Below are 115343 nucleotides of genomic sequence, written 5' to 3' on the forward strand. Positions count from 1 at the left end.
CCGAACCCCCACCGTCACCCTCGCCGCATGAATGGGACCAACACCCCCAAAACCGACAGCGCGGGATTGACGAACGACATAGAGGCACCCCCCCCGTGATAGGCGTCTATGCCGAAGCCGATGGACACGACCAGGCGTTCCGGTACGTCGATTGCGGCGAGCGCCGCGACGCTGGTCAGGTCCTCCTCCGGCGTACCGAGGCCGGATTCGTCGCCGCGCATCAGGATGTCCGTGCCGCCGTCGACCAGGACGACCGCATCGACGTCGTGCTTCTCGATCAGTGCCCGGTAGGCGGCTCGCAGCGGCTGCACTCCCACGCGCGCGAGGGCGTGCACCGTGCTCGGGTAGCCGTGCAGGTCGAGCCACTGGGCGAGGGTCCGTTCCGGGAAGTACGCCTGGTGTAGGGCCGTTTCGGGGGTGACGGCCGCGACGTCCGGCGCGAGACAGGCATCGAGAGGCAGTCCTTCGAGAGCGCTGAACGAGAGATTGGCGAGTTGGACCTGCTTGCCCTGGTGGAGGAGGGAGCGCGCGATGGGGAGTCCCGCGTAGATGTCGAAGCCACCTCCGGCCCCGGCGACGAGGACGCGTTCCGCCGAATCGAGGCGGGCGAACAGGGGGTTGGTGTGCAGCGAGGTCATGCAGATCATTCTGTGCGTCACGCCCTTCGGTTCGGGTGTACTCCATCAGAGCGTGACCGGCGCCATGTTCGGCACCGTACGATGGCGCGGTGCTGGTCAAGTGGATTCGTTGCACCGTGGTGGACCGTCGGGGATTTGAACGGGGACAGCGAAAGTGGGCGGGGCTGCTGGGTGAGCCGGGGTTCAGGGGACAAGGCGGCGGCTGGAGCCGCGGGCGTCCGGAAGTGGCGCATGTCTTCGCCTTCTGGGAGAACCGTGTCTTCTACGACTCGTTCATGGCGCGCGCGCACGACCGGTTGGCCGCCGCGCAGTCCGGTACGTACAGCAGCATCCAGGTCAAGCTGTTCGAGTACCGCTTCGATGTGAAGACCGGCTTCGAGCCGCGCTTCACCGACGCGGATGTCGTCAGGGTGGCACACAGCAAGGTGCACGAGGACCGGGTCGAGCATTTCGCCTTGATGCAGGAGAGGGTGTGGAATCCGGCGATGGCCGGCTCGCCCGGCATGCTGCGGGGGGTGTTCGGGGAGGCGCCGGGGCACGAGTTCCTCGTGTTGTCCATGTGGCAGTCGAGCGCTGAGCGGGGCAAGTACCGGGCGGGGAGCATCGAGCGGCTGACGCAACGGGCGCAGACCGAGGACGATGTGGCCGCGGTGGCGGGAGACGTTGTGCAGCTTGAGCCGTCCTGGACGGTGTGACCGGACTGTGCCGGCTCGGACCGTGCCGGATCGGACTGTGCCGCCGGCTCAGGAGGATCCGGGCGTGATGGACGCAGGCGTGAAGACGCCCACTCGGGCAGCCGCCAGCGCCGCGTTTGCAGCCTGGTCGGGAAGCCTCTCGTCGATGGGTTCGCGAGTGATGAACAGCCTGAGGAACAGGGGTGAGGTCACCGCCCGGACCAGCGCTCCCGCGTCCGTGCGCCGGTCCAGCTCGCCGCGCGCGACGGCGCGCGCGACGAGGTCCTCGCAACGGGCGAACCGGTTGACGTAGAAGGTGGTCAGCGCCTCGGCGGCGCGCTGCGACTGGAAGGCCGCGGCGATGAACGCGGTCGGCGCGGCTGCCGCGGCAGGGTCGGTGAAGGCGTCGGCCGTCGTGTGCGCCAGGGCGCGCAGATCTCCCTCCAGGCTTCCGGTGTCGGGTGGTGTCCAGTCGTCCTCTCCGGTCAGGTCCAGGGCGTCCGCGACCAGTCCTTCGAGGTTGCCCCAGCGGCGGTAGAGGGTGGTCTTGTGAACGCCGGAATGCTCTGCGACGTACTCGACGGAGAGGCCTGGGTAGCCGTGTTCGGCCAGACCGGTGAGGACGGCGTCCCGGACCGCGGCCCGGGTACGAGCGGTGCGGCCACCGGGTCGACGGGTGCCGGGGGCGAGCGGGGGCGCCGGGACGGGCGCCCCGGGCGAGGCTTCCTCTCCGGTTCCCCGTCCGGCTTCCGGGGCGGCTTCCTGTTCAGTCAATTGCTACTCCTGTTGCGTTAGTGTGCTCCAGTCTGTCATACTCGAATTAATGCAACATTGATTGCGTTTGATTGAGGTCGCCGGGCGGGTCCGGGTGAGGTTGCGCCCGGTGGTCCCCCGCTGCTCGCCGCTGTTTTCGCTCCCTGTCGGCCGTTCGAGTACGGAGGTGCCCTTGCCCACACAGATCTCATTGCACGACGTGACCGTGACGCGTGGTGAGCGGCTGTTGCTCGACGACGTCTCGCTGACCGTGCGTCCTGGTGAACGGATCGGCGTCGTCGGGGAGAACGGCGCGGGGAAGACGACCTTGCTCCACCTGCTCGCCGGTAGTGAACGGCCCGACTCCGGCAGTGCGTTCACAGCTGCCGATCGCGGCGCAGGGCTGCTGGCCCAGACTCCACGGTTGCCACCGGGCAGCACGGTCCAGGACGCGATCGATGACGCCCTCTCTGAATTGCGCACCATGGAGAGGGGGCTGCGGGAGTCCGAGGCCCGGCTCGGTACGGCCGACCGCGCCGCGCTCGCCGCCTACGGGGACCTGCTCACCGCATTCGAGCTGCGTGGGGGATACGAAGCGGACTCACGCGTCGAAAAGGCGATGCACGGCCTGGGCGTGGCGCACATGGGGCCGGCCAGGAAGCTCGGCAGTCTCTCCGGCGGTGAGCAGGCACGGCTCGGCATCGCCTGCCTGATCGCGGCGTCCCCCGAGGTGATGCTGCTCGACGAACCCACGAACCACTTGGACGGAGCCGCCCTCGACTGGCTGGAGGATGCCCTGCTGGCCCATTCCGGCACGGTGATCGCCGTGTCCCATGACCGGGTCTTCCTGGAACGCGTGGCGACCGCGGTGCTGGAGGTCGACTCCGACCGCCGCACGGTCGTGCGCTACGGCGGTGGATACGCGGGATTCCGGGCTGAGCAGAGAGCCGCGCGGCAGCGCTGGGAGCAGTCCTACGCGCAGTGGTGTGACGAGACGGCGCGATTGGAGGAGTACACGGCGACCACCGCCCACGGAGTCGCGGCAGGCCGTGGCATCAAGGACAACAACAAGATGGCGTACGACCGGGCGGGGGGCCGGGTCCAGGCCTCGGTGTCCGGGCGGATCCGCAACGCGCGCAAGCGCCTGGAGCGACTGCGGGAGGAGTCCGTCCCCAGGCCACCGGACCCGCTGCGCTTCACCGCCCGGCCCACGGCCGGCGCGACCGAAGGGGAACTGGTCTCCCTGACGGGCGTACGGGTGGGAGATCGGCTCGCTGTCGACCGGCTCTCCGTGGCGGCGGGCGAGAAGCTGCTGATTCACGGCGGCAACGGGGCGGGGAAGTCCACTCTGCTCCGCGTCATGGCGGGCGTGCTCGAACCCGACGCGGGCCGCGTGGTCCGCAGGGGCGGGATCGGCTACCTCGCTCAGGAGATTTCGGCGCACCGCCCGACGGAGCGGGTGCTCGCGGCGTTCGGCCGTGGCCTGCCGCTGACCGACGACGAGCAGGCGGAACTGCTGCTCTCGTACGGATTGTTCAGGTCTCGGGATCTCCGGGTGCCGGTCGGATCGCTCTCCGCGGGGCAGCGCAGAAGACTCGCCCTAGCCCGCCTGCTGGCCCGGCCGGCGGACCTGCTGCTGCTCGACGAGCCCGCGAATCACCTGGCGCTCGGACTCGTGCAGGAGTTGGAGGAGGCGCTGGCCCGCTGGCAGGGCGCGCTGGTGGTGGTCTCCCACGACCGGCTGCTGCGCCAACGCTTCACCGGCGACATCCGGCGGATGGAGTCCGGACGACTGCTCGAATGAGCCACAGCACTAGGGTCTGTACATGGCACGACCCCAACGCATTGTCCTCGTCCGGCACGGGGAGTCCGAAGGCAACGTCGACGACACGGTGTACGAGCGCGAGCCGGACCACGCGCTGAGGCTCACCTCTGCCGGGCTGCGGCAGGCCAGGGAGACGGGGGTGCGGCTGCGCGAGATGTTCGACGGCGAGCGGGTCAGCGTGTACGTCTCCCCCTATCGCCGCGCGCACGAGACGTTCCGATCCTTCGGCCTCGATCTCGAACGGGTGCGGGTGCGGGAGGAGCCGCGACTGCGGGAGCAGGACTGGGGCAACTGGCAGGACCGGGACGACGTGCGGCTGCAGAAGGCGTACCGGGATGCTTACGGGCACTTCTTCTACCGCTTCGCGCAGGGGGAGTCCGGGGCCGATGTGTACGACAGAGTCGGTGCCTTCCTGGAGAGTCTGCACCGGAGTTTCGAGGACCCCGAGCACCCGCCGAACGTACTGCTGGTCACGCACGGACTGACCATGCGGTTGTTCTGCATGCGCTGGTTCCACTGGTCGGTGGCCGAGTTCGAGTCGCTGTCCAATCCGGGTAACGGGGAGACGAGGACGCTGATCCTCGGAGAGGACGGGCGCTACACCCTTGACCGGCCGTTCGAGCGCTGGCGCGTCCCCGAGCCGTACGGCATCACCGGATAGAGTGGAAGGGCGATGACAACCGCTGACTCTGCAACCGACCAACGTCTTGAACGCGCCTTGGCCAGCTTGCGCGGACTGGCTGTGGGAGACGCACTGGGTTCCCAGTTCTTCGTCCCGGCCAACTATCCGCTGCTGAAGCAGCGCGAACTTCCCCCCGGCCCCTGGCAGTGGACGGACGACACCGAGATGGCCGCATCGGTGCTGGCCGTCCTGGCGGAGCACGAGCGGATCGACCAGGACGCGCTCGCGCGTTCCTTTGCCGTGCACCATGACTTCGACCGGGGATACGGCCCTGCCGTGAACCGGCTGCTCAGGCTGGTACGGGAAGGCGGCGACTGGCGAGAGCTGGCGTCCGCGTTGTTCAAGGGGCAGGGCTCCTGGGGCAACGGCTCGGCGATGCGCATCGCGCCGCTCGGTGCCTGGTACGCGGACGACCCGGAGCAGGCCACGCACCAGGCCGAGATCTCTTCGTACCCCACGCACCAGCACCGTGAGGCGGTCGTGGGTGCGATGGCCGTCGCCGCCGCGGCCTCACTGGCGGCATCGACCACGGGACCGCCCAGCCCGACGGAGCTTCTCGACGGTGTGATCGCGCTCGTGCCGCGCAGCGCGGTCGGCGCCGGGCTGCGCCGGGCACGCGACATGCTCGACTACGGCGATGCGGGAACGGTTGCCGCGGTCCTCGGCAACGGCAGGCGCACCAGTGCACATGACACCGTCCCGTTCGCCCTCTGGTCTGCGGCGCGAAGCCTCGGTGATTTCGAGCAGGCATTCTGGGTGACGGCCCAGGCGGGCGGCGATGTCGACACCACCTGTGCCATCGTCGGCGGGATCCTGGCGGCGGGCAGGGCCGGCGCTCCACCTGCCCACTGGTCGGCGCAGACGGAGGAACTGCCGGACTGGCTGCTGCAGTAGGGAGAGGGAGGCGACAGCGCCACCGTCGTGGTGCGTCAGCCGGACCGCCGACTGTCACGGTACTGCCACAGCCCTTCCGCGCACGGCCGGTGACCGTGAGGGGAAGCTACTCTTTCGGCCACGCCGCCCATGGTGATCACCTTGCGGGCGTGCAGCGAATGAGACGCCGGGGTGCCCCCGTGCTGCCCAGCGGCGGTGCGCGCGGATCCCGGTGGGGGAGGGGTCCCATGTCCGATCAAGCATCAGAGATACCCCGGCCGGAGGATGCCACCGAGCGGCCCGAGCCGGCGGGGCAGGCCGAGCCGTCGGAGCGGCCCAGGACGTCGGGGCCGGCCGTGTCGGCCGCATCGGTGAAGGGTCCGCTGCCGGAGTCCCATGGCGCCGCCCCGGAACCGCAGCAGGTGCCGATCGGCACGCGACCGGGCGGACACCGGTCACCGCCCAACCCTCGGCAGTACGGCAAACCCCAGGCCTCGGTGTGGTCGCGGCTGCGTCCGGTCGGCCCCACCACCATCCGGAGCTCGACGCTCTGCTCTGCCCTCGCCACCGCGATACTGAGCGCCCTGCTGCTGGGCGACGGACTCGGTTCGAACCTGTTGATCGTCGCGCTACCCACCGCGCTCGCGGCTTTCTTCGCCGCACGGGCGGCCGGTCGCCGCCTCCGTCCATGGACAGCTGTCTGGGCGGTCGGCGGCCTGGCTCTCCTCGTCGTCCCGGCCCTTCGGGATGCCGGATGGCCCACCTTCCTCGCCGTCGTGTCGGCTGTCGCCCTGGGCTCGCTCGCTCTGCACAGCAGTCGTGGCTGGCCCGGGGTACTGCTCGGCTCGCTGTGCCTGTTCAGTTCCGTCACCGACGGTGTGGGCTGGGGAGCGCGCGGCGTGCGTGAACGGATGGCGGACTCCCGAGGCTGGTTGGGCGCCGTCTTGCGCACCACTGCGGTCGCTGTCGTCCTGCTCATCGTGTTCGGGGCGCTCTTCGCGAGTGCCGATGCCGCCTTCGCCGATGTGCTCGGCAACCTGGTCCCCGATGTGTCGGTGGGCGAGGGCCTCTGGCGGTCGTTGCTGTTCGTGGTCGGCCTGGTCGGCGCACTCGCCGCCGCGTACACGGCGGCCGCTCCGGTGCACTGGGACGCCATCACCGTTCGTCCGGGAAGGGCCCGCGGGCGGTTGGAATGGGCGCTGCCGCTCATGGTGCTGAATCTGCTGTTCACCGCCTTCCTCGCCGTCCAGCTCACCGTGCTGCTCGGCGGATACGACAAGGTGATGGCCGAGACCGACCTCAGCTACTCGCCATACGCTCGGCAAGGCTTCTGGCAGCTGCTGTGGGCCACGCTCCTCACGCTGTTGGTGATCGCACTCGCCCTGCGTCGGGCCCCTCGCGGACGAGGGAGCGACCGCACTCTCGTACGGAGCGTGCTCGGCGCGCTCTGTCTGCTCACTCTCGTCGTCGTGGCCTCCGCACTGAGGCGCATGGACCTGTACGTGGAGGCGTACGGCCTGACACGGCTGCGCATATCCGTGGCCGCGGTCGAACTCTGGCTGGGCGTGGTGTTCGTCCTGATCATGATCGCCGGCGTGCGCGGTGCGCGACTGCTGCCACGCGCGGTCGCCGCGAGCGCTGCCGTCGCCGTGCTCGCGTTCGGCCTGATCTCGCCCGATGGGCTGATCGCCGAGCAGAACGTTCAGCGGTACCGCGATGACCACTCCATCGACATCGACTACCTGCAAGGCCTCTCGGCCGACGCCGTGCCCGCTCTGGACACACTGCCGGAGCCACTGCGCTCATGCGCCCTCATGGAGATCGAACGGTCGCTGCGAGCCTCCGACACCCCTTGGTACGCCACCAGTTGGTCCGAGGCGCGGGCCCGCGACATTCTGGGAGAACGGGGTTCGGGCGATCTCGCGCGGGTATGCCAGGCTTCGCGCACGGGCGGCGGCAGGGACGGCGACCGCGGCGGTGACGAAGGCGACCCCTACGACCCCTACGACCCGTACTGACGTGAGCCGAACGGGAGGGGTGCCGACGCGTCGTGGCGCGGCGGTCCGCGTCTGCCGCATTCCGTGGTTCAGGAATCCTGCCCGAGCACTGCTGAGCGTGTCGGTCGGTGATTCCGGCCGCCTTTTCGGGCCATCGGCACACCTCTTCGTGATCACCGTCCCGTACGCGCGGCTCTTCGGACGCGTGGCCCGCAGTAGACGGAATGGCCGCGGTCCAGGATCCTTTCGCCATCCGTTCCTCGGCTCGGTGCGCGGCCCGGCCGGTCGTCCGGTGCCCCGGGGTGTTGTCGGCGTTGCCATCGGCGTACGCTGACATGCGCCATGCCGTACGAACCACCCACGCACACCGTCGAGCGCTCACTGCGCGCTACCACTGGTGCCAAGACCGTCGCCGGTGTCGACGAGGTCGGACGCGGAGCGTGGGCGGGACCGGTCACCGTGTGTGCGGCCGTCACCGGCCTTCGCAGACCTCCTGCCGGACTCACCGACTCCAAGCTGATCAGCCCCAAGCGCCGCGCGGAGCTGGCCCCGTTGCTGGAGCGCTGGGTCACCGCGTTCGCTCTGGGGGACGCCTCTGCGCGGGAGATCGACGACCTGGGCATGACGGCTGCCCTGCGTCTGGCCGCCGTGCGCGCGCTCGAAGCCCTGCCGGTGCGGCCCGACGCGGTGATACTCGATGGCAAACACGACTACCTGGGACAGCCCTGGCAGGTCCGCACGGTGATCAAGGGCGACCAGTCCTGCATCGCGGTCGCGGCGGCTTCGGTGATCGCGAAGGTGCGACGGGACACGATGATGGCCGAACTGGGCGCGGATTCCGGTGAGTACGCCGCCTTCGCCTTCGGTGCCAACGCCGGTTACCCGTCGCCTGTGCACAGGGACGCGCTGGAGGAGTGGGGGCCCACGCCCCATCACCGTCTCTCGTGGTCCTACCTGGACGCGCTGCCCAGGTGGCAGCACCTCAAGAAGGTCCGTTTCTCCGCCGAGGCGGCCGCACTGGAAAGCGGGGGCCAGCTCGGCTTCGACTTCTGATCGCGCACATGTACCCACCCGCTGATGCCCCGTGTGTCGGCGTTTGATAGACAACCACCCATGCCTCTCATCCCCGAGGAGCCTCAGATTCACGAGAGCGCCCAGGGTCCCCGCGTCACTCCGGCCACAGGCCGTACCGCGCCGACCCCCCGTCCTGTACCCGGTCCGCGTTCAGCGGCCACACCGCGCCCCGGTCGCCCGGGTCCCGGCCCCGCGAGGCCCGCGCCCCCGGCGCAGCGCCCGCACCCCACCTCCGGTCAGTCGAAGGCGACCCGTCCGGAGAATCGTTCCGCGCCGCAGATCCAGCTCATTCCCGCCTCGGCCGCCGGTGCTCTTGACGCCGCCGACGAAGCGGTGGATCTGCTGCTCGACTCCGGGCGCGCACCGGGCGACATCCTGGTGCTGACCACCGGTGAGCAGCACCCGTGGGCCATGCACGAACTCTCCTTCGGTGACGCCGCCTACTGGGCGCAGCACGAAGCCGGCGACGATGTCTTCTTCGCCGGTACCGCGGCCTCGGGCCGGCTGAAGCCTCGTCCCGTGGTGGTCGTCGCCGTCAACGGCGGCGGTGACACTGTCGCCGACACGCTGTCCGGTGCCCGTGAACGCGCCGGAGCCCTGCTGATCGTCTGCGGGGACCCGCAGACGATCAATGCGGTGCTCGCCGCCGGCGTCTGAGCCGCAGGACACACCGGAGTGTGGTGACCCGGCTGCCCGACGGGGCGGCCGGGTCCGCGACCGCCGGTCAGCGTGCCGCGGTTCGCCGTTGCGCCTGAGCGGCACCGCCGCCGGTGCGCAGCGGCACCGGATCACGGCCGAGTGTCGTGTCGGCGAGAGCGGACGGCTGCGAAGTGGAGTCGGGCCGACGCCCGCCCCGGCCCTCGCCCAGCACCTGCCAGCCGCCGCGGGTGAGCGTGATGTACGCGCCGCACCGCAGGCCGTGCAACGTGCAGGCGTCCCGCAGGCCCCACATCCACGCGCCGTCCTCCTCCGTCCAACGCTCGTCACCCTCACGGCAGTAGAGCAGTACCGCAGTACGGACAGGAGTGCGGCGGCGGAGGTCGTGCGGGATGACCTGGCGCAGATTCGCCAGCAACGCGTTACGGAACGCCCAGCCGTCCGCGGTCAAGGAGCGGCGCGCGAACGAGGCACTGGCCGCGAGGCGTTCCTCGTGGTCGAGTACGGCGACGACAGCGGTTGCCGGCGTCGGCCGATGCCGGGCGTGCAGGCCGCTGACAACCTCGCGCGGGCTGCGCAACAGAGGTATGCCCGCCGCTGCCCATTCGGCCGGTTCCAGCATCCGGGCCAGGTGGTTGGCGGATTCGGTGGACACCGAGGACGCCGACATCGAAGTGTCTGCGGACGGAGCGTATCCGAAGGTCACGGTCCTCCCTTCGCATACGCGCCCACGGTGCGGGCAAGGTCGAGTGAGGGCGCACCACGGCACAGCCCTTCCGGGCCGCGAAGGGACCGTGCGGGAGCGAGTCCAATTCTTCCTGGCGTATCGGCGGGCGGCAACGAGCAATCGGCACAGCTGACGGGTATCAGGCGAAATGACTCTGATATCCCTGCCCACGTCTCGCCCGGACAATGTCTCCTGCCCCGCCCGAACGGCAAGTACCAGCGGAAACACCCCTACGCCCTGGCCCGGCGCAACAGTCGCGCCGCCGCGGCCGAGCCCCTCGTCCTCCCGCCCTGGAGCAGCAGCATCTTCGTGTGTTCGACGCCGCGTCGGCGCGTCCCACCCGCACTGACCTGCATGAACGCGACCCTCGGTGAGGGGTGTGGGCTGAGCGCTTCGGCCTGCCGCCCTCGATCGGCGCGTGGCCGGCATCGTTTGTGAGCAGGTTGTCACGCCGGGTGAATTGGTCGATTGTCCTTGCCATCGGGTTGCATGGGGGGATGGACAACCTGGAGCTCCGCACTGAAGCCGATGCCATCCTCGCTGAGCTCGTCGGCGACCCGAGTGGTTCGGCGCGGCTCCGGGAGGACCAGTGGCAGGCGGTGGCGGCTCTGGTGGAGCAGCGCCGGCGTGCGCTGGTGGTGCAGCGCACCGGCTGGGGCAAGTCGGCGGTCTACTTCGTGGCCACCGCCCTGCTGCGCCGTCGTGGCTCCGGCCCGACGGTGATCATCTCGCCGCTGCTGGCACTGATGCGCAACCAGGTCGAGTCGGCGGCTCGGGCCGGTATCCACGCGCGCACCATCAACTCGGCCAACCCGGAGGAGTGGGAGACGATCTACGGGGAGGTCGAGCGTGGCGAGACCGATGTTCTCCTCGTAAGTCCGGAACGCCTTAATTCTGTTGATTTCCGCGACCAGGTGCTGCCCAGGCTCGCGGCCACGACCGGTCTCCTGGTGGTCGACGAGGCGCACTGCATCTCCGACTGGGGCCACGACTTCCGCCCCGACTACCGCCGGCTGCGGGCGATGCTGGCCGAGCTGCCCGCCGGTGTGCCGGTTCTGGCCACCACCGCGACCGCCAACGCGCGCGTCACCGCGGACGTGGCCGAGCAGCTGGGTACGGGTGCCGGCGAGGCCCTGGTGCTGCGCGGCCGGCTGGACAGGGAGAGTCTGCGGCTGGGTGTGGTCCAGCTGCCGGACGCCGCGCACCGCCTGGCCTGGCTCGCCGAGCACCTGGACGACCTGCAGGGTTCCGGAATCATCTACACCCTCACTGTCGCCGCGGCCGAGGAGGCCACCGCCTTCCTGCGACAGCGCGGCTTCCGCGTGGCCTCGTACACGGGGAAAACGGAGAACGCGGACCGGCTGCAGGCGGAGGTCGACCTGCAGGAGAACCGGGTGAAGGCACTGGTCGCGACATCGGCGCTGGGTATGGGCTATGACAAGCCCGACCTGGGGTTTGTGGTGCATCTGGGTTCGCCGTCCTCGCCGATCGCCTACTACCAGCAGGTGGGCCGCGCCGGTCGAGGGGTCGAGCACGCCGATGTCCTGCTCCTGCCGGGCAAGGAGGACGAGGCCATCTGGCGCTACTTCGCCGATACGGCCTTCCCGCCCGAGGCGCAGGTCCGCCAGACCCTCTCGGCTCTGGCCGGTGCGGGACGGCCGCTGTCGGTGCCCGCCCTGGAGGCGGCGGTGGATCTTCGACGCAGCCGACTGGAGTCGATGCTGAAGGTGCTCGATGTCGACGGCGCGGTCAAGCGGGTGAAGGGTGGCTGGACCGCCACGGGTACCGAATGGGTGTACGAGGCCGAACGCTACGCGTGGGTGGCGCGGCAGCGGGCTGCCGAGCAGCAGGCCATGCGCGATTACGCGAGCACCTCCGAGTGCCGGATGGAGTTCCTGCGCCGGCAGCTGGACGATGAGGAGGCCGCCCCGTGCGGTCGTTGCGACAACTGCGCGGGAGCCTGGGCCGATCCCGCTGTCTCGGCGGAGACGTTGACGGGGGCGACGAAGGAACTGGACCGCCCGGGGGTGGAGGTCGAGCCGCGCCGGATGTGGCCGACGGGCATGCCCGCACTGGGCATCGACCTCAAGGGGCGCATCCCGGCCAAGGAGCAGTGCTCCACCGGGCGTGCCCTGGGACGGCTCTCGGACATCGGCTGGGGCAACCGGCTGCGCCCGCTGCTGGCCGACAACGCGCCCGACGGTCCGGTCCCCGACGACGTTCTGCGGGCCGCGGTGGCGGTCCTCGCCGACTGGGCACGCTCTCCGGGCGGCTGGGCGCCGAATGTCCCGGACGCCTCGGCCCGGCCGGTGGGAGTGGTCGCGGTACCGTCCCTGACCCGATCCCAGTTGGTGGGCTCCCTCGCTCAGGGAATCGCGACCATCGGCCGCCTCCCCCTTCTGGGCACCCTGACGTACACCGGCCCGAGCGGCGCGCACGCGGCACGCCGCAGCAACTCCGCCCAACGCCTCAGGGCGCTGTCCGGCGCCTTGGCTGTCTCCGGGGAACTGGCTGACGCCTTGGCGAGTTCTCCGGGCCCCGTCCTGCTCGTGGACGACTCCACCGACTCCGGATGGACCCTCGCAGTCGCTGCCCGCCTGCTGCGCCAGGCGGGCAGCGAGCAAGTTCTTCCGTTGGTCCTCGCCGCGGCGGGCTGAGATGTCCCGTGCTCGTGCCCGGTGAACCACAGCTCGGCGTGCCGGGTTCGGGGGTGGCGCCGTCGGAGCCGTCGGGCGTGACGCGTTCCGATCATTCGTTGCGAATGATCAGGTCCTCATGCCGCGCTCATGAACGGCGATCGCGCAGGCGTGCCCGCACCACCCCAGCACATCTTCCGCGCGGTGACCGACGCCTTCACGCCCGGAACCCGACCGACGCCTTCACGCCCGGAACCCGACGACGACGGCCGGCGCGGACGATGCCGGTCACAGCATCGAACCGCCTCGGCCAGGCAGCCACCTGGGCCGTGGACAACAGCCCGGGTCATCGCCACTCCGGCCCGCCGTCGAAGTGCACGTCGAACTCTCCCTCCGGAGCACCGGCCGGTTCGCTCTCGCGTGTCCCAACAGAACCGCGTCCAACGGGTCGTTGGGAGGGACCGGGCGGGCGGGTTGTGAGAAGTGCCGGAAGCGGCGCGCCCACCGGCCGCTGAGTTGGTGCCTTCTCCCTATGGGAACGACCACCGGGAACTCGCTAGCGTCGGGACCAGGAACTGCTGGGTGTTCCGCCGAGGTGTGCTGTGCCACGGATCCTGCCCGGCTCTGCGAAATGAGGGGCGTGACAAGCGCAGCGGGCAAGCTCGGGCACGCCGTGCGCGGTGGCGGAGTGACGCCGGTGCTGGCGGCGGCCTTTCTCTGGGGCACGGTCGGCCCCGCTCAGATCCTGGCAACAAGCAGCGCCTCGCCAGTGGCGATCGGCGCGTGCCGCATGCTTCTCGGCGGCTTTGTCCTGGGGCTGTTCACCGCGCGGCGAGCCGGTATCCGGACCGTGTGGCAGCGGAACACCCGCTGGTGGACGCTGGTGAGCATCCTGGTCACGGCGGTCTTCCAAGCATGTTTCCTGGAGGCAGTGGCCCGCGGTGGTGCCGCCCTGGCCACCGCCGTCACTTTCGGTACCGTCCCGGCCGTGACGGGGGTGTGCGGGCGAATCCTGGCCGGTGAACGGCTCAGCGGACCGTGGGTCTGCGGCACCGCGTGCGCGGTCGGCGGGATCGCACTGCTTCTTGTCCCGGCCGACGGGGCACCGGCCGACAGCATGGGCGTACTGCTCGGGATGATCGCCGGGGCCAGCTTCGGTGTGTACATCTCGGCGACCAAACAGCTCGGGGACCGCGGCGCGGATACCGCCGCCGCTGCCCCCACAAGCGTGTTCTGCGCGGGAATCCTGGTCTCACCATGGGCCCTCGCCCACCCGGACGGGCTGACCGAACCGCGCTCCCTGGTCCTGATCGGCTGGCTGGCCCTGGCCACGACGGCTCTGGGGTATCTGCTGTTCACCTGGGGCGTGGGACGGATCAGCGGGGCGACGGTCGGTACTCTCAGCCTGGCGGAACCACTTGTCTCCACGGCGCTGGGGGTCGCGCTACTGGGAGAACGGCCGGGCCCATCGGCGGTGGCCGACGCGGTGCTCCTCCTCGGCGGGCTCGTCCTGGTCTCCGCACCGGCCCTGCGCCGCAGGCGTCCGGTCGGGCCCGCGCAGAGGTGACCGCCGCCGGTCCGCCGGGCGACGGCGAGGGCAAAGACCAGTGGCCAGGGCGCCGGCTCGCGCCACGCCAACCCCAGGACATGCGAGAACCGGCACAGGACTCAGTGGCGCACGCGGGACAGTTGGCCGCGTTCGTCGGCCAGGACGGTATGGGGGAGGCGCGACGCGCGCCGACGCGTCTGGTCCGACTCGATGAGTTTGCAGGCCCTGGCCACGCCGACCGCAACCAAGCGCAGGCGGGATGGGACCGACCGGATTCGAACCGGCGTCCTCCCACATGCGGTGAAGGCGCGACGACCGCTGCGCTACGAGCCCCATCCCGCTCGCGATCGTACAAGTCACCTGTGCTCCACCGCCATCGACGGCGGGGACCGCCTCGACGGTCAGGACGGAGATCGGGGTGGGCGTACGCATGAGACACCCCCGGTGCCGAAACGTGCAGGTGACGCTCGACGGAACACGTCGGGCAACCGCCGCTCCGCCGTGCTTCTCACCCGACCACCTGGTCGCACAGGTCCCTGCCGGTGCCCCTCGAACGTGGCCGCCTCGTCGAAGGGCCCCCGGGCAGTTGTGGTCTGACCGATCGAGAAGGTGGCACCGGGCGCGGCATAGTCGACGGGACCGTCGAACCGGGCCGACGTGCCACCGCCCACTGCGGGGTGAGGAACCGGCCGACGTGCGTGACGATCGGACGGCCTGCCCGCGCCGCGACGGCTGTGTCACCGGTGTCTTCGGGCGTGTGGTGCACCTGTTCGCCCTCGGCCGGCGCTTGGGCGCTCTCGGCCTCGCACAGCAGCAGATCGCACCCCTCTGCCATCTGCGTGAGGTTCGCGCACGGCGCTGTGTCTCCGGAGCAGACCGGCAATCGGTCTCCGGAGCAGACCAGCGATCGGTCCGCAGCCTCGATGCGTACGGCGAAGGCCGGAATGCCATGTGTCACCGCCCGGCTGGTCAAGGCGAGTGCGCCGACGCGTGCCCGATGCCCGTCATGCAGCTCATGGACGGCGAAGGCGGACTCGACGGGGCTGCTCGTCGAGGTGTTGGTCAGGAAGTGGACGAGCCGCGCGGCGATGCCTGGTGGCCCGTACAGGGGGATGGGTGCGGCGAGTTGTATGTCCGCGAAGAGCGCCGCGTAGTAGGCGGTGAGCAGATCCGCGCTGTGATCGGCGTGCGGGCGCGAGATCCAGATCGCATCCAGCTCATCGAGCCGGACATGCTGCTGCAACTGCGCCGGCGTCCCGCAGCCCGCATCCACTCGGACCCGAGTGCCGCAGCCGGACACCAGACAGCCGGAGCACGCTCGCGTAGGGCGTCGCGCACCCCAGGACGGTGAGACGGAGAAGATCGCCGGCCATCCGAGGGGTCTATAGCTTCTTCTGTACGCTCCGCGGCTGTGCTGCCGACCGGGCCGAGGTGAGAGACCATGGTGGTGATCGGCCGGGCCGGTGACACAGCGGGGAGCGAGGTGGCGACCGGTGGGGTCTGCCGAACTCTTCGCGGGAGGTGCCGGGCGCGCGCCCGAGGCTCCGTCCGGTGGCCTGATCGATCTGCTCAGCGTCTCGGCGGTGGTGCTGGGCGCTCGGGGGCGGGTGGTGTTCTGGAGCCCGCAGGCACGGCAGATCTTCGGCTACAGCGCCCGGGAGGCCCTGGGCCGGTACGCGGCCCGGCTGATGGTCGACGAGCAGCACCTGGACCTGGTCACCGAGCTGTTCTCCCAGGTGATGTCGGAGGGCTCGAGTTGGGCAGGGGCCTTTCCTGTACGGCACAAGGACGGCAGTACCCGCCTGGTGGAGTTCCGGAACGTGCGACTGGAGGGTGAGCACGGGGATTTCTACGCGCCGGGTATCGCCGCCGATCAGGCTGTTCTGCAGCGTATGGAGCGCGACCTCGCGCTCTCTGCCCGACTGGTCTCGCAGTCTCCGATAGGGCTGGGGATCCTGGATCCCGATCTGCGGTACCTGGTGGTCAACCCCACGCTGGAGCGCATCAACGGCCGGCCGGCCGATCGGCAGGTCGGCCGCCCCGTGCGTGAGGTGCTGGACTTCATGGACGCCGGCCCGGTCGAGGCCGCGATGCGCCGCGTACCGGCCAGCGGAGACCCGCTGGTGAACCAGTTCACCCTCGCCCCCACTCCCTCCGACCCGGGCCGCGAGCACGCCTGGTCGGCCTCCTACTACCGGCTGGAGGAAGCGCGGGGCAGGTGCTCGGACTCGCCCTCGAACTCGTGGACGTCACCGAACAGCACCGCGCGTCCTCCGAGGCCGCCGCGGCGCGGCGGCGTCTTGCCCTGATCGCGGACGCCTCCACGCGCATCGGCACCACTCTGGAGCTGGATACCACCGCCGACGAACTCGCCCGCACCTGTGTGCCCGAGCTGGCCGACCTCGCCGCGGTCGACCTCCTGGAGACCGTGCTCCAGGGCGGCGACAGCGACTGGGCGCCCGATGGCCCGGCCGCCCTTCGCACCCTGGCCCTCGCCGGCCACCTCGCCCCGGCCGTCTCCGTGCCCTCCGGACACCTCGCCCGGTACGAGCCCGACCACCTGATCACCCGCTGCATCACCACCGGCCGCCCGGTCCTCGCTGCCCAGATCACAGGCCAGGGCCTTGCTCACATCGCCCCCTCCCACGCCGCTGCCGTCCTCGCCGGGGCCGGGGCACACACCTGCCTCGCCGTTCCGCTCACTGCCCGCGGCCGCGTGCTGGGCGCGCTGGGTCTCGCCCGCGCCCGCAATCCGCTGCCCTTCAGTGAGGACGACACCGCCCTGGCCCTGGAACTGGCCTCCCGCGCAGCCGTCAGCATCGACCACGCCCGCTGGTACCAGAACCAGCGCCAGGCCGCCGAGAACCTCCAACGCAGCCTCCTGCCCCAGAAGCCGCCGCACCGGCCGGGCCTGGACATCGCCTGCCGCTACCAGCCCGCCTCGACCATCTGCGGAACAGGCGGCGACTGGTACGACGTCATCGCGTTGTCCGCCGACAGGACCGCACTGGTCATCAGAGACGTCATGGGCAGCGGCACCGGCGCCGCCGCCACCATGGGCCAGCTGCGCACCGCGACCCGTACCCTGGCCGCGCTCGACCTGGACCCCGCCGCGGTCCTGCGCCACCTCGACCGCATCACGGGCGAGCTGGAGCAACGGTTCGCCACCTGCACATATGCCGTGTACGACGCGCGCCGCGCCTGCTGCAGCCTCGCCACCGCCGGTCACCTGCCGCCGGTCCTGATCCCCGCCGTCGGCGCCCCGCGGTTCCTCGACCTCCCCACCGGAGCGCCCCTCGGCGTGGGGAGCGTCCCCTTCGAGACCAGCCAGTTGAGGATCGAGCCCGGAGACGGGCTGCTGTTCTACACCGACGGACTGGTCGAAACCCGCAGCCACCCCCTCGACACGCGGCTGGGCGTCCTCCTGGGGCTCCTCGCGAGATCGCCGCGCCGACTGGAGGAAACCTGCGACCACCTGTTGGACGCCCTGCGTCGTAGTGATGAGCCCGAAGACGTCGCCCTGCTCCTCGCCCGCGCCCGCCCCGTCGCCCCACGCCACAGCGGCGACGGGGACGCCGGAAACACGTGACCGGCTTCGGCGAGGCCTGGACGCCCGCCGCACTTCCAGGCGGCGGACCTCAGCAGCGCCTCCTGGACGTCGCAGGGCATGAGGTCGCCGCTGCCGAGAGCAGCACGCGGACGCATCTCCAGCTCGCCGCCGTCGTGCTCCAGGGCGATCGGGCAACCCCGAGCGGCAGACAGATGTCGCCCAAAAAGTGAAGATCAGCCTTGGGATCTGATGCGGTCTTGGGGCCAGTCTGCCGCCGGCATGATCTCTGTGCACCACTCGCGGTGAACCACATCATCTGACGCAATGAGCGAACCGGACATGCGCCGTCATTTCTCCTCAATACTCACGAGCCGCTTGATCATCAATCGCCTCCGCAACCCCCAACAAACGTTGTTCCTGGAGATGAACGAAGTCGGCCACCTCCATGCGATCAAGGAGCAGCGTGACACCCCAACGCCCGCTCGCCGAGCGGAACTTCTCCCCTGCCGGCGCCACCGGACCGGAGACCGCTCCACCGCATCCGGGCGCTCCCACACCAGTCGCAGGCCGCGGTGTCAGTGCCGCCTGTCATCCTGGTGGGATGCCCGGCGGCGCCCATCACCGAAGCCGATGCCGCCGCCGGGCACACCCCTGCGCAGCGCAACGTGGAGCGCGGCACTCTGCCCCGGGTCATGGGCCGGCAGCGGCCGGACACACGCCTGCCGGCACCCTCTGAACTGGTCACCCGGATCGAGCGCTCCAGCAAAGGAGTCGCAGAACCTCCTGAACAATGAACAGAGTCCGTGTGCGGACAAGACAGCGCCTCCGGGCCGACCAGCAGCACATCCGCCGTCCCGGCCGTCGCCTCGGCCTGGACGGTGTGCCCCCAATGCAACCCGATGGGTACGACAAACCGCGAACGGCCTTGCGACCCCTGTGGATAACTTTATCCACAGGGGTCGCGGAAATGGGCCACTCGCGGGACGGTCATGCCATGAACCAGCACGACGAAACCAACGGTCCGGTCGAAGAGCAGCAGATCACCCTGCGGGGCCCTGCCGAGCTCGCCGACGCCCTCCCGTACCTCATGGGGTTCCACCCGAACGACAGCGTGGTCATGGTCGCCCTGCACGGTGGCCGGGGGCGCTTCGGCGGGCGGCTCAGGCTCGGTATCCCGCAGTCACCGCAGGAATGGCAGCCCGTCGCCGAGCAGCTCGCTGAGTGCCTGATCAAGGGGAGCGAGCGGCGCGGGGAGCGCCCTGACGCGATCGTCATCTTCCTCTGCCAGGATCCTGCCGAAACCGAGAGCGGCAGCCAGATCATGGAGCGGCTGCGGCCCCTTGCCCAGCGCCTGCGTACGGCGTGTGGTGCGCTCGACGTGCCCGTTCTCGAAGCACTCTGCATCTCGGACGGCCGGTACTGGTCGTACTGCTGCCCGGATGGGCGCTGCTGCCCGGCCGAAGGGAACCAGTTGGCCTTGCCCGGCACCTCGGTGATGGCGGCCGCTGCCGCATACGCGGGTATTCAAGTGCGCGGAACGCTGCGGGAGATGGAAGCCAGGCTCATGCCTCTGCGCACCCCGGCCGCTACGGAGCAGCAACGGGCGCTCGACTCGGCCGGGGCCGAGCTGGTGCCGAAGATCTTGGACGAGGTGGGACGCGAGGATGTGGCCCGGGAGACCTTGGGGCTTGTCCGCAGGCTCATGAAACGGCTCGGCGAGGCGCCGGTCGTGGTGCCCTCCGAGTCGGACTTCGAAGACGACCGGTTGATCAGTCACGACGAGGCCGCCGCGGTGATCCTCGGGCTGCAGGACCGGGAGACCCGTGACAAGGCCGCCGAGTGGATGGAGGGGCCGGGGGCAGGTTCCGCGCTGCGGCTCTGGCGGGCGTTGTCCCGTCGCTGTGTAGCACCGTACGAGGAGCACGCCGCGGCACCGCTGACCTTGGCAGGGTGGGTCTCCTGGTCGACCGGGGACGAACCGGCCGCACGGGTCGCGCTGGGTCTCGCCCTGCGCGTCGACCCTGGGTACACCTTTGCTCAACTCCTCCACGAGGCGTGCAACCAGGGGCTCGACCCGGAGACCCTGCGCCGTTGTCTCCGGGGGGAACGCCGCGCCCGGACGGTCCGGCGAGTCCACCGCACGGACCGGAGCACACGGCCTCGCACGGTACGCCGGACCGCCACGCGGCCGAGGAAGACCTCATCCGGCTCCGCCCGCCCCGGAACGGCTGCCGCCCGACGGCGGTCCGGGCAGGCCTCTCCCAACCGCCGCGGGTCCAGGAGCAGCCGTTGATCCCCGCGCCCCGTCGCTCGGCCATCTTTGATCAGCGGTCCGATAGGGAGACCCCTGATCCGCATCGCGCGGGGAGCGACGGTTGCGAGCGCGTGCCGCGGGCCCGTTCCGGCACGCTCGGACAGACGCACCCAGCAGCTTCTCCCGTTGGGGCTTGCGTGGATCGCGAAGCCAAGGCGCAGGATCACCGACGCCCTTCGCGCCCTGCTCGCGAAGCGCTGGACGGGGGCGGACGGCGCTGCGGCTCGTCGTTGCCGAGGAACCGCAGCCGGACGCCGCATGGGAGACCCGGGGACTGCGCCGGTACCAGGTGTGGACGGCCGGTGCCCCCGTACGGCGTCGGCGTGACGACATGTACGAGCCATTGGGGTGGAACCGGTGTCGGCTCATGGACCGCCGGCGTTCGCCCACTGCGCCGTGGGGGACGACTCAGGAGGAGTCCAGGCGGTGTTCACGGACTCGCTGATCTCCAGGACGACTCTGTGGTCGGCATCAGGAGTTCCCGGCCAGTGAGCTGCTGGGGGTGCCGAACGACCCGCCCCGCGTCGCAGCGGCGCTCGGGGCGGGGCCTTGCCCTCCGGACGGCTCCGGCAACGACGTCGGGTCCCAACGAGGAATCCGGCGCCCTGAGGACGACGAGTACGGCGACGAGCACGGCGAAGGCAGTCACGCCGAAGCGCAGGGCGAAGGGAGTGTTTATCGTCAGGCAGACGACTATGATCACGGCATGCCGCCCTACGACCCGTCGACCTTCCCGCCCTTCGCTGTCACCGTCGACCTGGTTGTGCTCACGGTGCGCCGCCATGCGCTCTGCGCGCTGGTGGTTCGCCGTGGTGAGCCGCCCTTCCAGGGGCGATGGGCGCTACCCGGCGGGTTCGTCAAAGCCGATGAGGATCTCGGGGCCGCGGCAGCGCGCGAACTCGTCGAGGAGACCGGGCTGTGTGCCCAGGATCCGGCCGCGCCGGCAGTGGGCAATGGTGCCCATCTGGAACAGCTGGCCACCTATGGCGACCCCGGGCGCGACCCCCGGATGAGAGTGGTGAGCGTCGCCCACCTCGCGCTGGCCCCCGATCTGCCGGCCCCGCGGGCGGGCGGCGATGCGAACAGTGCGCGTTGGGCACCGGTGGGGGACCTGCTCGGCCCGGAGGGCAGGGTGGGTCATGAGGGCGAAAACCAGGCTCCGCTGGCCTTCGATCACGCGCAGATTCTTGCCGACGGTGTCGAACGGGCGCGTTCCAAGATCGAGTACTCCTCTCTGGCCACCGCTTTCTGCCCGCCGGCGTTCACGGTCGGTGAGCTTCGGAGGGTGTACGAGGCGGTATGGGGCGTGGTCCTCGACCCGCGGAACTTTCACCGCAAGGTGACAGGGACGCCCGGCTTCCTGGTGCCTGCGGGCGGGACGACCACGCGACAGGGCGGTCGCCCTGCCCAGCTTTTCCGAGCCGGAGCGGCCACGGTCCTCAACCCGCCGATGCTGAGGCCGGAAGTCTGACCACGGAACGCCCATAAGGTCAGCGCTCCACGAAAAGTCGGATATGTCGCGTTATCTTGCTGCGGTACCCGCTCTGCTGCCGAGCGGTCTCACCTCCCGCGAGAGAAGCGATGCTCCAGGCCATCGGACTCACCAGCTCCCCCCGCCGCGGCCTTCCGGTCGCCGTGGACGATCTCACCTTCGAAGCCCGGCCCGGCCACGTCACCGCACTTCTGGGGGCTGCTGGTTCGGGCAAGACCGCAGCTCTCCGTCTGATGCTCGAACTCGACTCGGGTCGGGGGGTCACCTACTTCCGGGGCAGACCGCTGCACCGCATCCGCAACCCGGCACGTGAGGTGGGCGTGCTCCTCGGGGACGTGCCGGGCCATCCCGCCCGTACGGTCCGAGGCCAGCTCCGCATGCTCTGCGCCGCCGCAGGAGTGCCGGCGTCCCGGGCCGACGAATTGCTCGAAGTCGTGGGTCTCGCCGGACTCCGGGACCAGCGCATCGGCACGCTCTCGCTCGGCATGGACCGCCTGCTCGCCCTCGCCGCGGCGCTGCTCGGCGACCCGCACACGCTGGTCCTCGACAACCCCGCAGCCGGCCTCTCCCCGCGCGAGGAGTGCTGGGTGCACGAGCTGCTGCAGTCCCGTGCCGGCCAGGGTGGGACCGTTCTCTACACCACGGCCGACCCCAAGGAGGCCGCGCGAGCCGCCGACCGCGTGGTCACCATCGAGAATGGACGCCTCGTCGCGGACCAGAGCGCCGACGACTTCTCCCGGACCCGCCTCCGCCCCCGGGTCGCGGTACGGACCCCGCACGCGGCCCGCCTCGCTGCCGTCGTCGGTCGCGAGGCCCGAGCGGCCAGACGCTCGGTCGAGGTGGTCACCGAAGCGAGTGGCCGCCTCTCCGTATACGGTTCCACCTGCGCGGAGATCGGCGACGCGGCATTCCGGCACGGGCTCCCGGTGCATCAACTCGCCGACGAGGTCGCCGACATCGGCCCCGCAGGCGCCACGATCCCCACGGGCCCCGCTCACGGCGAGAGGGGAGCCGAACCGCGACCGGCCGCGTGCGCGGCAGGCTCGGAACCGCTGCCACCGATCCGACGCCGCCCGGTCCGCGGTCCGCTCCGCCCGCTGCGATACGAACTTCGTCGCCTTTTCGGGGTCGGAACAGCAACCCTGGTCGTGGTCGCCGTTCTTGTCGCCTCGGTCGGACTCTCCGTCCTCCTCGCCCGCTCCGGCCACGCTCAGCTACCGAAGGTGCTGGCGGCCTGGCCGTCATCGCTGCCGTTGCCACCTGCGGCAGTCGGGGCCGGAGTGCTGGGCGCCATCTCATTCGGCGACGAATTCCGCTACCCCGCGCTCGCGGCGGGCCGGGGCACCGTTCCCCGCCGTCTGGGGCTGCTCCTCGCCAAGCTGCTGGTGTCAGCGGGCGTTGCCCTGGCGCTCGCCCTGGCTGCCGTGCTGGCCGCCGCCGAAGCTCTCCATGTGGTGTACGGCGACGATTTGCTTCGGATTCCGCCGAATCCGGTAGCCATGGGTGCGAGTTGGGGAGGGCTGACCGTTGGCTGCGCCTGGGCGGGCCTCCTGGCTGCCGGGGTCTTCAGAGTGACGACGGCCGGCGTCGCCGCGGTGCTGGGCATTCCCGTGCTCGTCGTTCCGCTTGTCCAGAACGTGCTGACGGGAGCTGCCTCACGTCCGATCGACGGTCTTCCGGGCAGGCTCCGAGAGCTGATGTGGCCGCGCTGGCCGCACGAGACGGACCGATGGGTGGCAGTCGTCGTGCGTGTGGTGGCACACCCGGTGGGGACCGCGCTGTCACTGTCGTTGTCGGTCCTGATCTGTGCGTATCTGCTCACCGGCCTTCGCGGCAGGGTTCGTTGGTGATCGCGGTGCGGTGACGGGCCGATCGCGGCCCCACAACTTCCCGGAAGTTGCCCGATTTCCACCAATAAGGCGTCAATTGGGGGGTGGGTGCCGATCACCCTTTCGTGTGCTTTTCACCAAAGACCTCAAGGGCCGGGCGAGCCGCGCCGACAAAGGATGCGTGAGTACCCTTGCGCACACCATGATGACCGCCGCCCGCTCCGCCGATTCCGGCCTCGCCGGCCCGGGTGAACTCGATCGCTACCCGTACGCGGAGGCGCCGGCCGGCGAGCGCGCCCCTCTTCGTTCCTGGGACGGTCCCGATGCCGAGCTCGGCCGGGCGGGCCGGCGGGGCTCGGCCAGTCGCGGCCGTGGCCTCCACGGCCAACTCGTTCAGCAGCTGGGTCAGATGATCGTCTCCGGCGACCTGGGTGCCGACCGCCCTCTGGTGCCGGAGGAGATCGGTCAGCGTTTCGAGGTCTCCCGCACCGTCGTACGCGAATCACTGCGCGTCCTTGAGGCCAAGGGCCTGGTCAGTGCCCGGCCCAACGTGGGTACCCGGGTCCGCCCGGTCAGTGACTGGAATCTGCTGGACCCCGACATCATCGAATGGCGCGCCTTCGGCCCTCAGCGCGAGGACCAGCGTCGCGAGCTGGGGGAGCTCCGGTGGACGATCGAGCCGCTCGCCGCCCGTCTCGCCGCAGGTCATGGCCGCGAGGACATCCAGCAGCGCCTCGGTGACATGGTCGAGATCATGGGGCATGCGCTCGGGCAGGGTGACGGGATCACCTGCTCCAGGGCCGATGTGGAATTCCATTCCCTGCTCATTCAGGCGGCTGGCAATCGCATGCTTGAGCACCTCTCCGGCATCGTTTCCGCGGCACTGCAGGTCTCCGGTGGCCCCGTCACGGGCTGCGATCGCCCCACTGAGGCGTCCCTCGGCCACCATGCGCGGATCGTCGACGCCCTCGCGTCCGGTGACTCGGCGGGTGCCGAGGCGGCCATGCGTCAACTGCTCGTCGTCCACCCCGAGGTGGAGCGGGTGGTGCCCGCGCCCCGCGAGCACTGAGCGCAGCACGGCCAGGGTGTACGAACCACGTGTCGCCGGGCCCAGGCGGTCCGGCGGCACAATTGTGGGGGGATGACACCCATGGTCACGTTCGTCGCAAATGAGGTGTGACTCGGGCCACGCGGATTGGGCGTAACACTCCTCGAAGCAGTGCGATGACTTAAGAGGTGACCGCCACGGAAGGAATACAGCAGCCGTTCAGTGCGCTGTGCAGTTCTGAGGCCAAGCCCGCGCCGTCGGTACATTCCCAGCCCGACGGTCGTCGGCTCCAGCCCTCTCCAGGGCCGGGCCGGAAGCCGTTTCCATCGTTCCGAGAGGTTGTTCGTGTCGGCCAGCACATCCCGTACGCTCCCGCCGGAGATCGCCGAGTCTGAGTCTGTGATGGCGCTCATCGAGCGGGGAAAGGCTGATGGGCAGATCGCCGGCGATGACGTGCGTCGGGCCTTCGAGGCTGACCAGATTCCGCCAACCCAGTGGAAGAATGTTCTGCGCAGCCTCAACCAGATCCTCGAGGAAGAGGGTGTGACGCTGATGGTCAGTGCCGCGGAGCCGTCGAAGCGTGCCCGCAAGAGCGTCGCAGCAAAGAGCCCGGTCAAGCGCACCGCCACCAAGACTGTCGCGGCCAAGACGACCGTGACCAGGACCGTCGCGGCCGCTGCCGCCCCGTCGGCAGAGACCGTGGACGTGGTGGCTGAGGACGCTGCCGCGGCCGGCCCTGCGAAGAAGGCAGCAGCCAAGAAGACGGCCGCCAAGAAGACCGCCGTGAAGAAGACGGCGGCCAAGAAGACAGCAACGAAGAAGTCCGGAAAGTCGGACGACGAGCTCCTCGACGGCGACGAGGTGGCCGAGGAAGTAAAGGCCGGCAAGGGCGAGGAAGAGGAGGGCGAGGGCGAGAACAAGGGCTTCGTCCTCTCCGACGACGACGAGGACGACGCACCGGCGCAGCAGGTCGCCGTCGCCGGCGCCACCGCCGACCCGGTCAAGGACTACCTGAAGCAGATCGGCAAGGTTCCCCTCCTCAACGCGGAGCAGGAGGTCGAGCTCGCCAAGCGCATCGAGGCCGGTCTGTTCGCCGAGGACAAGCTGGCGAATTCGGACAAGCTCGCGCCGAAGCTCAAGCGCGAGCTGGAGATCATCGCCGAGGACGGCCGCCGGGCCAAGAACCACCTGCTGGAGGCCAACCTCCGTCTCGTGGTTTCGCTGGCCAAGCGCTACACCGGGCGCGGCATGCTCTTCCTGGACCTGATCCAGGAAGGCAACCTCGGTCTGATCCGTGCGGTCGAGAAGTTCGACTACACCAAGGGTTACAAGTTCTCCACGTACGCCACCTGGTGGATCCGCCAGGCGATCACTCGCGCCATGGCCGACCAGGCCCGCACCATCCGTATCCCGGTGCACATGGTCGAGGTCATCAACAAGCTCGCCCGTGTGCAGCGTCAGATGCTCCAGGACCTGGGCCGCGAGCCCACGCCGGAGGAGCTGGCCAAGGAGCTCGACATGACCCCCGAGAAGGTCATCGAGGTCCAGAAGTACGGTCGTGAGCCGATCTCCCTCCACACCCCGCTGGGTGAGGACGGAGACAGCGAGTTCGGTGACCTGATCGAGGACTCCGAGGCGGTCGTCCCGGCCGACGCGGTCAGCTTCACGCTCCTCCAGGAGCAGCTGCACTCAGTGCTCGACACGCTCTCCGAGCGCGAGGCGGGCGTGGTCTCGATGCGCTTCGGTCTCACCGACGGCCAGCCGAAGACGCTGGACGAGATCGGCAAGGTCTACGGAGTGACGCGTGAGCGCATCCGTCAGATCGAGTCGAAGACCATGTCGAAACTGCGCCACCCGTCGCGTTCGCAGGTGCTGCGCGACTACCTCGACTAGGTCGCAGAAGTGCATGCCGAGGGCCGGGCTTCCGACAGGGAGCCCGGCCCTCGGCCTATCTGCGGGTGCGGTCGCTGGTGAGTGGGATGACTCTGGGTGGTGATGGTTCACCACAGAGTCAGGAGTGCGCATGTCCCGTACCGTCTTCCGCGCCATGGCCGGGGTGTTCGCCCTGGTTGCCGCCACGGCTGTGATACCGCTCGGATCCCCCGCTCCGGCCGTTGCGGACAGTGTCGTCATCGGTGGTGAGCCGGCGCACGTGAAGGACAGTCCCTGGGTCGTGGCGCTGTCCAGCCGCGACCGGTTCGGGGACACGCGCGCAGGCCAGTTCTGCGGGGGCGTCGTGGTGGGGCCCAAGAAGGTGTTGACCGCTGCGCACTGCCTGAGCCGGGAGGCTCTCGGCGTCGAGGTCGGCAAAGTGCGCGATCTGCGGGTCATCACCGGCCGGGACTCTCTGCGCGGGACCGAGGGCAAGGAGATCGCGGTGCAGAAGGCATGGAGCAACCCGGCATTCGACCCCGTCACGAACGCGGGGGACCTGGCGGTGCTCACTCTGGCCGACGCGTTGCCCGCGAAGAGCGTGGTCCCGATGGCCGCGTCCGGTGACGCGGCGTACGAGCCGGGCACCGACGCCGTTGTCTATGGCTGGGGCGACACGACCGGCAACGGTGACTATGCGTCGTCCCTTCGCTCCGCCAAGGTGAACGTTCTGCCGGACAGTCTCTGCGCGCGGGCCTACCCGGGCGGCAGGGACGGCACGTATGACGCCTCAGCGATGCTCTGTGCGGGCGAACTGGTGGGTGGGTATGACGCATGCCAGGGCGACAGTGGAGGGCCGCTGGTGGCCCGTGGACGGCTCATCGGGCTGGTGTCCTGGGGGAACGGTTGTGCCCGGATGGGGAGCCCGGGTGTCTACACGCGGATCTCCGCAGCGATCGGCTGGATGCCGGGTGGTGACTGAACGGCATCCTCGCGCAGGTACGAGAACGGGCGGCTTCCTCTTCGGGAAGCCGCCCGTCGGCCGGTCCGGGACCTGCCCCAGGCTCGTCGTGGATGCGAGGTGTCAGTGTTCCTCTTCGGTGGCCTGGGCCTGTACAGCCGTCAGCCGGTCCGTCTCATCCTGTATTTCCGCGGCGATCTTCTTGAGTTCCGGCTCGAACTTGCGACCGTGGTGGGCGCAGAAGAGCAGTTCACCGCCGCTGATCAGGACGACGCGCAGATATGCCTGGGCGCCGCAACGGTCGCAGCGGTCTGCTGCGGTCAGCGGGCTCGCGGGGGTCAGAACAGTAGTCACGTCGCCTCTTCTCTAGCTCGACGAGCTGTCGTACCAGGGTCAACATCCAACCAGGCCGAAAACGTTCCCGCTCGTGGCTTTTCTTCGAAACTTCTTCTCAAGATGGCTGTCTGTTGCCGGTTGGCGGCGAATGTGCCGTATTGCGTAGCGCTACGGTTTCGCGTTGCTTGTCTGGGTGGATCCTCCCGGCTGGCTTGCCGGTTTGTTCATGAGGACGTGCCCGGAGCCTAAATGGTTCATGCCTGGAAGGGAACGTGATGTGCGCGTCACTCCTGCGAGGGATCGAACGTGTATGCGAGGCTGGACTAGTGTGAGGGTTCTCGGAGGGTGGCGGTACAACCGCTCTACCAGGCATCGGTACCCTCTCAGCGGCGACCGAAGCCGAGCCCGATACCCACTGGGCCCCAAATGAAATTCAGCGAGGAGCGAACCGCGTGACCGCCGATACGTCCGTGCCGTCCACTGCGCTGCTGACCGGAGCAGACCGAGACGGTTCCAACTACACCGCGCGGCACCTGCTCGTACTCGAGGGGCTCGAAGCGGTTCGCAAGCGTCCCGGGATGTACATCGGATCCACCGACAGCCGCGGTCTCATGCACTGCCTCTGGGAGATCATCGACAACTCCGTCGACGAAGCTCTCGGCGGTTACTGCGACCACATCGAGGTCATCCTCCACGACGACCAATCCGTGGAGGTCCGCGACAACGGGCGAGGCATCCCCGTCGACGTCGAGCCCAAGACGGGTCTGTCCGGCGTCGAAGTCGTGATGACCAAGCTGCACGCCGGCGGAAAGTTCGGCGGCGGCTCCTACGCGGCGTCGGGCGGTCTGCACGGAGTGGGCGCCTCCGTGGTCAACGCGCTCTCGGCCCGGCTCGACGTCGAGGTCGACCGCAACACGACCCACTCGATCAGCTTCCGGCGCGGAGTGCCGGGAATCTTCACCGAGCAGGGGCCGGACAGCCCGTTCGACCCGGCCAACGGCCTGCTCAAGGGAAAGCGGGTACCGAAGGCGCGCACTGGTACCAGGGTGCGCTACTGGGCGGACCGGCAGATCTTCCTCAAGGACGCCAAGCTCAACCTGGAGACGCTCCACCAGCGGGCCCGGCAGACAGCCTTCCTCGTCCCCGGCCTCACGATCGTCGTCCGTGACGAACGGGGTCTCGACGGCCAGGGCAAGACCGAGGAGACCTTCCGCTTCGACGGCGGAATCAGTGAATTCTGCGAGTACCTCGCCCAGGACAAGGCGGTCTGCGACGTCCTGCGCCTGACCGGCCAGGGCACGTTCAAGGAGACCGTGCCGGTCCTGGACGAGCGCGGGCACATGACGGCGACGGAGGTCACTCGTGAACTCGCCGTCGACATCGCCCTGCGCTGGGGCACCGGGTACGAGACCAACCTCAAGTCCTTCGTCAACATCATCGCCACCCCCAAGGGCGGCACGCATGTGACCGGATTCGAACGTTCCGTGACCAAGACGGTCAACGAGGCGCTGCGCTCCGCCAAGCTGCTCCGCGTAGCCGAGGACGACATCGTCAAGGACGACGCGTTGGAGGGCCTCACCGCGGTCGTCACCGTGCGGCTGGCGGAGCCGCAGTTCGAGGGCCAGACCAAGGAGGTGCTCGGCACCTCGGCGGCCAACCGGATCGTCGCCAATGTCGTGGCCAAGGAACTGAAGGCGTTCCTGACCTCGACGAAGCGCGATGCCAAGGCCCAGGCCAGGGCGGTCCTGGACAAGGCGGTGGCGGCTGCACGCACCCGTATCGCGGCCCGCCAGCACAAGGACGCACAGCGTCGCAAGACGGCGCTGGAGTCCTCCTCGCTGCCGGCGAAGCTCGCCGATTGCCGCAGCGACGACGTGGACCGCAGCGAGCTCTTCATCGTCGAGGGCGACTCCGCGCTCGGTACGGCCAAGCTCGCCCGGAACAGCGAATTCCAGGCACTGCTGCCGATCCGGGGCAAGATCCTCAACGTTCAGAAGGCGTCCGTCTCGGACATGCTGAAGAACGCCGAGTGCGGGGCGATCATCCAGGTCATAGGAGCCGGGTCGGGGCGTACCTTCGACATCGACGCCGCCCGCTACGGGAAGATCGTCCTGCTGGTGGACGCCGATGTCGACGGCGCGCACATCCGCATTCTGCTGCTGACGCTGTTCCAGCGCTACATGCGGCCCATGGTCGAGGCGGGCCGGGTCTTCGCCGCGGTACCCCCGCTGCACCGGATCGAGCTGGTCCAGCCCAAGAAGGGCCAGGACAAGTACATCTACACGTACTCCGACAACGAGCTGCGCCAGCGGCTGTTGGAGCTTCAGCGGAAGAACATCCGGTACAAGGAGTCGATCCAGCGCTACAAGGGGCTGGGCGAGATGGATGCGGACCAGCTGGCAGAGACCACGATGGACCCGCGGTTCCGCACGCTGCGGCGGATCAACATCGGCGACCTGGAATCGTCCGAGCAGGTCTTCGACCTGCTCATGGGCAATGAGGTGGCGCCGCGCAAGGAGTTCATTACGAGCTCTGCCGCCACGCTGGACCGCTCGCGCATCGACGCCTGAGCGGTGCTGTCTCCACCCGTGGGTGGAGACAGCGACTCCACCCACGATCAACCCCTGAGCCGATCCCCTGACCTGGCCGTTTCCGTAGCGTCGAAGGCGTTCAACCTTCCCGCGTCTCGGAGGCAGCCATGTCCGGGCTTGTCAATATCTTGGTGATCGTCGCCGTCGTCGTCGTTGTCGTGATCCGCCAGTGCTCGGCACGGCGGATCTCCGACGACAAGCGCTGGTGGATCCTGCCGGGCGTTCTCCTCGTCATGTCGCTGCGCGAGCCCGGACTGCTCGACCCGCGTCAATCGGCCATGTCCGCAGCGGTTCTCGGCGCAGAGCTGGTGGTGGGGCTGGTGACGGGTGCCGGCTGGGGTTGGACGTCCCGGCTGTGGCGCGAGGCGGACGGCTCGCTGTGGAGCAGGGGCACCAAGGCCACCGTCTTCGTCTGGACGGGTGGGCTGGTGCTGAGGGCGGCTCTCTACGGGGTTGCGGCGCTGATGGGCATACATCAGGGCAGCGCGGCTCTGCTGTCGGCTCTCGCGGTCACGCTGGCGGCGCGCAGCGGCGTGCTGACGTGGCGGGCCGGGCAGATGCGTCCGGCGTACGGTGGCTGTGCCGACGGGGAGCCGTCGCAGTCGGTGTGGAAGGACCGCGTGTGACTCGCACGACCTGGACGGCATGGCCGTCCCGTGAAGCCCTCTCGCCGGGCCGTCGCACCCGCCCACGAGCGATGATCACCTGGTCCGTCCGGGTCGCTCTGCTCACGGCCATGCTGTGGGGTACATTCGCCGGCGGACGGTTCGGGCCCTGGGAGGTGGCCTTCGGGCTGGTGTGCGTCGTGGGCTGCGCGATTGCCGCGTGGGCCTTCTTCCGGGCCAGTCTGGAACACCGGCTGTGGCCTTCGCTGGGACTCCTGGCGCTGCTGATGGCAGCGGCGTTCGGGGCGCAACAGGTCGGCGCCGGTGTGCCCGCGGTGGTCCTGTGGTGCGGTTGCGCGGTCGCTGCTCTGGAGAGGCTGCCCCTCTCGGCAGGCCTTCCGGCCACGGCCGTTGCCCTCGGCGCATACGCCGCCGTCAACACGGACGGCTGGCTGAACACGGCGATAACCACGGCGGGTCTCTGTCTGGCGGGCTATGTGCTGAGGCTGGATGCCGAGGCCCGTGGCAGCGCCCAGAGACTCCTCGCGCAGGAGCGAGCGGCTCGCGCGGCGGAGGCGGAGACCGCTGCCCTGGACGAGCGGGCCAGGATCGCCCGGGAGATACACGACGTGCTCGCCCACAGCCTCTCCGCGCAACTGGTGCACCTGGAGGCGGCGCGGCTGCTGATCGAGCAGGAGCCTGCGGGCGAGTTCCGGGACCGGGTCCTGGAACGGGTGGTGTCGGCGCGTTCCATGGCACGTGAGGGGCTCGCGGAGACCCGTCAGGCGCTTTCGGCGCTCCGGGGGGAGGTGTCCCCCGTGGAGGACTTCCTGCGGCAGCTGGTGGTCGCGGAGACCGCCGAGGTGAGTGTGGCGGGGGAGCAGCGGGCCTTGACCGCAGAGGCGTCGCAGACGGTCCGGCGGGTGGCACAGGAGGCCCTGACCAATGTACGTAAACATGCGCCGGGGGCCAGGGTTCTCGTCCGGCTGGAGTATCTGCCGGACGAAATCGCCCTGGAGGTGTGGGACTCGGGAGGGCGTGGAGTCGACGAGGAGCTCGCCGGCAGTGGCTCCGGATACGGTCTGCTGGGGATGAGGGAGCGGGCCGAGCTGATGGGCGGGACGCTGGAGGCCGGTCCCGGCGAGGAGGGTTTCGTGGTGAGTCTGCGGGTGCCCGCGTGAACGCGCGGGTCGTGGTCGCCGATGACCAGTCGGTGGTGCGCGAGGGAATCGTGATGCTGTTGGGGCTGCTGCCCGGAATCGAGGTGGTTGGATCGGCGAAGGACGGCGAAGAGGCCGTCGCGCTCGTGGCCGAACTGGACCCTGACGTGGTTCTGATGGATCTGCGGATGCCCCGCTGCGACGGAGCGGAGGCGACACGGCGGATTCGCAAGGAGTATCCGGGAACCCAGGTGGTGGTGCTCACGACGTTCGCGGACGACGACTCGCTCTTTCCCGCGTTGCAGGCAGGGGCCCGGGGCTATCTCACCAAGGACGCCGGCGGCGATGAGATCGTGCGGGCCATTCAGGCCGTGCTGTCGGGCGAGGCCGGACTCTCGCCTTCCATCCAGCGCCGCCTTCTGGAGCGCGTCACCACACAAACCCCGCCGCCCGGCCCGGCCCCGGAGCCGCAGTTGCCCGACGGCCTGACGCCACGTGAGCTCGAAGTGCTGGTCCTGATCGCGGAGGGGCTGTCCAATCTGGAGATCGCCCGCAGGCTGCACATTTCGCAGGCAACCGTGAAGAGCCACATCAACAATCTCTTCGCCAAGGCCGGGGTGCGTGATCGGGCACAGGCCGTTCGCTACGCGTACGTTCGGGGCCTCGCACAGCCGCCCGGGCCCGTCTTCACCTGAAGAGGTGAAGACGGGCGAATGAAGTGCCCGGGATCTTCCCAATCTGCCCATTCTTGAGTATGCGGCCGAAGTGGTCCGTGGACAAGGGGAGTTGTTCGGTGGAGAAGGAAGCAGGGCGTGAGGCCGCAGCGACGCGGCTCGGCGACCCGTGGTGCGACGAGCCTGCCTCCGGATGGGGCGAGCTGAACGGGGCAGGGAGCTTCGCTCCCGCAGGACCACCCGGGCCCGCTGACCCGCGGTGCGGCCACAGCGCGGCGGACATCTATCTGGAGGTGCAGCGCAGCGAGGCCTTCCGGGAAGTGCGCCGTCGGTACCGGCGGTTCGTCATCCCGGCCACCCTGGCCTTCCTCGTCTGGTATCTCGCCTATGTCGTCGTCGCGATCACAGAACCCGGGCTGATGGCCCGTCCGGTGGCCGGAGCGGTGAATGTCGCGATGGTCGTGGGGCTCGGGCAGTTCCTCTCGACCTTCCTGCTCACCGGGGCGTACGCACGGCACGCGCGGCTGCGCAGGGACCGGGCCGCGCTCGAATTGCGCTGGGAGACACAGGAGATGACGCGGGGGATCGGGCGTTGAACGAGAACCATGAGACGTTGGCGCTCCTGCTGTTCAGTGCCTTCATCGCAGTGACGCTCGCGATCACCACCTGGGTGAGCCGTAACCGGCACGGCTCGACCGAGGAGTTCTACGCGGGCAGCCGGTTGTTCTCCCCCATGGAGAACGGTTTCGCCATTGCCGGCGACTACATGTCGGCCGCGTCCTTCCTCGGCATCTCGGGCCTGATCGCCCTCTTCGGCTACGACGGCATGCTCTACTCGGTCGGGTTCCTCGTGGCCTGGCTCGTCGTCCTGCTCCTGGTCGCCGAACTGGTGCGCAACTGCGGCCGGTTCACACTCGCCGACGTGGTCGCGGCGCGGATGGCGGAGCGCCCGGTCCGGATCGCCGCGGGCACCTCGTCCGTGACCGTCTCCGTGCTCTATCTGGTGGCACAGATGGTGGGCGCGGGCAGTCTGGTCGCCCTGCTGCTCGGCGGTACGAGCGGCGCGGCCCGCTCCTGGACCGTCATCGGTGTCGGAGCGCTCATGGTGATCTATGTGTCGCTCGGCGGGATGCGCGCCACCACCTGGATCCAGATCGTCAAGGCCGTTCTGCTGATGGCGGGAGCGGTCGTGCTCACCGTCCTCGTCCTGGTCCACTTCCACGGCGACTTCAACGCCTTGCTCAACTCCGCGGCCGAACGGAGCGGGCACGGGAGCCGGTTCCTGTCGCCCGGTCTCCGGTACGGCGGTACCTGGACGGCACGCGTCGACTTCATCAGCCTGGGTCTGGCCCTGGTACTGGGCACGGCGGGGCTGCCGCACATCCTGTCGCGGTTCTACACCGTCCCCACGGCCCGTGCGGCCCGGCGTTCGGTCGTCTGGTCCATCGGGCTCATCGGCAGCTTCTACCTGATGACGATCGCGCTCGGATTCGGGGCGGCGGCACTGGTCGGCACGGCCGAGGTACGGGCGTCCAATCCCGCGGGGAACACTGCCGTGCCGCTGCTGGCCCTGGTGCTCGGCGGCGGCGAGGGGTCCACCGGGGGGACGATCCTGTTCGCCGTGGTCGCCGCCGTCGCGTTCGCGACCATCCTCGCCGTCGTCGCGGGGATCACCCTCGCCTCGTCCGCCTCCGTGGCCCATGACCTCTATGCCTCGCTCAGGCGTCCGGGCTCCAAGCAGTACAGCGAGGTCGCAGTGGCCCGGGTTGCCGCAGCCGGGATCGGGGTGGCCGCCATCGGGATCGGCCTGGTCGCCCAGGACCTGAATGTGGCGTTCCTGGTGGGGCTCGCCTTCGCCGTCGCCGCTTCGGCCAATCTTCCGGTGCTGCTGTACTCCCTGTTCTGGCGCGGATTCACCACACGGGGAGCAGTCTGGTCGGTCTACGGCGGGCTGATCCCGGCCGTGCTGCTCGTGCTCCTCTCCCCGGTGGTCTCCGGCAGCCCCACCTCTCTCTTCCCCGGCGTCGACTTCCAGCTCTTCCCCCTGGAGAACCCCGGCCTGGTCTCCATTCCTCTGGGCTTCCTGGCCGGCTGGATCGGAACGGTCACGTCCACCGAGCCACCCGACGCCGCCAAGCATGCGGAAACCGAGGTGCGTGCGCTGACCGGGGCCGGAGCGGTATAGCCACGCGCTCGCATCGTGCGGCCCGGGGGCTCAGGCCTGCCCGCCGGTGGACCAGGTGTAGCGGTGTTCCGGGCGGCCCGTCTCGCCGTACCGCAGCGTCAGCCTCACCCTGCCGGTCCTTTCCAGCAGCTTCAGATAGCGCTGGGCGGTCTGTCGGCTCATGCCGGCGCTTTCCGCGATCTCCTGTGCGGAGAGCGGCCCTTCGGCGCTGCGGAGCGCCTGCCTGACGAGTTCCGCAGTCGTCGGTGAGTGGCCCTTGGGCAGGTCGGGTTCGCCCGCTGCCCACAGGGCGCCGAAGAGCCTGTCCACCTTGCCCTGCTCGGCCTTGCCGCCGCGTTCAAGGGTGTGGCGCAGCGCCGCGTAGGCCTCCAGCTTGGTACGCAGCCCCGCGTAGGTGAACGGCTTCACCAGGTACTGCAGTGCGCCGTGCCGCATGGCCTCCTGAACGGTGGCGACATCGCGCGCCCGCGGTCACCATGATCACATCGGTGTGGTGGCCGAGCCTGCGCAGTTCCCGCACCATCGCCAGACCACTGCGGCTGGGCATGTGGTGGTCCAGCAGGACCAGGTCCACGCGCTGTTCCTCGATCGTGGCGAGGGCTTCGGGCGGCGGAGTGCGCCTGGGCGGTCACCCGGAACCCCGGCACCCTGGCGACATAGGCCGCGTTGACTTTGGCGACCCGGATGTCGTCGTCCACGACCAGGATCTCGATCACGGGGTCTCTCCCCCGGTGCCGGTTTTCGGTTCAGTCGGTTCCCGGTGTGTCACGTCCGGTTCCGTCATGTGCCCTTCTGCCATGTCCAGGCCTTCCATGTCCGGCCCTGTCATGTCTGGGCCTGTTCCGTCGGGGCCTGTCACGTCCGGGCCTGTTGCATCCGCGCCCGTCACGTCCGGGTCGGCGAGGGCTTCCGGTAGTACGACGGCGAACTCGGCGCCACGGTCCGCTGCCTCGCCGACAGTGACACCGCCCCCTTGCCGTTCCGCCAGCCGTCGTACCAGCGCGAGGCCCAGGCCGCGCTTGCCGTGCGCGGGGAGTTCCTTCGTCGACCACCCCTCCGTGAAGATCGCCTCGCGATGCCCGGAGGGGACCCCGGGGCCGTTGTCGCGGACCCGCAGCACCACCGTACGACCCTCGGCGCGCAGGCCCACCTCGATCAGCGGGCCATCCGTTCCGGCCGTCGAGTCCAGCGCGTTGTCCACCAGATTCCCGACGACGGTGACCAGCCCACGAGGGTCCACGAGGCAGTCCGGGAGCTGGGTTCCGGGGCGATGCGCAGGGCGACGCCGCGTTCCGCCGCGACCGTGGCCTTCCCGACCAGGAACGCGGCCAGCAGCGGGTCACGGACCTTCTCGGTGACCTGCTCGGCCGTCGCCCGGTGGACACCGACGATCTCGGTGACGTACTCCAGAGCGTCCTCGCGCATGTCCCTTTCCAGCAGCCCCAGGAGGGTGTGTATCCGGTTGGCGTGTTCGTGGTCCTGGGCCCGCAGGGCGTCGATCAGACCATGGGGGGGAGTCGAGCTCACGGCCGAGGTGTTCGAGCTCGGTGCGGTCGCGGAGGGTGGCGACGGTGCCGTCGTCGTCTGTCGGCATCCGGTTGGCGAGCAGGACCCTGGTACCCCTCACCGTCAGCAGATCGTCGCCGACCACGCGGCCGGCCAGGACATCGGCGGTCCGTCCCTCGCCGAGCACGGAGTCGAGCGGGCGTCCGGCAGCATCGGGGCGGAGCCCGAGCACCGCTGGGCCTCGTCGTTCAGCAGCCGGATGCGGCCCGTCCGGTCGAGCGCGACGACCCCTTCCCGGATGCCGTGCAGCATCGCCTCACGCTCCGTCAGCAGCGCGGAGATGTCTGAGAACGCGAGATCGTAGGTCTGCCGCTGGAGGCGCCGGGAGATCAGACAGGCGGCTCTACCGTCTTGATCGGGTTGATCGAGCCATTCGTAGGGTTGGGTCGCCCAGGGGTGCTGGGTGTGGCTATCAGGCGGCTGCCGTCTCGTGGCTTTCCTCGCTTCGCCGCCCGGCACCCCACGACGACTCGGCCGCCGATTAGGAAGTGCGAACAAGTCGCTGAGTAGAGCAATGCCGGCGAGGTCGTCCGTGGCACGAACAGTACGAACATGCACGTCAGGAGCACGATGAGCCGGATATGGGCGGGGATCGACAGCGGCAAGGGCCATCACCACGGGCTCGCTTTGGACGCCGACGGCAAGACACTGCTGTCGCGGCGGGTGGCCAACGACGAGCCCGAGCTGCTGAAGCTGATCGGTGACGTCCTGGACCTGGCCGACGGCCGTCAGGTCACGTGGGCCATCGACATGACCGGCGGGGAACCCGCGCTGCTGCTGGCCCTGCTGGTCAGCCACGGCCAGGAGGTCCTCTACATCCCCGGCCGCCTGGTCAACCGGGCATCCGACGGATACCGCGGCGAGGGCAAGACCGACGCCCGCGACGCCTACGTCATCGCCGACCAGGCCAGGATGCGCCGCGACCTGCGGCCCATCCGCCCCGGCGACGAAGCTGCCATCGAACTGCGGCTGCTGACCGGTCGCCGCGGCGACCTTGTCGAGGACCGCACCCGCTCGGTGAACCGCCTGCGCGGCACGCTGCTGGGCATGTTCCCTGCCCTGGAACGGGCCCTGGACGTGACCCACACTGGCCCGCTCAAGCTGCTGACGGGCTACCAGACCCCGGCCGCGATCCGCCGCGTCGGCGTCACGCGGCTGACCAAGTGGCTGGCCAACCGTAAGGTCCGCAACGCCAGAGCCCTCGCCGAAGCAGCCGTCGAGGCAGCCGAGCGCCAGCACACCTGCGTCCCCGGGGAGAAGACCATCGCGAAGCTGGTCCACACCCTGGCCGAGGAGGTGATGGCCCTCAACGAGCAGATTTCCGAGATGGACAAGCTCATCGAGGGCCGGTTTCGCGAGCACGAACTCGCTGACATAGTCCAGAGCGTCCCGGGCATCGGCACCGTGCTCGGTGCGGAGTTCCTTGCCGCCGTCGGCGGCAGTCTGGACGGCTTCGACTCCCCGGACGCCCTGGCGGCCTTCGCCGGCGTCGCTCCCGCACCCCGCGACTCGGGCAAGGTCAGCGGCAACCTCCACCGACCTGCCGTCTATCACCGAAGACTTCAGCGCGTCTTCTACACCTCCGCGCTCGTCAGCGTCCGGTACGACCCGAACTCGCGGGCGTTTTACGACCGCAAACGCGCCGAGGGGAAGAAGCATGTCCAAGCTGTGCTCGCCCTCGCCCGCCGACGCGTCAACGTTCTGTGGGCCCTGATCCGTGACCGACGGTGCTATCAAGTCGCACCTCCAGTGACTACGGCTGCTTGACAACAGCATTAGGAAGCGAGGGCCCCGACGGAGAGCGCCCTAGACACGCTGCGGCCAGCCGAGCCGACGCACTCTCCTGACGGTGAGCGGGTGGGGCGCTCATCGTAGGAACGGTAGAGGGCATTCCGGTGCTTTCCGAAATTCCCCCTCCCTTGCTGGTTTCTGCTCGACCAGGGCGTCATCGGCGTCTGGGCAGCAGCTGCTTCGGCGATCCGCTCGGGTGCGGAGCCGTGCGCGCCGTCGTGCCGTTCTCCATGCGGTGCGGGAACCGTTCGTGCCGTCCGACGGACTGTTCTTCGAGCCGGCATCGGTGGCGCGGGGCGCGCCACCGAGCAGTCGCTTCGCTCTGTTGCGCGCCGGCCATCAGCGTTCCGTGCTGTGCGGACCACTGGGAGACCGGGGCGGGACATCTGTGGCGGTGGGCAGCGGCTGAGGGGGCCGGGGGCCTGTGTACCGGCCGCTGGGCCGCATACGCAACGGCCGCTCCCCGTACTCCTCCAGCGCGTGCGCGATCCAGCCGGCCGTGCGAGACACGGCGAACACGGTCTCGCCCGCATCCGCGGCCATGCCGCAGGAGACCGAGAGCACGGCGAGCGCAAGATCGACATTGGCGTGCAGGGGCGCATGGCGGGCGGTCGTCGTGACCACCTCGTACGCCGCGGCGAGCGCCGGAGCCGCTTGCGGGACGTCCGCGAGCAGGGCGAACAGGGTCTGGGCCCGAGGGTCCTCGGAGAGGTAGAGGCGATGACCGAGTCCCGGCACCCTGCGTCCGGTACGGAGATGATCCGCGACCACCGGGACCGCGCTGCCCCGCTCCAGGACCTCGGTCAGCATCCGGTGTGCCAGGCCGCTCGCCGCGCCGTGCAGCGGTCCCTCCAGAACCCCGAGGCCCGCGGAGACCACCGCGTACGGATGGGCATGGGCGGACGCCGCGACCCTGGCGGCCAGCGTCGACGCCGCGAGATCGTGGTCGATCAGCAGGGTGAGGGCGGTGTTCAGTGCGGTGATCGACGGCTCGTCGGCCGGTCGGGTGGTGAGTTTCGACCACAGCCGCCGTGCCAGTTGGGCCCCGGTTCCGTCCGCCACCCCCTCGGACGCGTCACGATTCGAACGCCCGCCCGTGGCCAGGGGCAGGGCTTCCACCAGGGTCGGGATCAGGCTCCGCGCGCCGGCGAGCACCGCTTCGCGGGAGAGGTCGAAGCGGAGCGGGTCGGCCGTCGCCGCGGCGATCGCGGCCACCCGCAGCCGGTCCGTCGAGCCACTGTGCGCGGGCAGCGACTCGACTGCCCGGTGCGCCGCGGACAGCGCTTCGGCGGGTGCCGTGAAGCGGATGCCGGGCCGCAGCTCGCCGGTCCAGAGCCATTCGACGACCTCTTCGTAGGCGTACTGCCCGGCCAGTTCCGTCGCGTCGACACCGCGGAAGTAGTAGTGGTCACCCTCGATCAGGGTGATGCCGGTGCGGAAGACCAGATCGCCGGTGGCGGGGGAGGGCTCGCGTCGGCCCGTACGCCGGGCCAGCGCATCGACCTCCGCGGCGTCGAACGTGCTGCCGCGTCCGCCGGGAGCGCGTCTGCTGCTGAGCTGCCCGCGGCTGACGTACGCGTACACCGTCTCGGGTTTCACACCGAGCCGTTCGGCCGTCTCGCGGGTGCTGAGCCGCTGCGGAGCGGACGCGGCCGGGACGTCGCCGGGCGCTGCTTGATCCTTCATGTCGTCAACCGTATCCATATTGATTCAATCAACATTGACATGATTGAAGTCAATCATAGATGGTCAAATCAATATTGATGTTCGCTGGGACGTACACGGAGGAAGAGATGCAGACCATCACTGACGGAACCCCGCTCGACGTACCCCGAGGGCTTGCTGGCGTCGTCGTCACCGATACGACCCTCGGGGACGTCCGCGGGCGCGAGGGCTTCTACCACTACCGGCAGTACTCGGCGATCGAACTCGCACAGACCCGCAGCTTCGAGGACGTCTGGTACCTGATGTCCGAGGGAGAACTGCCCGATGCCGCAGCCCGCGCCGAATTCGCCGCCCGCACCGCCGCGCTGCGGCGGCTGCCCGCGGAAGTGCGGGAGGCCCTGCCCGCCATAGCCCGAGCGGGAGCCGCCTCCGGACCCCTGGCCGGTCTGCGTACCGCCCTCTCGCTCCTCGGCGCCTCGGCCGGCTTCCGGCCGGTGTACGACATCGACGCAGACCGGCGCCGCGGTGACGCCCTGACCGCCTGCGCCACCGTCCGCACCGTGCTGACGGCCCTGCACCGGCTCGGCCGGGGCCTCGAACCGGTCGAGCCGCGTGACGACCTGCCGTACGCGGCCAACTACCTGTACATGCTGACCGGTTCCGTGCCGGATGCCGCACGCGTCAGAGCCGTGGAGCAGTATCTGATCTCCACGGTCGACCACGGCTTCAACGCCTCGACCTTCACCGGCCGGGTGGTCGCCTCCACCGGCGCCGACGTCGCAGCCTGTCTGGTGGCGGCCGTCGGCGCGCTCTCCGGACCACTGCACGGCGGAGCGCCCAGTCGCGCCCTCGACACCCTGGACGCCATCGGCACCCCCGACCGCATCGACGGCTGGATCCGCCAACGGGTACGCGCCGGCGAGCGGATCATGGGATTCGGCCACCCCGTCTACCGCACCGAGGACCCCCGCTCGCGCATGCTCCGGGGCATCGCCCAGGGCTTCGGCGGCCCGCTCGTCGACTTCGCCGTCGAGGTCGAGCGGCAGGTCGAGGCGATCCTTGCCGAGCTCAAGCCGGGCCGTGAGCTGCACACCAACGTCGAGTTCTACGCCGGAGTCGTCATGGAGCTGTGCGGGCTGCCGCGCGAGATGTTCACGCCGACGTTCTGCGCGGCGCGGGTGGTCGGCTGGAGCGCCAATATCCTGGAGCAGGCGGAGGACTCGAAGATCATCCGCCCGGCGGCCCGATACGTCGGTACGCCCCCGCCGCAGCCGGTCCCGGCGCCCTGACGTCCCCGAGGAAGGTCCCCGTTGAACCCGTCGTCCCCGCCCCGCAAGCAGCAGATCCCGGTCATCGTCCTTGCGGGGTTCCTGGGATCCGGCAAGACGACGCTGCTCAACCACCTGCTCCACAACCGTGCCGGGAACCGGATCGGCGTGATCGTCAACGATTTCGGCGCCATCGAGATCGACGCCATGACGGTCTCCGGGCAGGTCGGCTCGACGGTCTCGCTGGGCAACGGATGCCTCTGCTGCGCGGTCGACGCGAGCGAGCTCGACACCTTCCTTGAGACACTGACCAGGCCCGGCGCCCGCCTCGACGTGATCGCCATCGAGGCCAGCGGACTGGCGGAGCCGCAGGAAGTCGTACGCATGATCCTTGCCAGCGACAACCCGCACATTGTGTACGGGGGGCTGGTGGAAGTCGTCGACGCCGCGGAGTTCGATGCCACCCGGCTGCGCCATCCGGAGATCGACCGCCATCTCGCAGTCGCCGATCTTGTCGTCCTGAACAAGACGGACCGGGTCGGAAGCGAGGAACAGGCCCGTATCCGCGACGTCATCGCGGCGACAGGTGCCCCGGCCGCCGGTGAAGGGGCGGGTGGCGGCGCGGCCGCCGTCATCTGTGCCACGTACGGCCGCATCGATCCCGAGCTGCTCTTCGACCCGGCGCTGCGGCCGGACTGCGAGGAGAGGGCACGCCAGCTCACCTTCGAGGATCTGCTGCTGGCGGAGCGGGCCGAGGAGGAGACGGACGGGCACGGGCATCATCTGCACACCGCCTACGAGAGCCTCTCCTTCACCGCGGCTGTCCCCATGAATCCCCGTCGGCTGATGGAGTTTCTCGACTCCAGGCCCCAGGGCCTCTACCGGATCAAGGGGTTCGTCGACTTCGGCATGGGCGACCGCGGCAACAAGTACGCCCTGCACGCGGTCGGCAGGTTCCTGCGGTTCGATCCGCAGCCCTGGACGCGCGACGAACCGCGCCTCACCCAGCTGGTGCTGATCGGCTCAGGCATCGACCCCGAGGCCCTGCACAAGGAGCTGGCCGACTGCCGCGAGAGCACGGCACCGACACCCGACGCGACGCAGGACGCCGCACATGAGCAAAGCATGTGGGGCGTCCTGCGGTACGTACAACGGCCCGACGACGAAGCCTAGCGATACCGGACCCGTCTCCGGCCCGACTCCTACACCGGGCCCGCGATCACCGCGACCGGCTTGACCAGCGGCGTCCCCGAACCATCGCGCCTCGGGTCCGGCTCCGGCAGCTCGGTCGGCGCGCCGTTCCTCTGCGCGGCGCGGGCCGGCGTCGCGCCCGCCCAGCCGAACACCAGAACATCCTCGCCCTTGAGGAACCGCTGACAACGCACCCCACCGGTGGCCCGGCCCTTGCGCGGATACTGGTCGAACGGGGTGAGCTTGCACGTCAGCACGGAGTCGTCCAGCGTGCCGTGCGAACCGGCCACCGTGAAGACCACCGCGTCCGCCGCCGGATCCACCGCCGTGAACGAGATCACCACCGCGTCGGCGACGAGCTTGATCCCCGCCATGCCTCCTGCCGGCCTTCCCTGCGGCCGCACCTGTGCCGCCGGGTAGCGCAGCAACTGCGCGTCGGACGTGATGAAGACCAGATCCTCCTCGCCCGTGCGCAGCTCGGCCGCGCCGACGATCCGGTCACCGTCCTTGAGGGTGATGACCTCCAACTCGTCCTTGTTGGCCGGGTAGTCCGGCACCACCCGCTTGACGACTCCCTGCAGGGTGCCGATCGCCAGGCCGGGGGAGGCCTCGTCGAGGGTGGTGAGGCAGACGACCTCCTCGTCGCTCTCCAGCGTGAGGAACTCCGACACCATCGCACCGCCCGAAAGGTTGGGTGCGGCGTGGGTATCCGGCAACTGGGGCAGATCGATCACCGTGAGCCGCAGCAGCCGTCCCGTCGACGTCACCACACCCACATCGCCGCGGGCCGTCGCCGGCACCGCCGAAACGATCACATCGTGCTTGGCGCGCTTGGCGTCCTCGGCGAAGACGATCGGATCGTCATGGGCGGTACGGGCCAGCAGTCCGGTCGAGGACAGCAGCACCCGGCACGGGTCGTCCGCCACCTCCAGCGACACCGAGGCGACCTGCGAACCGGCCGACTCCAGCAGCACCGTACGCCGGTCGGTACCGAACTTCTTCGCGACCGCGGCCAGTTCGGAGGAGACGAGCTTGCGCAGCTCGCTGTCCGAATCGAGGATGGCGGTCAGCTTGTCGATCTCGTCGTTGAGCCGGTCCCGCTCGCTCTCCAGCTCGATCCGGTCGAACCGGGTCAGACGGCGCAGCGGGGTGTCCAGGATGTACTGCGTCTGGGTCTCGCTCAGCGAGAAGCGCTCGATGAGCCGCTCCTTGGCCTGAGCCGAGTTGTCACTGGACCGGATGAGCCGGATGACCTCGTCGATGTCGATCAGCGCGACGAGCAGGCCCTCGACCAGATGCAGCCGGTCACGGCGCTTGCCACGGCGGAACTCGCTGCGCCGGCGCACCACGTCGAAGCGGTGGTCGAGGTAGACCTCAAGCAGCTCTTTGAGCCCCAGCGTGAGCGGCTGACCGTCGACCAGCGCCACATTGTTGATGCCGAAGGAGTCCTCCATCGGCGTCAGCTTGTACAGCTGCTCCAGCACGGCCTCCGGAACGAAGCCGTTCTTCACCTCGATGACCAGGCGCAGGCCGTGCTCGCGGTCGGTCAGGTCCTTCACGTCCGCGATGCCCTGGAGCTTCTTGGACGAGACCAGGTCCTTGATCTTGGCGATCACCTTCTCCGGCCCGACGGCGAAGGGCAGTTCGGTCACGACCAGGCCCTTGCGGCGCGCCGTCACGTTCTCCACCGAGACGGTCGAGCGGATCTTGAACGTGCCCCGCCCGCCGGCGTAGGCATCCTTGATCCCGCCCAGGCCCACGATCCGGCCACCGGTCGGCAGATCGGGGCCGGGGACGAACCGCATCAGGGTCTCCAGGTCCGCACCCGGATGCTTGATGAGATGACGGGCGGCGGCGATGACCTCGCCCAGGTTGTGCGGCGGCATATTGGTCGCCATGCCTACGGCGATCCCGGACGACCCGTTGACCAGGAGGTTCGGGTACGCGGCCGGGAGAACGGTCGGCTCCTGCTCCTGGCCGTCGTAATTCGACTGGAAAGCGACGGTGTCCTCGTCGATCGACTCCGTCATCAGTGACGTCGCGTCGGCCATCCGGCACTCGGTGTACCGCATGGCGGCCGGCGGGTCGTCGTTTCCGAGCGAGCCGAAGTTGCCGTGGCCGTCCACCAGGGGGAGCCGCATGGAGAACGGCTGTGCCAGACGGACCAACGCATCGTAGATCGACGAGTCGCCGTGCGGGTGCAACTTGCCCATGACCTCGCCCACGACACGGGCGCACTTCACGAAGCCGCGGTCGGGGCGCAGGCCCATCTCGTTCATCTGGTACACGATGCGGCGGTGCACCGGCTTCATGCCGTCACGGGCGTCCGGCAGGGCCCGTGAGTAGATCACCGAGTACGCGTACTCAAGGAAGGAGCCCTGCATTTCGTCGACGACGTCGATGTCGAGGATCTTCTCCTCGAAGTCGTCCGGCGGCGGGGTCTTCGTGCTGCGGCGGGCCATCGCTGCTGCGACTCCTTCACGGATTCTGTTCGGGCAACCTCAGGTTCTGACGCCGACCATTGTGGACCGCCGCACTGACATCGCCGACCTCGACCCGTCCCAAGAGCCGCTCCGGACCCCTGCCGGGGTGGTTTCACGACCCGTCGGGAGGGGGCACGACCCTCTTTCCCGCGAACTTCCGCGGTATGGGAACTTCGTCAGGTGTCTGTGCGCTTGCTTACAGTGGCAGGTCTCGCAGGAAATCCAGTATCGCGATCGAAGGGACGTACATGCCCATGGGTCACACGGCCACAGCCCGGGCCGGCTCCGGCGGCTTGACAGCGACCGAGCACCGTCTGGCCAACGGCCTGCGCGTGGTGCTCTCCGAGGACCATCTGACCCCGGTCGCCGCGGTCTGCCTCTGGTACGACGTCGGTTCGCGCCACGAGGTCAAGGGTCGCACCGGTCTGGCTCACCTCTTCGAGCACCTGATGTTCCAGGGCTCCGGCCAGGTCAAGGGGAACGGGCACTTCGAGCTGGTGCAGGGGGCCGGCGGTTCGCTCAACGGGACCACCAGCTTCGAGCGCACCAACTACTTCGAGACGATGCCCATGCACCAGCTGGAGCTGGCCCTCTGGCTGGAAGCCGACCGCATGGGCTCGCTGCTCGCCGCGCTCGACGAGGAGTCCATGGAGAATCAGCGGGACGTCGTCAAGAACGAGCGGCGCCAGCGCTACGACAACGTTCCCTACGGCACGGCGTTCGAGAAGCTGACGGCCCTGGCCTATCCCGAGGGCCACCCGTACCACCACACGCCGATCGGCTCGATGGCCGACCTGGACGCGGCGACCCTTGAGGACGCGCGCGCCTTCTTCCGGACGTACTACGCGCCCAACAACGCGGTGCTCTCGGTCGTCGGCGACATCGATCCTGAGCAGACGCTGGCCTGGATCGAGAAGTACTTCGGCTCCATCCCGTCCCACGACGGCAAGCAGCCGCCGCGCGACGGTACGCTCCCCGAGACCATCGGCGAGCAGCTGCGCGAAGAGGTGCACGAGGAGGTCCCGGCGCGCGCGCTGATGGCCGCCTACCGGCTGCCGCACGACGGCACCCGTGAGTGCGACGCGGCGGATCTCGCGCTGACCGTGCTCGGCGGCGGCGAGTCGTCGCGGCTGCACAACCGTCTGGTGCGCCGTGACCGTACGGCCGTGGCGGCCGGATTCGGGCTGCTGCGACTGGCCGGCGCCCCCTCGCTCGGCTGGTTGGACGTCAAGACGTCCGGCGGTGTCGAGGTGCCGCAGATCGAGGCCGCGGTCGACGAGGAGCTGGCCCGGTTCGCGGCCGAGGGCCCCACGCCCGAGGAAATGGAGCGCGCACAGGCCCAGTTGGAGCGGGAGTGGCTGGACCGGCTCGGTACGGTCGCGGGCCGCGCCGACGAACTCTGCCGGTTCGCCGTGCTGTTCGGTGACCCGCAGCTCGCCCTGACCGCGGTACAGCGGGTGCTCGACGTCACCGCGGAAGAGGTCCAGGCCGTCGCCAAGGCCCAGCTGCGCCCTGACAACCGGGCGGTGCTGGTCTACGAGCCGGTCGAATCGGCCGAGCCCGCGGACGCGGCGGACACTGATGAGACCGACGCCGACGACACCGACGCGCACGAAGGGGCGGACAAGTGACCGACGCTGCCGCGACTGGAGTTTCGATGCAGTACCACCCGCAGCCGACGCCCGGCGTCGCACGGCCCTGGGCCTTCCCCGCGCCGGAGCGCGGCGCCCTGCCCAACGGCCTCATGGTGCTGCGCTGCCACCGCCCCGGCCAGCAGGTCGTGGCGGTCGAGATCTTCCTCGACGCCCCTCTGGACGCGGAGCCCGAGGGCCTCGACGGCGTGGCCACGATCATGTCGCGGGGACTGTCCGAGGGCACCGACAAGCACACCGCCGAGGAGTTCGCCGCCGAACTGGAGCGCTGCGGCGCCACCCTCGACGCGCACGCGGACCACCCCGGAGTCCGGGTCTCCCTGGAGGTCCCGGCCTCCCGGCTGGCCAAGGCGCTCGCGCTGGTCGCCGAGGCGCTGCGGTCGCCCGCCTTCGCCGACAGCGAGATCGAACGGCTGGTGCGCAACCGGCTCGACGAGATCCCGCACGAGCAGGCCAATCCGGCCCGGCGAGCCGCGAAGCAGCTCTCCAAAGAGCTCTTCCCGGCCACGGCGCGGATGTCGCGCCCGCGCCAGGGCACCGAGGAGACGGTGGAGCGGATCGACTCGGCGGCCGTGCGTGCCTTCTTCGACGCCCATGTCAGGCCGTCCGCGGCGACCGCCGTGGTCGTCGGCGACCTCACCGGCATCGACCTCGACGCCCTGCTCGCCGACACCCTCGGCGACTGGTCGGGCGACGCCGCCGAGCCCCGTCCGGTCCCGCCGATCACCGCCGACGACACCGGCCGAGTGGTGATCGTCGACCGTCCCGGCGCGGTGCAGACGCAGCTGCTGATCGGCCGGATCGGCGCCGACCGGCACGACAGCGTGTGGCCGGCCCAGGTGCTGGGCACGTACTGCCTGGGCGGCACGCTCACCTCCCGGCTGGACCGTGTGCTGCGCGAGGAGAAGGGCTACACCTACGGCGTGCGGGCCTTTGCCCAGGTGCTGCGGTCGTCGGCCCCGGACTCCGCCTCGGGCGCGACCGGCGCCGCGATGCTCGCCATCAGCGGATCGGTGGACACGGAGTCCACCGGGCCGGCGCTGGAGGACCTGTGGACGGTCCTGCGGACCCTGGCGGCCGAGGGGCTGACCGATGAAGAGCTCGAGACGGCCGTGCAGAATCTCGTGGGCGTCGCACCGCTGAAGTTCGAGACGGCGGCCTCCGTCGCGGGCACTCTGGCAGATCAGGTCGAGCAGCACCTCCCGGACGACTACCAGGCACAGCTGTACGCCCGGCTCGCGGAGACCGGCACGGTCGAGGCGACTGCGGCGGTGGTCAACGCCTTCCCGGGAGACCGGCTCGTCACGGTCCTCGTCGGTGACGCCGCGCGGATCGAGGAGCCGGTCCGCGCACTGGGCATCGGAGAGGTGTCGGTGGTCGCCGGCTGACCGTCGTCGTACCCCGTTGCGGATGCCGGACGGCCGACCCGGTGCGGGTGCGACCGGCCGGCCGCCCGGTCGCGTGTGACAGATCACCGGTCGACTGTCACGTTCGATCGGACACCGGCGGAGCTCCCGGTCGCACGGGTCGGCACGGCGGAGCAGGTCGCACCGGCTGAGTGCCGGTCGCACCAGTAGGTCCACCGATTCGCCATCGGTGTGCATACCGGGACAAAAGGGAGGCTTCTGTGCGTCACGTGTCGCCAGGGTCTCCCTTTTGTTCGTTCTGGCGGGGAGGTTGCCTGTCTGCCCTGTGGGATGCGCTACAAAACGGCCTGTCCGTTTGGTGAATGAAAGTGACGCCGCTTAGCGTCGGCTGGGCTGTCCGCCACTCGTATGCCGCAACCGTGACGTACCGGGCAGTCATCGCCGAGTCCCCATCAGGCGCGAGCCTGGGGAGCCGGGGACCCACGCAGTCCCTGGGGTGAATCGGATGCCTGTACCTCGGTGAGGCCGGGGCGTCCGTAGGAGACCTTCCTGTTCCGAACCCGTCAGCTAACCCGGTAGGCGAGAAGGAAGGAAAGGATCCGCCACTCCATGGCTTTCACCCGTGCCACCGGGAAGCATCGTGCCCCGAGCCGACTGACCCGCAGGAGCGCGAAGATCGCCGGCACCGCGGCTCTGGCGACCACCGGAGTCATCGGCGGCATGGCCGCCCCGGCCCTCGCTGCGGACGCGGGGACTCCCTCCGTCAGCGAGACCGGTCTGAACCAGATCATCGCGATCGAGGGTGCACTGGCCGACCAGGTCGCCGCCCAGGCCGACGAGCAGAAGCGTCAGGCCGATGTCGCGGCCAGGGCGAAGGCGGAGGCCCAGCGCAGGGCCGAGGCCAAGAAGAAGGCCGCAGAGGCGAAGGCCGAGGCGGAGCGTGAGGCAGAGGCGCGTGCCGAGAAGGTGCGCGCCGCCCGGTCCGCCGAGCGCACCCGTCTGGGCTCCTACCAGCTCCCGGTCGCCGGCTCGTACGTCACCACCGGCTACAAGTCCAGCGGCTCGCTCTGGTCCTCCGGCAGACACTCGGGCATCGACTTCCACGCCGCGTCCGGCAGCTCCGTCGTCGCCGTCGGCGCGGGAACGGTCGTCGAGGCCGGCTGGGGCGGCGCGTACGGCAACAACATCGTGCTCCGGATGACGGACGGTACGTACACGCAGTACGGCCACCTCTCCTCGATCGGCGTCTCCGTCGGCCAGAGCGTCGGTGCCGGTCAGCGGATCGGCCTCTCCGGCTCGACCGGCAACTCCACCGGACCGCACCTCCACTTCGAGGCCAGGACCACGCCCTCGTACGGCTCCGACATGGACCCCGTCGCGTACCTGCGCGCTCACGGCGTCAACGTCTGACCGGCGACCGTCCTCAGCGCCCCTTCGAAGGCCCCGGCGTCACGCCGGGGCCTTCGTCGCGCCCGGCGGTCGGACGCGCCCCCCCGCGCCCGACCGCCGAATCGACCGCCGCACCGCCCGTGGTGCCGACGGCCGGCCGCCCCGCGACCAAAAGATATTCATGAATTTCCACCCGGCATCGGAAATGACGCCGCATTGCAATAGAGTCGCAGAACAGACGTCGGTCGGCCGCGTTTCGCGGGGATTAAGGCGGAGGTTCGGACATGCGTATTCCGGCGCATTCGGTATGCACGGCAATCCGTGACGACATCGTCTCCGGTGTCTTCGAACGCGGCAGCCGGCTCACCGAGGAGTTGCTGGCGCGCCGCTACGGGGTCTCCCGTGTCCCGGTGCGGGAAGCGCTGCGCACCCTGGAGTCCGAGGGGTTCGTGGTCACCCGCCGGCACGCGGGCGCCTGTGTCGCCGAGCCCACCGAGCAGGAGGCCGCCGACCTCCTGGAGGTCCGGGCGCTGCTGGAGCCGCTGGGTGCCGCGCGCGCCGCGCAGCGCCGCACCGAGGCGCATCTCAAGGTGCTGCGCGGTCTGGTCAGGCTCGGTCAGGAGCGGGCCAGGCGGGGCGAGGGGGAGGACCTGCGCTCACTGGGTGGCTGGTTCCACGAGACGTTGGCACAGGCCTCGGACAGTTCCAGCCTGATCGCGACGCTCACCCAGCTGCGCCACAAGATCACCTGGATGTACGTGGTCGATCAGCCTGCCCACCCGGTGGATTCCTGGGCGGAGCATGGAGCCATCGTGGACGCGGTGGCGCGCGGTGACGCGGGACGGGCGAGGACGCTGGCCACCCAGCACGCCGAACGGGCCACGACCGTGCACCGGCTGCGCCGCGCCGACCGGCCGGGCCGTCAGCCGACCGCCTCCCGCGCGGGTCGGGTGAGGAGTTCGCAACATTCCGTAAACACTCCCGGTGTTCGGAATCAATAATCACGCCGTATACAAAGGGTGGTAATTCCGTTCGGGATTCTTTGGGCTGCCCGAATTCTCTTCGCCGGCCGCTGCCCGGAAATGCATGGAGCCGCGGCCCCGAATAAGGCTGCCGCGGCTCTCTCGCAGGAAATGGTTCAGACGGTCTCCGGAAGCTCGTCGAGCCCTTCGGCGACCAGTTTCGCCAGGCGGTCCAGGGCGGCTTCGGAGTCATCGGCCTCGGACGCCAGCACGATCTCCTCGCCGCCGTGCGCGCCGAGGCCGAGCACCGCGAGCATGGAAGCGGCGTTCACCGGGTTGCCATCGGCCTTGGAGATGGTCACGGGGACGCCGGAAGCCGTGGCGGCACGGACAAAGATGGATGCGGGACGGGCGTGCAGGCCCTCGGCCCAACCGACGTTGACGCGGCGCTCAGCCATGGTTCTGCCCTTCAGGAATCAATGGTTGTCTAGACCAGTCTCTCATGTGGTGCGCGATGCTCCGGCCGATCGGTAGCACGCCCAAATCCTGCGCCGTACCGCCGATCGGCCCCCTCAGACTGCCCCGGCCCCAGGACCTACGCGACCGCTGACGGAGCCGTAGTCTTGGCCCATGCAGCCCTCGCCGGAGCAGAGTCCGCATCATGCGTATCCCGACCACTGGGAAGCGGACGTCGTCCTCCGGGACGGGGCAACTGCGCGGATCAGGCCCATCACCACGGACGACGCCGAACGGCTGGTCAGCTTCTACGAGCAGGTCTCCGACGAGTCGAAGTACTACCGTTTCTTCGCTCCGTACCCGCGTCTGTCCGACCGTGATGTGCACCGCTTCACCCATCACGACTACGTCGACCGGGTGGGCCTCGCGGTCACGGTCGGCGGTGAGTTCATCGCGACCGTCCGCTACGACCGGATCGACGGGCGGGGCAGGCCCGCCTCCGCGCCCGCCGACGAGGCCGAGGTCGCTTTCCTCGTCCAGGACGCGCATCAGGGCCGGGGCGTGGCCTCGGCGCTCCTCGAACACATCGCGGCCGTCGCCCGCGAGCGGGGCATCCGCCGCTTCGCGGCCGAGGTGCTGCCCGCCAACAACAAGATGATCAAGGTGTTCCGGGACGCCGGTTACACCCAGCAGCGCAGCTTCGAGGACGGTTCCGTCCATCTCACCCTGGACCTCGAACCGACCGAGGAGTCGCTCGCCGTCCAGCGCGGCCGTGAGCAGCGCGCCGAGGCCCGTTCCGTGCAACGACTGCTCGCCCCCGGATCCGTCGCCGTCATCGGCGTCGGCCGCACTCCCGGCGGGGTCGGCCGCACGGTCCTGCGGAACCTCCTCGGTGCCGGCTTCACCGGCCGCGCCTACGCCGTGAACCGCGCCTTCCCCGCCGACCGGGGCATGATCGACGGCGTCCCCGCACACCGTTCCGTCGGCGAGATCGGCGAACCGGTCGACCTCGCGGTCGTCGCCGTCCCCGCCGACCGGGTACCGGAGGCCGTGGCCGACTGCGGCGAGCACGGTGTCCAGGGCCTGGTCGTCGTCTCCGCCGGATACGCCGAATGGGGCGCCGAAGGCAGGGAACGACAGCGGGAACTCGTCCGCCAGGCCCGCTCGTACGGGATGCGGATCATCGGCCCGAACGCCTTCGGCGTCATCAACAACGCCGAGACCGTCCGGCTGAACGCCTCCCTCGCCCCCGATCCGCCCGCGCCCGGACGTATCGGCCTGTTCACCCAGTCCGGAGCGATCGGCATCGCGCTGCTCTCCGGGCTCTACCGGCGCGGCGCCGGCCTCTCCACCTTCATCTCCGCGGGCAATCGTGCCGACATCTCGGGCAACGACTTCCTCCAGTACTGGTACGAGGACCCGGACACCGATGTCGCCCTGCTGTATCTCGAATCGATCGGCAATCCCCGCAAGTTCACCCGGCTCGCACGGCGCACCGCGGCCGTGAAGCCGGTGGTCGTGGTGAAGGGCGCCCGGCACAGCGGCTCCACTCCGCCCGGCCACGCGGTGCCGGTCAGCCGGATCCCCGACGCGACGGTCTCGGCGCTCATGCGGCAGGCGGGCGTGATCCGCGTCGACACGGTGACGGAGATGGTCGACGCGGGCCTCCTCCTCGCCGACCAGCCCCTCCCCGCGGGGCCACGGGTCGCGATCCTCGGCAACTCCGAGTCGCTCGGTCTGCTCACGTACGACGCCTGCCTGGCCGAGGGGTTGCGACCGCGCCCGCCCCGTGACCTCACCACCGCCGCCACCCCGCAGGACTTCCGGGACGCCCTGGCCGAGGCACTCGCCGACGAGGGCTGCGACGCGGTCGTCGTGACGGCGATCCCGTGGGTGGGAGAGGACGGCGAGGCGGAATCGGGCGGCGGAGAGGTGCTGGCGACCGCGCTGCACGCGGCCGCGGCGGCCGGCCCCGCCAAGCCGGTGGCCGTCGTCCATGTGGAGATCGGCGGCCTGGCGGAGGCTCTCGCCGCGGCCACCAGCACGGTCGCGCTGCCGCGCCCTTCGGCGCCGCCCCTCGGCGCCCTCACCTCCACACACGCCGGAGCCACCGCCTTCCCGCAGGGAACCGCCACCGCCCCCACGCCTGCCCCTGCGGCATCCGGCCCCGAACTCGGGCCCGTCGGCCCCGCGGCACCGGATTCCGCCGCCACCGGAGCGGACGACGGGGACGGCCCCGGATCCGGCCCCCGTAGCGGCCGGATCCCCGCCTACCCCGCCGCCGAGCGGGCCGTGCGGGCCCTGGCCGAAGCGGTGAGGTACGCGCAGTGGCGACGGCAGGCCGCCGTGCCGGGCAAGGTGCCCGAGTTCCTCGACGACACCATCGACGAGCCGGGTGCCGCCGACCTGATCCACGCCCTCCTCGGCTCCGACCCCGACCCGCGGGGCCGGCCGCTCGCGCCCGACGAGGCGCGGGATCTCCTGGGCCGCTACGGCATCACCGTGCGACCGACCCTCCAGGCCCCCGACCCGGAAACCGCCGTCGCCGCGGCGGCTCGGCTCGGCTACCCCGTGGCGCTCAAGACCACCGCCCCCCATCTGCGCCACCGGGCCGATCTCGGCGGTGTCCGGCTGGACCTCGCCAACGAGAGCGCCCTGCGCCGGGCGTACGGCGAACTGACCGAGCTGCTCGGCAAGCCCGCCGAACTCCAGCCCGTCGTCCAGGCCATGGCGCCGCGCGGCGTCGACACCGTCGTCCGGGCCGCGATCGACCCGGCGGCGGGCGCCGTCCTCTCCTTCGGACTCGCGGGCGCGCCCTCCGAACTCCTCGGCGACACTGCCCACCGCCTCGTTCCGGCCACCGACCGCGACGCCGCCGAGCTGATCCGGTCCATCCGGGCCGCCCCGGTGCTGTTCGGCTGGCGTGGCGCGGCGCCCGTGGACACCGCGGCGCTCGAAGAACTGCTGCTGCGGGTGTCCAGGCTGGTCGACGACCACCCCGAGGTGGTCTCCGTGGCCCTGGAGCCGGTCGTGGTCGCCACCCAGGGACTGGCCGTTCTCGGTGCGAGCGTCCGGCTCTCGCCGCCCCCGGCCCGCACCGACCTCGGCCCCCGTCGGCTCCCCAACTACTGAGCGGAGGGGCAGGCTTCGGCATCCGTCGCCGGACGGGCGCGAAAGCACGGTTTCCCTCGCCGCTCCGGGCCAGGCCGGCCCTGCCGCACACCGTCCCCGGCAGCCGTCCGTCCCCCGTAGGATGGTGCTCATGGCTAAGACCGGTACGACGACCCAGGGGCTGCGCACGGCGATCGAGCGCAGTGGCTACTACCCGGCCCTCGTGGCCGAGGCGGTGGAGGCGGCCGTGGGCGGTGAGCCGGTCGCTTCGTACCTTGTGCACCAGGAGACCACCTTCGACTCCAACGAGGTGCGGCGCCATGTCACGGTCCTGGTCCTGACGGACAACCGATTCATCGTCAGCCACACCGACGAGCAGAACGCGGACACCAGCTCCCCGACGCCGTACGCCACCACCTCCACGGAGTCGGTCAAGCTCGACCGGATCTCGTCGGTCGTGGTCAGCCGCGTCGTGGCCAACCCGGAGAAGTACGTACCGGGCACGCTGCCCCGCGAGGTCGTCCTCACCATCGGCTGGGGCGCCGTCTCCCGCATCGACCTGGAGCCGGCCGCGTGCGGCGACCCCAACTGCGAGGCCGACCACGGTTACACCGGCAGCTCCACCGCCGACGATCTGAGCCTGCGGGTCAGCGAGGCCGGTGACGGTCCGGACACCGTGCGCCAGACCCTTGCCTTCGCGCAGTCGCTCTCCGAGGCCACGGCCGCGACCGCGGCGACCGGCCGCTGATGGCCCAGCCGGCCTGGCAGGACCCCGTTCTGCTCCCCGTCGACACCGCCCCGGTCCCGGAGTACGGCAGCGGCTCGCTCTGCGATCTGCTGCCCACGCTCGTCGCCGGACAGGGCGTACCGGGCTTCACCGCGGCGATCCCCGAACTCACCCCGGCCGACCGGAACTGCGTGTTCCTGATCGACGGTCTCGGCTGGGAACAGATCAAGGCCCACCCGGACGAGGCACCGTTTCTGCACTCCCTGCTCCCCACCTCGCGCGGCGGCTCCGGCCGTCCGGTCACGGCGGGCTTCCCGGCCACCACCGCGACGTCGCTGGCCTCGGTCGGCACCGGACTTCCGCCCGGCGAGCACGGCCTGCCCGGGTACACCGCGCGCAATCCGGAGACCGGCGAGCTGATGAACCAGCTCCGCTGGAAGCCCTGGACCTCGCCGAAGGCCTGGCAGCCTTACCCCACCGTATTCTCGCTCGCCGAGGCCGCGGGGGTGTGCACCGCCCAGGTCTCCGCACCCGTCTTCGAGCAGACCCCGCTCACCAAGATCGCACTCAGCGGGGGCTCGTTCCTCGGCCGGCTGTCCGGCGAGGAGCGGATGGACGTCGCCGCCGAACGGCTCGCCGCCGGTGACCGCTCACTCGTCTACACCTATTACAGCGAGGTCGACGGCAAGGGACACCGCTTCGGCGTGGACTCCGACGCCTGGCGGGGACAGCTGATGTACGCGGACGGCCTGGCCCAGCGACTGGCCGAACAGCTCCCGCCCCGCTCGGCGCTGTACATCACGGCCGATCACGGCATGATCGACATCCCCTTCGACGAGCGGTCCCGGATCGACTTCGACGAGGACTGGGAGCTGCGTGCGGGTGTCGCCCTGCTCGGTGGCGAGGGCCGGGCACGGCATGTGTACGCGGTCCCGGGGGCCGAGAACGACGTACTGACCGTCTGGCGGGAAGTGCTCGGGGAGCAGTTCTGGGTGGCGAGCCGGGACGAGGCGATCGCGGCCGGCTGGTTCGGCCCGAAGGTCGATGAACGTGTCCACGGCAGGATCGGCGATGTCGTCGCGGCGGCCCACGACGACGTGGTGATCACCGCCTCGGTCAATGAGCCGCACGAGTCCGCGATGGTCGGCATGCACGGCTCCATGACCCCCGTCGAGCAGCTCGTGCCGCTGCTCGAAGTACGCTCGTAAGCGCGTTTTTCCCACCGCAGGTCCGCCACCACCGTTTTCCCGGTCCTGCCTCGCCCGCCCGAAAGGTCCTCAGCCACTCATGCCCGAGCTTGTGTTCTTCTCCGGAACGATGGACTGCGGAAAGAGCACGCTGGCGCTGCAGATCGGCCACAACCGTTCGGCGCGTGGCCTGCAAGGCGTGATCTTCACTCGTGACGACCGGGCGGGAGAGGGCAAGCTCTCCTCGCGCCTGGGCCTCGTCACCGAGGCCGTCGAGGCCGATGAGGGCATGGACCTGTACGCGTACCTCGTCGACCGCATAAGCCGGGGCGGCCGGGCGGACTACGTGATCGTGGACGAGGCGCAGTTCCTGGCCCCCGTCCAGATCGACCAGCTCGCCCGTGTCGTCGACGACCTCGACATGGACGTCTTCGCGTTCGGTATCACCACGGACTTCCGGACCAAGCTGTTCCCCGGATCGCAGCGACTGATCGAACTGGCCGACCGGGTCGAGACGCTCCAGGTCGAAGCGCTCTGCTGGTGCGGCGCTCGGGCCACGCACAACGCGCGAACGGTCGGCGGCGAGATGGTCGTCGAGGGCGCCCAGGTGGTGGTGGGGGACGTCAATCACCAGGCGGGCGAGGTCGGTTACGAGGTGTTGTGCCGCCGTCACCACCAGCGCAGGACGACCAGCGCGGGCGCCCGCGCGGGCGCGCTCTCGCCGGATGTGCTGCCCGTCTCCTCCGCCTGAACCGTCCCCTCCGGCGTCGGGTACGGATGCTTAGGATGACGCTGTGAACACGGTGAGCGGAAAAGAGGCCGAGTCCGAACCGGGCCCGCTGGGTAAGGTGCAGCCGAGGCAGCTGATCGTGACGGTCTACGGGCTGTACGCGCGCGACACCGACGGCTGGATGTCCGTGGCCTCGCTGATCCAGCTGCTCGCCGACCTCGGTGTCGAGGGCCCCACCGTGCGCTCCTCGGTCTCCCGGCTGAAGCGTGCCGGACTGCTCGACGCGGAATCGGTCTCCGGAGCCGCCGGATACCGGATCTCGCCCGAGACCGAACGCATTCTGCGCGGCGGTGATCCGCGCATCTTCGCGGCCCGCAGGGCCACGGTGGACGAGGGCTGGGTGCTGGTGGTCTTCTCCGTACCCGAGTCCGAACGGGCCAAGCGGCACACCCTGCGCACCCAGCTGACCCGGCTCGGCTTCGGTTCCGTGTCGGCCGGGGTGTGGATCGCACCGGGGCATGTGCACGACGAGGCGGAGGACATGCTGGCTCGGCACGGCCTGCGTTCGTACGCCGACCTGTTCCGGGCCGACTACCTCTCCGTGGCCGGGCACGAGGACGAGGGCGGCGGAGCGGACCTGGCCGCGAAGGTCCGCTCCTGGTGGGACACCGTCCGCCTGCAGCGGCTGTACGTCGAATTCGTCGCGGCGCACCGTCCAGCGGCCGAGCAGATCGCGAGCGGCGGACCGGTGACGGACCGCGAGGCGTTCACGACGTACATCAGAGTGCTCACCGACTGGCGTCGGCTCGTCTACCTCGACCCGGGCGTGGCGCGTGAACTGCTGCCCGCGGAGTGGTGCGGAACCGAAGCGTCCGAACTCTTCGACGAGATGCACGCCCGACTGGCCGGACCCGCGCACCGCCATGTCGAACGGGTCCGCACCGGCTGACCGCCCCGCGGCCCGACGGCTCAGCGGGCCGCCGACCGCACGATCGTGAACACCGCGCCCTCCGGGTCCGCCACGGTCGCCACCCGGCCGGTCGACCCCTGGCGGGGCGGCTGCAAGATGTATCCGCCGAGGTCCGCCACACGGTGGGCGGCCTCGTCGGTGTCGTCGACCTCGAAGTAGGTCATCCAGTGCGGCCCGCGGTCGCGCGGCAGGGCGTGGCCGACGCCGTGCAGCGAGGCCACCGGACGGCCGTGCAGATGCAGGGTCTGGTAGTCGAAATCGGCCGAGACCACGGCCTCCGCCTCGTAGCCGAAGACCGTCTGGTAGAACTTGCAGACCGTTGACGTCTCGCGGGTCATCAGCTCGTTCCAGACCGGGGTGCCGTGGGCGCCCGCGAGTGCCGTACCCATGTGAGCGGCGGCCTGCCAGATTCCGAAGACCGCGCCACTGGGATCGGAGGCGATGGCGAGCCGGCCCGCTTCACCCGCGTCGAGCGGTCCGACGGCCACCGTGCCGCCGCAGGAGCGGATCATCTCCGCCGTGACATCGGCGTTGTCGGTGGCCAGATAGGTCGTCCAGGCGACCGGCAGATGGCGTTCGGGCGGTAGTTGTCCGATGCCCGCGACCACTTTCCCGTCGATCAGCGCGCGGACGTACGGACCCAGCTGGTCCGGTCCGGGCACGAACTCCCAGCCGAACAGGGCGGCGTAGAAGTCCTGGGTCGTGCTCAGTCCGTGCACGATCAGACTCACCCAGCAAGGTGTTCCAGGCGTGCGCCGGGCGGCAGCCTCGGTCATCGTCACTCTCTCCTCGGACCATCGTGGTGGCCGTACGGGGGGAACGGGGCCGGTGTGCCGCCGTGCGGTACAGGATGTGTATGCCCCGTGCAGATGCTTGCACCACCCGGCGCACAATGTGCCCCGGCCGCGCCGCACTTTCCGGGATCTCGCCTGAGGGAGACCGGTTTTGGGCGGTACGTTCGCTTTGACCGTATGACGAGTGGGGCGGCTCCTGCGCGAGGATGGCACCCATGAAGCCCATCATCACCGCATCCGAATACCTGAGCGAGTCGGCGGGGCCACGTCCGCCGGTGCTCCTGGACGTACGTTGGCAGCTGGGCGGCCCGCACGGCCGACCCGATTACGAGGCCGGGCACATCCCCGGCGCGGTCTTTGTCGATCTGGACGCGGAACTCGCCGGTCCGGCGGGCGTCGGCGGCCGTCATCCGCTGCCCGATCCGGAGGAGTTCGGCGCGGTGATGCGCCGGGCCGGTGTCTCCCGGGACGCCCCGGTGGTCGTGTACGACGGCGGCCAGGGCTGGGCGGCGGCGCGCGCCTGGTGGCTGCTGCGCTGGACGGGGCACGAGGACGTCCGGGTCCTGGACGGCGGCCTTGCGGCCTGGAAGGGAGAGCTCCAGAAGGAGACCCCGATCCCCGCCGAGGGCGACTTCCGGCCGGTCCCCGGTGCGCTGGCGCTGCTGGACGCGGACGGAGCGGCGGCGCTGGCTCGTACCGGACTGCTGCTCGACGCGCGGGCCGCCGAGCGCTACCGGGGCGACGTGGAGCCGATCGACCGGGTGGGCGGGCACATCCCGGGTGCGGTCTCGGCCCCGACCTCCGAGAACGCACGGGACGACGGTCGATTCCTGCCCGCCCGGTCGCTGGCGGACCGTTTCGAGGGGCTCGGCGCCGACCGGGCGCCGGAGGTCGGCGTCTACTGCGGCTCCGGCGTGTCCGGCGCTCATGAGGTGCTGGCCCTGGCCATCGCCGGGATCTCCGCAGCGCTGTACGCGGGTTCCTGGTCCGAGTGGTCCGCAGACGAGTCCCGCCCGGTCGCCACGGGCCCCGACCCCCAGTAACGGAATCCGCGCCGCGCGGATCGACCGGCACCGCCACAGGGCGCCCCGGCCTCGCCCGGCCGGGGCGCAGGACGCACATCCGTCGCGAGGCTCGCGTAAGGCACCAGGGGCGCGTGAGGCACGAGGGCCCGTACGCAGCGGCGTACGGGCCCTCGTCATGCTGCGGTTACCCCGTTCAGTCCTGCTTCTTGCGGCGCGTACCGAAGACGATCTCGTCCCAGCTCGGCACGGCGGCACGGCGGCCCGGCCGGACGCCGTCCGCCTCGGCCTGGCGGTCCGTCGTCCCGGTCAGCCGGTCGCGGTGACCCGCCACTGCCCGCGGCATCAGCACATCCGCATAGGCGGAACCGGCGCCGACGGAGGCCGCGGCGGCAGGCGGCTCATCGGCCTCCGGCTCCTGCGCGGGTTCGATGGCCGGAGGCTCGGACGGTGCGGGCCGCTCAGGTACCACCATGTCGCCACGGAAGCTCGGTACAGCCTCCAGCAGGCTGGTCAGCGAGTCGCGCTCGCCGGCCGAGATACCGCCGATGTGTTCCTCGGGCTCCGGCACGGGGGCCGGGGCCGTCGGGCGCTCCATCTGGCGGTCCAGGGCGCGGTCGAGCGGCCTGTCGCGGGGCAGCCGGGCGATCCGGGGCACGAACGGGAAGCTCGGCTCGGGCGCGGCGACGTCGTCGGTCTCGCCGATCAGCGAACGGGCCTCGTCGTCCACGGCCTGGACCAGCCGGCGCGGCGCGTCGTACGTCCAGCTCGCCGAGTGCGGCTCGCCTGCGACCCGGTAGACCAGGAGGACCTCCCAGGTGCCGTCGTCGCGGCGCCAGGAATCCCACTGGACGGTCTCCTTGTCGGCGCCGCGCAGCAGCAGCCGCTCCTGCACCGCCTCGCCGAGCTGGGGGCCGGTGTTCTCGCCGGGACGGCGCACAGGAGTCTTCCGGGCCCGCTCGGCCATGAAGGCGCGCTCCGCGAGCACAGGGCCCTCGAAGCGGCGGACACGGTCTACCGGGATGCCGGCGAACTGAGCGACCTCCTCCGCGGAGGCACCGGCTCGTATCCGGGCCTGGATGTCGCGGGGGCGGAGGTGGCTCTCCACCTCGATCTCGATCTGGCCGAGCCGCGCGCGGTCGTTGCGCACGGCGGCTCGCAGCCGCTCGTCGATCGGAAGCGTGTACTCCGTGCTGTCCGCAGCCTTGAGCACCAGTCGTGTGCCGTCGTTGGAGACGGCCACGACACGCAGTTCGGGCATGGGGACCTCCCGGGTGGTGCCTGCCGACGTCACGTGCGTCGCTGCTTCCGCTAGTCGAGTGTGGCCTGCCCGGGTGCAGCCTGCCACAACATTGCCGTGTTGCCCGGCGTGTCGGGCGTGAGCCCTTGATCGCCGGTATGACACGGTGACCTATTGTGCAACACAATGTGACCGCTGGTCACCTCGTGTAGTCAGTCCCCGTGCGATGCCGTGGCGCCGCCGGATCGAGTGCCTCCTTCGGCCCCCTCCCGAAGATCCCGGACACCCACGTGGGTGTCCGGCCCCAGGGCTCGCCACAGTACTCCATTCGGGCCATGTGGGTGGACCGCCGCGCCGCCGAAGTTCTCCTGAGGTGCGGGAGTTGAGCCACCCAGCCCGATGCGGATGACCTCCACTCGTGTCCTGCTTCACAGAATCCCCCGAAGCGGAACTATTCACTTCGCTCAAATGTCCCTTCCTGTTGCATGGTGGGAGAGATGTCAATCAAGGGCTGGAAATGGTGCAGAAGCCGGAAAGTGACATAGAACCCAAAGAAAGGCGTATAGATCTGAGCCTGCCGCAGGTGGCGGGCAGCGCGGTGGCAGCGGTCGCGGCAGCGGTGGCGGCCTCCCAGCTGGGCGTGTACGGAACGATCCTCGGCGCGGGCGTCATGAGCGTCGTCGCCACCTGTGGCGGTTCGGTCTTCCAGCACTTCTTCCGCCGCACGGGGGAGCAGATCCGCGAGGTCACGGTGCAGGTGAAGCACCCGGGCCGGGAAGTGACCGTGCGGACGAGGGAGACGGTCGACGCGCGCGGGGCGCAGGGGGAGCGGCGGCCACCGGCCGGAACCCACGACGCCACCACGGTGATGCCCGCCGTGGACGCCACGACCGCGCTGCGTGAGGTCGACGCCACGACCGTGCTGCGCAGTGTGCCGGTGGACCCGGACCGTACGCGGCTGGTGCGGCGGTTCGACGGGGCACGGTCGACGACGGCGGGCCGTCCGGACCAGGACGAGGAGTTCTCCGAAGCCACCACCCACGGCACCCGGCTGCGAGGCTGGAAGCGGCCGGCGCTCGGGGCGGTCGTCGTCTTCGCCGTGACGATGGCCGGCATCACCACGTTCGAACTGGTCTCCGGCAATGACCTGAGCGGCGGCCACGGAACCACCGTCGGCTCCGTCGTACGCGGTGGGGAACGGGGCTCGGGGTCGAACGACCCGGCACCGTCGACCAGCGACGAACCCGCCCGGGGGCAGGCCCCGGGGCAGGAGAGCGGTGCGACGCCCGGCACGGGCCCACAGGACGGGCAGAGCGGGAACTCCGACTCCGGTCAGCGCGACCGTTCCTCGGCCGATCCGACGCCCAGCCCCACGCAGTCCGACAAGTCCGGAAGCGTGACCGGCCCGTCCCCGGCGGCCACGCCCTCCCCGTCGGCGCCCGGCAACAGCGGCAGCACCGGTCCGAACTCCCCGGGTGCGGGCGACGCCCCCGCGCAGGGCGACAGCGCCACCTCGGGCACGGGCACCGGGCAGTGAACGGTCGCGGTGCTCAGTCGCCCAGTACCCGGCGCAGATAGTCGTTGCCGAAGAGCCGGTCCGGGTCCAGCCGGTCGCGCACGGCGGTGAACTCGCCGAACCGCGGGTACACCCCGGCGAGGTACTCGGCATCGCGGGTGTTGACCTTGCCCCAGTGCGGGCGGCCGGCGTGAGCGGTCATGATCCGCTCGACCGCCGTGAAGTACGCCTGGTAGCGCGTGCCCTTGTAGAGATGGACGGCGATGTACGCGCTCTCCCGGCCCGAGGCCGTGGAGAGCGCGATGTCGTCGGCGGGAGCCGTACGGACCTCCACCGGGAAGCTGATCCGCAGGGGCGAACGCTCGACCATGGCCTTGACCTCGCGCAGCGCCTCCATGGCGGCCTCGCGCGGCAGCGCGTACTCCATCTCCACGAAGCGCACCCGGCGCGGACTGGTGAAGACCTTGTAAGGGATGTCGGTGTACGTACGGGCCGACAGGGCGCGGCTGGAGATCTTGGCGATCGAGGGGATGGTGGCCGGGACCGCCCGGCCGAACGAACAGGCCACCTGGAAGATCCCGTTGGAGAGGAGCTCGTCCTCGATCCAGCCGCTGACCTTCCCGGGCGGGGCGGCGGGGCCCGCGCTGCGGTTGTTGCGCTTGGTATTGCAGTTGCCGGTGTGCGGGAACCAGTAGAACTCGAAGTGCTCGTTCTCGGCGACCAGTTCGTCGAAATCGGCCGTGACCCGGTCGAAGCCCATCGGTTCCTCGCGGGCCGTCAGCAGGAAGACGGGCTCCACGGCGAAGGTGATCGCCGTGACGACGCCCAGGGCGCCCAGCCCGATCCGGGCGACGGCGAAGATGTCGGCGTTCTCCTTCTCGGAACAGGTCAGCACCGTGCCGTCGGCCGTGACGAGTTCGAGGGCGCGGATCTGCGCGGATATGGACGCCGAGTCACGACCGGTGCCGTGGGTTCCCGTGGAGGTGGCCCCGGCGACCGTCTGCTCCATGATGTCGCCCATGTTGGTGAGCGACAGGCCCTCCCTGGCCAGAGCGGTGTTCAGCCGCTTCAGCGGGGTGCCGGCCTCGACGGTCACCGTCATCGCCTCGCGGTCGATCTTCCGGATGCCGGTGAGCAGGTCCGGGCGGATGAGCACGCCGTCGGTGGCCGCCGTGGCGGTGAAGGAGTGACCGGTGCCGACCGGCTTCACCCTCAGCCCGTCCTCGGACGCCCGGCGCAGTGCCTCGGCGAGTTCCGGCACGGAGGCGGGGGACACGGCCCGTACCGGACGGGCGTTGACGTTCCCGGCCCAGTTACGCCACGCGCTCGTCGTCGTCCGTGCGTCGGTGTCGGTCATCTGTCCCGCGCCCTTCCGTAGGAACCGGCCCACTGAGCCGGCGATACCCCAGGAACGCCACCGCGGCCGCGAGCGCTCCCGCCACGGCGGGCACCGCGTACCCCGCCTCGGCCCCGGACGCGTCGACCACCCAGCCGGCGGCCGAGGAGCCGAGCGCCACGCCGACGGCGAGCCCGGTGCTGGTCCAGGTCATGCCCTCGGTCAGTTTGGTGCGCGGTACGTGCTGTTCGACGAGGGCCATGGTGGTCACCATCGTCGGTGCGATGGCGAGGCCCGCGACAAAGAGCGCCACGGCCAGAAACGGGAGGCTCCCGGCCAGTTGGAGGGGGATCATACTCACGGCCATCGCGCACACACCCACCAGCCACCGGGTGGAAGCCGGCCCCTTGAGGCGAAGCAGGCCGAAAACAGCTCCGGCCAGGCAGGACCCCAGCGCGTACACGGCCAGCACGAGGCTCGCCGCCGCCTTGTGGCCCCGCTCCTCGGCGAAGGCCACCGTCACCACGTCGACGGCCCCGAAGATCGCCCCCGTCGCCACGAACGTCACCACCAGCACCCTCAGCCCCGTGGAGCGCAGCGCGGAGCCGTCGGTGTGCTGCTCGTGCGGATGCGGCACCGGCTCGGTGGCGCGCTGCGCGGTCAGCCAGAAGACGCCGACCAGCAGGAAGCCGGCCGCGAGCAGCGGTCCCGCCTCCGGGAACCAGGCGGTGGACAGACCGATCGAGATGATCGGCCCGAAGATGAAGCACACCTCGTCGACGATCGACTCCCACGAGTAGGCGGTGTGCAACTGCTGTGGCGATCCGCGGTAGATGTCCGCCCAGCGGGCCCGGATCATCGAGCCCACGCTGGGGACGGAGCCGGCGCCCGCCGCGAAGACGAAGAGCGTCCAGTCCGGCAGCCGCTGCTGCGCGCAGATCAGGAGCCCGGCCACCGCCGCCAGCGCGACCAGGGTCACGGGACGCAGCACGCGGCGCTGCCCGTGCCGGTCGACCAGCCGGGAGATCTGCGGTCCGACCACCGCCGCCGACATCGCCAGCGTCGCGGAGAGCGCGCCCGCGAGCCCGTAACGGCCGGTGAGCTGGGAAACCATGGTCACCACGCCGATGCCCATCATGGACAGCGGCATCCGGCCTAGGAATCCGGCCGCCGAGAACCCCTTGGTGCCGGGGGCGGCGAATATCGCGCGGTAGGGACTGGGCAAGGAGGGCTCCGGAACAGCGTGATCGCACGCGCCAGTAATACGTGAATATGGCCGGTACAGCTTACGGTCGCGACGGGCGCCCCGACACCGGGGTTGGCCGGGATCCGACGTCGGTGGCAGCGCTGTCCGAGGCGGGTGGCAGGATCGGTGCCATGTCCGATCTGTGCGATCCCGCTCCCTACGACGCCCTCCTGCTCCTCTCCTTCGGCGGCCCCGAAGGCCGGGACGACGTGGTCCCGTTCCTGGCGAACGTGACCCGTGGCCGCGGCATCCCCGAGGAGCGGCTGAAAGAGGTCGGCAAGCACTACTTCCTGTTCGGCGGCGTCAGCCCGATCAACGCCCAGAACAGAGCCCTGCTGGACGCCCTGCGCAAGGACTTCGCGGAGCACGGACTCGATCTGCCAGTGTACTGGGGCAACCGCAACTGGGCCCCGTACCTCACCGACACCCTGCGCCGGATGGTCACCGACGGACACCGCCGCATCGCCGTCCTCGCCACCAGCGCCTACGCCTCCTACTCGGGCTGTCGCCAGTACCGCGAGAACCTGGCCGCGTCGCTGGCCGCCCTGGAGGCCGAGGGCCTGCCGGTGCCCCGGGTCGACAAGCTCCGGCACTACTTCAACCACCCCGGGTTCGTACAGCCCATGGTGGACGGCGTCCTCGCCTCGCTGGCCGACCTCCCTGAGGACGTACGGGGCGGGGCGCACCTCGCCTTCACCACACACTCCATCCCCGTCTCCGCCGCCGACACCTCCGGCCCGGTGGAGGCGCACGGCGACGGCGGCGCCTATGTCGCCGAGCACCTCGACGTCGCCCGGCTGATCGTCGACGCGGTGCGCGCGGAGACCGGCGTGGCGTACCCCTGGCAGCTCGTCTACCAGTCCCGCAGCGGCGCCCCGCACATCCCGTGGCTGGAGCCCGACATCTGCGACCACGTGGAGACCCTGCACGGCGAGGGCGTCCCCGCCGTGGTGATGGCCCCCATCGGCTTCGTCTCGGACCACATGGAGGTGCTCTACGACCTCGACACGGAGGCCACCGCGAAGGCCGCCGAGCTGGGACTCCCGGTGCGCAGGTCCGCGACCGTGGGCGCCGACCCGCGGTTCGCCGCCGCCGTGCGGGAGCTGGTTCTGGAGCGCGCCGCCGCCGAACAGGGACACGGCGCGCGGCCGTGCGCGCTGGGCACGCTCGGCCCGAGCCACGACGTCTGCCCGGTCGGCTGCTGCCCGGCGCGGACCCTCAAGCCCGCCGCCGCGGGCGCCGACAGCCCGTACGCGTGACAACCCCCTGCCGCACGTCAGAGCCCCCTGGAGCGCCGTGACCGACCCGAACCCCTCCGAACTGCTCGACCTCGCCCTGGAGGCCGCCCGCCGCGCCGGCGCGCTGCTGCGCGACGGCCGTCCGGCCGATCTGGGAGTGGCAGCGACCAAGTCCAGCCCCATCGATGTCGTCACCGAGATGGACATCGCCGCCGAGAAGCTGATCACGGGATTCCTCGCCGAGCGCCGCCCCCGGGACGGCTTCCTCGGTGAGGAAGGGGCCAGCGCGGCGGGCAGCAGCGGTATCCGCTGGGTCATCGATCCGCTCGACGGCACCGTGAACTACCTGTACGGACTGCCGACATGGGCCGTCTCCATCGCCGCCGAACGGGACGGCGAACGGATCGTGGGCGTGGTGGAGGTCCCGATGCGCCGCGAGACGTATCAAGCGGTGCTCGGCGGCGGCGCGTACGCGAAGGGCGGTGCGTACGGTGACGGCACCGCGCTGCGCTGCCGGCCCGCGCCGCCGCTCGACCAGGCGCTCGTCTCGACCGGCTTCAACTACGTCGGCCTCGTCCGGACGCACCAGGCGGACGTGGCCCAGAAGCTGATCCCGCGACTGCGTGACATCCGGCGCAGCGGCTCCGCCGCCGTGGACCTCTGCGATGTCGCGTCCGGCCGCCTCGACGGCTACTACGAGCGCGGGCTCCACCCGTGGGACCTCGCCGCCGGTGACCTCATCGCGCGGGAGGCGGGGGCCTGCACCGGTGGCCGTCCTGGGCTGCCCGCCGACGGTGACCTGACGGTGGCCGCGACGCCGGGTGTCTTCGCGCCGCTGCAGAGCCTCCTGGAGGAGTTCGGAGCCTGGCACGACTGAAACCGGTCGACCGGAGCCTTCCGGCACGCGAGAAGGGCCCCTGACGCCGGACAATGGCATCAGGGGCCCTTCTCGCGCGGCTCAGACGCTGGTGGCGCCGATTTCGACGCCGTGCTCGGCGGCGAGGCGGTGCAGGTCGTCCAGCTCGCCCTGCTCGACATCCGCGAGGAAGTCGTCGCCCGTCTCGCGCGCTTTCGTGAGGTCGGATTCGGTGGCCTTGATTCGTTGCAGCAGACCTGCGGTGAAAGCATCCATAATGCGCCCCCTCATCGTGGGTCGGTGGCACGGGGGTGTGCCCGGGTTTCCCTCCGCGCGGAGGCGGTAGGGCGGGTGATCACGCACTCTCCGGGGACGGAGTGGCCAGTGGTACGCCACATTCAAGGCGTGATCGCGGGTGTGAATGCGTCCTCCCCAGCCTCAAGCTCAGAGAAACCTCAACTGGCCGGGAAATCCGGCGCATTCCCTGGAGCCCGGGGTCGGCCAGCGCCGTCTTACCGCCGGTTTATGCGCGTTGCGGGCAGGATGGAGCAGCACAGAGCATCACCGATGAGCGGCCCGCATCACGGACCGTGAGCACATCGGGACGTTCTGACATTTCCGTCTGATTTTTCTAAGGAAGGACAGCGCCGTGCGCGTACTCGTCGTGGAGGACGAGCAGCTGCTCGCCGATGCGGTGGCCACCGGATTGCGCCGTGAGGCCATGGCCGTCGATGTCGTGTACGACGGCGCCGCGGCCCTGGAGCGCATCGAGGTCAACGACTACGACGTCGTGGTGCTGGACCGGGACCTCCCCCTGGTGCACGGCGACGACGTCTGTCGCCGGATCGTCGAGCTGGGCATGCCCACCCGGGTGCTCATGCTCACCGCGTCCGGCGACGTCAGCGACCGGGTGGCGGGCCTGGAGCTGGGCGCCGACGACTATCTGCCCAAGCCGTTCGCCTTCAGCGAGCTCACGGCACGGGTGCGGGCCCTGGGCCGGCGTACGACGGTGGCGCTGCCGCCCGTCCTGGAGCGCGCGGGCATCAAGCTGGACCCCAACCGGCGCGAGGTGTTCCGGGGTGAGGCCGAGATCCAGCTCGCGCCGAAGGAGTTCGCCGTGCTGGAGGTCCTGATGCGCAGCGAGGGCGCGGTCGTCTCGGCCGAGCAACTGCTGGAGAAGGCCTGGGACGAGCACACCGACCCGTTCACCAATGTCGTCCGGGTGACGGTCATGACGCTGCGCCGCAAACTCGGCGAGCCGCCTGTGATCGTCACCGTCCCCGGCTCCGGCTACCGGATCTGACGGCCGATGCCCTCCGTCCCCGCGCCGCCGACGGCGCCTCCGAAGCCCACCTGGGAGCCCAAACAGCAGGAGCCGCCCTACTGGCTGCGGCCGACCATCCGGATACGGCTCACGCTGCTGTATGGCGGCATGTTCCTGATCGCGGGCATTCTGCTGCTGTCGATCATCTACATGCTGGCCGCGCAGGCCCTGCACGTGGGCAGCGAGCTGCCGTTCAAGATCGTGAGCGGTCAGGTCACCAGTGACGTGTGCAACTTCAACGAAAAATCGACGCCGGACGCCTTCAACGCGGCGATGAACTCCTGCGTCAACCATCAGCGCCAGCAGGCGCTGGACACCCTGCTGAACCGGTCGCTGCTGGCCCTGGTCGGCCTCAGTGTCATCGCCTTCGCCTTCGGCTACGCCATGGCGGGCCGGGTGCTCTCCCCGCTGGGCCGGATCACCCGCACCGCCCGCCGGGTGGCCGGAACGGATCTGTCCCGCCGGATCGAGCTGGACGGCCCGGACGACGAGCTGAAGGAGCTCGCCGACACCTTCGACGAGATGCTGGACCGCCTGGAGCGGGCCTTCACCGCCCAGCAGCGGTTCGTCGGGAACGCGTCGCACGAGCTGCGGACCCCGCTCGCGATCAACCGGACGCTGCTGGAGGTCCATCTCTCCGATCCGCAGGCCCCGCCCGAGCTGAAACAGCTCGGCAAGACCCTGCTGGCCACCAACGAGCGCAGTGAGCAGCTGGTCGAGGGACTGCTGCTGCTCGCCCGCAGTGACAACCAGATCGTCGAGCGCAAACCGGTCGACCTCTCCGAGGTGGCCTCGCGCGCGATCGATCAGACGCGCGGCGAGGCGGAGGAGCGAGGTGTGGAGATCCGTGGCGAGCTGGCCCCCGCCGTGATCCAGGGCAACGGCGTCCTGCTGGAGCGGATCGCGCTGAACCTCGTACAGAACGCCGTGCGCTACAACATCCCCGAGCAGGGCTGGGTGGAGGTCACCACCGAGCTGCAGACGGGCCACGCCGTGCTGGTGGTCTCGAACACGGGCCCCGTGGTGCCCGCGTACGAGATCGACAACCTCTTCGAGCCCTTCAGACGGCTGCGTACGGAGCGAACGGGCAGCGACAAGGGTGTGGGGCTCGGACTCTCGATCGCGCGGTCCGTGGCGCGCGCTCACGGCGGCCGTATCGTCGCGGAACCCCGCGAGGGGGGTGGTCTTGTGATGCGTGTCTCACTGCCGGTCTGAGAGGCTGGGCGGAGCGATCCGCGCTCGCAGAAGTTTGTTCGCTTTGAGCGGAATTTTCGGGACCTGAACCCGGAGTGGCCGTGTGTGATCGATCACAGGAGCGAATATCGGGACGTCAACGCTCCGTGATCAGGGCAGTCACCGGAAAACCCGCAAAAGTCGGGGTTTTCGGGGCTCGATATCACGGGAAGTAAACGGGGTGGCGCCCGTGGAGCACGACACCGGGACCGTGTACGGTCCCCATCGCCACCCAAGCCGATCACTCCCGAGCGGTCCTTTTGGGTGTCGATTGAGTAACAGACCTTGATGTGAGGCAAAATCTCCGCCTCGGGTCGGGCACAAGTCCGGCCTCTCACGCGTTACGTGCGCTGAGACACCGCAGACACCCAGAGGGGGAGAGCGACATGGCAACGGATTACGACACCCCACGCAAGACCGATGACGACGTCGACCAGGACAGTCTTGAAGAGCTGAAGGCCCGGCGGAGCGACAAGACGGCGTCCGCCGTCGACGTCGACGAGTTCGACGCGGCCGAAGGGCTGGAGCTGCCCGGCGCAGACCTGTCCAACGAAGAACTGGCCGTGAGGGTCCTGCCCAAGCAAGCCGACGAGTTCACGTGCATGAGCTGCTTCCTCGTGCACCACAGGAGCCAGTTGGCACGCGAGAAGAACGGCCAGCCGATCTGCCGCGACTGCGACTAGTGCCCCTCCCGGCAAGCTTTGCCCCGTCGCGCCGCCCAGCGCGCACGCTCGCCGCGTTGGCCAAAAGCCCTGGTAGCTCCGCTACAAGGACTTCCGACCGCCTTGCGATCGCACGCACTGGACGACGCTCCTTCCGGGCAAACATTGCCGGTCGCGGCACTAGGTCGAACAGGCCGTGGCAGGCGACACACCGTTCCGGAAGCGACGCTTGCGGCGCAAGAGGTCGTCGGAGGCGAATCAGGGCGGTACAGGCCCGGTGGAAGGCGTTGCAGCGCCTGCCGAGCGGTCCGCCCTGCCACCCTCCGCGGGTGTGCGGGACGACGAGCGGGGCCGGTCGGCCTCGCTCGAAGTGGTCACGGCAGTCGAGGGAGTCGACACGGCCGATGGGGCCGGACAGGTCGACAGGACGGAGCCCGTGACCGGGGCAGGCCGTCTGGGTTCAGTGAAACGGGGAGTACGCAAGGGCGGGGAGAGCGTCAGGGCCGCGATCGGTCATATCGCCGACCTGATCATCGAAACGGCTCCCCGTGTCCCTGTGCGTGACCTCGCCACCCTGCGCAAGCAGTTCCCGGGCCTGGGGCCCGAGGAGCTCGCCGACAAGCTCATCGCGGGGGCGAGCAAGGCCACCGCCACCGTCGGCGCCGGTATCGGCGCGGCGGCCATGATGCCCGTTCCGCCCGCCATGCTCGCCGAGCTGACGGCGGAGATCACCGGTGTGGCCGCGATAGAGATGAAGCTCGTCGCCGAGCTGCACGAGGTCTACGGGCTGCGCCCGCCGGGCGGGCTCACCCAGCGTTCCACCGCCTATCTGACGTCCTGGACTGAGGAGCGCGGTATCGATGTCGCCCATCCCACGACGGTCAACGCGGCGCTGGGCGGCCAGATGAAGCGCGAGCTGCGCCAGCAGATCATGAAGCGCACGGTGCGCGACCTGCCGAATCTCGTCCCGTTCATGATCGGCGCCGCCGTCGGCGCGATGATGAACCGGCGTGACACCAGAAAGCTCGCCGAGCGGGTCAGGAAGGACCTGCGCAAACGCCAGATCCCCTGGGACCGGCTTCCGGAGCTGCCACCGATGGTTCCGGGCGCCCCGCGCAAGGGGCTGCGGGGCGAGCTGGGGAGTTAGGACCCGCTCCGGCGGGTCGGAGGCCTGCTGGATGCCGGCGGAGCCCCTGGAGGGCCTGTGAAGGGCTCCTCGCGAGCCCATGGAAGAACGAAGTCGGCCCGGATCCCGAAGAACCCGGCACCAGGGCACTCGACCGGGGCGCTACGACAACGCCGCGAGCGCGCGCCGGGCTCGTGGGCAGGCGGAGATTTCCGGACGCGTCTCTCCGGCCCGTACCGCCTGCCCGTACCGCAACGCCCTGCCCATACCGCCCTGCCGTACCGTCATGTGCCTTTCAGGCCCGTACCGCGCTGAGCGCGGCGACCAGTGCCTGCGGCTCGCGGGTCGACAGATAGACGTACGGCGTCGGGTCCTGCGGGTCGGTGACCTCCACCCGCACCGCCGTCGGGATGTAGCTGCGCAGCAGCATGAACGCGCGGGTGTCCGCCTTGTACGAGCGCCACGCACGCGCCTCCTCCTCGTCCAGCACTTCGGCCTCGCCGAGCGCCGACACCGGAATGCGCGCGTCACCGGCCACCAGGGCGCCCGCGACGACCCGGATCCTGGCCGAACCGTAGGAGCTGACCGCGACCGCCGAAAGGGCCGTGCCGCCCACCAGGCCGGCCAGCAGCGGCAGGCCGCCGAGCGGCAACAGCATCAGGGCACAGGCGATGCCGACCAGGAAGGCGATGAGCCACCACGAGCGGGGCGCGGTCAGTCGTTCGTCGAAAGGCGGGGTGGAAGGCTGCATGAACCCAAGCTTGGCACGGCGCGACCCGCAGGTGGCCGCGCGGGTAAGGTCTGCGCCTGTGAGTGGAACATCTGCGGCTCTGAAGCCCCCGGCCGACGCGGTGAAACCGGTCCGGCACCCCGAAGCCCCGGCCCCCGGCGAACTCCTCGGCGCGCACTACGAACACTGTTTCGGCTGCGGCGAGGGGCAGCCGCACGGGCTGCACCTCCAGGCACGGGCCGCCGAGGGTGTCAGCGTCACCGCGGAGTTCACCGTGAAGGCCGCCCATCAGGGCGCCCCGGGCCTGGCGCACGGTGGCATTCTGGCCACCGCGCTGGACGAGACGCTCGGCTCGCTGAACTGGCTGCTGCGGGTGATCGCGGTGACCGGGCGGCTGGAGACCGACTTCGTCGCCCCGGTTCCGGTGGACACCGTGCTGTACCTCGACGCCGAGATCACCGCGGTGCACGGCCGGAAGATCTACTCCCGGGCCACGGGCCGGATCGGGGGCCCGGAGGGGCCCGTGGCGGTCCGTGCCGAGGCCCTCTTCATCGAGGTGAAGATCGACCACTTCATCGACAACGGCCGCCCGGCCGAGATCCAGGCAGCGATGGCCGACCCGGACCAGGTCAGGCGCGCCCGCGCGTTCGAGGTGAACCCCTGATGCGCCATCCCGTGGACGTGCTGATCCGCCGGGTCGACCCGGACGTGCCGATTCCGGCCTATGGGCACCCCGGCGACGCCGGGGTCGATCTGGTGACCACCGAGGCCGTCGAACTGGCTCCGGGCGAGCGGGCGGTGCTCCCCACCGGGGTGTCGATCGCGCTGCCCGACGGGTACGCGGCGTTCGTGCACCCGCGGTCCGGCCTCGCCGCACGCTGCGGAGTCGCTCTCGTCAATGCCCCGGGGACGGTTGATGCCGGGTACCGTGGAGAGATCAAGGTGATCGTCATCAATCTCGACCCGCGGGAGCCCGTATGGTTCGAGCGGTTCGACCGGATTGCCCAACTGGTCGTACAGCAGGTCGAGAAGGTGCGCTTCCACGAAGTGGCGGAGCTCCCCGGCTCGGCTCGCGGCGAGGGAGGTTTCGGATCCACCGGAGGGCACGCGTCCGGTGATGTTGATGGCGTCAGGGGCGGAATTACCCAGGGCGGGAACAGCTACGCTTCGGTCGTACCCGACCGGGAAGGACAGTGACGTGTTCGGACGTCGCAAGAAGAGTGGTTCCGCCGAGGACGCGGCGGACGAAGCGCGCGAGGCCGAGCAGGTCGTCGACGAGCTCGATGACGCCGATGGGGCCGACAGCGGCTCGCGTCGGGTGAATCTCCCGCCGGCGCCGCGGCCGGACGGGCCGTGGGACATCACCGAGGTCTCCCAGCCCGGCGAGGGCCGGGTCGACCTGGGTGGCGTGTTCGTGCCCGGCGTCGAGGGCATGGAGCTGCGGGTCGAGGTGGCCGGCGACGCGATCGTGGCCGCGACCGTGGTGATGCACGACAGCGCCATTCAGCTGCAGGCCTTCGCCGCGCCCAAGAAAGAGGGCATCTGGGGCGAGGTCCGCGAGGAGATCGCCTCCGGCATCACTCAGCAGGGTGGGATCATCGACGAGGTCGAGGGTCCGCTGGGCTGGGAGCTGCGCGCCCAGGTCCCCGTACAGCTCCCCGACGGGACGAACGGGGTGCAGCTGGTGCGCTTCGTCGGCGTCGACGGGCCGCGCTGGTTCCTGCGCGGAGTGATCTCCGGCCAGGGTGCCGTGCAGCCGGAGGCCGCGGGGCTGCTGGAGACGATCTTCCGGGACACCGTGGTCGTCCGTGGCGAGGGCCCGATGGCGCCGCGCGATCCGATCGTCCTCAAGCTTCCCAATGACGCCCAGATGGTGCCCGAGGGCGTCCAGCAGGAGAACCAGGAGAACTCGAAGTTCTCCGGTGGCATGGGCCAGCTCCAGCGCGGCCCCGAGATCACCGAAGTGCGCTGAGCGGATACGGGCTGCCGCCCGGCACAGCTGAAGGCCGGTGGGCCGCACCCCCTCGAAAGGGGGTGCGGCCCACCGGCCTTTGTGCGTCCGGGGCCGCGTCCGGGGCCGTCTCCGGGGCCGTGTCCAGGGGCCTGCTGTCGTGGCGGCTTCGGGGCGCACAAAGGGGCGTGTATGGGGCGCGTATAGGGCACGTATGTGCGCCGTCAAAGGCCCGCCCCTCCCCGTAAGGAAGCCATCAACGCAAGGCCTGGACGGCCGGGACGCGGGGTTTGCTCAGGAGGTCAGAGATTCCGTACCTCATCTAGGAGCACACGATGGCCGATGTGGCCTTCGTCGTCACCACGATCGCGGTGTTCGCGTTGGTGGCTCTCGTCGCCAAGGGGGTGGCCAAGCTGTGACCGCCGAAAACATCGTCGGCCTCGTCGTGGCCGTCGCCCTGCTGGGCTATCTCATCCTCGCCCTTCTGTACCCGGAGAGGTTCTGAGCCCGATATGAGCCCCGTCCTCGCTGGTGTGCTCCAGGTTCTCGCGCTCGTCGCGGCGCTGGCGCTGGCATACCGTCCGCTCGGTGACTACATGGCCGGCGTCTACTCCTCGCAGAAGCACCTACGCGTCGAGAAGTGGATGTACAAGGCCGTAGGCGTCAATCCCGACGCACAGATGCGCTGGCCCGCGTACCTGCGCGGGGTCCTCGCCTTCTCCGCGGTGAGTGTCCTCTTCCTCTATCTGCTGCAGCGGCTCCAGGGCGCGTTGCCCGGTTCGCTCGGCTTCGCCTCGATCGATCCCGACCAGGCGTTCAACACGGCGGCGTCGTTCGTCGCGAACACCAACTGGCAGTCGTACTACGGCGAGCAGGCCATGGGCCATGTCGTCCAGACCGGCGGCCTCGCGGTGCAGAACTTCGTCTCGGCCGCCGTCGGCATCGCCGTCGCGGTGGCGCTGGTACGGGGCTTCGCCCGCTCCCGCACCGGTGAGCTGGGCAATTTCTGGTCCGACCTGGTGCGCGGCACCGTCCGGATCCTGATCCCGATCGCCGTGGTCGGCGCGCTGGTGCTGGTCGCCTGCGGAGCCATCCAGAACTTCTCCGGCATCCATGAGGTCGGCCAGTTCATGGGCGGTTCGCAGCAGTGGAACGGCGGAGCGGTGGCCTCGCAGGAGGTCATCAAGGAGCTGGGTACGAACGGCGGCGGCTACTTCAACGCCAACTCGTCCCATCCGTTCGAGAATCCCAACGGCCTGTCCAACCTCTTCGAGATCTTCCTGATCCTGGTCATTCCGTTCGCGCTCACGCGGACGTTCGGACGGATGGTCGGCTCGCTGAAGCAGGGCTACGCGATCCTCGCGGCGATGGGTGTCATCTGGCTGGGCTTCACCACCCTGATGATGTGGACCGAGTTCAGCCACCACGGGCCCGCGTTCGACATCGCGGGCGGGGCCATGGAAGGCAAGGAGACCCGGTTCGGGATCGCCGGCTCGTCGATCTTCGCCGTGGCCACGACGCTCACCTCCACGGGTGCGGTCAACTCCTTCCACTCCTCGTACACGGGCTTCGGCGGGGGCATCACGATGCTGGGCATGCAGCTCGGCGAGATCGCTCCCGGCGGGGTCGGATCCGGCCTCTACGGCATGCTGATCATGGCGATCATCGCGGTGTTCATCGCGGGCCTGATGGTCGGCCGTACGCCCGAGTACCTCGGCAAGAAGATCGGCACCCGGCAGATCAAGCTCGCGGCCTGCTACATCCTGATCACCCCGGCGCTGGTGCTCTGCTTCACCGCCGCGGCACTGGTCCTGCCCACCCCGCCGCACTCCATGCTGAACTCCGGTGCGCATGGATTCTCCGAGGTGCTGTACGCGTACACCTCGGGTGCGAACAACAACGGTTCGGCCTTCGCCGGGCTGAACGCGGACACGCAGTGGTTCAACACGACCATCGGTCTCGCGATGCTGCTGGGCCGCTTCCTGCCGATGGTGTTCGTGCTCGCGCTGGCCGGCTCGCTCGCCGAGCAGAAGCCCGTACCGGCGACCGTGGGAACCCTGGGCACGCACAAGCCGCTGTTCAGCGGGCTGCTGGTCGGGACGATCCTGATCATCACCGGGCTGACCTACTTCCCGGCCCTGGCGCTGGGGCCGCTGGCCGAAGGGCTGGCGTCATGACCACTCGTACGAAGCAAGAGGACTCGATGTCCACTGTCACCCCCACCCGGGCACCCCACCAGGACGCGCCCACGGGTCACCACAGCGAAGGACGCGTCGGCGGAGGCCTGTTCGACCCCGGACAATTGCTCAAGTCCTTCCCCGACGCCGTACGCAAGCTCGACCCCCGGGTGATGGTCAAGTCCCCGGTGATGTTCGTGGTGCTGATCGGTTCGGTGTTCACCACCGTGCTGGCGTGCCTGAACCCCGGCGACTGGTTCGGCTGGGCGATCGCGGTCTGGCTGTGGCTGACCACGATCTTCGCCAACCTGGCGGAGGCGGTTGCCGAAGGGCGCGGCAAGGCGCAGGCCGACACGTTGCGCAGGGCCAAGACCGACACGGTCGCCCGGCGGATCATCGGCACCAACGAGGAACGGGTCCCCGGCACCGAACTGCGCGTCGGCGATCTGGTGATCTGTGAGGCCGGTGACATCATCCCCGGTGACGGGGACGTCGTCGACGGTGTCGCGAGCGTCGACGAGTCCGCGATCACGGGTGAATCGGCGCCGGTCATCCGGGAGTCCGGCGGCGACCGCTCCGCCGTCACCGGTGGTACGAAGGTGCTCTCCGACCGGATCGTCGTCAAGATCACCACCAAGCCCGGAGAAACGTTCATCGACCGGATGATCGCCCTGGTCGAGGGCGCGGCCCGGCAGAAGACGCCCAACGAGATCGCGCTGAACATCCTGCTCGCGTCCCTCACCATCGTCTTCCTGCTCGCCGTCGTCACCCTCCAGCCGTTCGCGATCTACGCGGGCCAGAAGCAGTCGATGATCGTGCTGACCGCGCTGCTGGTCTGCCTGATCCCGACGACCATCGGAGCGCTGCTCTCCGCGATCGGGATCGCCGGGATGGACCGGCTGGTGCAGCGCAACGTGCTCGCGATGTCGGGGCGTGCCGTCGAGGCCGCCGGCGATGTCTCGACCCTGCTGCTCGACAAGACCGGCACCATCACGCTCGGCAACCGGCAGGCCGCCGAGTTCGTCCCCGTCAAGGGCACGACCGAGGCCGAACTGGCGGACGCCGCCCAGCTCTCCTCACTGGCCGACGAGACGCCCGAGGGCCGCTCGATCGTCGTGCTCGCCAAGGAGAAGTACGGGCTGCGCGAGCGCCACCAGGGCGAACTGCGGCAGGCCGAATGGGTCGCGTTCACCGCCCAGACGCGGATGTCGGGCGTGGACGTCGACGGACGCAGGGTCCGCAAGGGCGCGAGCGGTTCCGTCGTCGCCTGGGTCAAGGAGCGCGGCGGCAGCGTCTCGCCGGAGGTACGGACGCTCACCGAGCGGATCTCCGAGGCAGGCGGCACACCGCTGCTGGTGGCTCTGGAGGACGGGCAGGGTGCCCGGGTCCTGGGCGTCATCCACCTCAAGGACGTCGTCAAGGAAGGGATGCGGGAGCGGTTCGACGAGCTGCGCCGGATGGGCATCAAGACGGTCATGATCACGGGCGACAACCCGCTGACCGCGAGGGCCATCGCCGAGGAGGCCGGGGTCGACGACTTCCTCGCGGAGGCCACGCCCGAGGACAAGATGGCCCTCATCAAGCGGGAGCAGGCGGGCGGCAAGCTCGTCGCGATGACGGGCGACGGGACCAACGACGCGCCCGCGCTGGCCCAGGCGGACGTCGGCGTGGCGATGAACACCGGCACCTCGGCCGCCAAGGAGGCCGGGAACATGGTGGACCTGGACTCCAACCCCACCAAGCTGATCGAGATCGTCGAGATCGGCAAGCAACTGCTCATCACCCGGGGCGCGCTGACGACGTTCTCGATCGCCAACGACGTCGCGAAGTACTTCGCGATCATCCCGGCGATGTTCGCGGTGGTCTATCCCGGCCTGGACACGCTCAACATCATGCGGCTGTCCTCGCCGGAGTCCGCGATCCTCTCGGCGGTCGTGTTCAACGCGCTGATCATCATCGCACTGGTGCCGCTCGCCCTGAAGGGCGTGCGCTACCGGCCCAGCAGCGCCGACTCGATGCTCCGGCGCAACATCGGGATCTACGGCCTGGGCGGCCTGGTCGCCCCGTTCATCGGCATCAAGATCATCGACCTGATCATCTCCCACATCCCCGGGATCGGCTGACCTGCCATGAACAACTCCGTAGCAAACACCGTCCGGTTGCTCTGGGCCGGGCTGCGTGCCCTGCTCGTCCTCACTGTCGTGTGCGGCGTGCTCTACCCGCTCGCCGTGACGGGTGTCGCTCAGGGCATCTTCCCCGACAAGGCCAACGGCTCCGAGATCACCGCGAACGGCAAGGTCGTCGGCTCCGAACTCATCGGCCAGCGCTATGACCTGCCGCTGAAGAAGGGACAGCAGACCGCGGCTTTGGACCTCAAGTGGTTCCAGCCGCGCCCCTCCAACGGCCTCGGCACCAACAGCGTCAACACCCAGTACAAGCTGATCCTCTCCGGCGCGACCAACCGCTCCGGCGACAGCAAGGAACTGATCGACGCGGTGACAGCCGCCAAGGCCGCAGTCGTCAAGGACAATTCCGTCCCCGGCCACCCCGTCAGCCCCGCCGACGTGCCGGCCGACGCCGTCACCTCCTCGGGCTCCGGTCTCGATCCGGCCATCTCCCCGGCGTACGCACAGCTCCAGGTGCGCCGCGTCGCCGAGCGGAACCATCTCCGCGTCGCGCAGGTGGAGAAGCTTGTCGAGCAGCACACGGACGGCCGGATTCTCGGCTTCGTGGGGGAACCGAGGGCCAACGTCCTCCAGCTCAACATCGCTCTCAAGCAGCTGGTGAGCGGAGCTTGAGAGCGCCGGGGCCGGCCGCCGCGGCCGGCCCCGGACCATCGGCCGCACGCCGCACGCCGCACGCCGCACGCCGCACGCCGGTTCAGCCCGTCGGCGAGCCCAGGCTTCCCGGGTAGAGGTACTTCGCCGGCGGGATCACCGTGCCGTCGACCCACGCCCCGAAGAAGCCCTTGAGGTGCTTCCCCGATACCTCGGCCGCCAGCGCCTCGAACTGCCGGAACGAGGCGTTTCCGTACGCGTGGTCGCGGGTCCAGGTCCTGAGCGTCCGGAAGAACGCCTCGTCACCGACCGTGCGCCGCAGGGCGTGCAGCATCAGCGACCCCTTGAAGTACAGCGCGGAATCCAACTCCTTCCCCGGGCCCGGGTCGTAGAGCCTGGTGGACCAGAACGACGGGTCGTCGCGGTAGTCCTCGATCTCGGAACGGTAGTAGTCCTGATCCAGGTCGGCGCCCTTGTGCTCCTCCCACAACTGCCCGGCGTACTGGGCGAAGCACTCCGCGGCGCAGCCGTCCCGCCAGTCCTTGAACGAGACGCTGTCACCGAACCACTGGTGGGTGTTCTCATGGACCACCGAGGCGTCGAAGAGCATGCCGCCGCCGTACGTGGGCCGGCTCTGCGTCTCCAGAGCCAGCGGGCCACCCGTGGGTTCCTTCGTGGCCCCGACGACGATGGCGCCCGCCGAGGAGAACGGGTACGGGCCGAACTTCGCGGTCAGGAAGTCCAGGATGTCCGTCTGCTCGGCCTCCGCGTCCGGGTCGACGACGGCGTCCGGGCTGTAAGCCGTGATGACCGGGGTTCCGGCGGCCGTCTTCCCCCGGTGGACGGTGAACCTGTCGATCGCGACCGTGCTGAGGTACGTCGCCAGCGGCTTGTCCTCGAACCAGCGGAAGGTCTTCCTGCCGTCCTTCACGGTGACCGGGCCCGGCAGCCCGTTGCCGACGGCCGTCCAGCCGTCGGGCACCGTCGCGGTGAGGGCGAAGGTGGCCTTGTCGGACGGGTGGTCGTTGGCGGGATACCAGGAGGTCGCCGCGTGCGGTTCGCCCGCCACGTACGCGCCGCCGGTCTTCAGGGTGTGCCAGCCCTCGGCGTCGGGCTTGCCCGCGTACTTCACCCGGACCGCAAAGGTCGCGCCCCGCGCGACCGGGCGGACCGGGGTGATGACCAGCTCATGGGCCCCGGACCTGGAGAACGCCTTCACCGGGGTGCTGTCCACGGTGACCGATGCCACGGTGAAGCCCTTGAGGTCCAGGCTGAACCGGTCCAGGCCGGTCAGGGCGCGGGCGGTGACGGTGGTGTCGCCGTCCAGGTGGTCGGTGCGCGCCGGGTCGTAGGCGATACGGACGTCGTAGTGGGAGACGTCGTAGCCGGAGTTGCCGTCGTCAGGGAAGTACGGGTCACCGACGCCCGGACCGCCGATGGCGGCCGAGGCGGGGAGGACGGTCAGTACGGTGCCGCTCACGACCGCGGCCACGAGGGCGGCAGCGGTTCTGCGGCGTCGGTTCAGCAGTCTGCGCATGTCTCGTTCCTGGGGATGGGGGTCAGTGTCGGGGAGCGGTGGCGGCGAGCTTCCACAGCACGCCGATGAGGGCATCGGTGCTGGTCGTCTCCGTCTTCGGGTCCACGTTGGCGAGGTTGTCGCACGCCTCGTGGATGCAGTCCGAGATACCGGTGCTGAAGCCGGACGACGGGATGCCGACGTTTCCGAACGACTCGTGGTCCGAACCGCCGACGCCGATGTCGAACGTGGGGATGTTCCGTTCGGCGAACCACGCCTCGAAAGCCTGCTGGGCCTCGGTCTCGCCGTGCTCGTCGTCGTGGACCACGAGCCACTGCTGGGTGTTCTTGCTGCCCGCCTGGTCGAAGTTGAGATAGACGTCGATCCTGCGGCGCTCGGCCCCGGAGAGTTTGCCGACGTAGTCCGCCGAGCCGATCAGCCCCAGCTCCTCCGCGCCCCACCAGGCGAACCGAAGGTGCCGCTCGGGCCTGAGCCGGGACTTGGCCACCTGAAGGGCGGTGGCCAGGACCGCGGTCGAGCCCGAGCCGTTGTCGTTGATTCCCGGGCCCTCCTCGACGCTGTCGAGGTGGGCGCCGGTCAGCAGCACGTGATCCGGGTCGCCGCCCGGCCAGTCGGCGATCAGATTGTTGCCCATGGTGCCGTCGTGGGTGAAGGGGACGAGTTTCGTGCGGAAGCCCGCCCGGTCGAGGGCGTTCTTCACATACGTCACCGAGTCGGCGTACCCCTGCGTGCCGTGCGCGCGGTTGCCGCCGTTGCGGTCGGCGATCCGCTGCAGGGCACGCAGATGGGGCAGCACCTGCCGCTCGGAGACGGTGGGGGCGGTGGGCGGCTGTGTTCTTGCGGTGGCGGTTGCGGCGGGGACCGCGGACATGGTCAGGGATATCCCGAGGACTCCGGCCGCCAGCCGGGGAAGGCTCCTGCGTGACGTCATGCGCACCCTTTCAAGGACGGGGCACTCGCCCCGATGGACCTCGGCAAGGCTGGTCGGCCGCTGTCAGAGAGTTGTCGGAAAGTTGTGGGGAAGCGGTAGCGCCCCGACGAAGAGGGCCGACCGGACTGACCGGACCGATTGGACCGATCGGGCCGACGATGCGTCATATGTGCGCGCGGGCAGGGGTGTCCAACTTGTCCGGATCATTGCGGCGTCGGTGGCGTTTGCCCATACTGGCCCGATCATCCGAGGGATGGGAGTGACCAGGGGGACTGGTGGGGAATCAGTGAGGGCGGACGCCTGCGCTGTTGCGCTGCGTCAGGCACCACGGTCTGGTGCTCTGCGCGGCAGGGCTCGCGGTGCTGCTCGCGGCCACTGTGCTGGCGGCGCTGGCCGCGCTCACCGAGCGCGCGGTCGAGGGCGGGGCGCAGCGTAGGCTCGCCGCGGACTCCGGAGCCGTCGTCCAGGTCGGAGGCCGGCACACGCCAGGCAAGGACGCGGCGTACGACCGTACGGACAAGGCCGTGCGCGCCGCGATGGGCCGTGTCTTCGCCGACGTACCGCAGCACACCTGGGCCGCTCACCGGGCGCCGGCGGCGATGTCCGGCGGCTACCCCGTCAGCGGCGCCGACGGCCGTACGGCCGAGGACCTGGCCGTCTCGGTCGTCGCGCTCCAGGACCAGTCGCGCCATGCCCGGCTGCTTTCCGGCCGTTGGCCGCGCGGTGCCACCGCGGGCGGTGCCACGGAGGCGGCGCTGCCCAGGGTCCTCGCCGCCCGGCTCCAGCTGCGCCCCGGCAACAGGTTCACCGTCGATGCCAACGGCAGAGGCCGGGTCTCCCTGCGACTGAGCGGGATCTACGCCCCCCAGGACCGGTCACCCGCCCTCTGGGAGGCCCTCGCCGGGGCCTACGGAAGCACCGAGAACATGGTCCTGCTCGCCCCCGACGCCTTCACCGCGGACTCCCCGCTGGCCGCGGACTCCACCGACCTGTGGCTCGGCACACCGGTCGCCTCCGGTCTCGGACTGGACGGCATCGACGCACTCGCCGGACGGCTCGACACCTTCAGCGGCAGCGACACCCGCCGTTCCGTCTTCCACGGCGGGCCGGTCCCCGGCTCCGAACTCGCCGTGGTCGACGGGCTCGCGAACGCCCTGCGCGCACTCGACACCCCCGTCGCCGTCGCCCGCGCCGGCCTGTACATCCCGGCCACGCTGCTCGCGGCGCTCGCCGCCGCCGCGCTCGTGCTCACCGCGCGTCAGCTCGCCGAACACCGCGCGCCGGAAGAGGCGTTGCTCACCGCACGTGGAGCGGGCGCACCAGGAATCACTGCCGCGGCCGCCGCCCAGTGGGCGGCCGTGGCACTCCCGGCGGGCTGCGTCGCACCGTTCCTCGCCGGACCGCTGCTGCGATTGCTGGACCGGGGCGGGCTCGTCCCCGGAGGTGTCCCCGACGAGCCGTCGGCGCTCCCTCTCGCCTGGGCCGCCGCGCTGCTCGCCGTCGCCGTGCACGGCGCCGCGCTGCTGGTGCCCACCGTGCGGGCGGTACGCGACCGGCGTACCGTCTCCCGGCTGCGGCAGCGCCTGAGCCGGTACTCCGGGGCGCAGCGCACCGGAATCGACGCCGCCCTGGCCGTCGTTGCCGTGATCGGCTGGCTGCAGCTGCGGCAGTACCGGTCCCCGCTATCGGCGGGCGACAGCGGCAGCGGGGTCGATCCGGTGCTCGTCCTGGCCCCCGTCACGATGACCGTCGCGGCCGTCCTGCTGGTGCTGCGACTGCTGCCGCTGACCGGCCGACTCATCGACCCGATGGCCCGCCGCGGCACCGGACTCGTACTCCCGCTCGGCGGTTGGCAGATCGGCCGCAGGGCCTCCCGGCACGCCGGACCGACCCGGGTCGTCGCCTTGGCGCTGGCCGTCGGAGCGCTCAGCGCGACGGCGCTGGCAATCCTCGACCGGGGCGGCCACGACCAGGCCGTGTTCGCCGTCGGCTCGGACCTGAGGATCACCGCCGGGCCCGAGGACGCCGGAGGAGTGCCTGCGGGGGAGCGGAGGGAGGCCTACCGGAAGCTGCCGGGGGTCGAGGCGCTCACCCCCGTGCTGGAGGCGCCCGGCTACGTCGCGGATCAGCCCGTCGCGGTCACCGGGATCAACACCGCACGCGGACCCGTGCCCACCCTGCGCCCCGACCTCTCCGACCGGCCGCTCGCCGAACTCCTGCGCCCGCTCGGACGCACCGTCCCACGCCATGGACTGCTGCTCGCCGGGACGCCCCGCACCCTCCCGCTGAGGGTGGCGCTGGGCGCCGACGGCCCCGGCACTCCCGTGCCGATCACCCTCACCATCACCTTCGAGGACGGCGACGGACTCGCCCACGAGAGCTCCGTGCCGCTGCGTACCACGGGCACCCGGACCCGTACGGTCCGCCTGCCCGTGCCCGCGCGCACCGGGCCGCTGCGGATCCTCCGGGTCGGCCTGAACATGCGGGGCGAAACGGTTCGGCGCACCTACCGTCTGACGATCGACCGGATTCCGGGCGCGACCGCCCCCGCGTCCCTGAAGGACGTCACCGGAACCGACGTGTCCGACCCGGGCACCGTGGGCTGCCCCGGCGCCGAACCCGATCCGTCCGCCGCGGCCCCCGGCACCGGGCCCGTGCTGTGCGGCAACCGGCCGCGGGCCGCAGCACTCGTCGACGCGGTGCTGCGCGGCCCCGACGTCACATCGGTCTCGCCCCTGTGGGACATCCGGCTGGCGGTCGGCACGGCGTGGCACACCCCCGATGTGCCCGCTCTGGCCGATGCGGCGCTGCTCGACCGGGGAACGGTCAAGATCGGGGACACCGTGGACGTGACGCCGCCGGACGGGGGAGCCCTGTCCTTCAAGGTGGTCGGCCGGATCGCGGGCGTCCCCGGGGCCGACCGGGACTTTCCGCGCCTCCTCGTCGACTCCCGGGCGCTGACCGGTCTGCTCGCCGCCGAGGGCCGGCTGCCCGAGGCCGAGACCGGCTGGCTGGCCTCGGTGCGGGGGCACGAGGCGAGCGCCGCGCTACGGGCGGTGGACGCGGATCCGCGGCTCGGCGTCGCGACGCACGTGCCCCATGAACGCGCCCGGCTCGCCGACGACCCGCTGCGGCACGGCGCACGCGGCGCGCTCACGCTCTGTCTGCTGCTGGCCCCGGCCTTCGCGGTGATCGCCTTCACGCTGCACACCGTGCTCTCGGCGAGGGCCCGGCGCCGGGAGTTCGCGCTGCTGCGGGCCATCGGCGTACGGCGCGGTCAGCTCGCGGCGTACCTCTGGACCGAACAGCTGGGCCTGTCCGCCGTCGCCGGGCTGCTGGGCACCCTGCTCGGCACGGTGCTCGCGGCCGCGATCCTGCCGGTGGTCACGGTGACCACCGACGGACAGCAGGTCTTCCCGGTCCTGCTGACGTCCGTGCCCTGGGCACGGGTGGCGATGACCGGGGCGGCCACGACCGTGCTGATCTGCGGGGTGGTCGGCTGCGCCGCCCTGTTCCTGGCGCGGGTGGACCTGGCACGGGTACTGCGGGCGGGGGACGACGGATGACCGACCGGGTACCGGGGAGAGCCGCGTGGAAGGGCACGTTCACCGGCCGGGCGCCGGGGAGTGACGCGTCGAATGGCACGTTCGCCGACCGTGCGGCCGGGAGTGACGCGCCCAACGGCACATTCGCGGGCCGGGCGCCGGAGGCTGACGCCTCCCCCGGCACGTTCGCCGACCGTGCACCCAGGGGAGCCGCGTGGAAAGGTACGCTCACCGGCCGGCTCCGTGCGCTGCGCTCCTGGCGGCCCGATGTGCTGACGGTCCGGGAAGCGCGGGCCGACGCCGTCCTGCTGGTCTCTCTCGCGGCACTCGTCGCCCTGCTCACGGCCGCGGCCGCCGCCGCGCCGCCGCTCATGGGCCGGCTCGCCGGACGGGCCCTGCTCGACCGGGTGGCCGCCGTGCAGGAGGACGGGCCGGGCCTCCAGTTCAGTTCGGCCCTGGAGATCTCCCGCGCCGGGAGGACCGGGCCGGCCACGTTCGGGCGGGATCTCGACGACGCGGGCCGGTACATCATGAGCGCCGCGCCCGCCGTGCTCGCCGACCGCCTGGTCCCCCGCTCCGCCCGGGTGGAGCTCCGCCGGGCAGGCCGCGCCCGCCGTGCTGACCGGCCTGCCGACGGGCCTCGTGGCGGCCTGGACCGTCGCACCCCGGGGCGCGAGCGGCCCCGCGTACGGCACGGCGGTGGTCGTCGCGGTACTCGCCTGGCTGGTGCTGCCCGCACTGACCTGGAACGCGGTACGGGACACAGCGCCGCGACAGCCCACCGACGGCCAAGACGGGGCGCGCGCCGGCGCGCGCCGGATCACCGCCGAGGCCACCGTGCTGCTGCTCGCCGTCGCCGGTGTCCTGGCCCTGCGGACCCGGGGCATGCTGGACGCCACCGATCCCCAACTCGCCGCCGTACCGGCGCTGCTGGGGCTGGCGACCGTCCTGCTGCTGGTGCGCTGCTATCCGCCGCCCGTACGGTTCCTGGCCCGCCGGTCCGCGCGCCGCCGAGGCGCCGTCCCGATGATCGCGCTCGCCCGCGCGGCCGAGGACGCCCCCGCGCGCGCCCTCGCACTCCTCGTCCTGGTCATCACCCTCGCCACCGCCGTCTTCGGCAGCCTCGTCGCCGGGACGATCAGCGAAGGACGCCGCACCGCCGCCGACCGGCACGTCGGTGCCGACGCCTCCTACGTCGGCGCCCAGGTCGACCCGGAGACCGCGCGGAAGCTGTCCCTGGCCCCGGGGGTCCGTCACCGGCTCACCGTCTCCCGCACCTCGGCGGCGCTCATCGGCGCCGACGACGGCGGCAACCACGGCCGGGCCGACCTGGTCTCCCTCGACGCCGCCGCGCTCGGCGCCGCGGTGCCCCGTTCCCTGGCAGCGACCGCACTGTCCCGTGCCCCGCGCGCCGGACGCGGAGCCGTGCCGGTGCTCACCGGACCCGGGCTGCCCGTCGGCACGACGTACACCGGCACCCTGCGCGGCCGGACCCTCACCTTCACCGTCGTCGGCGTGCTCAGCGACGGCGCTGCCCACGACCCGGCGCTCGGCCCGGTCCTCGAAAACCGCCACAGCCGGGTGCTGCTCGCCGACACGGCGGCGCTCACCGGATTGCGCGCCCAGGACCAGGAGGAGAGGGCCCTCCTGCTGTACGGCTCCGCCGTCGACGCGGACACGCTGCGCGGTATCGCCCCACGCGCCACGACCAAGGACAGCGTGGGCGATCTGCGGATCCGCTCCCAGGTGGCCGCCCGGGACCGGGACGACGGTGTGCTCGGCGCCCTGTCCACCGCGTACACGGTCTGCACCCTGCTCACGGGCCTGCTGGCCTTCGTCGCGCTCGTGCTCGACCTGCTGCACTCCGCACCCGAACGCGGCCGCACCGCGGCGAAGCTCCGCACGCTGGGCCTCGGCGCCCGCGGCCTCTCAGGGCTGCAGATCCTGCAGCTGCTGCCGATGGCACTGGCCGCCGCGGCCGGCGGGGCGGTTCTCGGTGCCGCGCTTCCGGCGCTGCTCGGACCGGCCCTGAAACTGCGGGACTTCACCGGTGGCCCCGCCGAACCGGCCCTGCACGCCGACTACGCGCCGGTAGCCCTGCTGGGCGCCGGATTCGCCGTACTGATCGCGGCGGCCGTAGCCGCGGAGACCTGGCTGGCCCGCCGTCGCGGGCTGGGGACGGTCCTCAGGGTGGGGGAGACGGGGGAGAGCGACGCGTGACGGATCAGGTGGATGAGGGGGACGAGACGGACGAGGCGATGAAGGCGGGCGAGATGGACAAGACGCACGAGGCACCCGAGATCTCTGAAGCAGCCGGGACGGTCCAGACGTACGAAGGGAGGAGCGCCGCATGACGGACCTCCGCCAGCTGGGGGCGCGGGCCAGGGCGGCCGCCACGCCCGCCGCCGACGAGGGCCTGGTCGTCTGTGACAACGTCGTGCGCGTCTACCGCACCGAGGACGTCGAGGTGCAGGCGCTCCAGGGCCTCGACCTCGTCGTACGGGAGGGCGAGTGCATGGCGCTCGTCGGAGCCTCGGGCTCCGGCAAGTCGACCCTGCTCGCCATCCTGTCCGGCCTCGACACCCCCACCGCGGGATCGGCCAGGGTCGCCGGGCGCGACCTGATGTCCATGCGCCGCCGCGAACGCCTCGACTACCGCCGGCGCACCGTCGGCTTCGTCCGGCAGCAGACCGGACGCAACCTGCTGCCGTATCTGACCGCCGTGGAGAACGTCACCCTGCCGATGAAGTACACCGGCGTCCTGCGTGGCCAGCGCGAGGCACGTGCCACCGAACTCCTCGGCGTCCTCGGCATCGCGCACTGCCGCGATCGCAGGCCCGCCGAACTGAGCGGCGGCGAACAGCAGCGCGTCGCCGTCGCGGTGGCCACCGCCAACAGCCCCCGGGTGCTGCTCGCCGACGAACCGACCGGCGAACTGGACACGGCGAGCGCCGAGGACGTCTTCGCCGCCCTGCGCCGCGCCAACGACGAACTCGGTGCGACCGTCCTGGTCGTCACCCACGACCCGATGGTCTCCGGCCAGGTGCGTCGTACCGTACGCATCCGCGACGGCCGGACCGCCACGGAGACGCTGCGCGAGGACGGCCCGGACGGCGGCGCGGAGGAATTCGCCGTACTCGACCGGGTCGGGCGACTGCAGCTGCCCGACGAGTATGTGCGACGGTACGGGCTCCGCCACCGGGTACGGCTCACCGCCGAGGGCGACCACGTCGGCGTATGGCCGGACGCCTGAGAGACCCCCGGCCATTGCCCCGGCCCTGTGCCTGATGCACATACTGGCGGCCGACGAGACGATCACGTACGGGGAAACATGTGCGGGGGAGAAACATGACCGACAACACCGGCCGGACGAGCACCGGAGGGCAGCGCGGTGCGGCGGTTGCCGAGGACGCGGCGCGCGGACCCATGGTCCGGGTCGAGGACCTGCGCCGCTCGTACGGCACCGGCGCCGCGGTCGTGCACGCGTTGCGCGGGGTCTCCTTCGAGGTGCCACGCGGCGAGCTCGTCGCGCTCAAGGGGCGCTCGGGCTCCGGCAAGACCACACTCCTCAACCTGGTCGGTGGGCTCGACGGCCCGGACGGCGGCCGGATCACCGTCGACGGAACGAACCTCGCCGAGCTCGGTGAGAACGGGCTGCTGGAGCTGCGCCGGGACCGGATCGGCTTCATCTTCCAGTCCTTCGGCCTGATCCCGATCCTGACGGCCGCGGAGAATGTCGGCGTACCCCTGCGACTGTGCAGGACGGACCCGCGCGAGCGCGAGGAGCGGGTGGCCCTGCTGCTCTCCATGGTCGGCCTCGCCGACCATGCGGCCCAGCGCCCCGGAGAGCTCTCCGGCGGTCAGCAACAGCGCGTCGCGATCGCCCGCGCGCTCGCCAACCGCCCCGCGCTGCTGATCGCGGACGAGCCGACGGGACAGCTCGACGCGGAGACCGGGCTCGCGGTGATGGAGCTGCTGAGGGCAGTGGTACGGAGTGAGGGCGTCACCGCGCTGGTGGCGACGCACGACGCCCAGCTGCTGGGCCTGGCGGACCGGGTGCTGGAGCTGAGCGACGGGCACATCGTCGAGCACGGGTGAGCTCCTCCAAGGGCCGAGTGCGTCGTCGGGCTGGGGTCAGGGGGCTTGAGCCGCCGGGTCCGACATGGCCGGCATGGGCACCGGCCCGGCAGACCGCCGCCGGACGGGACGTCCGGGCCGGGTCCGAAAGGCCTCGGACGCATCACGGACCTGGCCGGGACGCCCCGGTCCTGGTCCGGCCGTCGGCCCGGCCCGGCAGACCGGGGCCGGCCCGAGCGCCCGACGGATGCCCGGACCCACTGCCCTGCGGCGCCCCCGACCGCCCGGACCCACCGGCCGGCGGTGCCCCTGACCTGCCGAGGGCCGGACCCCGCCCGAGCATCCCGTACACGATCCGGGCGTCAGAATCCTGTCAATTCGGCTCCCACCCCTGCCTCTCATTCGATTTGTCGAGAATCTACGGGGTAGCTTCGAACCGGCCGCCGCATCTGCGGGAGCCGGTTCAGAGAAGACAATGGGGCCATGGCACGCGGCAAGCTTCGGATCTACCTGGGTGCGGCACCCGGCGTCGGCAAGACGTACGCGATGCTCTCCGAGGCCCACAGGCGCGTCGAACGGGGCACCGACTGCGTCGTCGCCTTCGTTGAGCACCACGACCGCCCGCGCACCGAGGTCATGCTCCACGGCCTGGAGCAGATCCGGCGCCGTGAGATCGAGTACCGCTCCGCCGTCTTCACCGAGATGGACGTCGACGCGGTTCTGGAGCGCGCCCCGGCCGTCGCCCTGGTGGACGAACTCGCGCACACCAATGTGCCGGGCTCCCGCAACGCCAAGCGCTGGCAGGACGTGGAAGAGCTCCTCCAGGCCGGAATAGACGTGATCTCCACCGTCAACATCCAGCACCTGGAGTCGCTCGGCGACGTAGTCGAGGCCATAACCGGCGTACGCCAGCGCGAGACCGTCCCCGACGAGGTCGTCCGCAGGGCCGACCAGCTCGAACTCGTCGACATGTCGCCCCAGGCACTGCGCCGCCGGATGGCCCACGGCAACATCTACAAGCCGGACCGGATCGACGCGTCCCTGTCCAACTACTTCCGCCCCGGCAACCTGACCGCCCTGCGCGAGCTGGCGCTCCTCTGGGTCGCCGACCGGGTCGACGAATACCTTCAGCAGTACCGCGGCGAGCACAACATCCGCACCACCTGGCAGGCCCGTGAACGCATCGTCGTCGGACTCACCGGCGGCCCCGAGGGCCGTACGCTCATCCGCCGCGCGTCCCGGATGGCCGCCAAGGGCTCCGGCAGCGAGATCCTCGCCGTCTACATCGCCCGCAGCGACGGACTGACCTCCGCCTCGCCCAAGGAACTCACCGTCCAGCGCACCCTGGTGGAGGACCTCGGCGGCACGTTCCACCATGTCATCGGCGACGACATACCGTCGGCGCTCCTCGAATTCGCCCGTGGGGTGAACGCCACGCAGATCGTCCTCGGCTCCAGCCGCCGCAAGACCTGGCAGTACATCTACGGACCGGGCGTGGGCGCCACGGTCGCCCGCGAGTCCGGCCCCGACCTCGACGTCCACATCGTCACCCACGAAGAGGTGGCCAAGGGCCGGGGGCTGCCCATCGCCCGCAGTGCCCGGCTGGGCCGGGTCCGGATCATCTGGGGCTGGCTGGTCGGCGTCGGCGGCCCGGCGCTGCTCTCGCTGCTCCTCACCGGCCTGGAGAACGGACCGGGGCTCGCCAACGACGTCCTGCTCTTCCTCTTCATGACGGTCGCGGCAGCCCTGCTCGGCGGGCTGCTGCCCGCCCTCGCGTCGGCCGCCGTCGGCTCACTGCTGCTGAACTACTGGTTCACTCCGCCCACCCACACCCTGACCGTGCAGGACCCGGAGAACTTCGTCGCCATCCTGATCTTCTTCGCGGTGGCGGTCTCGGTCGCCTCGGTGGTCGATCTCGCGGCCCGCCGCACCCATCAGGCGGCCCGGCTGCGCGCCGAGTCGGAGATCCTCTCCTTCCTGGCCGGCAGCGTGCTGCGTGGCGAGACCACCCTGGACGCGCTCCTGGACCGGGTCCGCGAGACCTTCGGCATGGAGTCCGTCGCCCTGCTGGAGCGGCAGAGCGACGTCGACCCGTGGACCTGCGCCGGAAGCGTCGGCCCGGGGCCGGTGGCCCGTCCGGAGGACGCCGACGTGGACATGCCGGTCGGTGACCACATGGCGCTCGCCCTCTCCGGCCGGGTGCTGCCCGCCGAGGACCGCCGGGTGCTCGGCGCGTTCGCCGCCCAGGCCGCGGTCGTACTGGACCGGCAGCGCCTGGTCGGCGAGGCCGAGAAGGCCCGGCGGCTCGCCGAGGGAAACCGGATCAGGACGGCGCTCCTCGCCGCCGTCAGCCATGATCTGCGCACCCCGCTCGCCGCCATCAAGGCCGCCGTCAGCTCCCTGCGCTCCGACGACGTGGCATGGTCCGACGAGGACGAGGCGGAACTCCTGGAGGGCATCGAGAACGGCGCCGACCGCCTCGACCACCTCGTGGGCAACCTCCTGGACATGTCCCGGCTGCAGACCGGCACCGTCACCCCGCTGATCCGCGAGATCGACCTCGACGAGGTGGTGCCGATGGCACTCGGCGGCGTGCCGGAGGGCAGCGTGGACCTCGACATCCCCGAGACCCTTCCGATGGTCGGGGTCGACCCCGGGCTGCTGGAGAGGGCCGTCGCCAACATCGTCGAGAACGCCGTCAAGTACAGCCCCTACGAAGAACACGTCACGGTGGCCGCCAGCGCGCTCGGTGAACGCGTCGAACTACGGGTCGTCGACCGGGGCCCCGGCATCCCCGACGACGCCAAGGAACGCATCTTCGAGCCCTTCCAGCGCTACGGCGACGCCCCGCGCGGAGCGGGCGTCGGGCTGGGCCTCGCGGTGGCCCGCGGCTTCGTGGAGTCCATGGGCGGCACACTGGACGCCGAGGACACCCCGGGCGGCGGTCTCACCATGGTGCTGACCCTCAAGGCGGCTTCGGGATACGTTCCGGTCAGCCTTGACCTGCCCGCGCGGGTCACGTCATGACTTCGCCGGTCACCTCATGATCTCCGGAACGCCCCGGGAGATCGCCGTACAGCAGAAAGGCAGGGCCCCCATGACCCGGGTGCTTGTGGTCGACGACGAGCCGCAGATCGTACGCGCCCTCGTGATCAACCTGAAGGCGCGCAAGTACGAGGTGGACGCGGCGCCCGACGGCGCCACCGCCCTCCAGCTCGCCGCCGCCCGCCACCCCGATGTCGTCGTCCTCGACCTCGGACTGCCCGACATGGACGGCGTCGAGGTGATCAAGGGGCTGCGCGGCTGGACCAGGGTGCCGATCCTGGTGCTCTCCGCCCGCCACACCTCCGACGAGAAGGTCGAGGCCCTGGACGCCGGCGCCGACGACTACGTGACCAAGCCGTTCGGCATGGACGAGCTGCTGGCTCGGCTGCGCGCCTCCGTCCGCCGCGCGGAACCCGTCGGCCAGCACGGCACCGACGACATGGTGGTCGTCGAGACCGAGGGGTTCACCGTCGACCTGGCGGCGAAGAAGGTCCACCGCGAGGGACGCGACGTGCGGCTCACGCCCACCGAGTGGCATCTGCTGGAGGTCCTGGTCCGCAACAGCGGCCGGCTGGTCAGCCAGAAGCAGCTGCTCCAGGAGGTGTGGGGGCCCTCGTACGGCACCGAGACCAACTACCTGCGGGTCTACATGGCGCAGCTGAGGCGCAAGCTGGAGGCCGACCCCTCGCACCCCCGGCACTTCGTCACCGAGCCGGGGATGGGCTACCGCTTCGAGCGCGGTTGAACGGCAGCCGGGCACGCCGGGCGTCGGCGCGTCGGGCGAGGGCGGTCGAGCCTGCGTCGGCAGGCGCGTGTTGCGGGCCTGGTCCGTTGCGCGTCGCTCGCCCCCGCTCCTCGACGTTGCTCGCCCCTGCCTCCGTGACATCGCCCCTCCGTAGCGTTGCTCGCCCCTGCTCCGTAACTCTGACGAGAACTCTGAAACCCTGACGAGTAACCCGTTCGAGTGAGACCCGGGACACCCGCTCGGAACGCAGGAGACCGGTACCCTTCGGTTATGAGTGCTGTTCCTCGATTCGAGAAGCCAGGCAAGGCGGAGAAGCCGTCCAGCCGCTTCCGGCGGATGCTCGACCGGCTGTCCAGCTCCCAGGAGGACCTGGAGTCCGAGGAGCTGCAGGAGGACTCGCAGGCTTCGGGATGCACGCGTATCTCCGAATGCACCGATCGGCAGATCGTGAAGGTGACTGGTACCTTGCGGACCGTCACCCTGCGGCCGCGCGCCGGAGTGCCGGCCCTGGAGGCGGAGCTCTTCGACGGCACCGCGCCGCTGGACGTGGTCTGGCTGGGCCGGCGCTCCATCGCGGGCATAGAACCGGGCCGCAAGCTCATCGCCTCGGGCCGGATCGCCATGAGTCATGGACGCCGGGTGCTGTTCAATCCCACATACGAACTCCGACCGCTCGGCAAGGAGTAGCCGGTGACGTCTCTCGACAAGCCGACGTCCGACACGGACCGCACCACCCGCACCGACCAGCAGGAGGCCGACGCGAAGGCGGTCACCGAGGCAGCGCTCTTCGAGGCGTTCGGCGGTGTCCGGGGGATGGTGGAGACAGTCCTTCCCGGGCTGCTCTTCGTCACGATCTTCACGATCAACAAGGATCTGCACATCTCGGCCATCGCGGCCCTGGTGGTGTCTCTGCTCCTCGTCGCCGTACGGCTGATCCGCAGGGACACCGTGAAGCACGCCTTCAGCGGTGTCTTCGGTGTGGCGTTCGGCGTGGCCTTCGCCATGATGACCGGCAATGCCAAGGACTTCTATCTGCCGGGCATGCTCTACACGCTCGGCTTGGCCCTCGCCTATCTGATCACCACCCTCGCAGGGGTGCCGCTGATCGGTCTGATCCTGGGGCCGGTGTTCAAGGAGAACCTCTCCTGGCGCACCAGGAACCCCGGCCGCAGGCAGGCATACGCCAAGGCGAGCTATGCCTGGGGGCTGATCCTGCTCGCCAAGTGCGCGATCCTCTTCCCGCTGTACTGGTGGGCCGACACGACCCAGTTCGGCTGGGTCCTGGTTGCCCTGAAGATCCCGCCTTTCCTGCTCGCGGTCTATCTGACCTGGGTCTTCCTCGCCAAGGCGCCGCCGCCCATCGATGTCTTCGCCGAGATGGAGGCACAGGAGCAGGCCGAGAAGGCGGAAGCGGCCGCCGCCGCGACGCGCCACCAGGAGTACTGAACCGGCCGGAGCGGAAAGCGAGGGGCCCGGAACCGCGCGAATCGGTTCCGGGCCCCTCGCTTTCCGCTCCGGGCCCTGTGTCGGCCCCGCGCCTTGTGTCGGCTCTCCGCCGGTCAGTCGTCCGAGTCGCCCCGGCACACCGACAGCAGATCCTCCAACTGCTCCTCGCGCGCCTGCGCGGCCACGAACAGCAGCTCGTCGCCGGCCTCCAACGTCTCCTCGGTGCTCGGCGTCAGCACGCGCTGCCCGCGGATGATGGTGACCAACGAGGTGTCCTCGGGCCAGGCCACATCGCCGACCTGGGTGCCGGCCAGCGCCGACTCCGGGGGCAGCGTCAGCTCGACCAGGTTGGCGTCGCCGTGACTGAAGCGCAGCAGCCGGACCAGATCGCCGACGCTCACCGCCTCCTCGACCAGGGCCGACATCAGCCGCGGTGTGGAGACGGCCACATCGACGCCCCAGGCCTCGTTGAACAGCCACTCGTTCTTCGGGTTGTTGACCCGGGCGACGACCCTCGGCACGCCGTACTCGGTCTTGGCAAGCAGCGAGACGACCAGGTTCACCTTGTCGTCGCCGGTCGCGGCGATCACGACGTTGCAGCGTTGAAGTGCCGCCTCGTCGAGGGAGGTGATCTCGCAGGCGTCCGCCAGCAGCCACTCGGCCATCGGCACCCGTTCCACCGAAATGGCTGTCGGTGCCTTGTCGACGAGCAGCACCTCGTGCCCGTTCTCCAGCAACTCGCCCGCGATGGAACGTCCCACCGCACCGGCGCCGGCAATCGCGACACGCATCAGTGACCGCCCTCCTCAGGGCCCTCGGCGAAGGCTGCCTCGACCTTCGCGATCTCGTCCGTACGCATCATCACGTGGACCAGGTCGCCCTCCTGCAGCACGGTCTGCGACGTGGGCAGTATGGCTTCACCCAACCGGGTGAGGAACGCCACGCGGACGCCCGTCTCCTCCTGCAGCGTGCTGATCTTGTGGCCGATCCAGGACGGTGTGGTGTGCACCTCCGCGAGCTGCACACCGCCACTCGGATCCCGCCACATCGGCTCGGCCCCCGAGGGGAGCAGCCGCCGCAGCATCTGGTCCGCGGTCCAGCGCACGGTGGCGACCGTGGGGATACCGAGACGCTGGTAGACCTCGGCGCGCCGGGGGTCGTAGATCCGCGCCGCGACGTTCTCGATGCCGAACATCTCGCGGGCGACCCGGGCGGCGATGATGTTCGAGTTGTCGCCGCTGCTCACCGCGGCGAACGCGCCGGCCTCCTCGATCCCCGCCTCACGGAGGGTGTCCTGGTCGAAGCCGACACCGGTGACGCGCCGCCCACCGAATCCGGACCCGAGGCGCCGGAACGCCGTGGGGTCCTGATCGACGACGGCGACCGTGTGCCCCTGCTGCTCCAGAGTCTGCGCGAGAGCGGCTCCGACTCGCCCGCAGCCCATGATGACGATGTGCACCTTGCGCCTTACCTCGCACTCCTGGTCGTCCGGCTGACCTGCGAAAACACCCTGCTCACACTTCTTTCTCAGCTTGCCGGGCAAACAACGGGGCAACGGTGTGTCCCGTTGCCCAGGATGAGCTTATGCGGCCGGGATTGCGAAGCCTCATCCGAGTGCGCTTTCGCCGCGCCCGTGCGACGGGGATGGACACCGCCCAGTGTCCGCGCGATTGCGGACGGGTACCCGGCCGTGTCCGCCGAGCGTGTCATGGGCGCGCGGACCCTTGAGCGCGAGTGACACAGACATCTAACATGTCAGTTCATGGAGACCCTGCGCCCCGTCCGACGGACCTTGCTGCGGGACACTGCGTACGAGGCGATCCGTGACGCCATCGTCCGTGGCGACATCCCGCCCGGTGCCCCTGTCCGTGACGCCGAGCTCGCCGAACGCCTCGGACTGTCCCGGGCCCCGGTCCGCGACGCGCTGTCCCGGCTTTCCGGCGAGGGGCTCGTCGAGTCCAAGCCGCAGAGCTACACCCGAGTGACCCGCCTGGTGCCGCGCGATGTCCGGGATGCGGCGGCTGTCGTACGGGCCATGCAGGAGCTGGCCGCGAGGACCGCCGTACCTCGTCTCACGGATGCGGACGTCACCGCGATGCGAGAGGCGAACGAACTCTTCAGGGACGCGACCCGCCGCAGCGACGTGGCGGACGCGCTGCGCGCCGACGACCGGCTCCACGACGTCCTCGTCGCGGCCTGCGGCAACCGTGCCGTGGCCGCCACGGTTGAGCGCTACACCCCTTTGATCCGGCGGCTGGAATGGCGGCAGTTCGGCACGGCGAGCGCGGCACACGGCTCGGCTGAGCTGCACGACCGGCTGATCGAGGCGTGCGCGGGGCGTGATGCCGAGGCGGCGTCCCGAGTCACCGCGGAGATCTGGCGGGCTCTCGAAGAACTGGCAGACGAACCGCCCGACGAACGACTCGATGCGGCGGCCCGGGGACGGTCTGTCGAGGCGGCCCACGGGCAGCCCCGATAGGCCGACGGGCCGTCCGGTCAGGTTGACGACCGGCCGAGGGTCCGAGCGCCGGGCGGATCCCCCGCGCACCCGAGGACAAGCCGACACCCGGCCCCGTCGACAATCGCCGCCGCGCCGACTACGAGCACGAATCCCACCGCTATCACGCCGGGCACGAGCACGAATCCCACCGTAACCGCGCCGGGCACGAGCACGAACCAACACAACCCAACCGCTGCCGCGCCGGGCGCGAGCACGAGCCCCACCGCACCGCGCCGAGCACGAACCCGTCCAACCCGACCGAGGGAGCTTCCATGACGCCCGCCACCCCGACCCCGCCCGCCACCCCGTCCCCCGTCTCTCCCACCTCCTCCTCGACCTCTCCCTCTCTTCTCTCCTCGCATCTCTCCTCGCACCACCGCTACCCCCTCCTCTTCGGTCCCTCTCCCGTACACCGTCTCGACCGGCTCACCGACCACCTCGGCGGCGCCGCCGTCTGGGCCAAGCGGGAGGACTGCAACTCCGGCATCGCCTACGGCGGCAACAAGACCCGCAAGCTCGAATACCTCGTCGCCGACGCACTGGCGAAGGGCTGCGACACGCTTGTCTCCATCGGCGGGGTCCAGTCCAACCACACCCGCCAGGTCGCGGCGGTAGCCGCCCGCGCCGGCCTCAAGTGCGTACTCATCCAGGAGAGCTGGGTCGAGTGGCCTGACGCCGTCTACGACAAGGTCGGCAACATTCTGATCAGCCGCCTGGCCGGTGCCGACGTCCGCCTGGTGCGCGCCGGTTTCGGCATCGGCGTCAAGGAGAGCTGGGAGCGGGCGCTGCGCGAGGTCGAGGAGGGCGGCGGCAGGCCGTACGCCATTCCAGCCGGCGCGTCCGACCACCCCCTCGGCGGGCTCGGCTTCGCCCATTGGGCCTACGAGGTCGCCGAGCAGGAACGCGCACTCGGTGTGTTCTTCGACACCGTGGTCGTCTGCTCGGTGACCGGTTCCACTCAGGCAGGCATGGTCGCCGGCTTCGCCGCGCTCGAAGAGGCGGGCGCTCGTCCGCGGCGCGTGCTGGGCATCGACGCCTCCGCCGAACCCGCCCGTACGCGTGAGCAGATCGCCCGGATCGCGGCCGGCACCGCACGGCTCATCGGGGTGCGGCGTGAGCTGACCGTGGACGACATCGAGCTGGACGAGCGCTACCACGCGGGCACGTACGGCATCCCCGACGAGACCACCCTCGACGCGATGCGGCTCGCCGCACGTACCGAAGGAATGATCACCGACCCCGTCTACGAGGGGAAATCGATGGCCGGAATGATCGACCTCGTGGCGCGCGGTGACATCGCCCGCGATTCCACCGTTCTTTATGCCCACCTCGGCGGACAGCCGGCGCTCAATGGGTATAGCGCTCTGTTCGCGGACGCCTGAGCGCAAGGATTTCGTTAAGGATTTCGTGGCTTTTTCCGCCGAGCGCAGGAGATTGCGAGGCCATGGGGGTGGTGGGTCTGCGGCTTCCATACGGAACGCTTACGATCCTCTGCGTGTCCAAACTGACCGACCTGCCCAAACGGATTCTGATCGGACGGGCGCTGCGCAGCGACAAGCTCGGAGAAACGCTCCTTCCGAAGCGCATCGCACTTCCTGTCTTCGCATCCGACCCGCTGTCCTCGGTGGCGTACGCGCCCGGAGAAGTTCTCCTGGTGCTCTCCGTCGCGGGCGTGTCGGCGTACCACTTCAGCCCCTGGATCGCGCTCGCCGTCGTGGTGCTGATGTTCACGGTCGTCGCCTCCTACCGACAGAACGTGCACGCCTACCCGAGCGGTGGTGGTGACTACGAGGTCGCCACCACCAACCTCGGGCCCAAGGCCGGGCTGACCGTGGCCAGCGCGCTGCTGGTCGACTACGTCCTGACCGTCGCGGTGTCGATCGCCTCAGGGGTGGAGAACCTCGGGTCCGCGATCCCGTTCGTCGTCGAGCACAAGACGGCGTGCGCGATCGCGGCCATCGTGCTGCTGACACTGATGAATCTGCGCGGCGTCAAGGAGTCCGGGAAGCTCTTCGCCATTCCCACGTATCTCTTCGTGGCCGGCGTCTTCATCATGATCATCTGGGGTGCGTTCCGGGGCCTGGTCCTCGGCGACACCATGCACGCCCCGACCTCCGGCTACGTGATCAAGGCCGAGCACCAGGGGCTGGGCGGCTTCGCGCTCGTCTTCCTGCTGCTGCGGGCCTTCTCCTCCGGCTGTGCCGCCCTGACCGGTGTCGAGGCGATCAGCAACGGCGTGCCCGCCTTCCGCAAGCCGAAGAGCAAGAACGCCGCGACCACGCTCGCGATGATGGGCCTGCTGGCCGTCACCATGTTCTGCGGCATCATCGCCCTGGCCATGTCCACCGGTGTGAAGATGGCGGAGAATCCGGCCGAGGACCTGATCAACCACGGTGTGCCGGTCGGCCCCGGCTTCGTCCAGAACCCGGTGATCTCGCAGGTCGCGGCCGCCGTCTTCGGCGAGGGGACGTTCTTCTTCGTCGTACTGGCCGGAGCCACTGCCCTCGTGCTCTTCCTGGCCGCCAACACCGCGTACAACGGCTTCCCGCTGCTCGGCTCGATCCTGGCCCAGGACCGCTACCTGCCGCGCCAGCTTCACACCCGCGGTGACCGGCTCGCCTTCTCCAACGGCATCGTGCTGCTCGCGGGCGCGGCGATCCTGCTCGTCTGGATCTACGGAGCGGACTCGACCCGGCTGATCCAGCTCTACATCGTCGGCGTCTTCGTCTCCTTCACCCTCAGCCAGACCGGCATGGTCAGGCACTGGAACCGCCACCTGGCGACGGAGAAGGACCCGGTCAAGCGCCGTCACATGGTCCGCTCCCGCGCGATCAACACCTTCGGCGCCTTCTTCACCGGACTGGTGCTCGTCGTGGTGCTCGCCACCAAGTTCACCCACGGCGCCTGGGTCGCCCTGCTCGGCATGGTGATCTTCTACGGGACGATGACCGCGATCCGCAGGCACTACGACCGGGTCGCCGAGGAGATCGCCGCGGAGGAGACCCCGGCCGACGAGACGATGCGCCCCTCCCGGGTCCACTCGATCGTCCTGGTCTCCAAGCTCCACCGGCCCACGCTGCGCGCCCTCGCCTATGCCAAGCTGATCCGCTCCGACCGTCTGGAGGCGCTCTCCATCAGCGTCGATCCGGCCGAGACCAAAGCACTCAGGGAGGACTGGGAGCGGCGCGGCATCGACATCCCGCTGAAGATCCTCGACTCCCCGTACCGCGAGGTGACCCGCCCGGTCATCGATTACGTGAAGGGCCTGCGCCGGGACAGCCCGCGCGACGTCGTGAGCGTGTACATCCCGGAGTACGTGGTCGGCCACTGGTACGAGCACCTCCTCCACAACCAGAGCGCGCTGCGCCTCAAGGGGCGGCTGCTGTTCACCCCGGGCGTGATGGTGACCTCCGTGCCGTACCAGCTGGAGTCCTCCGAGGCCGCGAAGAAGCGCGCCAGGAAACGCGCCGAGTGGAACGCGCCGGGCTCGGTGCGCCGCGGACCCGTGGAGCGCAGGCCCAAGGAACCCGTCAACAGGGGCTGACCCGCGGGCAGGGCCTTTCCCACCGGCGGGGCCGCCCCGCGAACGACGGCTGCCCCGCCGACAAGGGACTGGCCCCGCCGACTGCCGACTGCCTGCCGCCGGCAAGAGCCCACCGCGCCCGGCCGCTCGTGGTCAACGGCCGGACGACACCCACGTAGACTCGTAGGTTGTTGTCCGGCCGTTTGTCCTTTGATCTCTGGAGCCACCCCCTCATGCAGAACGAACCCACGTCGTCGCTGGTCGGGGAGGAGTACGAGGTCGAGGTCGGGCCCGTCGCACACGGCGGCCACTGCATCGCCCGCACCTCTGAGGGGCGGGTCCTCTTCGTACGGCACACGCTGCCCGGCGAGAAGATCATCGCCAAGGTCACGGAAGGCGAGAGCGACTCCCGCTTCCTGCGCGCCGACGCGGTACGGATCATCGAGGCGTCCAAGGACCGCGTCGAGGCTCCCTGCCCGTACGCGGGACCGGGCAAGTGCGGCGGCTGCGACTGGCAGCACGCCAAGCCCGGCGCCCAGCGCAGGCTCAAGGGCGAAGTGATCGCCGAACAGCTCCAGCGCCTCGCGGGTCTCACCCCGGAGGAGGCGGGCTGGGACGGCACCGTCATGCCGGCCGAGGGCGACAAGCTTCCGGCGGGCGAGGTACCGGCCTGGCGTACCCGCGTCCAGTACGCCATCGACGAGGACGGCCATGTCGGCCTGCGCAAGCACCGCTCGCACGACGTGGAGCCCATCGAGCGCTGCCTGATCGCGGCCCCCGGTGTCACCGAGCTCGGCATCGAGAAGCGGGAGTGGCCCGGTATGGCCTCGGTGGAGGCCATCGCCGCGACCGGCTCCCACGACCGGCAAGTCATTCTCACCCCGCGGCCGGGCGGCCGGCTGCCCCTCGTCGAGCTCGACAAGCCCGTCTCGGTGATGCGTGTCGACGAGCGCGACGGTGGCGTCCACCGGGTGCACGGCCGCGCTTTCGTCCGCGAGCGCGCCGACGACCGCACCTACCGCGTCGGCTCGGGCGGCTTCTGGCAGGTCCACCCCCAGGCCGCCAACACCCTCGTCCGCGCCGTCATGCAGGGCCTCCTGCCCCGCAAGGGCGACACCGCCCTCGACCTGTACTGCGGCGTCGGCCTCTTCGCGGGCGCACTCGGCCAGCGCATCGGCGAGAAGGGCGCGGTCCTCGGCATCGAGTCCGGCAAGCGCGCCGTCGAGGACGCCCGTCACAACCTGAAGGACCTGGAACGGGTCCGCATCGAGCACGGCAAGGTCGACCAGATCCTGCCGCGCACCGGCATCACCGAGACCGACCTGATCGTCCTCGACCCCCCGCGCGCCGGCGCCGGCAAGCAGACGGTGAAGCACCTGACCGGCCTCGGCGCCCGCCGCATCGCCTACGTCGCATGCGACCCGGCGGCGCTGGCCCGCGACTTGGCGTACTTCCGTGACGGCGGCTACCGGGTGCGGACGCTGCGGGCGTTCGATCTGTTTCCGATGACGCACCACGTGGAGTGCGTCGCGATCCTTGAACCGGTAGGAAAGGGTGTTTGACCTGCGGCTTTGTGGGTGGGCGAGCCGCTCGACCTGTTTCCGGCTGTGCAGCGGGTCGAGCGGACAGATCGACCCCTGGACGTGGCTTGACCTGCGATTTCATGGCGGAAACGACCACGGCCGCGGTGATTTCAGGGCCTCGTTCGGAGATTCTTGACGCTCGGATGACGCTTGCCCTGAGGCTCTGGCCCAGCCGCATGGCTCTGGTCACTGGGGCGAGCACGAGACGATTTCGGTATCACGGGCCATGGTGGGCTGCTCGGTTCCCCGTGCCCTTGATGTGCTTCGGGTCGGGCAGTCGGTGAGCCGTGCTCGTTTGCGTAGCGGGTTCGTGGCCGTTTGCGTCGGGTGGGCTTGGTGGAGGCGGTAGGTGGGGCGGACGGGGAGGTACTTGTCGACGAAGGCGTCCTGCGCCGCCGTTCTGGCCGGTGATGGCGTCGTAGACGTCGCCGAGGAACTCGAAGGGCATCTTCGGCCTTTGCATGAAGCCGTCGCCGAAGTCCCCCGCCATCCTGCCCGACCCCAGCGGCCTGACCCCGGAAGACCACAACAGCCCGGACGTAATCCTGGGGCTCTGGCGCGTCACCTTCTGCCCGGTTCGTGGCGAATGCGAGCCGAGGGGCTCAGCGGAGCATTGCTCAGGGGCGTTTACGGGCCCATCCCGGCGTGCGTGGAGCTGGGTCGGGTCCGGGTCATGACTGGCTGGCCATTTTTGCTCGTTGCTCCGGGGAAGCGTGCCATGACAGCATTCGGCAGGTGCTCGATAACGGGGATGACATAGCAGAGCCGCCCGTCCGGCGTTCGAAGATCGCAGACTTGGCCGACTGGCCTGCTCCCGAGGTGCGGTCGACACCGGGTGTGGCTCTGGAGCCGGTCCCTGCCATGGCGTCGGAACATGATCCGACGGCGGTGGCCCGGCAGGAGTTTGCTGTGTTGCTGGGTGAGTTCCGGCGTACGGCGGTGTTGGTGCCGCTGGATGAGTTCGGGGATCTGTGGTCGGCGGAGCAGAACGGGGTTCGCTGGATCTGTGCGTTCTCGGATGAGGAGGCGTTGGCCCGGTTCGCGCAAGCCCGGGGGGATGCCGGGCGGGAGTGGGTGTACCGGACCGTGCTGGGTGCGCGGTTGTTGGATGTGATGGTGCCGATGTTGCCGGGGCCTGCGGGGGTGGCGCTGGATGCGGGCGGCGAGGACGGCGGGATGTTGTTTCCGCCGGTTGTGGGGATTGTGCCGGATGCGGTTGCGGTGGATCTCGGGGGAACGCGATGAGCGGGGAGAGTCCTGATCTTCAGGTGCCGCCGGAGGCTTTGGCTGCGATCGCGAAGGGGATCGATCTGGCGCATGCGGAGTTGAAGGATCTCGGGTTCATCGGCCAGGCGTCGACGGGCCGGGGGTTCTCGGATCTCGCTTTGTCGGGGCTGGAGTTGGGGCATGGCGGGCTGACGTCGGAGTTCGAGACGTTCTGCAACCGCTGGGAGTGGGGTGTACGGGCCCTGACGCAGAAGGGGAACGGCTTCGCGCTGGGGGTCGGGTTGTCGGCGGGTTCCTTTGCGGAGCAGGAGCAGTACATCAAGGATTCGTTCAAGGTCGGCGTGAACTCTTTGAACGGGAATCCGCACCTGTCCGAGGACGAGGTCAAGGCCATGAGCTGGGACACGATCAGCAAGCAGTCCGCTTACGACAACCCGGATTACAGCTGGGAGTCGATGGCCGAGGCCCACGACGAGGTGAAGCAGACCTGGAAGGACACCGCCTACGACGTGGAGGACGCCGCGCTCGACTCGATGGAGCGCTCGGGGCTGGTGGACCCGGCGGTGCGGGCGGCGGTGGATGAGCGGCTGAAGGAGCAGCTTGATCCGTCGCAGGAGACGATTCGTCAGGCTGAGCAGCCGCGGTGGGGGGAGAGTCGCTGATGGTGGACTGGGGGAAGCTCGGCGGGGACCTTTACGACGGTGCGGGCAAGCTGGTCGACAAGGGCAAGGAGATCGTCGGCGAGGGGATCGACAAGGGCACCGATTTCGTCGGCTCCGGTCTGGAGAAGGTCGGGGCCCATGAGTGGGCGGACGCGGTCGAGGACTGGGGGGACGAGACCGCGTCCTCGCTCGGGGCGGAGGTTGGTGAGAAACAGCTCGGACAGAGCGAGGAAGCCGACGAGCTGATCCATGGCAGGCCGGAGAAGATCGCCGCGACGGTGAAGAACCTCCGGGACTTCCAGCGGGCGTTCGATCTCGTCGGCGGCGGGATGAAGAAGCTCGACTCGGGCCATTGGAAGGGTGTGGCCGCCGACGCGTTCCGGGAGAAGTTCCAGACGCTGCCGACCGACTGGTTACGTGCGGCGGATGCGTTCGAGGACGCGGCGAAGGCGTTGGAGACGTATGCCGGGACGGTCACGAGTGCGCAGGGCAAGGCCGGTGAGGCGATCGCCCTGTACAAGGAGGGCAAGCAGGACTACGAGACGGCTGCTGCCGCGTTCCGGGAGAAGGCGGCGGCGTACAACGCGGTCCGCAACACCGAGCACCCGCTCCCGCACCCAGGGAAGTTCTCCGATCCAGGCGTGGCCAAGCGGCAGCATGCCCAGGAGATGCTGCAGCACGCCCGGCAGGCGCGTAACGAAGCTGCCGAAGCGGCCAAGAGCGCGATCACCGCTGCGATGGCGCATGCCCCGAAGGAACCCACGGGCCTGGACCGGTTGAAGCAGGAGGTCGTCGACTACGGAGTTGGCCAGGGCTTCGAGCTCGCCCACTTCGGTGGCGGCGTCATCAAAGGCACCGCAGGACTGCTCAACTTCGTCCGCTCGGTCGACCCGACCGACCCCTACAACCTGACGCACCCGGCCGAGTACTACAAGGGGGTCAACATGACGCTCGCCGGCCTGGTCTCCAGTGCTGCCAACCCCGACCGCACGTTGAAGAACGCCTGGGACTCGGCCAAGGGCGACCCCTCCGAATTCATCGGCCGACTCGTTCCCGAGTTGGTCGGTACCAAGGGCGGTGGCCTGATCAAGGGCGGCCTGCGGGCCGGGATGAAGGACCTCCTCAAACGCCCGAAGGGCAAGAACCGGCACGGCCACGAACGGAACCCCGACTCCAACGGGCAGCAGTGCAGCAAGGTCAAGTGCGCCGGAGACCCGATCGACGTCGCGACCGGGCGCATGCTGCTCCCGCAGACGGACATCGTGCTGCCGGGATCGCTGCCCCTTGTCTTCGAGCGCGTCTTCGACTCCTCCTACCGAGCCGGCCGCTGGTTCGGATCCGGCTGGTCGAGCACGGTTGACCAGCGCCTTGAGATCGACGCGGAAGGTGTGGTGTTCAGCTGCGACGAGGGCAGCCTGCTGGCCTACCCTCATCCCGCGCCCGGCGTTCCCGTCATGCCCACGCATGGTCGGCGCTGGCCTCTGGACCGGGTGGACGACGGCTACACCGTTACCGACCCGGAAACCGGCAGGGTCCGGTACTTCGTCGACCATGCGGGCGGGGAACTGGCGCTCCTGGCTCAGATCGACGACCGTAACGGCCGATGGATCGCCTTCGAGTACGACGAGACGGGTGCCCCGACGGCGATCGTGCACCACGGCGGCTACCACCTGAAGCTCAGCACGAATGACGGAAGGGTCACCGCCCTGCACCTGGCGGGCGCCGCGCCGGACGGCACCGATCAGGAGATCCTCCGCTACGGCTACACCGGCGGCCACCTCACCGCTGTCACCAACTCCTCAGGTAAGCCGTTGCGCTTCGGCTGCGACGAACTGGGCCGCATCACGTCGTGGACGGACACCAACGGCAGCCGGTACGAGTACGTCTACGACGAACACGACCGCTGCGTGTACCAGACCGGAACCAACGGTCACCTCGAAGCCCACTTCACTTGGGACGACACCGACCCCGACACCGGCCTGCGCATGACGTCCATGACTGACGGCCTCGGCCACACCAAGCGGTATGTGATCAACGACCGCTCCCAAGTGGTAGCCGAGATTGACGCCTTGGGGGCCGTCACCCGCTTCGAGTACGACCGCTTCCACCGGCTGCTGTCCGTCACGGACCCGCTCGGACACCTCAGCCGCTCCACGTACGACGAGCACGGCTGCCTTACCTCGGTAGTCCGCCCGGACGGGCGGGAACTGACCGCCGACTACAACGCCCTCGGGCTACCGGTGCGCGTGAAGGGCGCAGACGGGACGATCACCCGACAGACCTACGACGAGCGCGGCAACCGCACCTCGGTGACCGATCCGGCTGGCATGACCACCCGCTTCACGTACAACGAGGCCGGACACCTGACGGTCGTGACCGAGCCGCTCGGCCATACCACCCACATGGTCTGCGACCGGGTCGGGCTGCCATCGGCGGTCACCGACCCGCTGGGCGCGGTGACCCGCTACGAACGCGACGCCTTCGGCTGTCCCGTCGCCATCACCGATCCGACCGGTGCCACGATCCACCTGGAATGGACGGTGGAAGGCCGACTGTCCCGCCGTACAGCCCCGGACGGCGCGAGCGAGTCGTGGACGTATGACGGCGAGGGCAACTGCACCAGCCACACCGATCCTATGGGTGGCGTCTTCCGGTTCGAGTACACCCACTTCGATCTGCTCGCCGCCCGCACCGGGGTGGACGGGGTGCGCCACGAGTTCGAGCACGATACCGAGCTGAGGCTGACGAAGGTTGTCAACACTCAGGGCCTGACGTGGAGTTACAAGTACGACGCGGCCGGGCACCTGGTCTCCGAGACCGACTTCGACGGCCGCGCTCTGGCCTACACCCGTGATGCCACGGGCAGACTGGTCTCCCGTACCAACGCCCTGGGCCAGACTGTGCGGCTCGAACGCAACGAGCTGGGCAAGGTGGTCCGCAAGGACGCGGCTGGTGAGGTCACCACCTACGCCTACGACCTGACCGACCAAGTGGCGCAGGCCACCGGACCGAGCGGCAGCACGCTGACGGTACTGCGAGATCGATTCGGCCGGGTGCGCGAGGAGACGGTCGACGGCCGCCTGATGACCTACTGCTACGACGAGTTGGGGCGTCGTACGGGCCGCAGGACACCGTCCAGCGCGGCGACGACCTGGTCATACGACGCAGCTGGACGCCGCACCGGCATGCTGGCCTCCGGCTGGGCCATCGACTTCGCCTACGACGAGGCCGGCCGCGAGCTGACCCGCCGCATCGGTGAGACGCTGACTCTGGAGCACACCTTCGATGCCCTGGGCCGCCTGACCACCCAGGCGGTAGCGGGGGTGGGCGGCAGCCTGGTCCAGCAGCGCGCGTACACCTACCGTGCTGACGGTCACCTCCTCAGCATCCTCGACCACCTCAACGGCTTTCGCCGCTTTGACCTCGACGTGGTCGGCCGGGTGACGGCGGTCCACGCAGCCAACTGGACCGAGACCTACGCCTACGACGAGGCGAACAACCAAACTCAGGCGACCTGGCCGCCGGACCACCCCGGCCAGGAGGCGGTGGGCGCTCGCACCTACATCGGAACCTGCATCACCCGTGCAGGCGATGTCCGCTACGAACACGACGCCCTCGGCCGCATCACCCTCCGGCAGAAGACCCGCCTGTCCCGCAAACCGGACACCTGGCGCTACGAATGGGACGCCGAGGACCGCCTCACCTCGGTTGTCACCCCAGACGGCACCCGCTGGCGCTACACCTACGACCCGCTGGGGCGCCGCACCGCGAAACTGCGCCTGGCGGAGGACGGAGAAACCATCGTCGAACGGGTGGTGTTCACCTGGGACGAAACGACCCTGTGTGAGCAGACCACCACGTCCACCGATCTGCCCCACCCGGTCACCCTCACCTGGGACCACCAGGGCCTGCAGCCCCTGGCTCAGAGAGAACGCATCACCGCCGCCGATGCCCCGCAGGAAGAGATCGACTCGCGCTTCTTCGCCATCGTCACGGATCTGACGGGCACACCCAGCGAACTCCTCGACGACGAGGGCCGGATCGCGTGGCGCACGCGGAGCACCCTCTGGGGCGTGACCACCTGGGCCGCGAGCAGCACCACCTACACTCCGCTACGTTTCCCAGGGCAGTACTACGACCCCGAAACGGGCTTGCACTACAACTACTTCCGTCACTACGACCCCGCGACAGCCCGGTACCTGACCTCGGACCCGCTCGGCCTGGAGCCCTCGCCCAATCCCGTCGCATACGTGCTCAACCCACATGCATGGGTCGATCCGCTCGGTCTGACTCCCTGTCCGCCTCGTATCAAGGACGGCGGCTGGGACCTGAGGAATCATAATCCCCTCGACATCGTTCCTGATGAGGCCGAAATGCGAGTACTCAAACCGGATTCCAACGGTGGCGCACAAAAGGGAGTCGAATACAAGTGGAAAGACCCTGAGACAGGAAATACCGTTCGACTCCGGGTGCACGACAAGGATGGAACCGCCCCGGCGGGCTCGAACGCAGCGAACGGGGACGTCTACCGTATCTCGATCGGCGGCAAATACCAGGACGAGGCAGGGAACTTGTACCATCGGCAAGTCCACAACCCGAACAGTCCGCATCACAATCCGGATGCAGCCAACAGTACACATGTCCCCTGGCCGAGCCAGTACCCACTGCCGTATTGATCCAAATAGGTTGAGTACATGGAATCCCGTGAATTTATCGACATGGCGCGCAAGGTCCTGGATGCAACATCGGGGGTGCGTGAACGTGCGGCCGACGAATGCACCGATCGGTTGAGCGCCTATTCACCTGCTCAGGCTTCCGCGTTGGCAACGCTGCTGTCGGCGGCTGCGGCCTCCGAGAAGGAGAACTCGGCCCTGGAGGCTGAACTCCACGCCATCCTCGAATTGATGTCAACCGGCCATGTCGGCCCTGACCATGTCTCACAACTGCGGGAAATCCGACTCGGGGAGCTGCCACCTGAACTCCGCGAATACGTCACCGACTTGCTTGAAGGCTGAGCAGACTGAGCCTGGATCCGCTGGTCGGTGATGGGCCGTGGGAGGGGCTGACGCAGAGGGATGCCTGCCGAGCTGGGATGATAAGACCGTATGGCGCAAGGAACTCACCACGCCTCACGGTACGTCTCCGCTGAGCCGCTGCGCGTCTGATCTCGAAGGCCAGGCGGTAGACGTCGGGCAGGTCGATCGCAGTGTCGGTGCGCCGCGTCATGGCCCCCAACTCGATGAGTTCCGGGAGCAAGGATGTCGGGTTGTCGACACCACTGGGGGCCGCTGCCCTCGTCTCGTTCTTGTTTTCCAGCTCATTCGAGGCGAGTCGTCCGACGGCGGTGTCGGAAGGCGCGCCTCCGCGTACTGATGGGCCCAGATACCCGCGCTCCGGCTCACGTACAACTGTGTGTCGCCGAACAGCCCCAGGCTGGGGACCTCGGGTTGGCCGGCTCGGCGAACAGGTGCGCAAGCCAGGGCCAGCCGCCGTGGGTGTGGCTGGAGTGCTGCGGGTCGACGCCGCGGCAGACGGCGTCGAGGACGACGATGGGTGGTGGGTCAGGAGGGACGGCGGCGCGGGATGGGCCGAGGTCACCAGGCTCCTTGCCGAAGTCGGGTTCGAGGTCCTCGTCTTCTTCCGCGACATCGTTGACGCCTGCGAGGTCGAAGCGGCCGAGTGGGTGTATTCCAGCGGGCACAGCCCCAGGACCCGTACGTGCGGCGAACCGCTGCGTCACCAGGACATGTCCGTGCGCACCGCCCCCGGCTACTCGCGTCGACTGCTCGACGACTTTGCGGTGCGGGAACGCTTCGACGGTGGGTGGCGCCCGCCGACCGGTGCTTCCGCACGTCTACCGTCCCTGCCCCAGCGGCGTGCGGGTCTGCCGCCGACAGCCGGCGAGCAGGGCTGACCCATCTGGCCGTGACGCTCGTTTGACGCTCCGGGCGCATGGAAGCCGCTCCTCGTGAGCGTGAAACCACGTCTGACCTGCTGGTTCTCTGCATGCCGCTTCCGATGACGTGATTCCGATGACGCATCACGTGGAGTGCGTCGCGATCCTTGAGCCTGCCGCAAAGGGTGTCTGACCTGGGGTTTTGTGGCCCGGGTGGTTCGCTCGACCTGTTTTCCTCCGTGTAACGGGTCGAGCGGACAGCGCCCACCGTAGATGTCCTGACCTGCGGTCTTGTAACAGGGCGCGGTCTCGGCGGCACGAGTGTCGTGGCATCGCTGAGAATTCTTGACGCTCAATTGACGCCCGCTCGAGACGCGCCGCAGCATCGTCCGCCCCGGCGGCCGGCCCACACTCTCGGAGGGCCGTCCGCACGGTGGTCAGGTGGTCACCGTGCGCTCAAGTCGCGACCCTCGCCCGCTGCTCCGGTCGCGCGGGCACCCGCCGAAGAGGCGGCACAGGGGAAGTGCGGGCTTGCATAGACTGACTCCGGTCCGGGGCTGCCCGCAGTCCAGGGCAGTGGCTGCAAGCCATACAGGGGGAGGCGTAGCGCCGTGGAACCACTTAGGGACGACGACCCGAAGTCGATCGGGGGCTTTGCGCTCGTTTGCCGGATCGGGGCCGGCGGTATGGGCCAAGTGTTTCTCGGCGAATCCGCGGCCGGTCATCAGGCCGCTGTGAAGGTCATCAAGGCCTCCGTACTCGACGAGGACACCCGTGCCCGGTTCCTGTCCGAAGTGGACAGCATGCGCACCGTGTACGGGCCGTTCGTCGCGGGCTTCGTGGGCGCCGACGCGGCCGCGGAGCAGCCCTGGCTCGCCGTGGAATATGTCCCCGGCCCGGACCTGCGCACCTACGTCGCCGGGCACGGCCCCCTCCCTCTCGTCGAGACCGCCAGTCTCGGGGCGCTGCTGGCCGAGGGCCTCGGCACGGTTCACGATGCGGGGCTGCTACACCGTGACCTGAAGCCGCAGAACATCCTGCTGTCCGAGTACGGTCCCAAAGTGATCGACTTCGGCCTCGCCGTGCTCGCCGAGCGTCGCACCATGCTGACGGCGACCGGCTTCGTCGTCGGCAGCGTGTTGTGCATGCCGCCGGAGCAGGCCCGGGGCGAGCATCAGCTGGACCGGCCGGCCGACGTCTACGCGCTGGGTGCGGTGCTGTTGTTCGCCGCGACCGGACACTACCCGTACGAAGGGCCGACCTGGCAGGCCGTCGCGCTGAAGATCGAGGACCCCGCGACGCCGCCCGACCTGACCGGCCTGCCCCCGGAACTGGAGGGCCTGGTCACGGACATGCTGGCGCCGGACCCTGCGGCCCGGCCGACGCTGCCGCAGGTCATCGAGAGGCTTGTGCAGGTTATCCATGGTCTGGGCCTGACCGCCCTCCAGGCCAAGCGCCGGCTCGCCGACCTGACCCCCGAGATCGTGGTGCCGCAACTGCCCCCACCCGCTTTCGAACCCGGCAGCGGAGACGCGGCCTACACGCCCACCGTCGTCGACGCGGCAGCGGCCGAGGACGACGAGGAGACCGGCGCACCGGAGCCGACCGGGGCCGAGCGGCTCGGCGTCGGTACAGAGCCCGGCGAAGAACTCGAAGACGCCGTCCCCGCTGTACCGACGGGGGCAGTCCCCGGGCGTGGCGGAGTCCTGCCCCGAGGCCGCGCGGCCACCGCCGTCCGCCCCGCGGCGCCTCTGCGGATCGCCGAGCGGATCCGTGCCGCCTATGCCCGGGAGGCACGCTTCTGAGCTGTGGCGTCGCCCCTCTCGGAAGTACGGCCGACCGCCCTTGCACCACGTGACAGACTTGGCGTCGCTGGGCCGCACGACGCAGGCGACGACGGAGGGACGACGGGTGACCGACCAGGGGGCGAAGCCGAGGGAGACCCGGTTCCCGCCAGGGGCGCAGATCCTCGTACGCGACGAGGAATGGCTGGTCCGCAACACCGCCCCGACCGATCACGACGGCGAGCGGATCGATGCGGTCGGTGTCTCGGAGTTCGTCCGCGACGAGGAGGCCGTCTTCTTCAGCGGGATCGACCGCGTGGACCTGCTCGACCCGGAGAAGACCCGTCTGGTCCCCGACACGTCCTCGTACTTCCGGCGCAGCCGCCTCTTCCTCGAAGCGATTCTGCGCAAGACGCCGCTGCCCCAGTCCGAGCGGGGCCTCGCCCTGGCCGACCGCTTCCTGCTCGACCCGCTCGTCTACCAGCAGCGCCCCGCCGAGCTCGCCCTGTCCCTGCGCAACCTCCGGCCCCGGGTCCTGATCGCCGACGTCGTGGGCCTCGGCAAGACGCTCGAGATCGGCCTGACCCTCGCGGAGCTCATCCGCCGCGGCCGGGGCGAGCGCCTCCTGATCGTGACCCCGCAGAGCATCCTGGAACAGTTCCAGCACGAGCTGTGGACCCGCTTCTCGATCCCGCTCGTGCGGCTCGACTCCCTCGGCATCCAGCGCATCCAGCGCGAGATCCCGGCCGGCCGGAACCCGTTCACGCACTACAAGCGCGTGATCATTTCCGTCGACACGCTCAAGAACATCGGCCAGTACCGGCACCACCTGGAGCGCATCCGCTGGGACGCCGTCGTCATCGACGAGTCGCACAACCTGATCAACCCCGGCAGCCAGCGGCGCGCCCTCGCCGAGATCCTCGCCCCGCGCACGGACGCCCTGCTGCTCGCCAGCGCCACCCCGCACAACGGCGACAAGCGCTCCTTCGCCGACCTGATCTCGCTCCTCGACCCGGCCGCCATCGCCGACCCCGACCACTACGACCCGGCCGAGGATCTCGGCCACCTCTACATCCGGCGGACCAAGATCAGCCCCGAGGTCCGGGACGAGATGGGCACCGAGTGGCCCGACCGCGGCCCCACCGTCTCCCTCCACTGCGCCGCCGGTGAGGCGGAGGAACGGATCTTCGCCGAGATCGCCGAGCACTGGCTCCCCGCCCCACAGGCGAGTACGGAGTTCGGCACGGCCGACCAGGACCGCACCTCGGTCGCCACCGAGCAGCTCTTCGCCTACAACCTGCTCAAGACGTTCCTGTCCTCCCATGTCGCCCTCGGCGAGACGGTCGACAACCGTGTCGCCACGCTCGGCGAGCGGGTCCGCAAGGCCGGGGAGAAGGGGTTGCGGCCCGACCCGGCCATCGCCCCGGAGCAGGCTGCCCTGGCCCGGCTGCGGGAGATCGTCGCGGGCATGGGCGACGGCACCGCACCCGGTGATTCCGCCAAACTCGACGCACTTGTCGAGCAGTTGAAGGACATCGGTGTGGGCCCCCGGTCCGCGACCCGGGCCGTGGTCTTCTCCGAACGCGTCCGCACCCTCACCTGGCTGGCCGAGGTCGTCCCGGCCCGCCTCGGCTTCCCGGTCGGGGCCGACGGCACTGCGAAGGCCGTCACGGTCATGCACGGCGGCCTCAGCGACGACGAGCAGGCCAAGGTCCTGGAGGCGTTCGGCCTGGCCGACAACCCGGTCCGGCTGCTGTTCACAGGCGACGTCGCCTCCGAGGGCGTCAACCTGCACCGACAGTGCCACCACCTGATCCACTACGACATCCCGTGGTCGCTGATCCGCATCGAGCAGCGAAACGGCCGTATCGACCGGTACGGGCAGAAGCACGAGCCCCAGTTCCGTGCCCTGATCCTCACCTCTGCGATCCCCGGTGCCAAGGACGACCGCACGGTCGCCGAGAAGCTGCTCCTGCGGGAGGAGGAGGCGCACAAGCTGGACGGGACGGCCGAGGCCGTGTCCGGTCTCTACCGGGCCGAGGAGGAGGAGCGCCGGCTCATCAGGGAACTGGTCCGCGGCGGCACCGTCGAGGACTTCCTGGAGTCCGCCCCGGCCGAGGACACCGCCCTCGCCGACCTCTTCGGCCAGGTGGGCACGATCACCGAGCAGGAACTGCCCGCACGCGCCGAGCTGATCTCCCTCTTCGAGGGGGACACGGCCGACTTCGTCGACACCGCTCTCGACGAGGTGTACGAGGACCGGGCCCAGGACCTGATCGGCCTGGCGTCCGGCACCGACGCCAAGGGTGGCGCGTACTTCTCGCTCTCCCCGGCCCTGGCCCCCGACCTGCTGCACCGCCTCAAGGCTCTGCCACCCTCCTACCTGAAGGAGCAGCGCGTCGCGGAGCGGATGCTGGTCACCTTCGACCGCACCCTCGCGCAGCGCAAGCTCATCGAGGCCAGGGACAGCAGTACCACCATGTGGCCGGAGGTCTCCTTCCTCACCGACATCCACCCGGTGGTGGAGTGGCTGACGGACAAGGTCCTCGTCGAGTTCGGCCGACAGGAGGCCCCGGTCATCACCACACCTCACGTCGAGGGGCCAGTGTTCCTCGTCCAGGGCATCCACTCCAACGCTCTCGGCCGCCCCACCGTGGTGCGGTGGATGGCCGTGACCGGGCTCGGCGCCGACGGCACCGGGACACCCGAGGTGCGCCCCATGGCGGACGCGCTGCGCGATGCGAAGGTCGGCCCGAGGCTCGCCCGCACCGGCGGACCGCGCGACCCGGAGCGGCTCCAGGCCCTCGTGCCGTCCGCCGTCGCCGCCGCCCGCGCACACCTGGAGACGGGAAGGGCCGCCTGGGAGAAACAGATCAGCGAGCCGCTCGCCACCTACCGCGACCATGTCGCCCAGTGGCGTACGGACTCCCTGCTGCCCGGCATCACCGGCCGCCGCGAACGCCTCGTCGAGGAGACCGCCGACGAACTGGCCCGGCTGCTCGACCAGTTGCACACCACCGGCCGTCCGCTGCTGCGCGTCCTGGCGGTCCTTGACCGCCCCGGCGACCCGGACGCCCCCGGCGCCGGGGACGGCGCGGACCCGATGGCCGAGCCGTTCACTTCCGATCCTCACCCGTCCGACGCCCAGGCGGAGAACTGACGTGACGTACGACTCGCTGGTCAACCACGGCGACTACCTCTCGGCCCACTATCTCGCCGAGGTCCTCCCCAAGGACCTCAAGGCCAAGGACGGCCTCCTCGCCCGGTGGGCAGCCTTCGAGGAGGAGGAACGCCGTCGCCACGCCGACGCCGTCGCCGAGGCCAAGCGTCAGGCGATCGACCCCGCCTCCGTACCCCCGCGTGCCCGCACCCCCCGCGAGGGACTGCGCGCCCTGCGCGGCCCCTACTTCGCGGGCCGCGCCGCCCTCGCCGGGGACGCGGAAGCGCTCGCCGAACCCGATGCGCCCGAGCCCGAGGGTTGGCAGAAGCGGTGCACCGAAGTCCATCTGGACACCCTGCACGCCCTCGGCTACACCGCCGCCCACGAGCAGACCGTCACCGTCCACCGCTCCGACCACGAATACACCGTCCAGGTCGCCCATGCCGAACCCGGCCTGTACGCCGTCTCCTGCGGCTGGACCACCGAACCCGACGCCGCTCTCGACCCGGACGGCGCCGGCCGCCTGCTCCACCCCGTCGCCCTGGAGGCCTCGGCGACACTCGACGACGCCAAGGCCCTCACCGACTTCCTCTTCGCCTGCGACACACCCCCGCGCTATGTCCTGCTGCTCGTCGGCGGCGTCATCGTCCTCGCCGACCGCCTCGCCTGGCACGAGGGCCGCTACCTGGCCGCCGACCTCGATGCGGCACTCAACCGCCGCGACGACCGCCACGGCGGCGAACTCGACACCGTGGCCGCCCTGTTCGGCGCCGACTCGCTGCGCGTCCCCACCGAGGGCGGCACCGCGCCGCTCGCCGCCTTCCTCGACAAGTCCGGCAAGCACGCCGTCGGAGTCTCCACCGAACTGCGCGAGGGCCTGCGCCTGAGCGTCGAGTGGATCGCCAACGAAGTCCTGGACCGCCTGCGCGAACCGCAGAACGGCATCACCCCGGCCGAACTCGACGACCCGGCCCGCCTGGCCAAGGAGCTCAGCCGGGAGTCGCTTCGCTACCTGTACCGGATCCTGTTCCTGCTGTACGCCGAGGCCAGTCCCACCCTCGGCATCCTGCCCTCCGACTACCCCGAGTACGAGCAGGGCTACGGCCTCCAGCGCCTCGGCGACCTCGTCCTGCGCGACCTCGTCGGCGAGCGCTCCCGGCGCGGCTTCCACCTGTACGAGTCGCTGGACCTGCTCTTCGACAAGGTCGAGAACGGCCACCGCCGCTACGGCACCGAA

87 protein-coding genes, 1 tRNA gene, 4 pseudogenes and 1 riboswitch (1 of these 93 running past the window's edge) are annotated in these 115343 nt (G+C 70.1%); of the genes and pseudogenes, 71 read left to right on the forward strand and 21 right to left on the reverse strand.

Features of this window, described 5'->3' with window-relative positions:
• Positions 1-92: 92 nt before the first annotated feature.
• Positions 93-638: pseudogene (locus ABZ826_RS17180) on the reverse strand (DUF1152 domain-containing protein); the annotation flags it as partial.
• A gap of 89 nt (positions 639-727) precedes the next feature.
• Between ABZ826_RS17180 and ABZ826_RS17185 the strand changes: the two are divergent.
• A complete protein-coding gene (locus ABZ826_RS17185; RefSeq protein ID WP_361448102.1) occupies positions 728-1333 on the forward strand; it encodes a YdbC family protein in 606 nt (201 codons plus the stop codon).
• Positions 1334-1381: 48 nt separating this feature from the next.
• On the opposite strand, the gene ABZ826_RS17190 is transcribed toward ABZ826_RS17185, so the two are convergent.
• Positions 1382-2086, reverse strand: a complete 705-nt coding sequence (locus ABZ826_RS17190) for a TetR/AcrR family transcriptional regulator (RefSeq protein ID WP_361448105.1) — start codon at positions 2084-2086, stop codon at positions 1382-1384.
• Positions 2087-2258: 172 nt separating this feature from the next.
• Between ABZ826_RS17190 and abc-f the strand changes: the two genes are divergently transcribed.
• The 6 genes from abc-f to ABZ826_RS17220 all read left to right on the forward strand — a co-directional run bounded on the left by abc-f (position 2259) and on the right by ABZ826_RS17220 (position 9173).
• A complete protein-coding gene (gene abc-f, locus ABZ826_RS17195) occupies positions 2259-3869 on the forward strand; it encodes a ribosomal protection-like ABC-F family protein (RefSeq protein ID WP_361448108.1) in 1611 nt (536 codons plus the stop codon).
• Between the two features lie 22 nt (positions 3870-3891).
• Positions 3892-4551, forward strand: coding sequence for a histidine phosphatase family protein (locus ABZ826_RS17200; protein ID WP_361448111.1), 660 nt, complete (start codon positions 3892-3894; stop codon positions 4549-4551).
• A 12-nt stretch (positions 4552-4563) separates the two neighbouring features.
• Positions 4564-5466, forward strand: a complete 903-nt coding sequence (locus ABZ826_RS17205) for an ADP-ribosylglycohydrolase family protein (RefSeq protein WP_361448114.1) — start codon at positions 4564-4566, stop codon at positions 5464-5466.
• A gap of 227 nt (positions 5467-5693) precedes the next feature.
• Complete coding sequence (locus ABZ826_RS17210) at positions 5694-7463, forward strand: DUF4153 domain-containing protein (protein ID WP_361448117.1); 1770 nt, start codon at positions 5694-5696, stop codon at positions 7461-7463.
• Positions 7464-7784: 321 nt separating this feature from the next.
• Positions 7785-8495, forward strand: a complete 711-nt coding sequence (locus ABZ826_RS17215) for a ribonuclease HII (protein ID WP_361448120.1) — start codon at positions 7785-7787, stop codon at positions 8493-8495.
• 60 nt (positions 8496-8555) lie between these two features.
• Positions 8556-9173, forward strand: a complete 618-nt coding sequence (locus tag ABZ826_RS17220; RefSeq protein WP_361448123.1) for a hypothetical protein — start codon at positions 8556-8558, stop codon at positions 9171-9173.
• A 67-nt stretch (positions 9174-9240) separates the two neighbouring features.
• Here ABZ826_RS17220 and ABZ826_RS17225 read toward each other — a convergent pair whose 3' ends face one another.
• A complete protein-coding gene (locus tag ABZ826_RS17225; RefSeq protein ID WP_361448126.1) occupies positions 9241-9879 on the reverse strand; it encodes a hypothetical protein in 639 nt (212 codons plus the stop codon).
• 518 nt (positions 9880-10397) lie between these two features.
• Between ABZ826_RS17225 and ABZ826_RS17230 the strand changes: the two genes are divergently transcribed.
• Together ABZ826_RS17230 and ABZ826_RS17235 are read left to right on the forward strand one after the other, a co-directional pair.
• Positions 10398-12557, forward strand: a complete 2160-nt coding sequence (locus ABZ826_RS17230; RefSeq protein WP_361448129.1) for a RecQ family ATP-dependent DNA helicase — start codon at positions 10398-10400, stop codon at positions 12555-12557.
• Between the two features lie 619 nt (positions 12558-13176).
• Positions 13177-14103 carry a DMT family transporter gene (locus tag ABZ826_RS17235; RefSeq protein ID WP_361448132.1) on the forward strand — a complete coding sequence of 309 codons (927 nt, stop codon included), beginning with the start codon at positions 13177-13179 and terminating at the stop codon, positions 14101-14103.
• A 242-nt stretch (positions 14104-14345) separates the two neighbouring features.
• Here ABZ826_RS17235 and ABZ826_RS17240 read toward each other — a convergent pair.
• Both ABZ826_RS17240 and ABZ826_RS17245 read right to left on the reverse strand, forming a co-directional pair.
• Positions 14346-14419, reverse strand: a tRNA-Ala gene (locus tag ABZ826_RS17240).
• Positions 14420-14681: 262 nt separating this feature from the next.
• Positions 14682-15458, reverse strand: a pseudogene (locus ABZ826_RS17245) (MBL fold metallo-hydrolase); the annotation flags it as partial.
• 120 nt (positions 15459-15578) lie between these two features.
• Between ABZ826_RS17245 and ABZ826_RS17250 the strand changes: the two are divergent.
• From ABZ826_RS17250 to ABZ826_RS17285, 8 genes are all read left to right on the forward strand, one after another.
• Positions 15579-16394, forward strand: coding sequence for a PAS domain-containing protein (locus ABZ826_RS17250; RefSeq protein WP_361448135.1), 816 nt, complete (start codon positions 15579-15581; stop codon positions 16392-16394).
• On the forward strand, positions 16304-17674 hold the full coding sequence (locus ABZ826_RS17255; protein WP_361448138.1) for a GAF domain-containing SpoIIE family protein phosphatase: 1371 nt from the start codon (positions 16304-16306) through the stop codon (positions 17672-17674). The genes ABZ826_RS17250 and ABZ826_RS17255 overlap by 91 nt, the downstream gene beginning before the upstream one ends.
• 955 nt (positions 17675-18629) lie before the next feature.
• Positions 18630-19928, forward strand: coding sequence for a DUF4192 domain-containing protein (locus ABZ826_RS17260; RefSeq protein WP_361448141.1), 1299 nt, complete (start codon positions 18630-18632; stop codon positions 19926-19928).
• Positions 19929-20655: 727 nt separating this feature from the next.
• Positions 20656-21420 carry an NUDIX domain-containing protein gene (locus ABZ826_RS17265; RefSeq protein ID WP_361448400.1) on the forward strand — a complete coding sequence of 255 codons (765 nt, stop codon included), beginning with the start codon at positions 20656-20658 and terminating at the stop codon, positions 21418-21420.
• A 110-nt stretch (positions 21421-21530) separates the two neighbouring features.
• The gene (locus ABZ826_RS17270) at positions 21531-23291 is read left to right on the forward strand and encodes an ATP-binding cassette domain-containing protein (RefSeq protein WP_361448144.1); all 1761 of its coding nucleotides are present in this window, start codon (positions 21531-21533) and stop codon (positions 23289-23291) included.
• 160 nt (positions 23292-23451) lie between these two features.
• Complete coding sequence (locus ABZ826_RS17275) at positions 23452-24339, forward strand: FadR/GntR family transcriptional regulator (RefSeq protein ID WP_361448147.1); 888 nt, start codon at positions 23452-23454, stop codon at positions 24337-24339.
• 324 nt (positions 24340-24663) lie between these two features.
• Positions 24664-26211 carry an RNA polymerase sigma factor gene (locus ABZ826_RS17280; RefSeq protein ID WP_361448150.1) on the forward strand — a complete coding sequence of 516 codons (1548 nt, stop codon included), beginning with the start codon at positions 24664-24666 and terminating at the stop codon, positions 26209-26211.
• A 130-nt stretch (positions 26212-26341) separates the two neighbouring features.
• Positions 26342-27172: a serine protease gene (locus tag ABZ826_RS17285; RefSeq protein ID WP_361448153.1), complete on the forward strand. Its 831-nt coding sequence runs from the start codon at positions 26342-26344 to the stop codon at positions 27170-27172.
• A gap of 102 nt (positions 27173-27274) precedes the next feature.
• Here ABZ826_RS17285 and ABZ826_RS17290 read toward each other — a convergent pair whose 3' ends face one another.
• Positions 27275-27505 (reverse strand): hypothetical protein, encoded by a 231-nt coding sequence (locus ABZ826_RS17290; RefSeq protein WP_283854449.1) that lies wholly within the window; start codon positions 27503-27505, stop codon positions 27275-27277.
• A gap of 434 nt (positions 27506-27939) precedes the next feature.
• Here ABZ826_RS17290 and ABZ826_RS17295 point away from each other — a divergent pair, with 434 nt between their 5' ends.
• From ABZ826_RS17295 to ABZ826_RS17320, 6 genes are all read left to right on the forward strand, one after another.
• Positions 27940-30057, forward strand: coding sequence for a DNA topoisomerase IV subunit B (locus tag ABZ826_RS17295; protein WP_361448156.1), 2118 nt, complete (start codon positions 27940-27942; stop codon positions 30055-30057).
• 128 nt (positions 30058-30185) lie between these two features.
• Positions 30186-30704: a DUF1453 domain-containing protein gene (locus ABZ826_RS17300; RefSeq protein WP_361448159.1), complete on the forward strand. Its 519-nt coding sequence runs from the start codon at positions 30186-30188 to the stop codon at positions 30702-30704.
• On the forward strand, positions 30701-31864 hold the full coding sequence (locus ABZ826_RS17305; protein ID WP_361448162.1) for a histidine kinase: 1164 nt from the start codon (positions 30701-30703) through the stop codon (positions 31862-31864). The genes ABZ826_RS17300 and ABZ826_RS17305 overlap by 4 nt, the downstream gene beginning before the upstream one ends.
• Positions 31861-32538 (forward strand): response regulator transcription factor, encoded by a 678-nt coding sequence (locus ABZ826_RS17310; RefSeq protein WP_361448165.1) that lies wholly within the window; start codon positions 31861-31863, stop codon positions 32536-32538. Before ABZ826_RS17305 ends, ABZ826_RS17310 begins: the two co-directional genes overlap by 4 nt.
• A 98-nt stretch (positions 32539-32636) precedes the next feature.
• Positions 32637-33113: a DUF485 domain-containing protein gene (locus tag ABZ826_RS17315; RefSeq protein WP_361448168.1), complete on the forward strand. Its 477-nt coding sequence runs from the start codon at positions 32637-32639 to the stop codon at positions 33111-33113.
• On the forward strand, positions 33110-34702 hold the full coding sequence (locus ABZ826_RS17320; protein WP_361448171.1) for a cation acetate symporter: 1593 nt from the start codon (positions 33110-33112) through the stop codon (positions 34700-34702). Before ABZ826_RS17315 ends, ABZ826_RS17320 begins: the two co-directional genes overlap by 4 nt.
• A 30-nt stretch (positions 34703-34732) precedes the next feature.
• Here ABZ826_RS17320 and ABZ826_RS17325 read toward each other — a convergent pair.
• Together ABZ826_RS17325 and ABZ826_RS17330 are read right to left on the reverse strand one after the other, a co-directional pair.
• Positions 34733-35418 (reverse strand): annotated as a pseudogene (locus ABZ826_RS17325) (response regulator).
• Positions 35415-36610: pseudogene (locus tag ABZ826_RS17330) on the reverse strand (ATP-binding protein); the annotation flags it as partial. The pseudogenes ABZ826_RS17325 and ABZ826_RS17330, both read right to left, overlap by 4 nt.
• Before the next feature lie 228 nt (positions 36611-36838).
• Between ABZ826_RS17330 and ABZ826_RS17335 the strand changes: the two are divergent.
• Positions 36839-38035, forward strand: a complete 1197-nt coding sequence (locus tag ABZ826_RS17335; protein WP_361448174.1) for an IS110 family transposase — start codon at positions 36839-36841, stop codon at positions 38033-38035.
• Positions 38036-38398: 363 nt separating this feature from the next.
• On the opposite strand, the gene ABZ826_RS17340 is transcribed toward ABZ826_RS17335, so the two are convergent.
• Complete coding sequence (locus tag ABZ826_RS17340) at positions 38399-39745, reverse strand: citrate synthase (RefSeq protein WP_361448177.1); 1347 nt, start codon at positions 39743-39745, stop codon at positions 38399-38401.
• A 107-nt stretch (positions 39746-39852) separates the two neighbouring features.
• On the opposite strand from ABZ826_RS17340, the gene ABZ826_RS17345 reads away from it, so the two are divergent.
• Both ABZ826_RS17345 and ABZ826_RS17350 read left to right on the forward strand, forming a co-directional pair.
• Entirely contained in the window at positions 39853-41013 is a 1161-nt protein-coding gene (locus ABZ826_RS17345) for a citrate synthase/methylcitrate synthase (RefSeq protein WP_361448180.1), read from the forward strand.
• 21 nt (positions 41014-41034) lie between these two features.
• The gene (locus ABZ826_RS17350; RefSeq protein WP_361448183.1) at positions 41035-42165 is read left to right on the forward strand and encodes a GTP-binding protein; all 1131 of its coding nucleotides are present in this window, start codon (positions 41035-41037) and stop codon (positions 42163-42165) included.
• A gap of 29 nt (positions 42166-42194) precedes the next feature.
• Here the strand turns inward: ABZ826_RS17350 and ABZ826_RS17355 are convergent, their stop codons facing one another.
• Positions 42195-44645, reverse strand: coding sequence for a DNA topoisomerase IV subunit A (locus ABZ826_RS17355; RefSeq protein ID WP_361448186.1), 2451 nt, complete (start codon positions 44643-44645; stop codon positions 42195-42197).
• A 269-nt stretch (positions 44646-44914) separates the two neighbouring features.
• Here ABZ826_RS17355 and ABZ826_RS17360 point away from each other — a divergent pair, with 269 nt between their 5' ends.
• The 4 genes from ABZ826_RS17360 to ABZ826_RS17375 all read left to right on the forward strand — a co-directional run bounded on the left by ABZ826_RS17360 (position 44915) and on the right by ABZ826_RS17375 (position 50075).
• Positions 44915-46297, forward strand: coding sequence for a pitrilysin family protein (locus ABZ826_RS17360; RefSeq protein WP_361448189.1), 1383 nt, complete (start codon positions 44915-44917; stop codon positions 46295-46297).
• Positions 46298-46323: 26 nt separating this feature from the next.
• The gene (locus ABZ826_RS17365) at positions 46324-47706 is read left to right on the forward strand and encodes a pitrilysin family protein (RefSeq protein WP_361448403.1); all 1383 of its coding nucleotides are present in this window, start codon (positions 46324-46326) and stop codon (positions 47704-47706) included.
• Between the two features lie 408 nt (positions 47707-48114).
• Positions 48115-48282: riboswitch (cyclic di-AMP (ydaO/yuaA leader) on the forward strand.
• A gap of 12 nt (positions 48283-48294) precedes the next feature.
• Entirely contained in the window at positions 48295-49095 is an 801-nt protein-coding gene (locus tag ABZ826_RS17370) for a M23 family metallopeptidase (protein WP_361448192.1), read from the forward strand.
• 263 nt (positions 49096-49358) lie between these two features.
• Complete coding sequence (locus ABZ826_RS17375; protein WP_361448195.1) at positions 49359-50075, forward strand: GntR family transcriptional regulator; 717 nt, start codon at positions 49359-49361, stop codon at positions 50073-50075.
• Positions 50076-50212: 137 nt separating this feature from the next.
• Here the strand turns inward: ABZ826_RS17375 and ABZ826_RS17380 are convergent, their stop codons facing one another.
• Positions 50213-50494 carry an HPr family phosphocarrier protein gene (locus tag ABZ826_RS17380; protein ID WP_093898943.1) on the reverse strand — a complete coding sequence of 94 codons (282 nt, stop codon included), beginning with the start codon at positions 50492-50494 and terminating at the stop codon, positions 50213-50215.
• A gap of 172 nt (positions 50495-50666) precedes the next feature.
• Here ABZ826_RS17380 and ABZ826_RS17385 point away from each other — a divergent pair, with 172 nt between their 5' ends.
• The 5 genes from ABZ826_RS17385 to ABZ826_RS17405 all read left to right on the forward strand — a co-directional run bounded on the left by ABZ826_RS17385 (position 50667) and on the right by ABZ826_RS17405 (position 57196).
• Complete coding sequence (locus ABZ826_RS17385) at positions 50667-53624, forward strand: GNAT family N-acetyltransferase (RefSeq protein WP_361448199.1); 2958 nt, start codon at positions 50667-50669, stop codon at positions 53622-53624.
• 130 nt (positions 53625-53754) lie between these two features.
• The gene (locus tag ABZ826_RS17390) at positions 53755-54351 is read left to right on the forward strand and encodes a DUF5998 family protein (RefSeq protein ID WP_361448202.1); all 597 of its coding nucleotides are present in this window, start codon (positions 53755-53757) and stop codon (positions 54349-54351) included.
• Entirely contained in the window at positions 54351-55538 is a 1188-nt protein-coding gene (locus ABZ826_RS17395) for a nucleotide pyrophosphatase/phosphodiesterase family protein (protein ID WP_361448205.1), read from the forward strand. Before ABZ826_RS17390 ends, ABZ826_RS17395 begins: the two co-directional genes overlap by 1 nt.
• 79 nt (positions 55539-55617) lie before the next feature.
• Entirely contained in the window at positions 55618-56268 is a 651-nt protein-coding gene (locus tag ABZ826_RS17400; protein WP_361448208.1) for a thymidine kinase, read from the forward strand.
• Between the two features lie 43 nt (positions 56269-56311).
• Positions 56312-57196, forward strand: coding sequence for a PaaX family transcriptional regulator C-terminal domain-containing protein (locus tag ABZ826_RS17405; RefSeq protein ID WP_361448211.1), 885 nt, complete (start codon positions 56312-56314; stop codon positions 57194-57196).
• A gap of 20 nt (positions 57197-57216) precedes the next feature.
• Here the strand turns inward: ABZ826_RS17405 and ABZ826_RS17410 are convergent, their stop codons facing one another.
• Positions 57217-57993, reverse strand: coding sequence for a VOC family protein (locus ABZ826_RS17410; protein ID WP_361448214.1), 777 nt, complete (start codon positions 57991-57993; stop codon positions 57217-57219).
• Positions 57994-58226: 233 nt separating this feature from the next.
• Here ABZ826_RS17410 and ABZ826_RS17415 point away from each other — a divergent pair, with 233 nt between their 5' ends.
• Complete coding sequence (locus ABZ826_RS17415) at positions 58227-59054, forward strand: sulfurtransferase (protein WP_361448217.1); 828 nt, start codon at positions 58227-58229, stop codon at positions 59052-59054.
• Between the two features lie 175 nt (positions 59055-59229).
• On the opposite strand, the gene sepH is transcribed toward ABZ826_RS17415, so the two are convergent.
• The gene (sepH, locus tag ABZ826_RS17420; RefSeq protein WP_361448220.1) at positions 59230-60294 is read right to left on the reverse strand and encodes a septation protein SepH; all 1065 of its coding nucleotides are present in this window, start codon (positions 60292-60294) and stop codon (positions 59230-59232) included.
• A gap of 496 nt (positions 60295-60790) precedes the next feature.
• Here sepH and ABZ826_RS17425 point away from each other — a divergent pair, with 496 nt between their 5' ends.
• On the forward strand, positions 60791-61810 hold the full coding sequence (locus ABZ826_RS17425) for a hypothetical protein (protein WP_361448223.1): 1020 nt from the start codon (positions 60791-60793) through the stop codon (positions 61808-61810).
• Between the two features lie 13 nt (positions 61811-61823).
• On the opposite strand, the gene ABZ826_RS17430 is transcribed toward ABZ826_RS17425, so the two are convergent.
• Together ABZ826_RS17430 and ABZ826_RS17435 are read right to left on the reverse strand one after the other, a co-directional pair.
• A complete protein-coding gene (locus ABZ826_RS17430) occupies positions 61824-63146 on the reverse strand; it encodes a D-arabinono-1,4-lactone oxidase (RefSeq protein ID WP_361448226.1) in 1323 nt (440 codons plus the stop codon).
• The gene (locus ABZ826_RS17435; protein ID WP_361448229.1) at positions 63103-64350 is read right to left on the reverse strand and encodes an MFS transporter; all 1248 of its coding nucleotides are present in this window, start codon (positions 64348-64350) and stop codon (positions 63103-63105) included. The genes ABZ826_RS17430 and ABZ826_RS17435 overlap by 44 nt, the downstream gene beginning before the upstream one ends.
• A 152-nt stretch (positions 64351-64502) precedes the next feature.
• Here ABZ826_RS17435 and ABZ826_RS17440 point away from each other — a divergent pair, with 152 nt between their 5' ends.
• Together ABZ826_RS17440 and ABZ826_RS17445 are read left to right on the forward strand one after the other, a co-directional pair.
• Positions 64503-65630: a ferrochelatase gene (locus tag ABZ826_RS17440; RefSeq protein ID WP_361448232.1), complete on the forward strand. Its 1128-nt coding sequence runs from the start codon at positions 64503-64505 to the stop codon at positions 65628-65630.
• 37 nt (positions 65631-65667) lie between these two features.
• Positions 65668-66486: an inositol monophosphatase family protein gene (locus tag ABZ826_RS17445; RefSeq protein ID WP_361448235.1), complete on the forward strand. Its 819-nt coding sequence runs from the start codon at positions 65668-65670 to the stop codon at positions 66484-66486.
• Positions 66487-66567: 81 nt separating this feature from the next.
• Here the strand turns inward: ABZ826_RS17445 and ABZ826_RS17450 are convergent, their stop codons facing one another.
• Positions 66568-66741: a hypothetical protein gene (locus ABZ826_RS17450; RefSeq protein ID WP_361448238.1), complete on the reverse strand. Its 174-nt coding sequence runs from the start codon at positions 66739-66741 to the stop codon at positions 66568-66570.
• Positions 66742-67114: 373 nt separating this feature from the next.
• On the opposite strand from ABZ826_RS17450, the gene ABZ826_RS17455 reads away from it, so the two are divergent.
• The 4 genes from ABZ826_RS17455 (at position 67115) to ABZ826_RS17470 (ending at position 70831) form a co-directional block, all read left to right on the forward strand.
• Positions 67115-67768, forward strand: coding sequence for a response regulator transcription factor (locus ABZ826_RS17455; RefSeq protein ID WP_361448241.1), 654 nt, complete (start codon positions 67115-67117; stop codon positions 67766-67768).
• A 6-nt stretch (positions 67769-67774) separates the two neighbouring features.
• A complete protein-coding gene (locus tag ABZ826_RS17460; RefSeq protein WP_361448244.1) occupies positions 67775-69004 on the forward strand; it encodes an ATP-binding protein in 1230 nt (409 codons plus the stop codon).
• A gap of 404 nt (positions 69005-69408) precedes the next feature.
• Positions 69409-69705 (forward strand): DUF4193 domain-containing protein, encoded by a 297-nt coding sequence (locus tag ABZ826_RS17465; RefSeq protein ID WP_003965732.1) that lies wholly within the window; start codon positions 69409-69411, stop codon positions 69703-69705.
• A gap of 175 nt (positions 69706-69880) precedes the next feature.
• Positions 69881-70831 carry a hypothetical protein gene (locus ABZ826_RS17470; RefSeq protein WP_361448247.1) on the forward strand — a complete coding sequence of 317 codons (951 nt, stop codon included), beginning with the start codon at positions 69881-69883 and terminating at the stop codon, positions 70829-70831.
• Between the two features lie 274 nt (positions 70832-71105).
• Here ABZ826_RS17470 and ABZ826_RS17475 read toward each other — a convergent pair whose 3' ends face one another.
• A complete protein-coding gene (locus tag ABZ826_RS17475) occupies positions 71106-71561 on the reverse strand; it encodes a DUF3093 domain-containing protein (protein ID WP_361448250.1) in 456 nt (151 codons plus the stop codon).
• 58 nt (positions 71562-71619) lie between these two features.
• Between ABZ826_RS17475 and ABZ826_RS17480 the strand changes: the two genes are divergently transcribed.
• The 7 genes from ABZ826_RS17480 (at position 71620) to ABZ826_RS17510 (ending at position 78466) form a co-directional block, all read left to right on the forward strand.
• Positions 71620-72204: a PaaI family thioesterase gene (locus ABZ826_RS17480; protein WP_361448253.1), complete on the forward strand. Its 585-nt coding sequence runs from the start codon at positions 71620-71622 to the stop codon at positions 72202-72204.
• Positions 72204-72737: a dUTP diphosphatase gene (gene dut / locus ABZ826_RS17485; RefSeq protein WP_361448256.1), complete on the forward strand. Its 534-nt coding sequence runs from the start codon at positions 72204-72206 to the stop codon at positions 72735-72737. The genes ABZ826_RS17480 and dut overlap by 1 nt, the downstream gene beginning before the upstream one ends.
• A gap of 1 nt (position 72738) precedes the next feature.
• Positions 72739-73512 (forward strand): DUF3710 domain-containing protein, encoded by a 774-nt coding sequence (locus tag ABZ826_RS17490; protein WP_361448259.1) that lies wholly within the window; start codon positions 72739-72741, stop codon positions 73510-73512.
• 394 nt (positions 73513-73906) lie between these two features.
• The gene (kdpF, locus tag ABZ826_RS17495) at positions 73907-73996 is read left to right on the forward strand and encodes a K(+)-transporting ATPase subunit F (RefSeq protein ID WP_361448262.1); all 90 of its coding nucleotides are present in this window, start codon (positions 73907-73909) and stop codon (positions 73994-73996) included.
• A 7-nt stretch (positions 73997-74003) separates the two neighbouring features.
• Positions 74004-75668, forward strand: a complete 1665-nt coding sequence (gene kdpA / locus ABZ826_RS17500; protein ID WP_361448265.1) for a potassium-transporting ATPase subunit KdpA — start codon at positions 74004-74006, stop codon at positions 75666-75668.
• Entirely contained in the window at positions 75665-77791 is a 2127-nt protein-coding gene (gene kdpB, locus ABZ826_RS17505) for a potassium-transporting ATPase subunit KdpB (protein ID WP_361448268.1), read from the forward strand. Before kdpA ends, kdpB begins: the two co-directional genes overlap by 4 nt.
• A gap of 6 nt (positions 77792-77797) precedes the next feature.
• Positions 77798-78466: a potassium-transporting ATPase subunit C gene (locus ABZ826_RS17510; protein ID WP_361448271.1), complete on the forward strand. Its 669-nt coding sequence runs from the start codon at positions 77798-77800 to the stop codon at positions 78464-78466.
• Between the two features lie 82 nt (positions 78467-78548).
• Here the strand turns inward: ABZ826_RS17510 and ABZ826_RS17515 are convergent, their stop codons facing one another.
• Together ABZ826_RS17515 and ABZ826_RS17520 are read right to left on the reverse strand one after the other, a co-directional pair.
• Positions 78549-79982 carry a M1 family metallopeptidase gene (locus ABZ826_RS17515; protein WP_361448274.1) on the reverse strand — a complete coding sequence of 478 codons (1434 nt, stop codon included), beginning with the start codon at positions 79980-79982 and terminating at the stop codon, positions 78549-78551.
• A 22-nt stretch (positions 79983-80004) separates the two neighbouring features.
• Positions 80005-80913 (reverse strand): M28 family peptidase, encoded by a 909-nt coding sequence (locus ABZ826_RS17520; protein ID WP_361448277.1) that lies wholly within the window; start codon positions 80911-80913, stop codon positions 80005-80007.
• 308 nt (positions 80914-81221) lie between these two features.
• On the opposite strand from ABZ826_RS17520, the gene ABZ826_RS17525 reads away from it, so the two are divergent.
• The 9 genes from ABZ826_RS17525 to ABZ826_RS17565 all read left to right on the forward strand — a co-directional run bounded on the left by ABZ826_RS17525 (position 81222) and on the right by ABZ826_RS17565 (position 93771).
• Positions 81222-84479 (forward strand): ABC transporter permease, encoded by a 3258-nt coding sequence (locus ABZ826_RS17525; protein ID WP_361448280.1) that lies wholly within the window; start codon positions 81222-81224, stop codon positions 84477-84479.
• A gap of 594 nt (positions 84480-85073) precedes the next feature.
• Complete coding sequence (locus tag ABZ826_RS17530; RefSeq protein WP_361448283.1) at positions 85074-86678, forward strand: hypothetical protein; 1605 nt, start codon at positions 85074-85076, stop codon at positions 86676-86678.
• The gene (locus ABZ826_RS17535) at positions 86675-86812 is read left to right on the forward strand and encodes a hypothetical protein (RefSeq protein ID WP_361448286.1); all 138 of its coding nucleotides are present in this window, start codon (positions 86675-86677) and stop codon (positions 86810-86812) included. The genes ABZ826_RS17530 and ABZ826_RS17535 overlap by 4 nt, the downstream gene beginning before the upstream one ends.
• Positions 86809-87711, forward strand: coding sequence for an ABC transporter ATP-binding protein (locus ABZ826_RS17540; RefSeq protein ID WP_361448289.1), 903 nt, complete (start codon positions 86809-86811; stop codon positions 87709-87711). Before ABZ826_RS17535 ends, ABZ826_RS17540 begins: the two co-directional genes overlap by 4 nt.
• Positions 87712-87806: 95 nt before the next feature.
• Positions 87807-88556, forward strand: coding sequence for an ABC transporter ATP-binding protein (locus ABZ826_RS17545; RefSeq protein WP_361448292.1), 750 nt, complete (start codon positions 87807-87809; stop codon positions 88554-88556).
• Positions 88557-89018: 462 nt separating this feature from the next.
• Positions 89019-91562, forward strand: a complete 2544-nt coding sequence (locus ABZ826_RS17550; RefSeq protein WP_361448295.1) for a sensor histidine kinase KdpD — start codon at positions 89019-89021, stop codon at positions 91560-91562.
• Positions 91563-91632: 70 nt separating this feature from the next.
• Positions 91633-92325, forward strand: coding sequence for a response regulator (locus ABZ826_RS17555; RefSeq protein ID WP_351084878.1), 693 nt, complete (start codon positions 91633-91635; stop codon positions 92323-92325).
• Between the two features lie 270 nt (positions 92326-92595).
• Positions 92596-93012, forward strand: a complete 417-nt coding sequence (locus tag ABZ826_RS17560) for an OB-fold nucleic acid binding domain-containing protein (protein ID WP_361448299.1) — start codon at positions 92596-92598, stop codon at positions 93010-93012.
• 3 nt (positions 93013-93015) lie between these two features.
• Complete coding sequence (locus ABZ826_RS17565; RefSeq protein ID WP_361448302.1) at positions 93016-93771, forward strand: DUF3159 domain-containing protein; 756 nt, start codon at positions 93016-93018, stop codon at positions 93769-93771.
• 113 nt (positions 93772-93884) lie between these two features.
• Here ABZ826_RS17565 and ABZ826_RS17570 read toward each other — a convergent pair whose 3' ends face one another.
• Together ABZ826_RS17570 and ABZ826_RS17575 are read right to left on the reverse strand one after the other, a co-directional pair.
• Positions 93885-94562, reverse strand: coding sequence for a TrkA family potassium uptake protein (locus tag ABZ826_RS17570; RefSeq protein ID WP_361448305.1), 678 nt, complete (start codon positions 94560-94562; stop codon positions 93885-93887).
• Positions 94562-95230: a TrkA family potassium uptake protein gene (locus ABZ826_RS17575; protein WP_361448308.1), complete on the reverse strand. Its 669-nt coding sequence runs from the start codon at positions 95228-95230 to the stop codon at positions 94562-94564. Before ABZ826_RS17575 ends, ABZ826_RS17570 begins: the two co-directional genes overlap by 1 nt.
• Before the next feature lie 303 nt (positions 95231-95533).
• Between ABZ826_RS17575 and ABZ826_RS17580 the strand changes: the two genes are divergently transcribed.
• The 12 genes from ABZ826_RS17580 to ABZ826_RS17635 form a co-directional block, all read left to right on the forward strand.
• Positions 95534-96250 (forward strand): GntR family transcriptional regulator, encoded by a 717-nt coding sequence (locus ABZ826_RS17580; protein WP_361448311.1) that lies wholly within the window; start codon positions 95534-95536, stop codon positions 96248-96250.
• 293 nt (positions 96251-96543) lie between these two features.
• Positions 96544-97653 (forward strand): 1-aminocyclopropane-1-carboxylate deaminase, encoded by a 1110-nt coding sequence (locus tag ABZ826_RS17585; protein WP_361448314.1) that lies wholly within the window; start codon positions 96544-96546, stop codon positions 97651-97653.
• Between the two features lie 113 nt (positions 97654-97766).
• The gene (locus ABZ826_RS17590; protein WP_361448317.1) at positions 97767-99815 is read left to right on the forward strand and encodes an APC family permease; all 2049 of its coding nucleotides are present in this window, start codon (positions 97767-97769) and stop codon (positions 99813-99815) included.
• 212 nt (positions 99816-100027) lie between these two features.
• A complete protein-coding gene (locus ABZ826_RS17595) occupies positions 100028-101356 on the forward strand; it encodes a class I SAM-dependent RNA methyltransferase (RefSeq protein WP_361448320.1) in 1329 nt (442 codons plus the stop codon).
• A 756-nt stretch (positions 101357-102112) separates the two neighbouring features.
• A complete protein-coding gene (locus ABZ826_RS17600) occupies positions 102113-102622 on the forward strand; it encodes an SseB family protein (RefSeq protein ID WP_361448323.1) in 510 nt (169 codons plus the stop codon).
• Positions 102619-103266, forward strand: a complete 648-nt coding sequence (locus ABZ826_RS17605) for a hypothetical protein (RefSeq protein WP_361448326.1) — start codon at positions 102619-102621, stop codon at positions 103264-103266. The genes ABZ826_RS17600 and ABZ826_RS17605 overlap by 4 nt, the downstream gene beginning before the upstream one ends.
• Entirely contained in the window at positions 103266-107942 is a 4677-nt protein-coding gene (locus ABZ826_RS17610) for a putative T7SS-secreted protein (RefSeq protein WP_361448329.1), read from the forward strand. The genes ABZ826_RS17605 and ABZ826_RS17610 overlap by 1 nt, the downstream gene beginning before the upstream one ends.
• Before the next feature lie 18 nt (positions 107943-107960).
• Positions 107961-108281: a hypothetical protein gene (locus tag ABZ826_RS17615; RefSeq protein ID WP_361448332.1), complete on the forward strand. Its 321-nt coding sequence runs from the start codon at positions 107961-107963 to the stop codon at positions 108279-108281.
• Positions 108282-108757: 476 nt separating this feature from the next.
• Complete coding sequence (locus tag ABZ826_RS17620; protein ID WP_361448334.1) at positions 108758-109180, forward strand: hypothetical protein; 423 nt, start codon at positions 108758-108760, stop codon at positions 109178-109180.
• 668 nt (positions 109181-109848) lie between these two features.
• On the forward strand, positions 109849-110967 hold the full coding sequence (locus ABZ826_RS17625; protein ID WP_361448337.1) for a serine/threonine-protein kinase: 1119 nt from the start codon (positions 109849-109851) through the stop codon (positions 110965-110967).
• Positions 110968-111073: 106 nt separating this feature from the next.
• Positions 111074-114106, forward strand: a complete 3033-nt coding sequence (locus tag ABZ826_RS17630) for an SNF2-related protein (protein ID WP_361448406.1) — start codon at positions 111074-111076, stop codon at positions 114104-114106.
• 1 nt (position 114107) lies between these two features.
• Positions 114108-115343, forward strand: partial view of a class I SAM-dependent DNA methyltransferase gene (locus ABZ826_RS17635; RefSeq protein ID WP_361448340.1) — the start only. 4290 nt of this gene lie beyond the right edge of the window; only the first 1236 of its 5526 coding nucleotides appear in the window; its start codon is at positions 114108-114110; its stop codon lies off the right edge, out of view.

It is taken from the genome of Streptomyces sp. NPDC047515, assembly GCF_040643055.1.
GTDB lineage: Bacteria > Actinomycetota > Actinomycetes > Streptomycetales > Streptomycetaceae > Streptomyces.

Coding starts and splice junctions, on each gene's coding strand:
- ABZ826_RS17200 (WP_361448111.1), top strand. CDS start 3,892: ATGGCACGACCCCAACGCATTGTCCTCGTCCGGCACGGGGAGTCCGAA.
- ABZ826_RS17205 (WP_361448114.1), top strand. CDS start 4,564: ATGACAACCGCTGACTCTGCAACCGACCAACGTCTTGAACGCGCCTTG.
- ABZ826_RS17210 (WP_361448117.1), top strand. CDS start 5,694: ATGTCCGATCAAGCATCAGAGATACCCCGGCCGGAGGATGCCACCGAG.
- ABZ826_RS17215 (WP_361448120.1), top strand. CDS start 7,785: ATGCCGTACGAACCACCCACGCACACCGTCGAGCGCTCACTGCGCGCT.
- ABZ826_RS17220 (WP_361448123.1), top strand. CDS start 8,556: ATGCCTCTCATCCCCGAGGAGCCTCAGATTCACGAGAGCGCCCAGGGT.
- ABZ826_RS17230 (WP_361448129.1), top strand. CDS start 10,398: ATGGACAACCTGGAGCTCCGCACTGAAGCCGATGCCATCCTCGCTGAG.
- ABZ826_RS17260 (WP_361448141.1), top strand. CDS start 18,630: ATGAACCAGCACGACGAAACCAACGGTCCGGTCGAAGAGCAGCAGATC.
- ABZ826_RS17265 (WP_361448400.1), top strand. CDS start 20,656: ATGCCGCCCTACGACCCGTCGACCTTCCCGCCCTTCGCTGTCACCGTC.
- ABZ826_RS17270 (WP_361448144.1), top strand. CDS start 21,531: ATGCTCCAGGCCATCGGACTCACCAGCTCCCCCCGCCGCGGCCTTCCG.
- ABZ826_RS17285 (WP_361448153.1), top strand. CDS start 26,342: ATGTCCCGTACCGTCTTCCGCGCCATGGCCGGGGTGTTCGCCCTGGTT.
- ABZ826_RS17300 (WP_361448159.1), top strand. CDS start 30,186: ATGTCCGGGCTTGTCAATATCTTGGTGATCGTCGCCGTCGTCGTCGTT.
- ABZ826_RS17335 (WP_361448174.1), top strand. CDS start 36,839: ATGAGCCGGATATGGGCGGGGATCGACAGCGGCAAGGGCCATCACCAC.
- ABZ826_RS17340 (WP_361448177.1), bottom strand. CDS start 39,745: ATGAAGGATCAAGCAGCGCCCGGCGACGTCCCGGCCGCGTCCGCTCCG.
- ABZ826_RS17345 (WP_361448180.1), top strand. CDS start 39,853: ATGCAGACCATCACTGACGGAACCCCGCTCGACGTACCCCGAGGGCTT.
- ABZ826_RS17355 (WP_361448186.1), bottom strand. CDS start 44,645: ATGGCCCGCCGCAGCACGAAGACCCCGCCGCCGGACGACTTCGAGGAG.
- ABZ826_RS17360 (WP_361448189.1), top strand. CDS start 44,915: ATGCCCATGGGTCACACGGCCACAGCCCGGGCCGGCTCCGGCGGCTTG.
- ABZ826_RS17365 (WP_361448403.1), top strand. CDS start 46,324: ATGCAGTACCACCCGCAGCCGACGCCCGGCGTCGCACGGCCCTGGGCC.
- ABZ826_RS17370 (WP_361448192.1), top strand. CDS start 48,295: ATGGCTTTCACCCGTGCCACCGGGAAGCATCGTGCCCCGAGCCGACTG.
- ABZ826_RS17375 (WP_361448195.1), top strand. CDS start 49,359: ATGCGTATTCCGGCGCATTCGGTATGCACGGCAATCCGTGACGACATC.
- ABZ826_RS17380 (WP_093898943.1), bottom strand. CDS start 50,494: ATGGCTGAGCGCCGCGTCAACGTCGGTTGGGCCGAGGGCCTGCACGCC.
- ABZ826_RS17385 (WP_361448199.1), top strand. CDS start 50,667: ATGCAGCCCTCGCCGGAGCAGAGTCCGCATCATGCGTATCCCGACCAC.
- ABZ826_RS17390 (WP_361448202.1), top strand. CDS start 53,755: ATGGCTAAGACCGGTACGACGACCCAGGGGCTGCGCACGGCGATCGAG.
- ABZ826_RS17395 (WP_361448205.1), top strand. CDS start 54,351: ATGGCCCAGCCGGCCTGGCAGGACCCCGTTCTGCTCCCCGTCGACACC.
- ABZ826_RS17400 (WP_361448208.1), top strand. CDS start 55,618: ATGCCCGAGCTTGTGTTCTTCTCCGGAACGATGGACTGCGGAAAGAGC.
- ABZ826_RS17410 (WP_361448214.1), bottom strand. CDS start 57,993: ATGACCGAGGCTGCCGCCCGGCGCACGCCTGGAACACCTTGCTGGGTG.
- ABZ826_RS17415 (WP_361448217.1), top strand. CDS start 58,227: ATGAAGCCCATCATCACCGCATCCGAATACCTGAGCGAGTCGGCGGGG.
- sepH (WP_361448220.1), bottom strand. CDS start 60,294: ATGCCCGAACTGCGTGTCGTGGCCGTCTCCAACGACGGCACACGACTG.
- ABZ826_RS17425 (WP_361448223.1), top strand. CDS start 60,791: ATGGTGCAGAAGCCGGAAAGTGACATAGAACCCAAAGAAAGGCGTATA.
- ABZ826_RS17430 (WP_361448226.1), bottom strand. CDS start 63,146: ATGACCGACACCGACGCACGGACGACGACGAGCGCGTGGCGTAACTGG.
- ABZ826_RS17440 (WP_361448232.1), top strand. CDS start 64,503: ATGTCCGATCTGTGCGATCCCGCTCCCTACGACGCCCTCCTGCTCCTC.
- ABZ826_RS17450 (WP_361448238.1), bottom strand. CDS start 66,741: ATGGATGCTTTCACCGCAGGTCTGCTGCAACGAATCAAGGCCACCGAA.
- ABZ826_RS17460 (WP_361448244.1), top strand. CDS start 67,775: ATGCCCTCCGTCCCCGCGCCGCCGACGGCGCCTCCGAAGCCCACCTGG.
- ABZ826_RS17465 (WP_003965732.1), top strand. CDS start 69,409: ATGGCAACGGATTACGACACCCCACGCAAGACCGATGACGACGTCGAC.
- ABZ826_RS17475 (WP_361448250.1), bottom strand. CDS start 71,561: ATGCAGCCTTCCACCCCGCCTTTCGACGAACGACTGACCGCGCCCCGC.
- dut (WP_361448256.1), top strand. CDS start 72,204: ATGCGCCATCCCGTGGACGTGCTGATCCGCCGGGTCGACCCGGACGTG.
- kdpA (WP_361448265.1), top strand. CDS start 74,004: ATGAGCCCCGTCCTCGCTGGTGTGCTCCAGGTTCTCGCGCTCGTCGCG.
- kdpB (WP_361448268.1), top strand. CDS start 75,665: ATGACCACTCGTACGAAGCAAGAGGACTCGATGTCCACTGTCACCCCC.
- ABZ826_RS17510 (WP_361448271.1), top strand. CDS start 77,798: ATGAACAACTCCGTAGCAAACACCGTCCGGTTGCTCTGGGCCGGGCTG.
- ABZ826_RS17515 (WP_361448274.1), bottom strand. CDS start 79,982: ATGCGCAGACTGCTGAACCGACGCCGCAGAACCGCTGCCGCCCTCGTG.
- ABZ826_RS17520 (WP_361448277.1), bottom strand. CDS start 80,913: ATGACGTCACGCAGGAGCCTTCCCCGGCTGGCGGCCGGAGTCCTCGGG.
- ABZ826_RS17540 (WP_361448289.1), top strand. CDS start 86,809: ATGACGGACCTCCGCCAGCTGGGGGCGCGGGCCAGGGCGGCCGCCACG.
- ABZ826_RS17545 (WP_361448292.1), top strand. CDS start 87,807: ATGACCGACAACACCGGCCGGACGAGCACCGGAGGGCAGCGCGGTGCG.
- ABZ826_RS17550 (WP_361448295.1), top strand. CDS start 89,019: ATGGCACGCGGCAAGCTTCGGATCTACCTGGGTGCGGCACCCGGCGTC.
- ABZ826_RS17555 (WP_351084878.1), top strand. CDS start 91,633: ATGACCCGGGTGCTTGTGGTCGACGACGAGCCGCAGATCGTACGCGCC.
- ABZ826_RS17560 (WP_361448299.1), top strand. CDS start 92,596: ATGAGTGCTGTTCCTCGATTCGAGAAGCCAGGCAAGGCGGAGAAGCCG.
- ABZ826_RS17570 (WP_361448305.1), bottom strand. CDS start 94,562: ATGCGTGTCGCGATTGCCGGCGCCGGTGCGGTGGGACGTTCCATCGCG.
- ABZ826_RS17580 (WP_361448311.1), top strand. CDS start 95,534: ATGGAGACCCTGCGCCCCGTCCGACGGACCTTGCTGCGGGACACTGCG.
- ABZ826_RS17585 (WP_361448314.1), top strand. CDS start 96,544: ATGACGCCCGCCACCCCGACCCCGCCCGCCACCCCGTCCCCCGTCTCT.
- ABZ826_RS17595 (WP_361448320.1), top strand. CDS start 100,028: ATGCAGAACGAACCCACGTCGTCGCTGGTCGGGGAGGAGTACGAGGTC.
- ABZ826_RS17605 (WP_361448326.1), top strand. CDS start 102,619: ATGAGCGGGGAGAGTCCTGATCTTCAGGTGCCGCCGGAGGCTTTGGCT.
- ABZ826_RS17610 (WP_361448329.1), top strand. CDS start 103,266: ATGGTGGACTGGGGGAAGCTCGGCGGGGACCTTTACGACGGTGCGGGC.
- ABZ826_RS17615 (WP_361448332.1), top strand. CDS start 107,961: ATGGAATCCCGTGAATTTATCGACATGGCGCGCAAGGTCCTGGATGCA.
- ABZ826_RS17625 (WP_361448337.1), top strand. CDS start 109,849: ATGGGCCAAGTGTTTCTCGGCGAATCCGCGGCCGGTCATCAGGCCGCT.